The organism is Pseudoalteromonas lipolytica (assembly GCF_003515105.1).
GTDB lineage: Bacteria > Pseudomonadota > Gammaproteobacteria > Enterobacterales > Alteromonadaceae > Pseudoalteromonas > Pseudoalteromonas lipolytica.
The window spans coordinates 205,514-320,856 of sequence record NZ_CP032090.1; the positions used below are offsets into that span (position 1 = coordinate 205,514).

106 protein-coding genes, 3 tRNA genes, 1 pseudogene and 1 riboswitch (2 of these 111 running past the window's edge) are annotated in these 115,343 nt (G+C 42.1%); of the genes and pseudogenes, 77 read left to right on the forward strand and 33 right to left on the reverse strand.

Annotated features, from left to right (window positions below; translation table 11 throughout):
- On the forward strand, positions 1-400 hold the 3' portion of the coding sequence (locus tag D0907_RS00950) for a dUTP diphosphatase (protein WP_036974274.1). 221 nt of this gene lie to the left of the window's left edge; the window shows 400 of its 621 coding nt (coding positions 222-621); the start codon falls outside the window, past its left edge; its stop codon occupies positions 398-400.
- A 12-nt stretch (positions 401-412) separates the two neighbouring features.
- Here the strand turns inward: D0907_RS00950 and yrfG are convergent, their stop codons facing one another.
- Positions 413-1,069: a GMP/IMP nucleotidase gene (gene yrfG, locus D0907_RS00955; RefSeq protein ID WP_036974272.1), complete on the reverse strand. Its 657-nt coding sequence runs from the start codon at positions 1,067-1,069 to the stop codon at positions 413-415.
- Between the two features lie 61 nt (positions 1,070-1,130).
- On the opposite strand from yrfG, the gene nudE reads away from it, so the two are divergent.
- From nudE to D0907_RS01005, 10 genes are all read left to right on the forward strand, one after another.
- Positions 1,131-1,703 (forward strand): ADP compounds hydrolase NudE, encoded by a 573-nt coding sequence (gene nudE / locus D0907_RS00960; RefSeq protein ID WP_036974304.1) that lies wholly within the window; start codon positions 1,131-1,133, stop codon positions 1,701-1,703.
- The gene (gene cysQ / locus D0907_RS00965; protein WP_036974269.1) at positions 1,696-2,493 is read left to right on the forward strand and encodes a 3'(2'),5'-bisphosphate nucleotidase CysQ; all 798 of its coding nucleotides are present in this window, start codon (positions 1,696-1,698) and stop codon (positions 2,491-2,493) included. Before nudE ends, cysQ begins: the two co-directional genes overlap by 8 nt.
- A gap of 138 nt (positions 2,494-2,631) precedes the next feature.
- Positions 2,632-2,708: transfer RNA gene (locus D0907_RS00970), tRNA-Met, on the forward strand.
- 157 nt (positions 2,709-2,865) lie between these two features.
- Positions 2,866-2,942, forward strand: a tRNA-Met gene (locus D0907_RS00975).
- A 63-nt stretch (positions 2,943-3,005) separates the two neighbouring features.
- Positions 3,006-3,082 (forward strand) — tRNA-Met (locus D0907_RS00980).
- Between the two features lie 456 nt (positions 3,083-3,538).
- Complete coding sequence (locus D0907_RS00985) at positions 3,539-7,540, forward strand: hybrid sensor histidine kinase/response regulator transcription factor (protein WP_118843896.1); 4,002 nt, start codon at positions 3,539-3,541, stop codon at positions 7,538-7,540.
- 297 nt (positions 7,541-7,837) lie between these two features.
- Positions 7,838-11,335: a PKD domain-containing protein gene (locus tag D0907_RS00990; RefSeq protein ID WP_162898015.1), complete on the forward strand. Its 3,498-nt coding sequence runs from the start codon at positions 7,838-7,840 to the stop codon at positions 11,333-11,335.
- Between the two features lie 55 nt (positions 11,336-11,390).
- Positions 11,391-11,762: a hypothetical protein gene (locus D0907_RS00995; protein WP_075594189.1), complete on the forward strand. Its 372-nt coding sequence runs from the start codon at positions 11,391-11,393 to the stop codon at positions 11,760-11,762.
- Positions 11,763-11,832: 70 nt separating this feature from the next.
- Entirely contained in the window at positions 11,833-12,447 is a 615-nt protein-coding gene (locus D0907_RS01000) for a trimeric intracellular cation channel family protein (protein ID WP_036974258.1), read from the forward strand.
- A 38-nt stretch (positions 12,448-12,485) separates the two neighbouring features.
- Positions 12,486-13,997, forward strand: coding sequence for a YifB family Mg chelatase-like AAA ATPase (locus D0907_RS01005; RefSeq protein ID WP_074989643.1), 1,512 nt, complete (start codon positions 12,486-12,488; stop codon positions 13,995-13,997).
- A 96-nt stretch (positions 13,998-14,093) separates the two neighbouring features.
- Here D0907_RS01005 and D0907_RS01010 read toward each other — a convergent pair whose 3' ends face one another.
- Both D0907_RS01010 and D0907_RS01015 read right to left on the reverse strand, forming a co-directional pair.
- Positions 14,094-14,798, reverse strand: coding sequence for a response regulator transcription factor (locus D0907_RS01010; protein WP_036974296.1), 705 nt, complete (start codon positions 14,796-14,798; stop codon positions 14,094-14,096).
- Between the two features lie 165 nt (positions 14,799-14,963).
- The gene (locus tag D0907_RS01015; RefSeq protein WP_118843898.1) at positions 14,964-17,459 is read right to left on the reverse strand and encodes an alpha/beta hydrolase family protein; all 2,496 of its coding nucleotides are present in this window, start codon (positions 17,457-17,459) and stop codon (positions 14,964-14,966) included.
- A 145-nt stretch (positions 17,460-17,604) separates the two neighbouring features.
- Here D0907_RS01015 and D0907_RS01020 point away from each other — a divergent pair, with 145 nt between their 5' ends.
- Complete coding sequence (locus tag D0907_RS01020) at positions 17,605-18,669, forward strand: hemolysin family protein (protein ID WP_036974240.1); 1,065 nt, start codon at positions 17,605-17,607, stop codon at positions 18,667-18,669.
- On the opposite strand, the gene D0907_RS01025 is transcribed toward D0907_RS01020, so the two are convergent.
- Entirely contained in the window at positions 18,666-19,886 is a 1,221-nt protein-coding gene (locus tag D0907_RS01025; protein WP_036974238.1) for an EAL domain-containing response regulator, read from the reverse strand. The genes D0907_RS01020 and D0907_RS01025 overlap by 4 nt on opposite strands.
- A 176-nt stretch (positions 19,887-20,062) precedes the next feature.
- Here D0907_RS01025 and D0907_RS01030 point away from each other — a divergent pair, with 176 nt between their 5' ends.
- The 13 genes and pseudogenes from D0907_RS01030 to D0907_RS01075 all read left to right on the forward strand — a co-directional run bounded on the left by D0907_RS01030 (position 20,063) and on the right by D0907_RS01075 (position 28,700).
- Entirely contained in the window at positions 20,063-21,079 is a 1,017-nt protein-coding gene (locus D0907_RS01030) for a metalloprotease (protein WP_036974236.1), read from the forward strand.
- 216 nt (positions 21,080-21,295) lie between these two features.
- Positions 21,296-22,540: a beta-barrel domain-containing protein gene (locus D0907_RS01035; protein WP_118843899.1), complete on the forward strand. Its 1,245-nt coding sequence runs from the start codon at positions 21,296-21,298 to the stop codon at positions 22,538-22,540.
- A gap of 209 nt (positions 22,541-22,749) precedes the next feature.
- A complete protein-coding gene (locus D0907_RS20985) occupies positions 22,750-22,899 on the forward strand; it encodes a hypothetical protein (RefSeq protein ID WP_162898016.1) in 150 nt (49 codons plus the stop codon).
- A gap of 11 nt (positions 22,900-22,910) precedes the next feature.
- Complete coding sequence (locus D0907_RS21255; RefSeq protein ID WP_162898017.1) at positions 22,911-23,027, forward strand: class IIb bacteriocin, lactobin A/cerein 7B family; 117 nt, start codon at positions 22,911-22,913, stop codon at positions 23,025-23,027.
- 60 nt (positions 23,028-23,087) lie between these two features.
- Positions 23,088-23,360 (forward strand): hypothetical protein, encoded by a 273-nt coding sequence (locus D0907_RS01045; RefSeq protein ID WP_118843901.1) that lies wholly within the window; start codon positions 23,088-23,090, stop codon positions 23,358-23,360.
- Positions 23,361-23,418: 58 nt separating this feature from the next.
- Positions 23,419-25,563 (forward strand): peptidase domain-containing ABC transporter, encoded by a 2,145-nt coding sequence (locus tag D0907_RS01050; RefSeq protein ID WP_118843902.1) that lies wholly within the window; start codon positions 23,419-23,421, stop codon positions 25,561-25,563.
- Positions 25,564-25,755: 192 nt separating this feature from the next.
- Positions 25,756-25,905, forward strand: coding sequence for a hypothetical protein (locus D0907_RS20990; protein ID WP_162898018.1), 150 nt, complete (start codon positions 25,756-25,758; stop codon positions 25,903-25,905).
- A 203-nt stretch (positions 25,906-26,108) separates the two neighbouring features.
- Positions 26,109-26,306 carry a hypothetical protein gene (locus D0907_RS01055; protein WP_162898019.1) on the forward strand — a complete coding sequence of 66 codons (198 nt, stop codon included), beginning with the start codon at positions 26,109-26,111 and terminating at the stop codon, positions 26,304-26,306.
- A 58-nt stretch (positions 26,307-26,364) separates the two neighbouring features.
- Entirely contained in the window at positions 26,365-26,559 is a 195-nt protein-coding gene (locus D0907_RS01060) for a hypothetical protein (protein WP_118843904.1), read from the forward strand.
- Positions 26,560-26,837: 278 nt separating this feature from the next.
- Positions 26,838-26,996, forward strand: coding sequence for a hypothetical protein (locus D0907_RS21260; RefSeq protein WP_425274509.1), 159 nt, complete (start codon positions 26,838-26,840; stop codon positions 26,994-26,996).
- A 75-nt stretch (positions 26,997-27,071) separates the two neighbouring features.
- Positions 27,072-27,578, forward strand: a pseudogene (locus D0907_RS21225) (ABC transporter transmembrane domain-containing protein).
- Between the two features lie 63 nt (positions 27,579-27,641).
- Entirely contained in the window at positions 27,642-28,352 is a 711-nt protein-coding gene (locus D0907_RS21230; RefSeq protein ID WP_341868777.1) for an ATP-binding cassette domain-containing protein, read from the forward strand.
- A 162-nt stretch (positions 28,353-28,514) separates the two neighbouring features.
- Positions 28,515-28,700 (forward strand): hypothetical protein, encoded by a 186-nt coding sequence (locus D0907_RS01075; RefSeq protein ID WP_118843906.1) that lies wholly within the window; start codon positions 28,515-28,517, stop codon positions 28,698-28,700.
- A gap of 507 nt (positions 28,701-29,207) precedes the next feature.
- On the opposite strand, the gene D0907_RS01080 is transcribed toward D0907_RS01075, so the two are convergent.
- Positions 29,208-30,521, reverse strand: coding sequence for a short-chain fatty acid transporter (locus D0907_RS01080; protein ID WP_118843907.1), 1,314 nt, complete (start codon positions 30,519-30,521; stop codon positions 29,208-29,210).
- Positions 30,522-30,628: 107 nt separating this feature from the next.
- The gene (locus tag D0907_RS01085; RefSeq protein ID WP_036974232.1) at positions 30,629-31,579 is read right to left on the reverse strand and encodes a chemotaxis protein CheV; all 951 of its coding nucleotides are present in this window, start codon (positions 31,577-31,579) and stop codon (positions 30,629-30,631) included.
- Positions 31,580-31,725: 146 nt separating this feature from the next.
- On the opposite strand from D0907_RS01085, the gene D0907_RS01090 reads away from it, so the two are divergent.
- Together D0907_RS01090 and D0907_RS01095 are read left to right on the forward strand one after the other, a co-directional pair.
- Entirely contained in the window at positions 31,726-32,793 is a 1,068-nt protein-coding gene (locus D0907_RS01090; protein ID WP_036974230.1) for a potassium channel family protein, read from the forward strand.
- Positions 32,793-32,999, forward strand: coding sequence for a PLDc N-terminal domain-containing protein (locus D0907_RS01095; protein WP_036974228.1), 207 nt, complete (start codon positions 32,793-32,795; stop codon positions 32,997-32,999). Before D0907_RS01090 ends, D0907_RS01095 begins: the two co-directional genes overlap by 1 nt.
- Position 33,000: 1 nt before the next feature.
- Here the strand turns inward: D0907_RS01095 and D0907_RS01100 are convergent, their stop codons facing one another.
- The gene (locus tag D0907_RS01100) at positions 33,001-34,032 is read right to left on the reverse strand and encodes a cytosolic protein (protein ID WP_118843908.1); all 1,032 of its coding nucleotides are present in this window, start codon (positions 34,030-34,032) and stop codon (positions 33,001-33,003) included.
- Positions 34,033-34,117: 85 nt separating this feature from the next.
- Positions 34,118-34,579: an EVE domain-containing protein gene (locus tag D0907_RS01105; RefSeq protein WP_036974223.1), complete on the reverse strand. Its 462-nt coding sequence runs from the start codon at positions 34,577-34,579 to the stop codon at positions 34,118-34,120.
- A gap of 79 nt (positions 34,580-34,658) precedes the next feature.
- On the opposite strand from D0907_RS01105, the gene tesB reads away from it, so the two are divergent.
- Positions 34,659-35,516 carry an acyl-CoA thioesterase II gene (gene tesB, locus D0907_RS01110; RefSeq protein WP_036974222.1) on the forward strand — a complete coding sequence of 286 codons (858 nt, stop codon included), beginning with the start codon at positions 34,659-34,661 and terminating at the stop codon, positions 35,514-35,516.
- Here the strand turns inward: tesB and plsB are convergent.
- Positions 35,513-37,963 (reverse strand): glycerol-3-phosphate 1-O-acyltransferase PlsB, encoded by a 2,451-nt coding sequence (plsB, locus tag D0907_RS01115; protein ID WP_075594185.1) that lies wholly within the window; start codon positions 37,961-37,963, stop codon positions 35,513-35,515. The two genes, tesB and plsB, sit on opposite strands and share 4 nt — an antisense overlap.
- Positions 37,964-38,382: 419 nt before the next feature.
- On the opposite strand from plsB, the gene rpsJ reads away from it, so the two are divergent.
- The 14 genes from rpsJ (at position 38,383) to D0907_RS01185 (ending at position 45,651) form a co-directional block, all read left to right on the forward strand.
- Positions 38,383-38,694, forward strand: a complete 312-nt coding sequence (gene rpsJ / locus D0907_RS01120) for a 30S ribosomal protein S10 (RefSeq protein WP_002957900.1) — start codon at positions 38,383-38,385, stop codon at positions 38,692-38,694.
- A gap of 27 nt (positions 38,695-38,721) precedes the next feature.
- Complete coding sequence (gene rplC / locus D0907_RS01125; RefSeq protein WP_036974218.1) at positions 38,722-39,357, forward strand: 50S ribosomal protein L3; 636 nt, start codon at positions 38,722-38,724, stop codon at positions 39,355-39,357.
- Between the two features lie 17 nt (positions 39,358-39,374).
- Positions 39,375-39,980, forward strand: a complete 606-nt coding sequence (rplD, locus tag D0907_RS01130) for a 50S ribosomal protein L4 (RefSeq protein WP_036974217.1) — start codon at positions 39,375-39,377, stop codon at positions 39,978-39,980.
- Positions 39,977-40,279, forward strand: coding sequence for a 50S ribosomal protein L23 (gene rplW / locus D0907_RS01135; RefSeq protein WP_036974214.1), 303 nt, complete (start codon positions 39,977-39,979; stop codon positions 40,277-40,279). Before rplD ends, rplW begins: the two co-directional genes overlap by 4 nt.
- Before the next feature lie 17 nt (positions 40,280-40,296).
- Positions 40,297-41,121: a 50S ribosomal protein L2 gene (rplB, locus tag D0907_RS01140; RefSeq protein ID WP_036974212.1), complete on the forward strand. Its 825-nt coding sequence runs from the start codon at positions 40,297-40,299 to the stop codon at positions 41,119-41,121.
- Between the two features lie 16 nt (positions 41,122-41,137).
- Complete coding sequence (gene rpsS / locus D0907_RS01145; protein WP_010376377.1) at positions 41,138-41,416, forward strand: 30S ribosomal protein S19; 279 nt, start codon at positions 41,138-41,140, stop codon at positions 41,414-41,416.
- Between the two features lie 14 nt (positions 41,417-41,430).
- Positions 41,431-41,763 carry a 50S ribosomal protein L22 gene (rplV, locus tag D0907_RS01150; RefSeq protein ID WP_004588690.1) on the forward strand — a complete coding sequence of 111 codons (333 nt, stop codon included), beginning with the start codon at positions 41,431-41,433 and terminating at the stop codon, positions 41,761-41,763.
- An 11-nt stretch (positions 41,764-41,774) separates the two neighbouring features.
- Complete coding sequence (gene rpsC, locus D0907_RS01155; protein WP_036974210.1) at positions 41,775-42,476, forward strand: 30S ribosomal protein S3; 702 nt, start codon at positions 41,775-41,777, stop codon at positions 42,474-42,476.
- Between the two features lie 12 nt (positions 42,477-42,488).
- Entirely contained in the window at positions 42,489-42,902 is a 414-nt protein-coding gene (gene rplP / locus D0907_RS01160; RefSeq protein WP_036974208.1) for a 50S ribosomal protein L16, read from the forward strand.
- A complete protein-coding gene (gene rpmC / locus D0907_RS01165; protein WP_004588692.1) occupies positions 42,902-43,093 on the forward strand; it encodes a 50S ribosomal protein L29 in 192 nt (63 codons plus the stop codon). The genes rplP and rpmC overlap by 1 nt, the downstream gene beginning before the upstream one ends.
- Complete coding sequence (gene rpsQ / locus D0907_RS01170; RefSeq protein WP_036974206.1) at positions 43,093-43,350, forward strand: 30S ribosomal protein S17; 258 nt, start codon at positions 43,093-43,095, stop codon at positions 43,348-43,350. The genes rpmC and rpsQ overlap by 1 nt, the downstream gene beginning before the upstream one ends.
- Before the next feature lie 523 nt (positions 43,351-43,873).
- Positions 43,874-44,629 carry a hypothetical protein gene (locus tag D0907_RS01175; protein ID WP_036974204.1) on the forward strand — a complete coding sequence of 252 codons (756 nt, stop codon included), beginning with the start codon at positions 43,874-43,876 and terminating at the stop codon, positions 44,627-44,629.
- 64 nt (positions 44,630-44,693) lie between these two features.
- Positions 44,694-44,990, forward strand: a complete 297-nt coding sequence (locus D0907_RS01180) for a hypothetical protein (RefSeq protein WP_036974202.1) — start codon at positions 44,694-44,696, stop codon at positions 44,988-44,990.
- A 73-nt stretch (positions 44,991-45,063) separates the two neighbouring features.
- A complete protein-coding gene (locus D0907_RS01185) occupies positions 45,064-45,651 on the forward strand; it encodes a hypothetical protein (RefSeq protein ID WP_036974200.1) in 588 nt (195 codons plus the stop codon).
- Positions 45,652-45,693: 42 nt separating this feature from the next.
- On the opposite strand, the gene D0907_RS01190 is transcribed toward D0907_RS01185, so the two are convergent.
- Positions 45,694-47,334, reverse strand: coding sequence for an endonuclease (locus D0907_RS01190; protein WP_036974196.1), 1,641 nt, complete (start codon positions 47,332-47,334; stop codon positions 45,694-45,696).
- A 340-nt stretch (positions 47,335-47,674) separates the two neighbouring features.
- Here D0907_RS01190 and D0907_RS01195 point away from each other — a divergent pair, with 340 nt between their 5' ends.
- From D0907_RS01195 to D0907_RS01215, 5 genes are all read left to right on the forward strand, one after another.
- Positions 47,675-49,489, forward strand: a complete 1,815-nt coding sequence (locus D0907_RS01195; protein WP_118843909.1) for an assimilatory sulfite reductase (NADPH) flavoprotein subunit — start codon at positions 47,675-47,677, stop codon at positions 49,487-49,489.
- A gap of 48 nt (positions 49,490-49,537) precedes the next feature.
- A complete protein-coding gene (gene cysI, locus D0907_RS01200) occupies positions 49,538-51,235 on the forward strand; it encodes an assimilatory sulfite reductase (NADPH) hemoprotein subunit (protein ID WP_118843910.1) in 1,698 nt (565 codons plus the stop codon).
- A gap of 38 nt (positions 51,236-51,273) precedes the next feature.
- A complete protein-coding gene (locus D0907_RS01205) occupies positions 51,274-52,014 on the forward strand; it encodes a phosphoadenylyl-sulfate reductase (RefSeq protein WP_118843911.1) in 741 nt (246 codons plus the stop codon).
- A 100-nt stretch (positions 52,015-52,114) separates the two neighbouring features.
- The gene (locus D0907_RS01210) at positions 52,115-52,837 is read left to right on the forward strand and encodes a substrate-binding periplasmic protein (protein WP_118843912.1); all 723 of its coding nucleotides are present in this window, start codon (positions 52,115-52,117) and stop codon (positions 52,835-52,837) included.
- 15 nt (positions 52,838-52,852) lie between these two features.
- A complete protein-coding gene (locus D0907_RS01215) occupies positions 52,853-53,368 on the forward strand; it encodes a DUF4124 domain-containing protein (RefSeq protein WP_118843913.1) in 516 nt (171 codons plus the stop codon).
- Here D0907_RS01215 and D0907_RS01220 read toward each other — a convergent pair.
- From D0907_RS01220 to D0907_RS01240, 5 genes are all read right to left on the reverse strand, one after another.
- Positions 53,365-53,610, reverse strand: a complete 246-nt coding sequence (locus D0907_RS01220; RefSeq protein ID WP_036974184.1) for a hypothetical protein — start codon at positions 53,608-53,610, stop codon at positions 53,365-53,367. The two genes, D0907_RS01215 and D0907_RS01220, sit on opposite strands and share 4 nt — an antisense overlap.
- Positions 53,611-53,694: 84 nt before the next feature.
- Positions 53,695-54,582 (reverse strand): DUF4097 family beta strand repeat-containing protein, encoded by an 888-nt coding sequence (locus D0907_RS01225; protein ID WP_118843914.1) that lies wholly within the window; start codon positions 54,580-54,582, stop codon positions 53,695-53,697.
- Positions 54,583-54,769: 187 nt separating this feature from the next.
- Complete coding sequence (acnA, locus tag D0907_RS01230) at positions 54,770-57,520, reverse strand: aconitate hydratase AcnA (protein WP_118843915.1); 2,751 nt, start codon at positions 57,518-57,520, stop codon at positions 54,770-54,772.
- Between the two features lie 208 nt (positions 57,521-57,728).
- Complete coding sequence (locus D0907_RS01235; RefSeq protein WP_118843916.1) at positions 57,729-58,148, reverse strand: hypothetical protein; 420 nt, start codon at positions 58,146-58,148, stop codon at positions 57,729-57,731.
- A 63-nt stretch (positions 58,149-58,211) separates the two neighbouring features.
- Entirely contained in the window at positions 58,212-58,592 is a 381-nt protein-coding gene (locus D0907_RS01240; protein WP_118843917.1) for an RNA-binding S4 domain-containing protein, read from the reverse strand.
- Between the two features lie 236 nt (positions 58,593-58,828).
- Between D0907_RS01240 and D0907_RS01245 the strand changes: the two genes are divergently transcribed.
- The 3 genes from D0907_RS01245 (at position 58,829) to D0907_RS01255 (ending at position 60,876) form a co-directional block, all read left to right on the forward strand.
- Positions 58,829-59,116, forward strand: a complete 288-nt coding sequence (locus D0907_RS01245) for a hypothetical protein (protein ID WP_036974174.1) — start codon at positions 58,829-58,831, stop codon at positions 59,114-59,116.
- Between the two features lie 57 nt (positions 59,117-59,173).
- Positions 59,174-59,836 (forward strand): hypothetical protein, encoded by a 663-nt coding sequence (locus tag D0907_RS01250; protein ID WP_118843918.1) that lies wholly within the window; start codon positions 59,174-59,176, stop codon positions 59,834-59,836.
- 263 nt (positions 59,837-60,099) lie between these two features.
- Complete coding sequence (locus D0907_RS01255; protein WP_162898020.1) at positions 60,100-60,876, forward strand: arylamine N-acetyltransferase family protein; 777 nt, start codon at positions 60,100-60,102, stop codon at positions 60,874-60,876.
- On the opposite strand, the gene D0907_RS01260 is transcribed toward D0907_RS01255, so the two are convergent.
- The 5 genes from D0907_RS01260 to glnA form a co-directional block, all read right to left on the reverse strand.
- A complete protein-coding gene (locus D0907_RS01260) occupies positions 60,865-61,323 on the reverse strand; it encodes a cyclic nucleotide-binding domain-containing protein (protein WP_036974168.1) in 459 nt (152 codons plus the stop codon). The two genes, D0907_RS01255 and D0907_RS01260, sit on opposite strands and share 12 nt — an antisense overlap.
- A 25-nt stretch (positions 61,324-61,348) precedes the next feature.
- Complete coding sequence (gene ntrC / locus D0907_RS01265) at positions 61,349-62,734, reverse strand: nitrogen regulation protein NR(I) (RefSeq protein WP_036974166.1); 1,386 nt, start codon at positions 62,732-62,734, stop codon at positions 61,349-61,351.
- Positions 62,735-62,754: 20 nt separating this feature from the next.
- On the reverse strand, positions 62,755-63,825 hold the full coding sequence (gene glnL / locus D0907_RS01270) for a nitrogen regulation protein NR(II) (protein ID WP_036974163.1): 1,071 nt from the start codon (positions 63,823-63,825) through the stop codon (positions 62,755-62,757).
- Between the two features lie 78 nt (positions 63,826-63,903).
- Positions 63,904-64,425, reverse strand: a complete 522-nt coding sequence (locus tag D0907_RS01275) for a DUF4124 domain-containing protein (protein ID WP_425274491.1) — start codon at positions 64,423-64,425, stop codon at positions 63,904-63,906.
- A gap of 123 nt (positions 64,426-64,548) precedes the next feature.
- Positions 64,549-65,955 carry a glutamate--ammonia ligase gene (glnA, locus tag D0907_RS01280; protein WP_036974159.1) on the reverse strand — a complete coding sequence of 469 codons (1,407 nt, stop codon included), beginning with the start codon at positions 65,953-65,955 and terminating at the stop codon, positions 64,549-64,551.
- A 506-nt stretch (positions 65,956-66,461) separates the two neighbouring features.
- Between glnA and typA the strand changes: the two genes are divergently transcribed.
- Positions 66,462-68,285: a translational GTPase TypA gene (typA, locus tag D0907_RS01285; protein WP_036974157.1), complete on the forward strand. Its 1,824-nt coding sequence runs from the start codon at positions 66,462-66,464 to the stop codon at positions 68,283-68,285.
- A gap of 502 nt (positions 68,286-68,787) precedes the next feature.
- Positions 68,788-69,207: a BLUF domain-containing protein gene (locus D0907_RS01290; protein ID WP_065978929.1), complete on the forward strand. Its 420-nt coding sequence runs from the start codon at positions 68,788-68,790 to the stop codon at positions 69,205-69,207.
- A gap of 69 nt (positions 69,208-69,276) precedes the next feature.
- On the opposite strand, the gene D0907_RS01295 is transcribed toward D0907_RS01290, so the two are convergent.
- Positions 69,277-69,717 carry an Rrf2 family transcriptional regulator gene (locus D0907_RS01295; RefSeq protein WP_118843921.1) on the reverse strand — a complete coding sequence of 147 codons (441 nt, stop codon included), beginning with the start codon at positions 69,715-69,717 and terminating at the stop codon, positions 69,277-69,279.
- Positions 69,718-69,823: 106 nt separating this feature from the next.
- Between D0907_RS01295 and D0907_RS01300 the strand changes: the two genes are divergently transcribed.
- Positions 69,824-70,486: a DUF542 domain-containing protein gene (locus tag D0907_RS01300; RefSeq protein WP_036974150.1), complete on the forward strand. Its 663-nt coding sequence runs from the start codon at positions 69,824-69,826 to the stop codon at positions 70,484-70,486.
- A gap of 2 nt (positions 70,487-70,488) precedes the next feature.
- Positions 70,489-72,771, forward strand: coding sequence for a nitric-oxide reductase large subunit (locus D0907_RS01305; RefSeq protein WP_118843922.1), 2,283 nt, complete (start codon positions 70,489-70,491; stop codon positions 72,769-72,771).
- Positions 72,772-72,817: 46 nt separating this feature from the next.
- Here the strand turns inward: D0907_RS01305 and D0907_RS01310 are convergent, their stop codons facing one another.
- Both D0907_RS01310 and D0907_RS01315 read right to left on the reverse strand, forming a co-directional pair.
- The gene (locus tag D0907_RS01310; RefSeq protein ID WP_118843923.1) at positions 72,818-73,906 is read right to left on the reverse strand and encodes an MBL fold metallo-hydrolase; all 1,089 of its coding nucleotides are present in this window, start codon (positions 73,904-73,906) and stop codon (positions 72,818-72,820) included.
- A 181-nt stretch (positions 73,907-74,087) separates the two neighbouring features.
- Positions 74,088-74,744 (reverse strand): DUF2959 domain-containing protein, encoded by a 657-nt coding sequence (locus D0907_RS01315; protein WP_036974143.1) that lies wholly within the window; start codon positions 74,742-74,744, stop codon positions 74,088-74,090.
- 86 nt (positions 74,745-74,830) lie between these two features.
- On the opposite strand from D0907_RS01315, the gene D0907_RS01320 reads away from it, so the two are divergent.
- The 3 genes from D0907_RS01320 to dtd are packed head-to-tail and all read left to right on the forward strand — an operon-like array spanning position 74,831 to position 77,107.
- The gene (locus tag D0907_RS01320) at positions 74,831-75,703 is read left to right on the forward strand and encodes a virulence factor BrkB family protein (RefSeq protein WP_036974141.1); all 873 of its coding nucleotides are present in this window, start codon (positions 74,831-74,833) and stop codon (positions 75,701-75,703) included.
- A 25-nt stretch (positions 75,704-75,728) separates the two neighbouring features.
- Positions 75,729-76,682, forward strand: a complete 954-nt coding sequence (locus D0907_RS01325; protein ID WP_074989654.1) for an alpha/beta fold hydrolase — start codon at positions 75,729-75,731, stop codon at positions 76,680-76,682.
- Positions 76,670-77,107, forward strand: coding sequence for a D-aminoacyl-tRNA deacylase (gene dtd / locus D0907_RS01330; RefSeq protein WP_075594176.1), 438 nt, complete (start codon positions 76,670-76,672; stop codon positions 77,105-77,107). Before D0907_RS01325 ends, dtd begins: the two co-directional genes overlap by 13 nt.
- Here the strand turns inward: dtd and D0907_RS01335 are convergent, their stop codons facing one another.
- Complete coding sequence (locus D0907_RS01335) at positions 77,108-77,797, reverse strand: spermidine synthase (RefSeq protein WP_036974135.1); 690 nt, start codon at positions 77,795-77,797, stop codon at positions 77,108-77,110.
- 229 nt (positions 77,798-78,026) lie between these two features.
- Between D0907_RS01335 and D0907_RS01340 the strand changes: the two genes are divergently transcribed.
- A complete protein-coding gene (locus tag D0907_RS01340; protein WP_036974132.1) occupies positions 78,027-78,920 on the forward strand; it encodes a bifunctional GNAT family N-acetyltransferase/hotdog fold thioesterase in 894 nt (297 codons plus the stop codon).
- Positions 78,921-78,984: 64 nt separating this feature from the next.
- Here the strand turns inward: D0907_RS01340 and D0907_RS01345 are convergent, their stop codons facing one another.
- The 5 genes from D0907_RS01345 to dapA all read right to left on the reverse strand — a co-directional run bounded on the left by D0907_RS01345 (position 78,985) and on the right by dapA (position 84,276).
- Positions 78,985-80,022 (reverse strand): phospholipase A, encoded by a 1,038-nt coding sequence (locus D0907_RS01345; RefSeq protein WP_074989655.1) that lies wholly within the window; start codon positions 80,020-80,022, stop codon positions 78,985-78,987.
- 285 nt (positions 80,023-80,307) lie between these two features.
- Complete coding sequence (locus tag D0907_RS01350) at positions 80,308-81,426, reverse strand: succinylglutamate desuccinylase/aspartoacylase family protein (RefSeq protein ID WP_074989656.1); 1,119 nt, start codon at positions 81,424-81,426, stop codon at positions 80,308-80,310.
- A 5-nt stretch (positions 81,427-81,431) separates the two neighbouring features.
- Positions 81,432-82,637: a PLP-dependent decarboxylase gene (locus tag D0907_RS01355; RefSeq protein ID WP_118843924.1), complete on the reverse strand. Its 1,206-nt coding sequence runs from the start codon at positions 82,635-82,637 to the stop codon at positions 81,432-81,434.
- The gene (locus D0907_RS01360; RefSeq protein WP_036974123.1) at positions 82,637-83,377 is read right to left on the reverse strand and encodes a 2,3,4,5-tetrahydropyridine-2,6-dicarboxylate N-succinyltransferase; all 741 of its coding nucleotides are present in this window, start codon (positions 83,375-83,377) and stop codon (positions 82,637-82,639) included. Before D0907_RS01360 ends, D0907_RS01355 begins: the two co-directional genes overlap by 1 nt.
- A 14-nt stretch (positions 83,378-83,391) precedes the next feature.
- Positions 83,392-84,276, reverse strand: a complete 885-nt coding sequence (gene dapA / locus D0907_RS01365) for a 4-hydroxy-tetrahydrodipicolinate synthase (protein ID WP_074989658.1) — start codon at positions 84,274-84,276, stop codon at positions 83,392-83,394.
- A gap of 137 nt (positions 84,277-84,413) precedes the next feature.
- Positions 84,414-84,609: riboswitch (Lysine riboswitch) on the reverse strand.
- Between the two features lie 182 nt (positions 84,610-84,791).
- On the opposite strand from dapA, the gene D0907_RS01370 reads away from it, so the two are divergent.
- The 7 genes from D0907_RS01370 (at position 84,792) to D0907_RS01400 (ending at position 95,022) form a co-directional block, all read left to right on the forward strand.
- On the forward strand, positions 84,792-85,487 hold the full coding sequence (locus D0907_RS01370; RefSeq protein WP_074989659.1) for a DNA-3-methyladenine glycosylase I: 696 nt from the start codon (positions 84,792-84,794) through the stop codon (positions 85,485-85,487).
- An 8-nt stretch (positions 85,488-85,495) separates the two neighbouring features.
- Positions 85,496-86,908 carry a protein adenylyltransferase SelO gene (locus D0907_RS01375; protein WP_118843925.1) on the forward strand — a complete coding sequence of 471 codons (1,413 nt, stop codon included), beginning with the start codon at positions 85,496-85,498 and terminating at the stop codon, positions 86,906-86,908.
- Between the two features lie 470 nt (positions 86,909-87,378).
- Positions 87,379-88,449, forward strand: a complete 1,071-nt coding sequence (locus tag D0907_RS01380; protein WP_075594171.1) for an OmpA family protein — start codon at positions 87,379-87,381, stop codon at positions 88,447-88,449.
- A 568-nt stretch (positions 88,450-89,017) separates the two neighbouring features.
- Complete coding sequence (gene acnB / locus D0907_RS01385) at positions 89,018-91,615, forward strand: bifunctional aconitate hydratase 2/2-methylisocitrate dehydratase (RefSeq protein ID WP_065978931.1); 2,598 nt, start codon at positions 89,018-89,020, stop codon at positions 91,613-91,615.
- A 217-nt stretch (positions 91,616-91,832) separates the two neighbouring features.
- The gene (locus D0907_RS01390; RefSeq protein WP_075594170.1) at positions 91,833-92,774 is read left to right on the forward strand and encodes a hypothetical protein; all 942 of its coding nucleotides are present in this window, start codon (positions 91,833-91,835) and stop codon (positions 92,772-92,774) included.
- 363 nt (positions 92,775-93,137) lie between these two features.
- Positions 93,138-93,770 carry a 2OG-Fe dioxygenase family protein gene (locus tag D0907_RS01395; protein ID WP_118843926.1) on the forward strand — a complete coding sequence of 211 codons (633 nt, stop codon included), beginning with the start codon at positions 93,138-93,140 and terminating at the stop codon, positions 93,768-93,770.
- Between the two features lie 10 nt (positions 93,771-93,780).
- Positions 93,781-95,022: a cysteine desulfurase-like protein gene (locus D0907_RS01400; RefSeq protein WP_074989839.1), complete on the forward strand. Its 1,242-nt coding sequence runs from the start codon at positions 93,781-93,783 to the stop codon at positions 95,020-95,022.
- Between the two features lie 57 nt (positions 95,023-95,079).
- Here D0907_RS01400 and D0907_RS01405 read toward each other — a convergent pair whose 3' ends face one another.
- Positions 95,080-97,122 (reverse strand): glycoside hydrolase family 97 protein, encoded by a 2,043-nt coding sequence (locus D0907_RS01405; protein ID WP_118843927.1) that lies wholly within the window; start codon positions 97,120-97,122, stop codon positions 95,080-95,082.
- Between the two features lie 237 nt (positions 97,123-97,359).
- Here D0907_RS01405 and D0907_RS01410 point away from each other — a divergent pair, with 237 nt between their 5' ends.
- Positions 97,360-98,961 (forward strand): methyl-accepting chemotaxis protein, encoded by a 1,602-nt coding sequence (locus tag D0907_RS01410; protein WP_118843928.1) that lies wholly within the window; start codon positions 97,360-97,362, stop codon positions 98,959-98,961.
- Between the two features lie 78 nt (positions 98,962-99,039).
- On the opposite strand, the gene speE is transcribed toward D0907_RS01410, so the two are convergent.
- The gene (gene speE / locus D0907_RS01415) at positions 99,040-99,903 is read right to left on the reverse strand and encodes a polyamine aminopropyltransferase (RefSeq protein WP_074989836.1); all 864 of its coding nucleotides are present in this window, start codon (positions 99,901-99,903) and stop codon (positions 99,040-99,042) included.
- A gap of 197 nt (positions 99,904-100,100) precedes the next feature.
- On the opposite strand from speE, the gene speA reads away from it, so the two are divergent.
- Genes speA through D0907_RS01435 form a run of 4 tightly spaced genes read left to right on the forward strand, consistent with a single transcriptional unit; the run spans position 100,101 to position 105,084 of the window.
- Positions 100,101-101,981, forward strand: a complete 1,881-nt coding sequence (speA, locus tag D0907_RS01420; protein ID WP_075594197.1) for a biosynthetic arginine decarboxylase — start codon at positions 100,101-100,103, stop codon at positions 101,979-101,981.
- Positions 101,982-102,002: 21 nt separating this feature from the next.
- Complete coding sequence (locus D0907_RS01425; protein ID WP_036974093.1) at positions 102,003-102,881, forward strand: acyltransferase; 879 nt, start codon at positions 102,003-102,005, stop codon at positions 102,879-102,881.
- Between the two features lie 29 nt (positions 102,882-102,910).
- On the forward strand, positions 102,911-103,834 hold the full coding sequence (locus tag D0907_RS01430; protein ID WP_075594167.1) for an acyltransferase: 924 nt from the start codon (positions 102,911-102,913) through the stop codon (positions 103,832-103,834).
- Positions 103,831-105,084 (forward strand): mechanosensitive ion channel family protein, encoded by a 1,254-nt coding sequence (locus tag D0907_RS01435; RefSeq protein WP_065978380.1) that lies wholly within the window; start codon positions 103,831-103,833, stop codon positions 105,082-105,084. Before D0907_RS01430 ends, D0907_RS01435 begins: the two co-directional genes overlap by 4 nt.
- On the opposite strand, the gene chrA is transcribed toward D0907_RS01435, so the two are convergent.
- Positions 105,081-106,220, reverse strand: a complete 1,140-nt coding sequence (gene chrA / locus D0907_RS01440) for a chromate efflux transporter (protein WP_036974289.1) — start codon at positions 106,218-106,220, stop codon at positions 105,081-105,083. The genes D0907_RS01435 and chrA overlap by 4 nt on opposite strands.
- Before the next feature lie 122 nt (positions 106,221-106,342).
- On the opposite strand from chrA, the gene D0907_RS01445 reads away from it, so the two are divergent.
- Both D0907_RS01445 and D0907_RS01450 read left to right on the forward strand, forming a co-directional pair.
- Complete coding sequence (locus D0907_RS01445; protein ID WP_036974287.1) at positions 106,343-107,122, forward strand: substrate-binding periplasmic protein; 780 nt, start codon at positions 106,343-106,345, stop codon at positions 107,120-107,122.
- A gap of 69 nt (positions 107,123-107,191) precedes the next feature.
- On the forward strand, positions 107,192-107,824 hold the full coding sequence (locus tag D0907_RS01450; protein WP_036974089.1) for a YiaD family glycine zipper/OmpA-like lipoprotein: 633 nt from the start codon (positions 107,192-107,194) through the stop codon (positions 107,822-107,824).
- 69 nt (positions 107,825-107,893) lie between these two features.
- Here D0907_RS01450 and D0907_RS01455 read toward each other — a convergent pair whose 3' ends face one another.
- A complete protein-coding gene (locus D0907_RS01455) occupies positions 107,894-109,666 on the reverse strand; it encodes an ABC transporter transmembrane domain-containing protein (protein ID WP_075594165.1) in 1,773 nt (590 codons plus the stop codon).
- A gap of 78 nt (positions 109,667-109,744) precedes the next feature.
- Here D0907_RS01455 and D0907_RS01460 point away from each other — a divergent pair, with 78 nt between their 5' ends.
- The 5 genes from D0907_RS01460 to D0907_RS01480 form a co-directional block, all read left to right on the forward strand.
- The gene (locus D0907_RS01460) at positions 109,745-110,149 is read left to right on the forward strand and encodes a DUF3224 domain-containing protein (protein WP_036974086.1); all 405 of its coding nucleotides are present in this window, start codon (positions 109,745-109,747) and stop codon (positions 110,147-110,149) included.
- Between the two features lies 1 nt (position 110,150).
- Positions 110,151-110,333 carry a hypothetical protein gene (locus tag D0907_RS01465; RefSeq protein WP_036974085.1) on the forward strand — a complete coding sequence of 61 codons (183 nt, stop codon included), beginning with the start codon at positions 110,151-110,153 and terminating at the stop codon, positions 110,331-110,333.
- A complete protein-coding gene (locus D0907_RS01470) occupies positions 110,330-110,947 on the forward strand; it encodes a LysE family translocator (protein ID WP_036974083.1) in 618 nt (205 codons plus the stop codon). Before D0907_RS01465 ends, D0907_RS01470 begins: the two co-directional genes overlap by 4 nt.
- A 180-nt stretch (positions 110,948-111,127) precedes the next feature.
- Positions 111,128-114,022, forward strand: coding sequence for a TonB-dependent receptor (locus tag D0907_RS01475; RefSeq protein WP_118843929.1), 2,895 nt, complete (start codon positions 111,128-111,130; stop codon positions 114,020-114,022).
- Positions 114,023-114,044: 22 nt separating this feature from the next.
- Positions 114,045-115,343: the beginning of an alpha-1,6-glucosidase domain-containing protein gene (locus tag D0907_RS01480; protein WP_118843930.1), read on the forward strand. It continues 3,018 nt past the right edge of the window; 1,299 of the gene's 4,317 nt are visible here — the first part of the coding sequence; its start codon is at positions 114,045-114,047; its stop codon lies beyond the right edge, outside the window.

A 115,343-nucleotide genomic window follows, 5' to 3' on the forward strand; every position in this document is an offset into this window, starting at 1 on the left:
TTTATCACTGCGTATCGACGGGGAAACAAGTTACGAGCAACTTGCCGCTCAACTTGAAGCTGAACTAAGTGCGCCTGAGCAAGCTGACGATTTTAAACAAACGCTTGAGTTATTGGCTGCAACCGCCGTTGCTGAAAAGCGTTTTAATGCTGCCGCATTCGCTGGATGTATGGCGCAAATTGGCATGGATATCGACGATTTATATCGTGGCTATGTTGGCAAAAATACACTTAATTTCTTCCGCCAAGATCATGGTTACAAAGATGGCAGTTATATAAAGGTGTGGAACGGTCAAGAAGATAACGAGCATTTAGTTGAAGTCGTTAAAAGCCTCGATACGGAGCATGCTGATTTTGCAAAGCTTGTCTATCAAGGCTTAGAGCAGCGTTACCCTAAATAAACCTATTTATGCTCATTTTAGGGGCATGAAGTCACGAAAGTCGGTGGTAGATAAATAGCCATCGAACTGTTTATGCGGTTGTCGGCTATCAGGGTTGGCAACCGCAAGTATATGGCCTATGCCAAACTCTTTGGCCGCATCGAGCACTGCGGGACTGTCATCAACAAATAAAGTGCGCGCTTTATCAAACTGCCATTCTTGTTGCACTTGCTGCCATAAAGGTTGATGTTCTTTACTCACACCATATTGATGGGTTGAAATAACGCCATCTAAATAATTGTCTATTGCCGTTAACTCAAACTTTAACATGACACAATCTGGGTGGGCATTCGTAAGTAAGATTAATTCTTTGCCTGTTTTTCTAAGTTCGGTTAGAAAAGGGGGGACGTCTTCGCGAATTTTTATTAAATGCTGAATATCACGCTTTAACGCCATAATGGGTAAATCGAGTTGCTGTTGCCAGTAATCTAAACAATACCAACTTATTTGGCCGCTTACTTTTTGATAGCGTTGAAAAATGTCTGTTTTCGCCTGCTCTAAACTGAGTCCATGCTTTAATGCATATTGTTCGGGAATAACGGTAAGCCAAAAGTAATTATCAAAATGCAAATCGAGCAGAGTGCCATCCATATCAAGCAGTACTGTATCGATTTTTGACCAATTTAACATAGGCAATTCACTTTAAAAGATTTATCATGAGTGTAACTGACATGATAGCAAATTAATGCCAATGACACAGAAAAAGCACCCAACACCTCCGCAAATATTGTCTAACGAAGTCGTCGCCAAAAGCCGACTATTTACTGTTGAATCTCTGGCTTTGAAGTTTTCAAATGATGAACAAAGGCAGTATGAAAGAATTCGTGGTGGAGGCCGGGGAGCTGTGATGATTGTGCCCGTTACAGCTGATAATGAATTGCTATTAGTAAGGGAATATTGTGCAGGCACGAACGACTATCAACTCGGTTTTCCTAAGGGCTTAATTGATCCTGGAGAAACACCAGAGCAAGCCGCAAACCGAGAGCTTAAAGAAGAGGTCGGTTTTGGTGCGAAGCATTTTTCTGCACTAAAAAAAGTAACGATGGCACCCAGTTACTTTAATGCCACTATGCATATTCTCTATGCAGAGCAACTTTATCCAGAAACGTTACCTGGTGATGAGCCTGAACCGCTCGTTGTTGTTAAATGGCCAATACAAGATTGGCAATCTTTATTACAACAAGATGACTTTACTGAAGCACGAAGTGTTGCAGCTTTGCTATTATTAACAAAGTACCTAGAGTCAGGAGCGGGCAATGAATAATTTTTTAGAACCGTGCATTCGTTTAGCTGAGCAGGCAGGTGAGGCTATTATGGCTATTTATCAGCAAGATGATATTGGTGCTGAAGAAAAGTCAGATAATACACCCGTAACGAAAGCTGACTTGGCATCGAACGAAGTATTGATGGCAGGCCTAAGAAAGTTGGCTCCCGATATTCCGATTATGTCTGAAGAGACGCCTATTCCAGCACTTGAAGATAGGAAACATTGGCAGCGATATTGGTTGCTAGATCCTATGGATGGTACGGGAGAGTTTATTTTAGAAAGTGGCGACTTTGCGGTAAATATTGCGTTGATTGAAAACAATCATCCCGTCTTAGGCGTTATACACTGGCCAGCTAAACAAGTGACGTATTTCGCAAGTTATCAAAATGGTGCGTTTAAACGTGAAAATGGCCAAGATAAGCAAATTTCGGTAGCAACGCCAGATAACTTAACATTAGCGGTGAGTCGCAGGCAAAAAATTGAGGCGGTCAGTCAATATTTAAATACTCAATTTGCCACCGTAGCATTAGGATCATGTTCATTAAAGGCTTGCATTATTGCTGAGGGGAAAGCAGATTGCTTTTTACGTATTGGCCCAACAGGTGAATGGGATACTGGTGCATCTCAAGTAATTGTCGAAGAAGCTGGCGGATGCATTACTGACGCTGAATTTAACCCACTGACTTACAATCAACGAGAAAGTACTGAGAATCCTGATTTTATTGTAATGGGACACCCAGATTGGGAGTGGCAAAAAATGATCAGTCCTCATCAACGTGCTATTTAGAGTAGTTTTGTGTGCTTTTTGTTCGCTTGAACCGCTTTTATTATTATAACCCTTGATTTCTAATTTTTTTGCTATATTATAGCGCTCTCTCTGGTACAGGGCATCGTTAACATGCTTATGTTACTAAGAGATTACAGGCGCGGGATGGAGCAGCCTGGTAGCTCGTCGGGCTCATAACCCGAAGGTCGTCGGTTCAAATCCGGCTCCCGCAACCAATTTTTTGAAAAGTTTTGGTGCATTGTTGGAAGTTTAAAGGTCGTCGTCACGGCGTGAGGCATTCCCTCTTCACCTTCACAGCTCCCGCAACCAATTTTTTAAATTGGCTGACTTCTTAAATTAAGTGAGAAGAAAAATAAACTTAATAATTTCAGGCGCGGGATGGAGCAGCCTGGTAGCTCGTCGGGCTCATAACCCGAAGGTCGTCGGTTCAAATCCGGCTCCCGCAACCAATTCTTTGAATTGGCTGACTTCTTAAATTAAGTGAGAAGAAAAATAAACTTAATAATTTCAGGCGCGGGATGGAGCAGCCTGGTAGCTCGTCGGGCTCATAACCCGAAGGTCGTCGGTTCAAATCCGGCTCCCGCAACCAACTGAAATTAAATTAGCAACAATGATTAGACACGCCACCGCGTGTTTTTTTATGCCTGAAATTCAGGTTTATAACCCGAAGGTCGTCGGTTCGCTTTCATAATTCCCCACTTCCGCAACCAACTGAAATTAAATTAGCAAACATGATCAGACACGCCACCGCGTGTTTTTTTATGCCTGAAATTCAGGTTTATAACCCGAAGGTCGTCGGTTCGCCTTCATAACTCCCCACTCCCGCAATCCACTGAAATTAAATTAACTAAAATTATTAGATACACATCAACGTATTTTTGCCTGAAACAATAGCGGTATTATTGGGCTTAAACGTGATGAGCTTTAGAACCGACTATAATAAAAGCTTTTCTTTCATGTAGTTAAAATGGGGAACTATTATGAATGTTAACTGAACTGAACTATTCTTTATTAATAACTAATAATAAATGTGTAGCTTTTAGGGATGACTCGGTTTCTTATTTATCTTTTTAGTCTATTTTTTTTACCTTTTGCGTGGCCTGCGTTTCAAAATTTCAGTATTGATAATGGCTTATCACAAAGCGTTGTATTTGATATTCAACAAGATCAGCAGGGGTTTGTATGGTTCTCTACGCAAGCAGGGTTAAACCGCTTTGATGGGAATGAATTTATTGTTTTTTCGTCAACAGGAGAAAACAATAGTTTAACGAATAACTACATTTATCCGCTTGCACTCGATAACGAATCGCACCTTTTTATAGGCACCCGCAATGGGGGCGTAAATCAACTCCCGTTATACGATTACCAATTTTCTTCGCCCATTTTAACAGACTACCGTATTACCAGTTTGTTTGTTGATTCTCACGTGCTGTATATCGGCACGTATGATGGCAGTTTATTCGCTTACAATAAACGCAATGAAAAAGTGACCCCACTAGTGCGGGATATAAAAAAGCCTATTTATGCGATAACAAAAATACACGATGTATTGTGGCTAGGTACTCATGGTGCAGGATTAATTCATTATGATCTTGCTAAGCAACAACGTGTCAGTACGTTGTTGAATGGATTTACAAAGCCACCTAGCATTCATTCGAGTATCTTTGCGATAAAGCAGGCAAATGACGAAACAATATGGTTGGCCAGTCAAGGCGGTGGGTTATTTAAGATTGATTTATCAGCAAAATCGATGCAGCAATGGCTTAAATCGAGCGACTCAGAGCACGGGTTAACCAGTAACGAAATTCGTGATATCGAGTTTGATCAGCAAGGTCGAGTATGGCTTGCAACGCGAGGGGGCGGCATCAATATTTTTGATCGCAAAACCAACACGTTTACTGCTTTATCCCATGACCCATTTGACAGATATAGCTTAGCGCACGACCGAGTTTACAGTATTTACCGTGATAGTAGCGATATTATGTGGTTTGGTACTGCCAATGGTATCAGCAAGCTAGATCCTGCTTCACTTCAATTCAGTAAATTAAAAAAACCGACACCGCTTTCAAGTAAAGATGCTTGGGCGCTATTTGAAGATTCGCAGCAACGTATTTGGTATGGCAGTTGGGGGGGCGGGATAGATATCCTTGATCAACAATTAAACCGTATTAAACACCTCGTGGCGAGCAACTTACCCAATTCAATTACCAGTAACGCTATTAAGGCGATAACTGAAGATTTAAATGGAGACATTTGGGTTGGTAGTTGGCAGCAGGGCATTGATGTGCTCCACCAAGATGGCAGTGTGACACATTTTCGAGCTGATGAAGGGAGCTATGGATTAACTGAAAACAGTATTTACGCCTTGCTGGTGGATGAGAAAAATAATGTCTGGGTAGGGACGAATGGTGGTGGATTATTTTGTTTTGATAGGCAATTAGGTCGGTTTATCAGTTTTTCAGAAAAACAGGCACATTCTCAATTAGTCATACCTACAGCAAGGGTGACAAGCTTATATCAAAGCTCCGCAACAGACATGTGGATAGCAACCGATGGGGATGGGGCGTATTACTATAACTTTGCGACTGATTCTTTAATTAATTATCGCAAAGGTAACCCCGCATCGGCTTTATCTGATAATACGGTGAGAGCCTTTTTACAGGAAGGTTCACGTATGTGGTTAGCGACGTCTAATGGAATAAATATCATTGACACCAATAGCCAGCAAGTAAAGGTTATTAATGTGGCAGATGGTATGCCTAATCAAGTGATTTATGCTTTATTAAAAGGCAATGATGGCATGGTTTGGGTAAGTACAAACAATGGATTAGCTAAAATAAATCCAGAGAATTTTGCAATCACCAGTTATAAAGCGCGTCACGGTTTGCAAGGCAATGAATTTAATGCCGGCGCCTATCTAAAAATGCGAGATGGCCGGTTAATGTTTGGCGGCACCCAAGGTGTAAGTGTTATTAACCCTGAAACACTCGTTAAGAATAAACAAGGTGGGCAGTTAGCATTAACGCGTTTACAGTTTGACGATCAAGACCTTATTACTTCTGCTGGGAGTAAGCTCGGTAGCCTTTACCAAATCGAGAAGAGTCGCATCGTCACAGTGCCAGCCGATATTACACGCATGCACTTACAGGTCAGTTATTTGCATTATTCAGAACCTAAAACTAATAAGTATTCTTACCGTTTAGAAGGTTTTGAACAGCAATGGAGAAATGTAACTGGTCCTTACTTATCAATAGATTACACCAACTTACCGCCTGGCAGTTATCAGCTTATCGTTAAAGCAAGTAGCGAAAGTGGAGCGAACGCACTCGCCCCATTGTTATTGAATATCAAAGTACTGGCTCCATGGTGGCAAAGCCCTGCTTTTTATGTTGTTTGTGCAGTACTTGTCTTATGTTTGGTGTGGTTATTAACGGTGCTTTGGACCTATCGGATCCGTAAACAAAAGTATCAACTAGAGCAACTTGTCAATGAGCGCACTGATGAAATTGCAGAGCAAAAAGCGCTGATAGAACAGCAAGCTGATGCGCTTAGTGATTCGCTTGAAAATAAAGTGCGCTTTTTTACGCATGCATCTCATGAGTTACGTACGCCACTTAGTTTGTTAATCGCACCATTGCAGCGTCTTATTTTTAATGAAAAAAACACAGATAAACGTGAGCAGTTAACCTTGGTATTACGAAACAGTCGACGTTTAGAAAATCTGGTCGATAAACTCTTAACATTGACCCGTTATGATGAGCGCAATGAAGAGATTATTAAGGTTGTATCCTTGTCTGCGATTGCGCGTGAGGTTGCAGGACAGTTTTCTGTACTCGGTGAGCAATCAGTAGAGTTTTATGTTGAAATAGAAGAAGCAATTTTTATATCAAGCACCCGAGAGGGGCTAATTACTATATTAAGCAATTTACTCAGCAATGCCTTCAAGTATACAAAACAAGGGAGTGTAAGCTTAAAAATAACAACGCATGATAACAATGCCTTTATTGAGGTGACCGATACAGGTAAAGGGATTGCTGATGCGGAGAAAGAGAAAGTATTTGATATCTTTTACCGTGTAAGCAGCCAAGCCAATGTAGAAGGCAGTGGTGTTGGGTTAGCCATTGTGAAACGTCTCGTTGATAAGTATCAAGGCGACATTCAGCTTGTTAGTCGCTTAGCGGTAGGCACAACATTTACGCTTCGTTTCCCATTAGCTGAGGCTCTCGAGCAGGCAACCTCGGTGAGTATCGACAGTGAGAACCTTAAAGCCAAGAAAAATTGTGAGCAACCTACCGTACTAGTTATCGAGGATAATGATGAGTTGCGTCATTATTTAAAAACTGAATTACACCCGCGTTATCAGGTATTACTGGCAGAAGATGGCCACGTTGGTTTGCAAATAGCGCAAAGCCAAGTGCCAGATTTGATAGTGACAGACCTAATGATGCCAAAAGTGGATGGCTTTGCCGTATTAGATGCGTTACATAGCTCCCCTGTTACGTGCCATATTCCCGTGATAATACTCACTGCTAAAGGAGACTATGAAACGCGGGTAAGCGGTTTAAAACAACATGCTCTGGATGTAATCACCAAGCCTTTTGACAGGGAAGAATTATTATTAAAAGTCGAAAATTGGATTGATTGGGTCAATCAATATGCTCAACAGCATGTGATTCAGGTGCCAGATCAAAGCCCACCAAAGGCAGATACTCCCGTTGATCCGCGTGATAAACAGTTACTTGAAAAGCTTGAGCACTATGTATCTGAAAATTATCAGCAACAAGGATTCTCAATGACGCATTGTGCTAAGCATCTCGCACTGAGTGAACGTCAGTTGCAGCGTAAGTTAAAAGTGTTTCTCAACATGACACCGAGTGAATATTTACGGGATTATCGACTCATAAAAGCTGCCGAGTTGTTACGCCAAGGTCGTCAAATTAGTTTGGTGATTGACGATATTGGTTTTTCATCTCGCTCACATTTCTCGAAATTTTTTAAAGTAAAATATGGTATGACGGCAAAAGAATATCAGTGTCACTACGTTTAACTTATTGATTTTTATTGTTATGTCGTATTTGAGTACATTTTTGTCGGCATTAAGCATACATAATTTTTGCATCTCATCTAACCTATAAAACTTAACGAAAGATGAACCGTTTTGATGGGATCTCACGTGTTCATATTTGACGGGCAAACATAGCTGAACTCAGTATATGGTTAAGGAAGTCACGGAGATCCCGCCTTTGTTCATAATTGTTAGATTTCGCTTCCCTTGAGATATGGCAACTGTTTGTGCAGTTGCCTCTTTTTGGGTGGCTACGTAGCAATCAATGTAAGGAATGACATGATGAGCCCTCCTAATTCACGATTAATAAATCACTTTAAACAGCTACTGCTCGCGACAAGTCTTGTCGGTTTAACCGCTTGTGGTGGCAGTGGAAGCGATAGCGACGAGGATAAAAAGCCGCCAGTTGCAGAAAATAAAAGCCCTACAGTATCAATAAGCAGCGATGAAACACTCACCGAAGGTAGCGAGTTAACGCTTCTAGCAACCGCCACTGATAGTGACGGCACTATTAGTACTTATGCATGGTCGCAGATTTCTGGTCCTGATTTAGCTTTGTCGGGTAGTGACAGTAGCAGCCTAACGATAACGGCACCTGCAATTGAAGATGATGCGGATGTGGTGTTATCTGTGACCGTCACCGATGACGATGGTGCAACAGCTAATGCACAAGTCACTATTCAATTAAAGCGTAAAGTGCTCAGTGTCACAATTACAGGTATTGTAACGGATGAGCCCATTATAAATTCAAATGTGGCGGTACAAATTGGTGATGAGTTATTTGAGATTACTGCTGATGAGCAAGGCCGCTACCGTGTTGATGTTGAAGTAGACGACTCTTTTGCTAATAAACTGGTGAAACTTGTTGCGCTAGGCGATAACGCCATCAACCCAGGTGTAGAGTTTGTTTCTCAACTTAAGTCGATTGCTACTTTAATCTCGCAAGCAGGCGAAGATGGAACACTGAGCAAAGAAGAAAACTTTGGTGTCAATATTACCAATGTAAGTACTGCTGAATTTGCTCTTATTAGTCGTGATAACGACACGGTTGATTCTGAGGATGCATTAGACAAAGCCTTGCTTGCGATTGATGCTGACGAAAAACTGCTGCTATCAGCACTAATTAAAATTATTGTTGATAATCCTGATTACAGCTTACCTGAAGGGGTAGAGTCTACGCTTGATTTAGTCAGTGACAGCGAGGGTATTGATGACTTTATCAACACCGTGAACAGTCAAGATCCAGCCTTAATAGAAACAGTAAAAGAAACCATTAAAGACGATGAAGAGTTGGTTGATAACTCATTTGGCAGTGTTGTGGGTGACTATGTTGTTATGGCGCCCAAGTATTACACGCGTTTTGGCGCGGGTCAGATTAATTTTAACGCTGATGGAACGGGCAGTTATGTTTTTATTAATTTTAATGCTTCATTCTCTTGGACACAGGACAATGATGTCGTCAGTATTACTGTTCCTGAACCAGTCAAAGTATCGTGTTATTTTGATGCAGGTACAGTGACTCAAGAAGAAATGTGCGAGTACTTAACTGATTTGGATATGCGCATTTTACTTGAAAATGACGCTAATAGAACTGTTGAGCTTTATTCAGCGTTTGAAACGAAAAACGAATCAACGACTGAGATAACATCGACAGAAGAGTTGACCGCGAATCGTACGTTAATCGATAAAACACAAACCTTAAATGTTGCCGCAGCCGATTTAGTCGGTTCATGGTATGTCGATAATACATCTGATTTTTACGGCTACAGCAGTGCCGTTAATTTTAATTTAGTTGAAGGTGGTACGGGAACACTTATCAATAATAGCAATGCACCGGTTGCGATTACTTGGTCAGTGTCTGATAACCAGTTGATGATTTCTAGCACCGATGAGTCACTTACGTTTGACTACTCGTTTTGGTTTATAAAATCACTGAATGTCGGTTACCAATTCACAGCATCTTTAATGTCTAAAACGGATGATTCAAGTATTACAAGTACAGGGTTATTTGTAAAAGATAACACGCTGCAGCTTACAAACAGTGATGTGTTGGGTAAATGGACTATTTATCAAGGTGTAAATTCAGCGCAACCTGATCTCCATTACGATGTATATGATGATGGCTTAATGAATTTTAGCCTTAATCAACATTATCGCTCTTGGCAGATTAACAGCGAAGGTGTGTTTGTTCGAAATAACTACTACACCGACACTGGAGGTATATCGGCAACCTGTGATAAACCCGACAATAGCTGCCCTGTCTATACTGAGTTTACACAACAGCTGCTAGCAAAAGATGGCGAGCACTTCTTTACCTATCGTAAATACCGTGCATTTGAAATGGATGGCACCGAAATGCCTGGATATTATGCTTCTCACATTCGAGAGTTTTCTGTTTCAAGCGATTATGGTGTAAGTCGATTTGCGCCGTATTGGTGGGAGCATATGTATGCTGAAGATGATACAAGCTATCGTTACTTCTCAAACTTCTATACTCCAAAAGAGCTTGGGGTAGAAACCATTGAGTTGGCAACTATCACTGACAAAAGTTCAGATGCTTTTGAGTACTCAATAGCAACAACCTATCAAGGCGCGTATATGCAAAACAGCTATGCACTGCAAAGTGGTAAGTTGATGTCTAATGAATGGGTGTTTGAGGTCGTTGAATTTGACCGCGATTTCTTAACTGTGTGTGTTTACAGTCAAGGAAGTAGCTGTACCGAAGATGCTAAGCAGGCATGGTACTTCGATGAGGCTATGGCTCAAGAACAAGTTGTTATAGAACGTCCCGCGACTATTCATCCTCTTGATGGTGCATGGCAACTCGCTGATGAACCTGAAGTGGCGGTGATTTTACGTGATGGTAAGTGGTTACAAATCCAAGCTATGTCAGACCCTGATGATGAGACTGCCTTTGCGGGTTATGAAATAGGTGACTTTACCTGGAACGAGTCAACAGGTGAATTCTCTGTTCAAATTAGCGAAGATACAAATGGTAGTTTTGGTATTGATGATGCTGGAGCAATTACAGCTACCGTATCTGGTGATACGTTAACCCTAGATATTGAAGGTGAAGGTACTGTAACGCTCACACGCATTTACAGTGCAACTAATCCGCTGATAGGGGGATACTATGATGGCTCATTTGACAGTGACTTCTTTATTGCCGTATTTAAAGAAGATGGCACATTCTTAGAGTTAGCACATGATACTGAGTTTAATGAGTTAGGTATTTCAGGTGGTTATTACAGCTACGATACAGAAACTCAAAAGGTGTCAGTAGACTTCTATGAAAAAACCTATGGTAGTCCTATTGAGCAAGCCGACCCTAACTTTATTGTGAAAGCACAAGGTAACTTTATACACTTTAAAGATGGCGACGATTTCGGCATCATGGAGCGTGTCACGCGAGTAATAGAACAAGCGACCTTTACTGAAACAGAGTTAGTTGGCTCACATGTATTTACCTACATGGCAGACGATGGCAGTGGTATGCAAACATCGAATGTTGTTATTTCAAATGATGGTACCGCAACATTTGAATTAGAGGGTGAAGTGAGAGAAGCGACATGGGAGCTACATCTAGGTTCATTAATGATGTACAGCGACCCGACCGTTACTCAAAACTACGGTTATGGTGTACTCATGACCCCCATAATGATGATAGATGGCGGTTTTAGTGTTGAGACTTTAGGCTTCGAAGTGCCAGAAACCTATGATGATAACGATGACCCTGCTCTGCATTCTTTTGTATCAGGCAGTTTAATTAAGCAGTAACCGTGCACAGCCCAGTAACAGCAATGTTACTGGGCTTTTTTTGAGGATTTAATCAATGAAACTATTTTATTTCTCAGTTCTTCTACTCAGCCTAACAGCCTGTAAAACAATGGATGCAGTACAAGAAGATATCAGCGATATTGGTACTAGTTTGTTTTCAAGCGAAGAAATGGATGAAAGTGCACAAGATGCATTTTTAAAAGCACAAGAAGCCTTTTATGAAGCTGATCGTGTTCGCAAGCAACATTCGCAGTTGACTGCCAAAGAGCGGAGTTTATGGCTTGAGCTAGAAGAGGACTATAACGTGTTATTAGCGACACCCAGTAAAGCGACCGAAAAGGAATCGTACTTTTCTGATACCACACTTGCTGATGGGGTTATGATGCAAAGTCTCCAATTTATTGAGCTGGTAGAAAGCGGCGAGTAATTGATTCTTCGCTTAAAAGATTGAAAAGTTTATGTTACAACGTAAGTAACATTACTTTTTAGTTACAAACATGACGGAACTTTACCATTGGTTTGATTTAATCGGCGTTGCCGTGTTTGCTGTTTCTGGGACGTTGTTAGCGTACGATAAAAAAATGGATGGCTTTGGAGTTGTTGTGTTAGCGACCGTTACAGCCATTGGGGGTGGGACCTTACGAGACCTCATTTTAGATATTCCAGTTTTTTGGTTACATGATCAAAGTTACTTTTGGGCTATTCTAGTCTCAGTTTTTATTTCGACACGGCTAATCAATAAACAGCGCTCTATTCCGTTATATGCTTTACAAATAGCGGATGCGTTTGGTTTGGCTTTTTTTGCTGTAATGGGGGCGCAAAAAGCCCTGCTTGCAGGCATGCCAGATACCACGGCTATTATTATGGGGGTGATTACAGGTTGCTTCGGAGGCATGATCCGCGATGTACTTGCTGGCAACATACCTATGTTATTAAAAGGTGAGCTTTATGCGATCACTTGTATCGCAGGTGGCATCGTTTATACAGTGGGAATTTCACTTGGGTTAGTGACAGAAATGGCCATGGTACTGGCCATGTTAATGACCCTCACATTACGACTTGCAGCAATGAAGTGGAATCTCACATTACATGTTTTTAAATATCCCGACTAAACTGTAATAACAAGGATACATTACAGGGACAACGGAACGTGTCATTAGCTCGGATTTTCTCTCGTGCTCAAGTAGGAGTGCAAGCTCCAGAAGTCATTGTCGAAGTGCATTTAGGGAATGGCTTACCTGCTTTTCATATTGTTGGTTTACCTGAAGCCTCTGTAAAAGAGGCTAAAGATAGAGTGCGCAGTGCGCTTGAAAACTCACAATTTGGTTTTCCCGATCAGCGCATCACTGTTAATCTTGCGCCCGCTGACCTACCCAAAGACGGAGGGCGCTTTGACTTAGCCATTGCCGTTGGGATTTTAGTGGCATCAGGGCAAATAGTGTGCCCTGATATTCATCGCTATGAGTTTTATGGTGAGCTGGCCTTAAATGGTGAAGTAAGGGGAGTGAATGCCATTTTACCCTCCGTATTAGGAGCGAAAGAAAAGGGCCGGTGCTGTTTTTTACCAGCGGAAAACGACACCTTAGCCAGTCTTGTTTCTGGTGTGTCACGTAAAGCGATTTATTCTATTCAAGATGTATGGAACGACTTACTGAATCAGCAGCCCTTACCGCTTAATATTGAGTACCCAGAGCAACAAATAGAACGCGATTCAATCTATGATTTAAGTGATGTTAAAGGCCAACCTGGTGCCAAACGTGTGTTAGAAATCGCGGCTGCTGGTGGCCATAACTTGCTTTTTTTAGGCCCGCCAGGCACGGGAAAATCGATGCTAGCACAGCGAATGCCAAGCATTATGCCGACCATGTCGGATGATGAAGCAATTAGCACCGCGGCGCTTTATTCTATTATTGGTCAGTCTGTTGATTTATCTAAGTGGCGAGAGCGTCCCTTTCGAAATCCACATCATACTTGCTCGGCAGTCGCGCTGGTTGGAGGGTCATCGAACCCGAAGCCCGGTGAAATTTCACTGGCACACAACGGCGTGTTATTTTTGGATGAGCTCCCTGAGTTTGAGCGTAAAGTGCTAGACTCGCTTCGTGAGCCAATGGAAACTGGGGTCGTAACAATATCAAGGGCTGCGAGGCAAATGGAGTTTCCTTCTCAATTTCAGCTTATAGCTGCACTTAATCCCAGCCCAACGGGAAGCCATACCGACAAGCGTGCGACACCAGATCAAGTATTGCGTTATTTATCTCGTGTATCGGGTCCGTTTATTGACCGAATAGATTTACAAATTGAATTACCACGACTTACCAGCGCTCAATTGCAAAGTACCGAACCAGAAGAGAGCAGTCAGCAAGTACGTAAACGTGTGGAGCGAGCGCATGCGCTTCAGCATGCACGGCAAGGTAAAGTGAATGCACGATTGAACAATAAAGAAATGAGTCGATATTGTGAGCTTGCAGCTGCAGAGTTGCAGTTTCTAGCGAGAGCCAGTGAAAAACTGGCGCTGTCACCACGTTCTTATCATCGTGTTATTAAAGTTGCCCGGACAATTAGTGACTTAAAAGAGCAACCAACGATCACCTTAAGCGAATTAAAAGAGGCATTAAATTATCGTGCCTTTGAGCGCCTAATAAGCCAATTAACACAATTTTGAATCGATGCTTTATTCAATATTTTACGTGTTTTAGCAAGCGTCACCGTGTTAGGTGGTATGTTTATAAACAATGAGTCATTTAGGCGCTGTGTATACCTAAATAGAAAGCATATAACCTTTACCACGAACTGTTACGATGCGCTTTTGATCTTTTTCGTCACTGAGCTTTTTACGTAAACGGCCAATTAACACATCGACGGTACGGTCACTTGGGCTCCAGTCGGGTTGCCCAATCTCTTCAGATATTTTCTCTCGAGAGGTTGCTTTTCCTGCGTTGGCAATCAAGCAAATAAGCACTTTATGTTCAGCTTCAGTGAGGCGAGACTCTTCGCCACTTGGGGTGATCAAAGTGCGATTGTCAGGGTGCAGCTTAAAGTCGGCATATTCTATAAACTCTTCACTTTCATCGTCGTGTTGTGAGCCTTTTAAACGTTTGTAAAGGGCGCGCATTCTTAGCTCAAGTTCAAGTAGGTCAACCGGTTTACAAATATAATCATCAGCGCCTTGAGCAAGGCCTGCAATACGATCGGCTTGTGAGTCACGACTAGATAAAACAATTACACCAATATTGGTCAGTGCATTGAGCTCTTTGGCAAGTAACAAACCATCGCGCTTGGGTAAGACTATGTCGATCACTGCCAGAGAAATTGCATCTTGTAGAGAGGCACGTGATTGCACGATGCTTAAAGCATCGGCTCCCGTTGAATCTACCTCAATATTAAATTCAGTCTCTTTAAAATGATTGAGAATGCGTTTAACGAGAAGCTCGTCGTCTTCAACCAATAAAACTTGAATAGTCATTCGCTTTAATTTCATACTTGATTTGCTGTTATGTTAGCACTGTATGGTAAAGGCTGAGAAGTGCAATGGAGCGGTTTGTAACTGTTTCTTACAATTTAATGGCTTAGCTTTTATATATTTGTAAAAAGCTGAGTACCTTTGCAGGTACTCAGTGATGTTTTTTTGTTATTTTTCAGGGTAAAGATACTGCCACCATTGAGGCTGATCTTTTAAGTTTTTATCGAAATAAGCCAGCATCGTATTCCACCAATCAAAGCGTTTGTCACGGGCAAATATTTGGTGATCTGCACCTTTATATTCAATCAGATCAACATCTTTACCTAATAACTTTAATGCCGTGTACATATTGTGGCTTTCACCAACCGGTACATTGGTATCTGAGTCACCATGAAGTAGTAATAGCGGCGTTGTTACTTTGTCAGCATGAAACACGGGACTGTGTTGGCTATAAAGTTGCGGGTTATTCCACGGGTAGCTATTTTTAGATGCTTCAGCTGAGTATAAATATCCCCACCAACCTTGGCCCCAATAAGACGTGATATTTGAAATTCCCGCATGTGCAATAGAGGCACTAAACATATCTGTTTTTGTCGCCAGCAGCATGGTCATAAAGCCGCCGTATGAGGCGCCTAAGTTACCAACGCGTTTACTATCGACAAACGGATACTGGTTAAGAAATGCTCGTGTGCCATTAATAATATCGTTTGCGGTGTATTCACCCCATGCATTAACGTGTTTAGCCGAAAACTCTTGGCCAAATCCCGTTGCACCTGTTGGTTGAATAACGTAAACCACATAACCATGTTCCGCCCACAGGTTAAAAGGGTAACGCCCAGTAAAGCCACGCGTCACCGGTGATGTACCGCCATAGTAGTAAACCAGAGCAGGGTATTGTTTACTCTTATCTATATTATGCGGCAAGTACACGCGACCTTTAATTTCTACACCTTCAGGGTTAATGAAATTAAACTCTTCAAGCGCTGCAATATCAGTGTGTTGGTAGCTAATTGGTGTGGAGTCCCACAGCACCTTAGTACGACTTTTACCTACAGTGAGTTGCTTAAGTTGTTGTGGTGTTGATGCTGTGGTGCCTGTAACAAGCAGAGTAGGGTTACGCTCGTCTGAGAAACTAAATTGCTCAACAACATCAAAGCCCGTATTCACGTTGTTAAAACGTTTTTTGCTTAAATCGTATTGATATAATTGCACAGTATCTTGCTCAGTCACTTTTAACAGTGCATCGCCATTTGCAAGCACCGTAAGTTGGCCTATCGCCGGGTCAAACTCTTTGCTTAGTGCTGTCGCCTTTTTGCCATCGCGGCTAAGTAAGTAAAGTTGCCCATCGTAATTATTGGCAAGCATGCCTTCGGGTAAATTACGGCCAAGGCCATCTCTGAAGTCAGGGCCAGCTGTAACATAAATACCGTCGTCGGTGTATTTTGCTTGATTAAAGGTTTTAAATTGGCCAAGTACACTACTCGTTGCAGTGGCAATATTTAGCTCAACAAGTTCAGTCGCGGGTTCTGGCGAACGGTTCATAGCTTGGGCTGAGCGACTCATTAACACAACACCTTGTTGAGCATCGAAGTCTTCAAGTGAATGGCTCAGCGGGCCTTGACTTAAAATTTTACTTAATCCTGTGCTTATATCGAGTAAGTACACTTGTGACGTGGTACGCGCATAAGACCAACGGTCTTGAAGCCCTTGATAGTGCTTGGTGAGTTTTCCATCGTCGCTGGGTGATTTTGACCAACTAAAAATTAAGCTGTCATTATTGTAAAATTGAAACCCATTTGCGCCTGCAAGATGCTTAGCTATGACAGTGAGTTGCAGTGTTTCTAAATTTAAGCGCTTAAGCTCGCCCTCGATTAAATACACCAAGCTTGAACCGTCTGGGCTCCAAGTTATATTGCTAGGCTGCGCTGATTCAAAACGATAAATAGTCTTATTTTTAGCATTTTTTAACTCAGTGACATACAGAGCTTGGTTTGCTGATTTATCGTCGTAATGGCGTGTACTCGCCAAAAAATGTGCGCCATTTGGTGACATAGAAATGTAGCTTATCGTTGGTGCATCAAATAATTGCTTTGCCGATAAACCATGCTGCTCTTTTGCTGAAAAGGTCAGAGCGCTTTCCTCTGATTTAGCTTCAAAATCAATGGCAACATCATGCCAATTAGGCACTTGCTCTGTGATGATCACTATTTGATGGTCGCCTTGACTCAATGCCAATTCATAAGTTTTATCTTTTTCAGTCTGTTTTTCGCCGTTAATAAATAACTGGGCGTTTTCGATCCCCTTTAACGTTAACTTACCTTGACTAAAACGTTCGGCTGACGCTGTGAATTTTAGGGCTTGCAGGCCCCCTAAAGTAAGGGCACTTACTTTATCAAATGCTTGCCAATCTTGTTCATCACCAAAGACACGTACACGGGAGGTATTTTTTTGTAAGTGTGGCAGTAGATTGGCGATGATGGCATCGCGGTGCTCGGTTTGATAGGGCTTAAGTTGCATGTCATCGCTAAGTGGGCCAATAAATTGTATTGCAGACTTATCAATGGCAGCAGCCATTGCTGTGCTTGTTAAAGTGCACAGTGCCACAGCGCTGAGTGCTGTTTTTAAGCGAGCGCGCTTGCTCAGCCAAGTTGTTGTAAACATCATGATTTAGCCTATTAAAGGGTGGTTTAGACCAATATAACACGCAGCAAAAATGTCAAAAAGTGTGCTGCGTTAGAATGCAGAATGGATTGAGCTTCGTGTAAACACTTGTTAAGGTGAGGCACTTCATTAAAGCTGAGGGCGCACAGTGACACTATTACTTGTATACATGCTGGTGGCAATTACCGTTTCTTTTTTATGCTCAGTAATGGAGGCTGTGTTGCTAAGCATTACGCCAAGCTATGTTGCTTTAATACGAAAACAGCAACCTCTTTTAGCTGAGCGTGTTGCTAAGTTGAAAGACAATATAGATCAACCATTGGCGGCTATTTTAACTTTAAATACGATTGCTCATACTGCAGGTGCTGCGGGTGTTGGTGCGCAAGCCGCGGTGGTTTTTTCGGATGCGGCTGTCGGCATTGCTTCAGCAATAATGACACTACTGGTACTCGTGTTATCCGAAATTATTCCAAAAACATTAGGTGCTAATTACTGGCGTGCTTTAACCCCCATCGTAAGCGTAAGCCTGGTGGGTTTAGTCTTTATCTTAAAACCCTTTGTTTGGTTTGCGGATATCTTAACGCGCTTTTTAGGGCGCAATTACGATGAAGCATATTATATACGTCAAGAAATTGAAGCAATGGCAGATATAGGCACTGAATCTGGGGCACTTAGACAAGATGAGTCTGAGATTATTCGCAGTTTATTGCATTTTCGCCATGCCAAACTTGATACATTAATGACGCCGCGCACTGTGCTTTTTAAAGTACACAAAGATATTACAGTGAATCAGTATTTATCGGAATATGGTTCATCGTCATTTTCTAGGGTGTTGGTATACGATAAAAATGGCGATGACATTATTGGTTTTGTACATAAAAACGATATTATGCTTGCTTACCATCGCTTGGGTGAAGACTACAAAATTAGCAAGCTGGTCAAGCCTATTTATACGGTGCCAGAAACCTTGCATGTGCCTACTTTGCTTGAAACCTTATTATCGCAACGTGTTCATATTTGCTTAGTGGTTGATGAATATGGTGATATTCAAGGCATTGTGACATTGGAAGATTTAATTGAGGCCTTAATGGGGCTTGAAATCGTTGACGAACATGACCAATCTGCCAATATGCAAAAAGAGGCAAAGCAGCGCTGGCGGCAGCGTTTAGAGAGCAGTAATACGATTGTTAGCGACGATAAACGTGAGCCTTAGCGGCGATACCCCGCTGCGGTTTTAACCATTTGCCGCCATGAAAATGACCAATTTAAAAAGTCTTCTTTGGCTTTCGGGCGGCAAAGTAAAAAACCCTGCATTAAGATAAATTCTTTATAGCGGTCTAGGTAGTCAAGCTCTTCTACGCGCTCTATCCCCTCAGCCACAATGGCTAAGTCTTCTTGAATCGCAATATTTACTAAGCTACTGACGATAACTTGTGAAAACTGATCAGTTTCAATATTACTGATTAGTGTCCTGTCTATTTTTATCTCTGTAAAAGGCAGGGTTTTGAGTTGTTGCACGTTGGTGAAGCCGGTCCCAAAGTCATCGAGCGAAATACCAAAACCACGCATTCTAAGGCGGTTTAGGGTTTCGAGTTGTGCGGCACTACGAAGTGCATACTGCTCTGTAATTTCTAAAATCACTTCGCTTGGCGATAAATTGTTTAAGTGCAAAATGAGGGCTAGTTTATCTGGGCAGCTTAAGTCTTCAAGCTGTGAAGGCGATAAATTAAAAGCCAGTTTTAAATTTGGTTCAAAGTGCTCTTTAATTTCAGAAAAGTCGCTCGTCGCCTTTTCAAATAATTGAAAAGTAATAAGGTTAATAAGATCTAAATCTTCGGCAATACAGATAAAGCGTTCGGGTAAAACGATATCATCTTCTTTACTGGTGTTAATTCGTGCCAGCACTTCAATACTTTCAACCCGATTGTCATGGCGATTAATTTTTGGTTGATAAAATGGCACGACTTCATTGTGGCTAATAGCATGCAGTAAAAGTGACTCCGAAATCGGGGATTTTGTTCGTTCGACATGAATCGAAAAATGCTCAAGTTTTTGGAGTAGTAAGTAAACTTGATTCAGTTGCACGGGTTTTGAAATATTGCCAATAAGATGCGCGTTGTGTTTACGTGCAAGGTCAGCCGCTAAATCGATGACTTTAGGGTCCATTTCAGAAATGATTGCGATCGCACCATGGTATTTCATTGCGCCTAAATGACGCATAAGCTCCATGCCATCCATATCAGGCATATTTAAATCAGTGAAGACGGCATCAAAATAATGCGGGGCTTTTTTTATTTTCTCTAAGGCTTCGCAAGCACTTAAGCAGGTTGTGACATGAGGAACTTCAAGCTCATTTAAAATGGCCTGCATAACGATAAGAATCGCTTTAGAATCATCGACTACGAGTATATGCCGTGCTGACTTCACCATATTCACTCCATGAACAAGAAATGCTTTAGTTAAAAGTAGTAGAAAAATGCTATTTCGTCATGTTTTTTACTTGTGTATTGATGTAAATAATCACAACAAGGGCCGCAAGAGTTAATTCGTAATTTAGCGCCGCCTCAGTATAATAGCCACACTCCTTATTAGCCGTTAAATAGATTATGATCAGACTTCAGCTGAGCTTAGCAAATGAAACCTTTACATTGCATTTAAAGGGCGCGCAGTTAGTGCAATTATTTCATCAACAACAAGCGATTGCGTTCGAGAACCCAGAACAACAAATGTATGAGTTTGATTTTCAAGGGCAGCGTATCGGGTTAGATACCAGCACCGTGCTCGATAAAAGCTTGGGTGTTTATGTAAATCAACAGTGGGTGAGTCAACTTGCATTACCCGCTATGCAAGAGGCTGAGCCAAAACGTGGCATCATCGGTTTGCTCGCGTTAGGATTTAAACTCTTTAAAAGTGCAAAGGTCGTCAAAGCGGCACTCGCTGGTGCGTCAGTTGCCGGCTATGCATGGCTATTCTCAATCGAGTTTGCGCTAATGCTGATTGCTTGTTTAGTGGTGCATGAATATGGTCATGTTAGAGCCATGAAATACTTTGGTATTAAAACCAAGGGTATTTATCTTATCCCTTTTGTTGGAGGACTGGCTGTATCCGACGATAAAATAACAACGCGCTGGCAAGATGTGGTGATCTCACTCATGGGGCCTGCATTTGGTTTAATTACCTCAGTGCTCGGCGTGGTGCTTTATTACGCCACTGAAATGGAAATATTTGCCGGTGTTGCTGTACTGAGTGCTTTGCTTAATTTATTTAACCTATTACCAATTTTACCGCTAGATGGCGGCCATGTTTTAAAAAGTATTAGCTTTTCAATGCGATCTTGGATTGGTTTAAGCGTGTGTTTATTAGGGGTGTTATTTGGCTTATGGTTAAGTTACACCTTTGGCTTAATGCTGTTGGTGTTTTTCTTATTTGTTGGGGCGCTGGAAATTGTCTTCGAATGGCGCGGCCGTCATTACTCGCATTTAATCCCTCTGGACACCTATGGCCAAGGCTTTTCAGCGGTAATGTATGCACTTGTTGTTGCCGGACATGTGGCTGTTATGATGCACTTTGCCGACTCTGAAAGCGCAATTTTAAGCCTACCAATGAAAATTTTATCGAGTTAATTAATATTTAGCATTAGCTTCTCTTTATTAAGGGCTTTTAAAGTATATTAATTATTTATTTGTTAATTATTTATTTGTTAATTATTTATTTGTTAATTATTTATACAATGTTAAATGCGAATAAATAAGCAGTTTCAATTTTGGGAATATTCTGATTTACAAAAAACAACTTAAAAAGCTAATTTAAATAAGAGATAAAAGCAAAAGGATTTGTTTATGACCTTATTCAGAAAGGAAGCGATTGAGCTGCAAAGTGAGCGTTTGACGGGGGCTATCACTCTCGCACAACCTTTATCAATAAAATTGACTGTGACTATTTTGGCCTGTATTGCTGTCGCAGTCATTACATTCTTATTCACCGCAGAATACTCACGTAAAGAAACCGTGCGCGGTTTTTTAATGCCCAACAAAGGGGTAATCCAGAGCTTTGCTAATCAAGGCGGTATGATTGAGCAGTTATTTGTACAAGAGGGGGATGCTGTTATAAAAAATCAGCCACTGGCGACTATTATTGTGCAGCAAAATAATAGCCAAGGTATTGCATTAAGTACCCAACTTGTTGAGCAGCTAAGTATGCAAATACAACTGCTTAGTGACGAGATAACACAAAATAAAACTTTACAAAAGCAAGAATCACTTAATTTGCAGGCACAAAAGCGTGCACTTACTAATGAGCAAGCGGCATTACAAAGCCAACTTAAACTTACTGATGAAAAACTAGCGTTACTTAACCGTCAGCAAAACAATATCAACCAGCTTAATAAAAATGGTTTTTTATCAAACATTGAGCGTGAGCAACAACAGCAAGCCCTGCTAGATGCTAAACAAGAAAAGCAAAACCTTGCACGTTTGCTGATGCAGCAAGAAAACCAGTTAAGTCAACTAAGCTTTAATATTGCCAATGTACCACAACAATACACGCTGCGTATAAATAGCCTTAAACGCCAGCAGGCTGACATTCAAAACCAACTCACACAAATTAAAAGTAACTATCAATACACTATTACGGCTAGTAACAGCGGTGTTGTGACGGGGATTCAAGTAGTAGAAGGTGAAACACTCACTCAAGCCAAACCACTACTACATATTATTCCCGAAGGTTCAGAATTAGTGGCTGAATTACTTTTGCCTACTCGCTCAGCAGGCTTTATTGAGCTTGGCAATGATACACGGCTACGCTTTGATGCCTTTCCTTATCAACGCTTTGGTTTTATTAATAGCAAAATTAGCCGTATTGATAAGGCGCTCATTACCCCAAATGAAGTGCGTTTACCTATAGCGTTGCAAGAGCCTGTGTACCGCTTGCGCGCCACGCTAAATCAACAGCAAGTACAGGCGTATGGCAAAGCATTTGAGCTAAAAAGCGGCATGCTGTTTGAGGCAGATATTATGTTAGAGCAGCGCACATTAATTGACTGGTTGCTCGAGCCACTGTACAGCCTAAAAGGGCGGGTTAGCTAGTTGCAATGGGATTAGAAAAATACAGAAAAAGCAATTTGAAGATTTTTGGTGGTGTGTTTTATACAGGCAATCAAAAAAGGCGGCCAGCTTTAGTTAACTTTAGCGAGCAGCTAAAGCCAGCCTATTAACCGCTCACCTTTATTGTAAAGGTTGAGCATATTAACAACCCGGCAAATAAATCAAATGTCGGATACATGGAGTATAGCATTATGCGTGAATTAAACGTAAATGAAATTCAACAAGTAAATGGTGGCCTACCAATAGTAGTAGCAATTCCTGCTGCTTATATTGCACGTAAATACGGTGCGAAAGCTATTGCATTTGGGGCGGCTGCAATAATTGCATGGTTTGCAGAATAGGAATTGTTTTTATGAAAGAGCTTACCAAAAAAGAAATAAAAACAGTGACAGGAGGCCTTTGGCCTGCTTTTGTTGCTGGCTACTTCGTTGGGTCTATAGCGAAAAAGTTGTATAACAAGTACGCGTAGCGTAATCATAAAAGTATAGGTGGGTAGCACCTATACTTTTTAAATTTTGGAGTGCAGGCTATGTTCTTTTTAGAGTTGCTTTATTATTTCTTAGTAGCATTCATTGCTATTTTTTCATGGGAAAGAATTAGGTTAGGGGTGAGCATCCCTATTATTGTGCATTTAAAAAGTATTTTTTTACAGTTGTTTTGTACGTTATTAGTTGCTGTGGTTATAGTCTTTATGGCTATTTTGCTTAATATTTCTTATGTGGTTACAGGAATTCTAACCACTTTAGTTACTTTGTTTTTCTGGTTGCACGTTGAGCATTTTTTCCCGAGAGAGAGTAAATAACACTAAATATTCCCATTTGAGATTGTTTAGCTAGCTACTGTTAGATTGTTGAGGTGTTATGAGTCAGTTGGGGTTACATTTTAGTATTGCGAAATCGGTTCCTTTAATTCTTCAATCCGAAATAGCGGAATGCGGTCTCGCGTCTATAGCTATGGTGGCATGTTACCACGGCTATCAGTTGGATATGCCTGCTATGCGTAAGCGCTTTTCAGCTAATTTAAAGGGCATGAATTTACAGCAGTTGATTGAGCTGGGTGATGGCTTGGGGCTCGCCAGCCGTGCGCTGCAATGCCCGCTTGAGGAAGTCCATAAACTACAAACGCCTTGCATTTTACATTGGGATATGAATCACTTTGTAGTACTCACAAAAGTCTCAGGTAAAGGGGCTGCGGCTAAGTTTGCTATTAATGACCCAGCGCTTGGTAAGCGCAACTTAAATACTGAAGAATTTAGCAAACACTTTACTGGGATTTGTTTAGAGCTAACGCCAACTAGCAAATTTGAGACAAAGCAAGAACAAGCGCAGATGAAGTTAAGCCAGCTTTGGAGTTCTATGAAGGGCTTAAAAGCGGGATTGATAAAGCTGGTTGCGTTATCATTAGTATTACAGCTATTTGCTTTGATGACTCCTTATTATATGCAGTGGGTGGTGGATGAGGTGTTAATCAGTTTTGACGAATCGTTATTAACGGTACTTGCAATGGGGTTTGCGCTGATTGCGATTATTTCGGTGGTGACTAATGCGGTGCGAAGTTGGTTGATTTTACGGCTTTCAAGCCTTTTAAATATGCAAATGGGGGTGAACTTACTCCGGCACTTATTACGCTTACCGATGAATTATTTTGAGTCACGTCATATCGGCGATATTGTCTCGCGCTTTGGCTCATTGGCACAAATACGTGAACGTATTACCACGGGGTTTGTAGAAACACTGGTTGATGGGGTAATGGCCATTACGGTATTAATTATGATGCTTATTTATTCGTTAAAACTCACTGCGGTAGTGATGGGGGCGATTGTGCTTTACACCCTAGTGCGCTTAACGCTGTATCGGCCGCTGCACCAAGCTACTGAAGAAATGATTCAAAACTCTGCCAAAGAGCAATCGAATTTTTTAGAAAACATCCGTGGTATGCAAACCATAAAGCTGTTTGGTAATGAATCGCAGCGTCAAGGACTTTGGCAAAACCGTTATGCCGAGGTAATAAACAGTGAAATCCGTTTAGGGCGGTTAAATATCAGTTTTGATTCATTCAATAAACTGTTATTTGGCCTTGAGAATGTATTGGTAATTTACTTTGCTGCTTTATTGGTGATGAGTAATAGTTTATCGGTTGGTATGGTATTGGCGTTTATTGCCTATAAAAACCAACTTACTAGTCGCTTTGCTAATTTAATTGAGCAAATAATCCAATTTAAAATGATGCGTTTACACCTTGACCGTATTGCTGATATTGCCCTTACTAAGCAAGAGGCTAATCGTGATGGTGAAATGGCCTATACAGGTGATGACGAAGGTAAAGTGAAAGGTCAGCTTACCCTTGAGAATATTTGCTTTAGTTACAGTGAAGCGCAAACGCCTATTTTAACTAACGTGAATTTAACGCTGAATGCCGGTGATTCTATTGCGATTACTGGCCCGTCTGGCGCGGGTAAAACCACGCTAATGAAAATTATGCTGGGGTTATTACAACCCACCTCAGGTAAAGTGCTGCTAGGTGGTAAAGATATTACCCAGCTTGGTCTTAAAAACTATCGCAAGCAAATTGCCGCGGTGATGCAAGACGACACGCTATTAGCAGGCTCTATTGCTGATAACATCAGCTTTTTTGACCCGCAACCCAATTACCTAAAAGTAGAGCAGTGCGCCCGACATGCGGCGATCCATGATGATATTACTCGCATGACCATGGGTTATAACTCATTGGTGGGAGATATGGGCTCAAACTTATCGGGCGGGCAAGTACAGCGTTTGTTGCTCGCACGCGCATTGTATCAATCTCCTTGCGTGTTATTTATGGACGAAGCAACCAGTCATTTAGATAAAGATAACGAGTCTAAAATAAGCGAGCAAATTCAGCACTTACCCATCACACGCATTATGATTGCCCACCGCCAAGAAACTATTAATATGGCGGATAAAGTGTTTGAACTGCAAGGTGGGGAGTTGGTGAATAGGCAACAGCAAACTGAAAGTGCGTAATATCGATCAGTAAAGTAATGAAAGGTTTTGGTAATTTGATAAATTCAAATAACCGAAAACACGGCCAGCTTTAGTTGACTTTAGCGAGCTGCTAAAGCCAGCCTATTAACCGCTCACCCTTGTTTAAAGGGAAGCGCATTATAACCCGATTACTTAATTATTAAAGAGCATCGGATAAATGGAGTATATACTATGCGTGAATTAAACGTAAATGAAATTCAAGAAGTGAATGGTGCAGAGGCATCCAAGTTAGTTATTATTGAAAGCAGATTAAAAAAAGAAGATTTACCTGGATTTGGCATGCCGCCGCATCTACCAACTCTTCCGAAAGCGGCTTATTAATATCACTTTAAGGAGCTAACAGAGTAATTAAAATTTTTGACAGTTCCGGTGACTTGCTAAATGCAAAAAACCGAAAAAGACGGCCAGCTTTAGTTAACTTTAGCGAGCAGCTAAAGCCAGCCTATTAACCGCTCACCTTAATTGTATAGATGAGCATCTTAACAACCCGAGACGAAAGTGTCGGATACATGGAGTATAACATTATGCGTGAATTAAACGTAAATGAAATTAAAGAAGTGAATGGTGGCATTAGAGGCTTTTTAATAGGTTACGTTGCGTCAAAACTTATTGATTATGCAATAAGTTCATACGTGAACCATATGAATCAAGCTGTGTCTAACGGCTGGGGTAGCAATCCTGGTATGCCGTCTGGTAACAGTGCGGGTTTTGGCACTTTGTAAGTCTGTAATGTTATTTTAGGAGAGTACGCTCTCCTATTAACGGTTTAAAGTTGTGTTTATGAGCCATTTTATAATAAGTTTCTTAATTACTTACATCATCACTAGAGTTGCTTTTTTTATTTTTGATTTTTCTATTTCAAAAAGTAGCAGCTTTATTGATTTTTTAATAGACGTATCTGTTTTTGTTTTAGTGTATTTTGTCGTTTCTAATATAGTTGGTCTTGTGCTTAAGGGAGATAAAATAGGAAAATGACAGCAGCTCAGGCTTTAAATGAGTGAGGTATGGGGTATTACTCTTACGGAGTTTTTGTTGCAGTTTGTAAGAGAAGGTTTACCTTGGAGCTTCAAAAAGAATAGCTCTCTCTGAATCGATTGATTTCTTCGGAATTAAATTTATGGTGAGTTAATGAGTAGTTCTGAGTTAAAATTTTCTGTAGTAGACCAGCCTCTCTCATTTTCTAAGCCGAAATAGCAGAATGCGGTCTAGCCTCTATAGCGATGATTGCATATTATCACGGTCATAAGCTGGATATGCCAGCCATGTGCAAGCGTTTTTCGGCTAATTTAAAGGAGATGAACTTACGGCTGCTTATTGAGCTGGTTGATTTTACGGCTTTCAAGCCTATTAAACATGCAAATGGGTGTAAACCTACTCCGGCATTTATTGCGCTTACCTATGAGCTATTTTGAGTCACGCCATGTTGGGATATTGTTTCGCGTTTTGGCTCTTTGGCGCAAATACGAGAGCGCATAACTACAGGGTTTGTGGAGACTATGGTCGATGGTGTGATGACCATTACAGTCCTCATTATGATGCTTATTTATTCGCTGAAACTCAATGCGGTAGTTGTGGGGGCAATTATACTTTATACCTTAGTGCGATTAGCATTATACAGGCCACTGCATCAAGCCACCGAAGAAATGATTCAATCATCTGCCAAAGAGTAATCGAACTTTTTAGAAAATATTCGCGGTATGCAAACCATCAAACTGTTTGGTAATGAATCGCAACGCCAGGGCATTTGGCAAAACCGCTATGCTGAGGTAATAAATAGTGAAATCCGTTTAGGACGATTAAACATAAGTTTTGATTCATTTAATAAACTGTTATTTGGCCTTGAAAATGTATTGGTGATTTACTTTGCTGCACTACTGGTTATTAGCAATAGCTTATTTGTGGGTATGGTACTAGCGTTTATTGCTTATAAAAACCAGTTAACCAGCCGCTTTGCTAATTTAATTGAGCAAGTCATTCAATTTAAAATGATGTGATTACATCTTGACCGTATTGCTGATATTGCCCTTACTAAGCAAGAGGCTAATCGTGATGGTGAAATGGCCTATACAGGTGATGACGAAAACAAAGTAAAGGGCCAGCTTATCCTTGAAAATATTTGCTTTAGTTACAGTGAAGCGCAAACGCCTATTTTAACTAACGTGAATTTAACGCTGAATGCCGGTGATTCTATTGCGATTACTGGCCCGTCTGGCGCGGGTAAAACCACGCTAATGAAAATTATGCTGGGGTTATTACAACCCACCTCAGGTAAAGTGCTGCTAGATGGTAAAGATATTACCCAGCTTGGTCTTAAAAACTATCGCAAGCAAATTGCCGCGGTGATGCAAGACGACACGCTATTAGCAGGCTCTATTGCTGATAACATCAGCTTTTTTGACCCGCAACCTAATTACTTAAAAATTGAACAGTGCGCTCGCCATGCAGCAATTCATGGTGATATTACTAAAATGACTATGGGTTATAACTCATTAGTGGGCGATATGGGCTCTAATTTATCCGGCGGACAACTTCAACGGTTATTACTTGCCAGAGCACTGTATCAATCTCCCTGCGTACTATTTTTGGATGAAGCCACCAGCCATTTAGATAAGCAAAATGAAGCTAAAATCAGCGAACAAATTAAGCATTTAGAGATGACGCGAATAATGATTGCCCACCGGAAAGAAACGATCAAGATGGTAGACACAGTGTATGAGTTACAAGGTGGAAGCTTGGTCAATACTGAAATTGCAAGTGGTACTGGGTGATAGTAAGAATTTGGTTGCTTGAAAAAGCAGACAACCGAAAAGCGGCTAAGCACGTCAACTTTAGACGGAAAACGTACTTAGCCTTATTAACCGCTCACTTTATTTAAAGCGAGCATATCAACAAACCGACAATAAATAATGTCGAGTTATGGAGTATATATTATGCGTGAATTAAACGTAAAAGAAATTAAAGAAGTAGATGGTGGCTGTGCAGAGCATTGCTGGGGAGATTTTTCATCAGAAGATCTTTCTTCAGCAATGTCAGCAGGTGGTCTGTTAGGCGCTAGGGGGGCACTTGTTGCAGGTGCCGTATATTTAGCTGCAGTTGCTTGGTTCGATCTGTCATAGTGAGATATAAAGTATTTTTAATACAAATTATTGTAACTTTTTTTATATGGTTTTCTCTTAACGGGCTATATGAAAATTTTATCAACTTTGCAGATGAATTATATAAATTTGTTTATTATATGCTCATAGTCTTAATTGTTATTTACTTTAATGTAAAGCTGAGAGTTCATTTTTTGAAAGGTAAACAATAATAATTTTAATATGATGACTTGTAGGGATTTAAGCTCATCATATTTTTTTAAGTAGTTTGGAATTAGCACTCAGGATAAATATGTCTATTGGTTTTAATTTTGTAATGATGTTCAAGAAGAGGAAACAGACACGCTGCCAACGCTGTTGTTTATCATATGATAACTCATTGTCTAAATGCCCGCATTGTTTCCACTTGGAGGATAATCAACTCTCGGAAAATAGGTCTAAAAATCAAAAAAAAATTCATAATATGGGTAAGCTTTTCATTGTTTTCTCACTTATATTATTTTTTTTCTTACTAATATCTTTGTGCTTTTAAGGATAAAAACTCAACATCAACGAAATAAACACACCCGTGATGATCAGTTGTACCAAACAAAAACCCATAATGTCTTTGGCTTTTAGGCCTGCAATGGCAAGAACGGGCAGTGCCCAAAAAGGTTGAATCAGGTTGGTCCATGCATCACCCCACGCAACGGCCATCGCTACACGAGGTATGTCGGCACCGAGTGCGTGTGCTGCCGGGATCACGATTGGTGCCTGAACAGCCCATTGACCTCCACCAGATGGCACAAAAATATTTACAAACCCCGCACTTAAAAAGCTCCAAAAGGGCAGTGATTCAGTGGTTGCAATGGCAATAAACCCTTCAGATATTTGTTGGGCAAGTCCTGTTTTGACCATGATGGCCATAATCCCTGCATAAAATGGAAATTGAATCACGATGCCTGCGCCACTCGGGATCGCCTGTTGTAAGCTTTGCAGTAAATTATGAGGTGTTTGATGCAGTAAAATAGCGCTGAACAGGAAAATAGCGATGACACTATTTAAGTTTAAGCCACCGCCACTGAGCACAAAGTAATAAAATAGATAGCCAAGACCAACAAGGCCAATACCGATACCTAATATACGACTATGCTCAATCACTTCGGCTGGGCGAGTGGGTTTTACTGATGCCGTGGGCTCATCGTTAAGTTTTGCTGGGTCAACATACACACTGTCTTTCTCGTTTGGCAACATGTAGCGATTAACCAATGGCATAATAATAAATAAACCCAGCACAATCGCAATATTAAAGCCTGCGAAGACGGTGTTTTCAGTGCCAATTACCCCAATATTTTGTTCCGAAAAGTGCCCATCGGTGGCGATAGTTAGCGGTACTGAACCCGCTAAACCACCATGCCAGACAATAAAGCCTGAATAAGCGCTGGCAACCAGTAGTCGGTAATCTACCCGGGTTTGTTTGGCAATCGCTTTGGCAAATAAAGCCCCTATAACCAAGCCAAATCCCCAGTTTATCCAACTTGCCAATAAAGAAACTAACGTCACTAGTATGATTGCTTTAGCGGGGGTATTCGCGAGCGTCGCAAGCGTGGTTAACAGGTGTCGCATAACAGGGGTACTTGCCAGCATATAACCTGTTAGCAAGACCAGCAGCATTTGCATGGCAAATTGCAATAAGTTCCAAAAACCACCTCCCCACGCAGCTAATACTTGCACCGGGGACGAGGGGGTAAAAATACTGGCCACAATAAAGCTCAGCAAGGTTAATAAAATGACGAAAATAAATGGATCTGGTAGATAACGTTCAACCAGCTTGGTAAATGGTTTAGCAACGCGATTTAGCATAGTTTTTATTGTTGTCGTTGAATCGATAGTGCCAATTAATCATGAATGAAGCTAATTGGCAAATTGATACCGAGGAGACTGTATTCGGTGTATTAGAATAAGCAGTGTTACGGTTGCTGTTCGAGTACCGCTTTTAGTCGTGCTTGCACTTCTTCAACCAGTAAAATGGGCTGAAACTTTGATAAAAAGGCATTACAGCCGACTTTTTCGACCATCGCCTGATTAAAGCTACCACTGAGTGAAGTGTTCAATACAATGTGTAAGTTTTTAAGACGATTATCGTTACGAATTTCGTGTGTAAGGCGGTAACCGTCCATCGCGGGCATTTCTGCATCGGTGATCACCATCAGCAGTTCTTTTTCAACATCTTTGCCTTCATCTGCCCACCTCTTCAGCATGTTAAGTGCTTCAAGTCCGTTACGTGCAGGGATAATTTCAATACCAAGTTGAGAGAGCGTGTCACTCACTTGTTTGCGGGCTGTGGGAGAGTCATCAGCATGCAGTATTTTACGACCAGCAAACTCATTAACGATGCTTTGATCTAAAATGTCGTCAGAAATATTGACTTCGTATTCGATGATTTCAGCGAGTACTTTTTCAACATCAATGATCTCCACTAAGTGTTCTTGGCCATCGCGTTTGATTTTAGTGAGTGCGGTTAAGTAGTGATTTTTACCAATCGCCGTTGGCGGTGGCATGATGTCAGACCATGTCATGTTGATGATTTGGTCGACCTTTCCAATCAAAAAGCCTTGCACCGTTCGGTTATATTCAGTAATTACAAGGTTGGTATCTTCGATATGCTGTGCATCAGGCATACAAATTGCCTTGCGTAAATCAATCACGGGGATGGATTCGCCACGAATATCGACCACGCCAGCAACCTTAGGGTGGGCGTGGGGGACTTTGCTTATATGTGGTATTTTTACCACTTCTTTGACTTTAAAAACATTGAGGGCAAATAGATGGCGGCTATGCAGGTAAAAAAGCAATAGCTCTAAACGGTTTTCACCGACCAGTTGCGTGCGTTTGTCGACTGAGGCTAAAACACCAGACATATATCACCCTAAATACTAAATACAGAGAAAATATAGTCTACTATTAATTTTCATTGTTACGCATTAGTAATTTTCCATCAGTTGCCAAAGGCTAAGCATTAAAGTACCGTATCGGATAAATTCCTCTACGACTATTTGCAAGGATTATGCATCATCTATTTAATCGTTTAGTGGTGATTATTCGCAGCCATATTGACCAAGTGAGTTGGCAAGCTGTGGTAATAACAACCCTATTGCACATGCTACTTATTTGGTGGTTACTTGTGCTTGTTGGCGAGCAGGCCTTAACACCACTTAGCACCTATTTTTATTATTATGTTGTGACAACGTCAACGGTAGGGTATGGCGACTTTAGCGCCAGTACAGAATTGGGACGTTGGATTGTTGCAATATTACAAATACCATTTGGTTTAGCATTATTTGGCGTTCTGTTAGGAAAAACAGGGCAAACAGTAACTTACTTAATTAGGCGCGCTATGACGGGTGATAAAAGCTTCGCACATATTAACAATCACATCATTATTTTTGGCTGGCATGACACGCGGACTAAAAAGATGATTGACTATATTTTAGCAGATCAAAAACGTTTAGATCGTCGTATTCTGCTCGCTGTGACAGAGCAAATGGAGCATCCATTTTTAGCCAACCCGCACGTCGATTTTGCCCGTTTAAGCAGCTTTACCGACATTGACGAGCTAAAACGAGTGGCGATTGAACGCGCAGATAAAATTATTATAGATGGTCAAGATGACGACCAAACGTTTACTACAGCGTTACGTATCAGCAAATTAGTGAATGAACACTGCCATATCAGCGCGCATTTTGATGATGAAACAAAAATCGAAATGTTGCTAGAGCATTGCCATAATGTCGAGTGCAGCAGTGCAAAATCGGCTGAAATACTTGTACGCTCTATGCAAGACCCTGGCTCAAGCCGTGTTCAGGAAGAGCTATTATCAACCTTACATGGTGATACACAGTTCAGTTTGCCAATTCCTAAGGGAGTGCAAGCAATGACATTTGGTAATTTATTTCATCATTTTAAGCAAAGTCATGACGCTATTTTATTGGGCGTTGCCCATAATCTTAGTGCGCAAGATATGGATTTAAATCCGCCGCTTGACTATGTCGTTAGTGAAGGCGATATTTTACATTATATTGCTGTTGAGCGTGTGTTAAGCAACGAAGTTGATTGGCCGGCCTTGGTGAAATAATGAATGAAGTCGCGTTTTTAATTATTGTTCTCAGTGCCTACATTTTACCTGTGGTCATTGTACTCAATAGTAAGCGCACGCAAGGTCACGAAAAGAACGCCTGGTTGATCGGTATCATCTTTTTCTCGTGGCTTGGTTTGATTATGTATCTGACCATTGTGCCCAAGCATGGGCACGTCAAAAAGCACCGTAAAGGTAAAAGCTAGATTACTTGAGTTGCTTTAATTTATGTTCAATCAATGGATCATCTGGCGACAGTTGCTGAGCGACTTCGAGTAACTTTATCGCGTCTTTAGGGTGCGCCTCTTGGTGCTTAATGGCTATATCAATCAGAGGCTGTACATCAACAGCCTCCTTTTGCTCTTGGAGATGCTCAGCCTTTTCATCAATCAAAATATTATGTGCGGTACTGAGCAAGGCTAAACGGTGTGCAGAGCCTTTATTCGCTTTATTTAAGCGTCGGTAGTAATCTTCTTTAAAGCGCAAGGTTTTTGTTTGTTGGCGAAACTGGGCAATATCAACCTGTTGATGGCGAATAAAATCCACCGCCACATCCTTATAAAAACCAAACTTATTTAAATAGGTTGCATGAACACTGTGACCCATGCCAAACACCCGTAAATGGGTTAATTGTGGGTAGCGTTTAGCGTGAGCGCGGTCAATTCGATTGGTCGGGTCATAAATAATGTAACCTTTAGCCTGCCCTAAATCTACGTCGTGGTAATCACCTGCCCAATCAAATTTTTGTGCGATATCAGTACTTGAACGGTCATCCCATGGCGCTTTTTCTTTATTTTTTGTACTGACAGGGTGAAATAGCAGCACCTTATCGAGCTTCAACAAATTAGCAAATGCACCTACTGCAAAGCCACCTCGGCTTAAACCATAGCCTAAGCGTTCTTTAAAGCCGCCAATAAGGGGGGCTAACTGCTCAATAAAAAATAATAAATTACGGTGTCTAAACCAGTTACTGATACCTAAATGTTGAAAGGCAATAATATTAACATCTTGCTTTTTTGCAAGCTTGTAGGCCCATGGTGAGAAATCATCAGTAAGGTCGTGTTCTTGATAATTTGTCCCCGCAGGAGAAAAGGTAAATAGCAGAGGTTTGCTGGCGTCGATGATATGATACTTCACATACACATCACCGAGTAAGTCGCCGCCCGTGAACGGCACTTGTTTTTGCTGTTCTGCATGGGGGAGCTGGGTCCATTCATCTAGCCAATACAATAATTTCATACATCCCCCACGGTACCTCTAAAATAAAGGGGACACATTATAGCAAAAATAGCCATTTAATAAAAATGGCTACGACTTTAATATGTTAGCTTTCACTCATGGCGATTATTTGTTGCCAATCATGCTCCGTGACGGGCATGACTGATAAACGCCCGCCTTTTTTTAGGGCTATGTCAGTGATGGCGTCATTTGCTTTTATCGCTTGTAAGCTCACTAGTTTGTTAAGGTGCGCTTTATAAGTAACATCAACGACAAACCAACGTGGATTTTCTGCTGTGGCCTTCGCATCATAGTAGTCACTGCTTAAATCAAATTGCGTTGGATCGGCATAGGCTTCACGTGTTATTTCGCCAATGCCCGCAACGCCTACATGTTTACAGCTTGAGTGATAAATCATCACTAAATCCCCTGCTTTTATGCCATCACGCATAAAGTTACGGGCTTGATAATTACGTACACCATCCCACATTGAGGTTTGCTTTGGCGCGTTTTTTAAATCATTGATTGAAAACGCATCAGGTTCGGTTTTAAAAAGCCAATAAGCCATAATTAGGTGCCCTTACAAAGATTTACTTCCAATTAGTCTATAGTATCATTAAACGCTTGTCGGGATTGAGGATAAATAAATGAGCCAAGTATTAGATGATTTACTGTCGTTGCTATCGTTAGAAGAAATTGAGCAAGGCTTGTATCGAGGGCAAAGCCAAGATTTAGGGTTTCGTGCTGTATTCGGTGGTCAAGTTATGGGGCAAGCTTTGTCGGCTGCCAAAGAAACGTTACCAGAAGGGCGCATTGTCCATTCTTTGCATTCCTATTTTTTACGCCCTGGTGATGCCGAAAAACCAATCATTTATGACGTCGAAAATATTCGTGATGGTAAAAGTTTTAGTACGCGTCGCGTGAAAGCGATTCAATATGGCAAACCTATTTTTTATATGACAGCGTCATTTCAAGGGGAAGAAGAGGGGCTGTCGCATCAAGCCCATATGCCAGATGTGCCGCAGCCTGAAGAACTTAAGTCATCGCTTGAATTTTACCAAGCGAATGCTGAGCATATACCCGAGGTGATCCGCAATAAATTTATTCGTGAGGTGCCGATTGAAATGCGCCCAGTCACGTTTCATAACCCATTTAAACCTCAGGTAATGGAACCTGTTAAGCACATTTGGTTTAAAGCCAATGGCGAGATGCCAGATGACCAACGCATTCATAATTATTTATTGGCGTATGCATCGGACTTTGAATTTTTACCCACGGCCTTACAACCGCACGGCGTGTCGTTTATGCAACCTAATATGCAAGTGGCAACAATTGACCATGCGATGTGGTTTCATCGTCCGTTTAGGCTTGATGATTGGATTTTATATTCGATTGATAGCCCAAGTGCGAGCTCGGGACGGGGTTTGGTGAGAGGGCAGTTCTTTGACCGTCAAGGCAACTTAGTTGCCTCAACGATCCAAGAAGGGGTGATGCGCCAGCGCTAATCCTTTGAGTGCGTAGCTTGGCTTTGCACTATGTCATCAATTGACTGCCAGACACGTGCTGGCAGCAATGCTTTTAGATACATATATACTTCACAAAGTGCATTACTACCGGTAAAACCGTGCTCTGTTTCGGTAATTAACTTTTGCTCACGTAAGCTTGAAATAAACCCGATAAGTACTTTTTTATCAAAAAACTCAGGGGTTTTAATGCCATGCAGCGTGCCTAAACGCTCTGCTAATACTTGGCTTTCGTGCTCAAGCTCTTCTCGCTCAATCCCCTTGCTGGTTTGAATAAAGCCAACCACGATTGCATAACGCTGCAAGGTTAAGCTCAAGGCACGCCCTAGCATTTCGAGTTTTGCTAAGCAGTCGTTGCTGTTTGTCACTTTGATATTATTGCCATCGATTTCAATTAAGTCTTGATCAACAAAGCTGGCAAGAACACGAGTAATGTAGTTTTCATCTAACTCATGTAAGAACCACTCTTTGGCAAATAGCGGGTAAAAGCGTGTAATCACGGCTTGGCAATCAGCCAGAGTCGTTTTGTGTGTTTTAAATAAATGCAGTGCCAGTAAGCTGGGAACAGCGAACAAGTGCAACACATTATTACGATAATAGTTAAACAGCGTTTTTTCTTTATCGTTAATTGCAATGATTTCGCCAAATTCGTCGCTGATCACATCAAATTTATTCAGTTTTAATGCATGCTCTAACAGCTGCTCTGCGCTTTCATTGGGGGTGGTCACTTTGTCGCTATAGCTTGCACTACGTTGCAGGTGCAAGTAGAACTCAAGTTGGGCAATCAGTTTGGGTTTACTCAGCGCATGTTTATCGTTAACCAGTAAGATCATCGCTAACAAATTCACCGCATTAAGCGCCGCAGCGCTATTGATATTAACCATCACTTTGTCTGCAAGATTAGCGACTTGTGGGCCCAACCATTGTGGTTTTTGTACATCTGTTGGGTGAATCGATTCACGCCAATCAGGTTGCTGCTCATTAAGGTATTGGTTTATCGAAATGGGGTCGCCAAAGTTTAAGTAGCCACGGCCATAGTTTTTAAGGTTTTTAATAGCCTTAAAAATCCCTAATACGGATTCGCCTTTTTTGTCGTTACCTGCCAGCTCTTTTAAATACGTATTAATCTCCATTACGTGCTCATAACCAATGTAAACGGGCACAATCGAAATAGGGCGATCGATACCGCGCAGCATCGCTTGCAATGTCATTGCTAACATGCCCGTTTTAGGTGGTAATAAACGACCTGTACGACTGCGGCCACCTTCGGTATAAAACTTTACTGAGTAGCCTTTAATGAATAACTGGCTTAGGTACTCTTTAAATACAGAGGAGTACAATTTATTGCCCGCGAATGAGCGACGAATGAAAAATGCACCACTGCGGCGGAATACGCCACCTGCAGGGAAGAAGTTTAAGTTGATGCCCGCTGCAATGTGCGGCGGTACTAAGCCTAAATGGTAAATCGAATAGGTCAGTAATAAGTAATCCATATGCGAGCGGTGACAAGGCATATAGATAATCTCGTGGCCTTTGTCGGTTAGCTCATGGACTTGCTCAGAAAATTTAATATCGATGCCGTTATACAACTTATTCCACAGCCACGTCAAAATACGATCGGCAACACGAATAGTCGCGTCACTGTAGTTAGCAGCGATCTCGTCTAATAATTTAAGCGCATTTTGACGCGCTTCATTTTGGCTAATGTTTTTTTCTTTCGCCTCAACTTGAATGGCTTTTTTGATGGTTGGCGAGGCAAGCAGCGAATTAAACAACTGCTCACGTGAGGGCATTTTTGGCCCGGTAGCTGCCAGTTTCTGACGACGGAAGTGCACACGAGCAACACGTAGCAATTTATGTGGCAGCTCATCAACATCGGCTTTTTCGTTTACCAAGAGCGATAAGTCGAGCGGTTGGCTAAAGCGAATAAAGTTGTCACGACCTGAAAACAAAATGACAAAGAACTTACGAAACCAGCTTGGCGTAAGTGAGTGTGATACCAATGTACCTAAACCTGGCTTTTCTTTTCCTGGGTTACGACCCCATAAAATAGTAACCGGGATAACCTGTACGTTTTTCTCACCTGAGTGCATTAGGTGGTCAATAATGTGTTTGCCTTGGTGAAGTGCATTACTGGGTTTACTTTTATTACCAAACAGAGGCGGCGGGTTTTGAATACCAATAAAACGATCAAGCTCTTTATTACCCAAAAGCTGCTCTTCTGTTGGACTTGGTAAGCCGTATTTTTTACACACGCGTGCGAGTGCCGCTAAATCAGAGCGCGCATTGAGTCTAACAATATAAAAGGTCGGGTTGGCGGGGTTTAGGTTATATTGCTCAATCGGGTTTTCTGGCAAGACCTTACTTTTAACAAATAAGCGGTTCATACCGGCAGAAATGATATTTAAACAACGATTAATGATACGCATTAACTCACCAAAGTAATTAAGAGTAATAATAGAAACAAAAAAAGCGCCATAGAATAGCAATTATTAACTGGACTGACCATTGCCATAGTGTGGCTTTTGGGTTTATTCAAATTAACTATAGTAAAGCAAAGACATAGCTTAACTGAATTTAACTGAAATATTATACAAAGCAGACTTTATTCGTTTTAATCCTAAAAAGTTGTTGCATTTATCACCAATCTCACTATAATACGCAGGCTTTCAAAATTCCCTCGGGAACTTGGAAGGAACATTAAGCTTGGATTTCAAGCTAATAAAACAGGAACTCCGATTTGGAGTTCAACGTAGATATAAGAGAACAGCCGACATCTTAGTTAGTAAGATTGTTTCGGTCGTTTTTTTATGCTCTTTTTAAATGCTCTTTATATTGAGGTTTAAGAATGTCAAATCAACGCATTCGTATTCGCCTAAAAGCTTTTGACCACCGTTTGATTGACCAATCAACGGCGGAAATCGTGGAAACTGCGAAACGCACTGGCGCACAAGTACGTGGTCCAATCCCACTACCTACACGCTTTGAACGTTTTACTGTACTAACTTCACCGCACGTTAACAAAGACGCGCGTGATCAGTACGAAATCCGCACCCATAAACGTCTGATCGACATCGTAGAACCAACTGACAAGACTGTTGACGCGCTTATGCGTTTAGATCTTGCTGCTGGTGTTGATGTTCAAATCAGCCTGGGTTAATCGGAAGATTAGAGAGGTTTTAGGAAAATGGCATTAGGTCTAGTCGGTCGTAAAGTGGGTATGACACGTATCTTCACTGAAGATGGTGTATCTATCCCTGTGACAGTTATCGAAGCGACTCCTAACCGTATTGCTCAGATCAAATCTGAAGCAACAGACGGTTATAACGCGCTTCAAGTAACCGCAGGCACTAAAAAAGCAAGCCGTGTAAACAAAGCTGCAGCGGGTCACTTCGCTAAAGCAGGTGTTGAAGCGGGTCGCGGTCTGTGGGAATTCCGCCTAAATGGTGGTGAAGGCGATTTTGAAGTAGGCGCTGAGCTTACTGTTGAATTATTCAACGAAATCAACAAAGTTGACGTAACCGGTACTTCTAAAGGTAAAGGTTTCCAAGGTGGTGTTAAGCGCTGGAATTTCAGCATGCAAGACGCGACTCACGGTAACTCTCTATCTCACCGTGCTCCTGGTTCAATCGGTCAAAACCAATCACCTGGTAAGGTGTTTAAAGGTAAGAAAATGGCCGGTCACATGGGTGCTGAGCGTGTAACGACTCAAAACTTAGAACTAGTTCGCGTTGACGCTGAGCGTAACTTGCTTTTAGTTAAAGGTGCAGTACCTGGCGCTATCGGCGGTGACGTTATCGTTAAACCAGCTGTTAAAGCATAAGTCCTGGAGATTTAGTGATGGAATTAGCAATTAAAGACGCTTCTGGCGCTCTTGAAGTTTCTGAAGCTACTTTTGGACGTGAGTTTAACGAAGCATTAGTACACCAAGTAGTTGTTGCTTACGCAGCAGGTGCTCGTCAAGGTACTCGTGCTCAGAAGACACGTTCTGAAGTAAGCGGTGGTGGTAAAAAACCATGGGCTCAAAAAGGTACTGGCCGTGCACGTGCTGGTACAATCCGTAGCCCAATTTGGCGTTCAGGTGGCGTTAGCTTCGCAGCTAAACCACAAGATCATAGCCAAAAAGTAAACCGTAAAATGTACCGCGGTGCGATCAAAAGCATCTTATCTGAATTAGTTCGTCAAGAGCGTTTAATCGTTGTTGAGCAGTTTGGTCTTGAAGCACCAAAAACTAAAGAACTAGTTGCTAAGCTTAAAGAACTTGAGCTTAAAGATGTTCTTATCGTGACTGAAGAAGTAGATGAGAATCTATTCTTATCGGCACGTAACCTGTACAAGGTTGACACGCGTGATGTAGCTGGTATCGATCCTGTAAGCCTAATCGCTTTCGATAAGGTACTTATTACAGCTGCTGCTGTTAAGCAACTTGAGGAGGCGCTAGCATGATCCGTGAAGAACGTCTTTTAAAAGTGATCCTTGCTCCACATATCTCTGAAAAAAGCACTATCGCTGCTGAAGAAAACAACACGATTGTTTTCAAAGTAGCTAAAGATGCAACTAAAGCTGAAGTTCAAGCTGCAGTTGAGAAGCTTTTTGAAGTAGAAGTAACTGGTGTTCGCACACTAAACGTTAAGGGTAAAACAAAACGTACTGGCATGCGTTTCGGTCGTCGTTCAGACTGGAAGAAAGCTTACGTTACTCTTAAAGAAGGTAGCGAGCTAGACTTTGTCGGCGGCGCCGAGTAATAAGGGGAGTTAGAATTATGGCACTTCAAAAGTGTAAACCAACTTCTGCGGGTCGTCGTCACCTGGTTAAAGTGGTTAACCCTGATCTTCATAAGGGTAAACCTTACGCACCACTACTAGAGAAAAACTCTAAGTCTGGTGGTCGTAATAACAAAGGTCGTATCACGGTTCGTCACATCGGTGGTGGTCATAAGCATCATTACCGTGTAATCGACTTTAAACGCACTAAAGATGGCATTCCAGCTGTTGTTGAGCGTCTAGAGTATGATCCAAACCGTAGCGCAAACATCGCTCTTGTATTATATGCAGACGGTGAGCGTCGTTACATTATTGCACCTAAAGGCTTAAAAGCTGGTGATTCAATCCAGTCTGGTGTTGATGCACCAATCAAAGCTGGTAACACATTACCAATGCGTAACATGCCTGTAGGTTCGACTGTTCACAACGTAGAATTAAAACCAGGTAAAGGTGCTCAAATCGCACGTTCTGCTGGTGCATACGTTCAAATCCTTGCACGTGAAGGTCAATACGTTACTCTACGTCTTCGTTCTGGCGAAGTTCGTAAAGTTCCAGCTGACTGTCGCGCAACACTTGGTGAAGTAGGCAATGCTGAGCATATGCTTCGTTCACTAGGTAAAGCTGGTGCAAATCGCTGGCGTGGTATCCGTCCGACAGTTCGTGGTGTTGCCATGAACCCGGTAGATCACCCGCACGGTGGTGGTGAAGGTCGTACATCTGGTGGTCGTCATCCTGTGTCTCCATGGGGTAAACCGACTAAAGGTGCTAAGACACGTAAGAACAAGCGTACTGATAAATTTATCGTACGTCGTCGTACTAAATAATAGTTGAGGAATAGCCATGCCACGTTCTCTCAAGAAAGGTCCTTTTATTGACCTACACTTGCTGAAGAAGGTAGAGAAAGCGTTGGAAAGCGGTGACAAGAAGCCAATTAAAACTTGGAGCCGTCGTTCAATGATCATACCTAACATGATCGGATTGACCATCGCTGTCCATAATGGTCGTCAGCACGTTCCTGTGTTTATCACAGACGAAATGATCGGTCACAAACTAGGTGAATTTGCACCAACTCGCACTTACCGCGGTCACGCTGCGGATAAGAAAGCGAAGAAACGTTAAGAGGAGAATGATAAATGCAAGCATTAGCTAAACATAAATTCGCCTCTGGTTCGGCGCAAAAAGCACGTCTAGTTGCAGATCAGATCCGCGGACTTCCGGTTGATCGCGCTCTAGAAATCCTGGCGTACAGCCCTAAAAAAGCGGCTGTATTAGTTAAGAAAGTACTTGAGTCTGCTATTGCTAACGCAGAGCATAACGAAGGTGCTGACATTGATGAGCTTCGTGTAACTACGATCTTTGTGGACGATGGTCCAACAATGAAGCGTATTATGCCACGTGCTAAAGGACGCGCAGACCGCATCCTTAAGCGTACAAGCCACATCACTGTTGTGGTTTCAGATAGCTAGGAGTATAAGTAATGGGACAAAAAGTTCATCCTACTGGTATTCGCCTAGGTATCTCTAAACCTTGGGTTTCTACCTGGTACGCGAATTCAAAAGATTTCTCTGATCAGCTTTTTGGCGATCACAAAGTACGTACATTCCTTACTAAGGAATTAAAAGCGGCTTCTGTGTCTAAAATCGTTATTGAGCGTCCAGCAAAATCTATCCGTGTAACAATTCACACAGCTCGTCCTGGTGTTGTTATCGGTAAAAAAGGCGAAGACGTTGAAAAACTACGTCAAGCAGTAACTAAGATTGCAGGTGTTCCGGCTCAGATCAATATTTCTGAAGTTCGTAAGCCTGAACTTGATGCACAACTAGTAGCTGACGGTATTGCGTCACAACTAGAGCGTCGTGTTATGTTCCGTCGCGCTATGAAGCGTTCGGTACAAAACGCAATGCGTATTGGTGCAAAAGGTATCAAAGTTGAAGTTAGCGGTCGTCTTGGCGGTGCTGAGATCGCACGTTCAGAATGGTATCGTGAAGGTCGTGTACCTCTACATACTCTTCGTGCTGATATCGACTACGCAACTTCTGAAGCCTTAACCACTTATGGTATCATTGGTGTTAAAGTTTGGATCTTCAAAGGCGAAGTTATTGGTGGTTTACCACTAGTACAAGAGCAAGAGAAGCCAGCTAAACGCGCGCCAAAGAAAGCCAAAAAAAGTGCTAAGTAGAGGTAGCGAGTAATGTTACAGCCAAAACGTACAAAATTCCGTAAAATGCACAAAGGCCGCAACCGTGGTTTAGCGCAAAACGGTAACAAAGTAAGCTTCGGTACTTTCGGTTTGAAAGCTACTGGTCGTGGCCGTATGACTGCTCGTCAAATCGAAGCAGCTCGTCGTGCTATGACACGTCACGTAAAGCGTCAAGGTAAAATCTGGATTCGTGTATTCCCAGATAAGCCAATTACGAACAAGCCATTAGAAGTTCGTATGGGTAAAGGTAAAGGTTCTGTTGAGTATTGGGTTGCTGAAATTCAACCTGGTAAAGTACTTTACGAAATGGAAGGTGTTTCTGAAGAGCTTGCTCGTGAAGCGTTCAACCTTGCAGCACGTAAATTACCATTCACAACAACTTTCGTAACTCGGACGGTGATGTAATGAAAGCTAGCGAACTAAAAGACAAAAGCGTAGAAGAGCTAAATGCTGAACTTCTAGGACTTCTTCGTGAGCAGTTCAACCTGCGCATGCAAGCAAGCACTGGTCAGTTAGCTCAAACACACACGCTAAGAACAGTACGTCGCGATATCGCGCGTGTAAAAACAATTATTAACCAGAAGGCAGGTCAATAATGAGCGATAAAATCCGTACTCTTCAAGGCCGTGTAATCAGCGACAAGATGGATAAATCTTTCACTGTTGCTATCGCACGTTACGTGAAGCACCCAATCTATGGGAAATTCATCAAACGTACGACTAAGTTACACGTACATGACGAAAACAATACAGCTCAAGCTGGTGACGTAGTTACTATCCGTGAGTGTGCTCCTATTTCTAAGACTAAGTCTTGGACTTTAGTAGACGTTGTTGAGCGTCCAAAGCAAGCTTAATTTTTAATTAAGTTTACTTACTAAAAAACCCCGGCTTTGCTGGGGTTTTTTGTATTTAAAACAACCTTCACTGCTTTGTGACGTGAGTCGTTAGCTCAGCGAGTAGGGGTTATACCCACCTGAAATAACACTGATACCAACCCGCAATAATACTTAATCATTTTGAGTGATTAAACCTGTTGCTACTTACGTTATAAATGTCTGATTTACGACTGCATGGAGATAGGGGGAAATGCAGGATCAATTGTCGAGAACAACTAAATAACTAAATTTTTGCCTTGTTATCAAGGAATGGTATTACTCATTTAAAACACTAAACCTGACGTTCATAGCGTTATACTTTGTTCATTTAGCACAATTCAATAGCCAAATTAGTGCCTTGCCACCGACACGTTTTGCACCTCAACATAGACCACTTAATTAAGCGAATTGCGACCAGTTAAACGGGAGCTAACCCCTTACGAGTTAACAATGAACTTATTGGGTTATTAAATACTCTTAGAATAAAAAACAAGGAGTGTTGGTGTTAAAGGGACGTTATAAAGCATGGGTGTTTTCGATTACACTTCATGTTCTCATACTGCTTATATTTGCTAAACATGCTCAGCGTGTCATTGTTGCGCCTTGGCTTGAACCTAAAGGTGTGATGCAAGCCTATGTTACCGTTGATCTCACGACCTTACCTCGTTTAAATATAGATGTAGAAAAAACGCCCGAAGAAAAAGCTAAGAGTAGCCAATTAGGTTCTGCGACAGAACCAAAATCAGAGGACACTGCTTCAGAAGTTGCTGAACAGCCGAGTTACGCAGCTATGAATGAAAGTACTTTAAGTCTGGCTGCTCAAACAAATTCCAGAGGAAGGACAATGACCAATGCGTCAACAGTCGCTACGCCAACAAAAGAGCCTGAAATCGTTGCATCAGAGGTATCACCAAGGCCATTTAAAAAGCTTAATCCTTATGCGCCATTACCTAACATGGATGTTGAGTACAACCAGTCGACCGCGCACGCGACAGGAAATTTACACTCAGCAACAAACAATGCGAGTGGAGTACGAATAACGAGCCCTAAAGAGTACTCAATTTCAAGCGAAGCCACGGTATTATGGGAAAATGGTGATGGTAGTCGACGCATCGAGATGCTGAATGGACAGTGTTATGGCATTGACTTTAATTCAGTGTTCGGTAAATCAGGCGTACCGAGTGGTTCACCCAGACCCTGTGAAGATAAAGAAGCGGCGTTGTTCAAGGAGATTATGAATAAGTGGAGCAAAAAATAAATAAAGTTCTTTACCTTAACTAAAGTTGAGCTTTTAAAGTGGCGTTTTTTAGAAGGACGTTGCTATGAATGCACTCGAAAACTACCTGTTAAGTCTACAAATTAATTGCTACAACACCTCAGTCACACAAATCATCGACGTACAGAACCGTATTTTTCGGTCTCTTTTATCAGGATCTCATTACGCTGAGGCATTGTTAGTTGCACTCGATATTTCTCATTATTCAACACCGCAGCAGCATCAAGCTTTATTAAAACAGGTGTTACATCATCTTGGTTACCGTATCCGTGTTGAGCGGCAACGACATGATGTACTGTTTATTGAACACACACGTTTAGCATATACATTACATTTAGCGTGAGCTGTCATTAACTGGTCATGTTGCTGGCGTGAAATAACACTGTTTTAAGGAATAACATGGAGTGCCTTGGGTCATGCAACAACCAAACATTATTATTTTAGGTAATGGCCCTGTGGGTGCGCATATCGCAGCGAGCGTTAATCGCTGCCCACGCGTGGTTAGGTTTAATCGTTGTGCAGACATGCCAGCCCATTTAGGTAAGCGTTGTACCGATCTATGGCTAGTTGGGCGAGGCTATCAGGCGCATGGCTTACTAGAGAGACCGCTTACAATACCACTCGAAGGGCTTTCACAGGTTATGATCACCGATCCTAACCCTCATCCGTTGTTGCACTGCTTTTTTAAATTAATTCATCGAAAAGGCAAGATAGACTACGCTAATCAGTTATTTAAGATGTATGGTCTGCACTGTAAATGTGAACGTTTAAGCGCTCAGTTTCGACAATCATTACTCGCTCACTTGCTTACTTTAGGACCTGTAATACATCGACCTTATTGCCCAAGCTCTGGCACTCTAGCTATCGCTTTCTATTTATCGCAGTTTGATAAAATACATATTGCTGGATTCGCTTTTCGAGGATGGAAGCGTCATCCGTGGCATTTAGAAAAGCGCTATGTAGACGGGTTAATTGCGGCAAATAAAGTGGTTTTACTTGATTAAAAAAGACACTTAACTGACGTTAAGTGTCTTGCCTTAACGAAGTTACCAAATCATTTCTGCAAATTCAGGGTGATCAACAAATGGGTTACGATTTCCTTGGAATTCAAATGCGGCTTGGTTTCTATCAAGTTCAAGCTGACTAACAGGGTCGTCGTTATGCCATTTTAATAGCATCGCAATGACCCAGTTCTCGAACACCTGACTTGATGAGCCATTAAGCACAGCATTGCTATACGTTGTGTTGTTTTGCCAGTTAGCAATCACATTTTCATAGCGTGTTGCCATGTAAAAATAAGCCCGTGCAAAATCACCTTTAAACTCATCAATCGGTTCGAATACCGTACCTGAATAATTTAATGAGCTAGCGGCACTGCCTAATTTGCTTCCATTACTAGAGGTGTAGCTTGCACTGGCGACTTCGCCGAAAGGGTAGTTACTGCGTTTTGAATTTACATAGCCATCAGTGGCAAAGATATGATGTACATCTGAATTCATGGGCTCAACAGTGCCACCAAACCAGCTTTTTGGGAACGAATGCTCGCGGTTATAGCAATCAGCTTCACTGTTGTAGGTACCGCACTGGTCGCTCACAGCAACATAGTTATAGCTGTCTTGGCCTGCTGGATTCTCTGAATAACGGTCTAAAATTGAGTTATCATTCTCAAAGTATTTATCACGCGATGCGAGGTCGTAAAATCCCCAAATAGCCGAATAACCTTGTGAGTTATGATCCTTAATTATGTTGTACAGTTCCGTTTTTAAAGCATAGCCCGTAAGACCTTGAGTCGTTACATAATAACCTGTCGGTTCTGTTGGTGTGGTACCGCCGCCATTCCCGCCGCCAGTGTTATCACCTAAACTAAACGGTGTAGCCTCTGAGCTTTGGAAGCTTGCGCCACTGGCAAGCACAGTTTGACCTAAAGAAAGACTGTAGCTGCCATTACCGAATGAACAGCACATGCCATCACCGTAACTATCAAAAATAGTGAATGTGTAGTCACCATCAACTAAACAGGCTTGCTCGTTATAGTTCGTATTAGCAGCGTAGCTGCCGCCTGATGCTACTGTGCTGCCTTGAGCATTGGTAATTTGCCAACTGGTCTCTTCACCATAGTTGTCGGTGGTGAGGGTAAGAGCGACTTGGTTATCTGTACAGCCCCCCGCAGGTGGAGGCGGTGTGCCAGTGTTTGGCGCAAAGTTATCGACATAAACAACTTCGCTGCCATCAAAGCCCGTTACGTCGTAAAAACGTAATCCTACATCGATAGAGGTTGTTACTGATGCGGTATATTGATAGCTGATCTGTTGCCATTGATTTGTTAATGCTGAGTTTGAATAACCTTGGTAGCCATCAACGACAAGGCGTGCCTTCACCCCCCCTTCGGTATGATAAACCCACGCCGAAAACTCATAGCTTTCACCCGCAACGACATCAACCATTTGTAATAAATCAGTATTACTTTGCGTACCTGTATTCACTGTAACGCGAGCTGAGTAGTTACCCGAGTAAACCACATTACTGTTGCTGCTGAGATTTATACCACTGTCAATTGTGCTCCAACCTGAGGGGGCACCTGCTGACCAAGTTTCGAAATCAGCATTGTTGATATTCGCCATTGCTGAACTTGCTAAACACAGCAAACTGCTGGCTAGCATTATTTTATTACATGTCCCGTGTGACATTATTGTTTCCTTTTCATTGTTATATTGTCTGTTCTTAAAATGAACACAGCGAGTATAGGCTAAACACGGTATGTTGCAATAATGTTAATTGGTAAAATATTTATTCGACTAAGTAAGCATTTAATCTGTTTTTTATAGTAAATATGAAAATTAATAACTAAATGGAATATCAAAGCAGATTCTATTCTTTTTTAATCGCGCGAGACCTCGTTATTCTTCACGCTCAGATAAACTTTTAAAAAGCATCGTTTGAGCTCTTTTAAAGTCGAAAAAATTGTTAGTGAAATGCCAGTAGCAAGGGGTTTCGCAGTTAACTTTCAGGGTTACGAGGAATAAATTCATGTTGTTGAGTCAACTAAATGCAGCGGCGAGCCCGCTATCGCAAGAGCAAGTACAAAAGCTGCAAGGCTTAGTGGCTGAACTTAATCCAATTCAGCAAGCGTGGGTAAGTGGTTACTTAGCTGCGAGTGCTAATGCGGGTGCACTAACAGGGGGCGTTGCTGCGGCTCCTGCTGCAGGCGATGCTGCACCACTCACTATTTTATACGGCTCACAAACAGGCAACGCCAAAGGTGTTGCAAGCAAATTAAAAGAGCAAGCTGAGTCACGTGGATTAGTAGTAAAACTAGTCAATATGGCTGACTACAAGCCTACAGCCCTGAAAAAAGAAAAATTTATCACTGTTGTGGTATCAACATACGGTGAAGGTGAGCCACCTGAAGATGCAGAAAGCTTACATGAATTCTTAACCACCAAAAAAGCACCTAAATTAGATGGTGTAAAGGTAGCAGTAATTGGTTTAGGTGATTCAAGCTACGAATTCTTCTGCCAAACAGCAAAAGATTTTGAAGAGCGCTTCAATAAACTAGGTGCAGAAACTATTTTCCAACGCGCAGACTTAGACGTTGATTACGATGACGAAGCTGCAAAATGGATAGACGGTGCGCTTGATGCATTTGAACCCGACCTAAAAGCACAGCAACAAACAAGCGGTGGTCAAGTGGTGGCAATGCCATTTGGTGCAGCGGCACCAGCAGCAAGTCAATACACCAAACAAAACCCGTTTGCCGCTGAGCTTAGTGTGGTACAAAAGATCACAGGCCGTGATTCAACGAAAGATGTACGTCATGTTGAGATTTCTTTAGAAGGTTCTGATATTACCTATACACCGGGTGATTCGTTGGGTGTGTACTTCTTAAATGACGAAGCGCTTGTTGATGAAGTACTTGCGCTTACACAAATCGATGCATCGAGCACGGTTAAACTAGGCGACGAAACGCTAAGCGTACGTGATGCACTGATTGAAAAGTTAGAATTAACGCAGTCTTACCCTGGCTTTGTTGAAAAATACGCAACAGCAACGGGTAACCCTGAATTATTAAAGCTTGTTGAAGATAAAGCGGCTATGCGTGAGTACATTGAGCCTCGCCAAATCTTCGATATTATTCGTCAAAACCCAGCAAAGCTTGACGCACAAACGTTAGTAGATTGCTTACGCAAACTACAAGCGCGTTTATATTCGATTGCATCGAGCCAAGCCGAAGTTGAAGAAGAAGTGCACTTAACGGTTGGTCTGGTTGAGTTTGACGCATTTGGCAGCGAGCACTTAGGGGGCTGTTCTGGTTATTTAGCGCGTCGAGCTGAAGAAGGCTGTAAGGTAAAAGTATTCAGTGAGCATAACGACAACTTCCGCTTACCAGTAAGCGACGAAACGCCCATTATTATGGTGGGACCGGGTACCGGTATTGCGCCATTCCGTGCGTTTTTACAAGAACGAGACGCCCGTGAAGCAAGTGGTAAAAACTGGCTATTCTTTGGTAACCCACACTTTACGCAAGACTTCTTGTATCAAGTAGAAATTCAAGGCTACTTAAAGTCAGGCTTACTCACTAAAGTGGATGTGGCATTTAGCCGTGATCAAGCAGAAAAAGTTTATGTTCAAGACAAACTACGTAAAAACAGCAAAGAGGTGTTTGCGTGGTTAGAAGCCGGAGCACACATCTATATTTGTGGTGATGCTAATCGTATGGCGAAAGATGTGCACCACGCACTGGTTGACATCATCAAAGAAAACAGCGGCAAAGATGATGAGCAAGCTGAGCAATACTTAAAAGATTTACGTAGCGCCAATCGCTATCAGAAAGACGTGTATTAATCACGTTTAAAGCTAACAGCCGTCACCGTAACAAATTTAGGAAATACCATGAGCGAACAAGACAAAAACGTAAAGCTTTCTGATAACGAGCGTTTGAAAAGAGAAAGTAACTTTTTACGTGGCACCATTGCACAAGATTTAAAAGACGAGATCACCGGTGGTTTTACCGCTGATAACTTCCAGTTGATCCGTTTCCACGGTATGTATCAGCAGGATGACCGCGATATTCGCGCTGAACGTGCTAAACAAAAGCTAGAGCCGTTACATAATGTTATGTTACGTGCGCGTATGCCAGGCGGTATCATCAAGCCTGAACAATGGTTAGCGATTGATAAATTCGCCGACGAGAAAACCAGCTACGGCAGTATTCGTCTAACAACACGCCAAACGTTTCAGTTTCATGGTGTGCTTAAGCCCAATATTAAAGGCATGCACCAAATGCTTGATAGCGTGGGCATTGACTCAATTGCGACCGCGGGCGATGTGAACCGAAACGTACTGTGTACGACGAACCCAGTTGAGTCAGAGCTTCATCAAGAAGCGTACGAGTGGGCCGCGAAGATTTCTGAGCATTTATTACCAAAAACCAAGGCTTATGCTGAGATTTGGTTAGATGGCGAAAAGAGCGAAACCACCGAAGAGCCCATTTTAGGCTCAACGTACTTACCACGTAAGTTTAAAACGACGGTAACGATTCCACCGAATAACGAAGTGGATGTACACGCCAATGATTTAAACTTTGTGGCAATTGCAGAAAACGGCAAATTAGTTGGCTTTAACGTGTTAGTGGGGGGTGGTCTTGCGATGACTCACGGTGATACAGCTACGTATCCACGTAAAGCAGATGACTTTGGTTTTATTCCACTTGAACACACATTGAAAATTGCTGAGCACGTGGTGTCTGTTCAACGTGATTGGGGTAACCGTTCAAACCGTAAAAATGCAAAAACCAAATACACATTAGACCGTGTAGGTACTGATGTATTTAAAGCGGAAGTTGAAAAGCGTGCTGGTGTTAAATTCGAAGACAGCCGCCCGTATGAGTTCACTCACCGTGGTGACCGTATTGGCTGGGTAGAAGGCATTGATGGTAAGCACCATTTAACGCTGTTTATTCAAAGTGGCCGTATTTTAGATTACCCAGATAAACCACTCAAAACGGGATGTCGTAAAATTGCTGAAATTCACCAAGGTGATTTCCGTATGACGGCAAACCAAAACCTGATCATTGCTGGCGTACCCGCTGATCAAAAAGCCGTTATCGAAGAGATTGCTCGTAATCATGGTTTAATTGATGACAGCCATACTGAGCAACGTAAAAACTCAATGGCGTGTGTGGCATTACCAACGTGTCCGTTAGCGATGGCAGAAGCTGAGCGTTACTTACCAAGCTTAATTGAGAAAACAGAAGCGCTCTTAGCGAAACACGGTATGGGTGATGACAACATTATTATGCGTGTTGTGGGTTGCCCGAATGGCTGTGGCCGCGCGATGTTGGCAGAAGCAGGGCTTGTTGGTAAAGGCCCGGGTAAATACAACGTGTACTTAGGTGGTAACCGTGAAGGCACGCGTATTCCTAAATTGTATTTAGAAAATGTTGGCGAAGATGTCTACCTAGATGCATTCGATAAGCTCATAGGCCAATGGGCGAGTGAGCGTAATGACGGTGAATGTTTCGGTGATTTTGTTATTCGCAAAGGCATTGTTGCTGAAGTCAAAGTTTCAGTAACCGATTTTCACGCATAATTTTAAAAGCGATACCGCTTTAAGGTTTGGAATTAACCATGAGTGAATTTAAAAACATCTTAACGATGAGCAAAGAAGACCAAACAGCCATGCTGGCTGATATTAACGGTCTTCTTGCTGAAAAAAGCGCTGAGGAGCGTGTTGCGTGGGCACTTGAAAACTTACCAAGTACACACTTTTTATCGTCTAGCTTTGGTATACAAGCCGCTGTGATGTTGCACCTTGTGACATCGCAGCAGCCAGATATTCCTGTGGTACTGACTGATACTGGTTATTTGTTCCCAGAAACCTATCAGTTCATCGAGCAAATGACCGAACGACTTTCGCTTAATCTTAAAGTTTATAAAGCTGAGCTTAGCCCTGCGTGGCAGGAAGCGAAGTTTGGTAAGCTTTGGGAGCAAGGAGAGGCGGGTATTAAGCAGTACAATCAGCTTAATAAAGTTGAGCCAATGACCCGCGCATTGAATGAGCTTAATGCGGGTACATGGTTCAGTGGCCTTCGTCGAGACCAATCATCGTCGCGTGCTGATAAACAAATAGTTGAAATTAGCCGTGGTACAGTGAAAGTGTATCCACTGATAGAGTGGAATAATCGCGATATCTATCAGTACCTAACGAAACATGATTTGCCGTACCATCCGCTTTGGGAGCAAGGCTATGTGTCAATGGGTGATGTGCATACAACACGTAAACTCGAACCCGGTATGACTGAAGAAGAGACTCGTTTCTTTGGGTTAAACCGTGAGTGTGGTTTACACATTGATGGTGACGGTATTTAGTCCTAATTTCCTATCAGAAAATTCATAAAGCGCGACATCGGTTGCGCTTTTTTTATACCAAAAATGTATAGTCCATGGCTCAATCGAGTGAGAGAAAATCATGAGCCGTTTAGTTATATTATTCTTGTTGTTTAGTCCATTATGTTTAGCCGATACGCTTCGTATAGGATTGCCTGATAGCGATTATCCTCCTTATCATTTTATGGCCGGTAAAGAAGAGGGCATTGTGAGCGATTTACTGAACCGTTTTGCAAAACAATATGGAGTGAGTATTGATTACTTTTACGTGCCAGAGAAACGTTCACAAAAAATGCTTGATGAAGGGTTACTTGATGGTCGAATCGAGTCTGTAGAGTGGTATGTTGGACAGAATCAATACTATTGGAGTGATGCGCTCGCGATGGTAGAAGATGTATTGGTCATGCCAAGTGGCTGCCATATTCCTATGATTGAACAGCTTGCCGGGTATGTGCTTATGGCGCGTTATGGCTACACCTATCCCCAGTTTGAACACTTATTTCAATCAGGTGATATGCACAGAGAGAATTTTTACTCAGAATTTGAAATGCTACTTGCCTTAATGGATTGGGAGCATAACCAACGCGTCGCAGTGATTTCTCGGGATGCCTTAACGTGGTATTTTGCTCGCAATAATGATTTCAAAAAGTTTACTGTGAGTGATTACTCTGTAGGCAAAGCGCCATTACAGTTACAGTTTGCGTTTGATGAACGTGGTAAAGAGACCAGCAAACAATTTAATGACTTTCTGAAAAATCTCAAATCATCAGGAGAGTTTGCTAAGATAATGAATAACTACCAATAACGGATAAATTGGATCATGAAGCGATTTTGCTATCTTGCAGTAATGCTATTACTGACCAGTATTGTGCTGCTATTTTATATAAAAAAGCCCGATGGTCAGCCTTACTTATCGCTCAGCATGTTGCAACGTTATTCACAACAAGTAAGTCATGATGTCACTGAAAGCGCGTCACAAAATGTTGAGTCGTGGGGTGTTAAAGCCGAGCAGCTTTTAAAGCAATTTAGCGAGCCTGATAATGGTCATGCAGCTGTTGTGGTTTATAAATGGCAAGATGAACAGGGACAGTGGCATTTTGCAGATACTCCTCACCCACAATATGCGAGTACGTTGGTGACGTTAGACTCGCGAGAAATCACGGTGCTACCCGCAGAGAGTTTTCAAGCAGACCCCGAAAGCAAGTTAACTGATACACAGGTTAAATCAGCTGCAGATTCGAATTTATACGACCCTAAAAAAATACAACAACTCATACAAGATGCTGAGCAAGTAAAGCAGCAAATTGAGCAACGTAATAAGCAATTAGAACTCTAAACGTGCGTGTTTTTTGTGGTTAATTCGCTTTCAAGCTTCATTAAAAGAATGGTTAAATAAATCTTTGTCGGTAATGAAAATAATACGCCTACCGCGATACAAGCCGCACTGATCATAATGCCGTGAACACCTAGGCTTTCATCTAAATAGTTACTTGCTAACAGCGAGTGGCCTAAAATAATTAAGCAAATACCTAATATAATAAACACCTTAAGGGTTCTTATAATATTTTTTTCGGTCATTTTAAGCACCAACATTTAAAGTCGTAATTAAAGTGTAGGTGCTATCTGACTTAGACGGTTTGTTTTAAATCAAGTAATGATTGGTTACTTATTGAGCTTTACTGGGCCGTTAATATTGTCAATACTTAAGTCGCCAGAACCAGCCTCAATGATAGCGAGTCCAAGGGTATCATTGACATAAATACTGCCAGAGCCATCGGTGATGGTAACGAGCCCTTTTATGTGTCTTACATCTATATCACCAGAGCCGTCTTCGATAGTGAGCGCACCACCTAATGTTTTAACGCTAATACTACCTGATTCATCAATGATACGTGCTGGGCCTTGGCTATTCTCGATGCGAATATCTCCAGAGTCATCTTCAATATCAATACGGCCTTGGCCTTGGTCTATTATAATTGAGCCAGAATCGTCTTCTATGTTGATATTGCCGCTTACATTACTAATGTGAATGTCGCCAGAGTCATCATCAAGACGAATATTGCGACCTCCTTCAATCACAATGGATCCTGAGTCATCATCAATATTGATATCGTTTTGCATAGCACGTATGACGATATCACCTGAATCATCATCAATATCAAGTTTAAGCTGTGCTGGCACAGATACGATTAAATCGATATGAGGTGATGAGCCACTGTAAAACGACACGCTACCATTATTGAGCTTACTGATAAGCTCAACTGTGTCGCCGTGTTTTTCAAGTGTTAGCGTATAGGTTTCATCGCCTTTAGCCGCATAGATATTGGCATTCACTGTGATAGCTGTGGCATTGCTGTCGCCTTTGATGATCAGTGAGCCTGCTTCGGCATCGATTCTTAACTGGCTTACATTTGCAGCCGAAACGCGTAAGTCTTGTTGTTTTTGTTCAGCAAACTGATCCGCAGATACATGAATAACACAGCCTGTTAATAATAAGCTCGATGAGATGGCAGTTGCGCACATCGCGCGTTTGAATGATGCAATAGTCATATGGATTCCAAAATTATTGTGATTTTTATCTGGTTAGCATTTGCAAATTATTATCCAAGTTTAACGTGCTGATTTTTATGTGCTTTTCATTTTTTGTAACTAAGTGTGCTGGTCTAAACTGCAATTTATTGGTGTTTTAAACAAAAAAGGGGCTGAAATCTCAGCCCCTTAGTTAACTTAAAAGTGATTACTGCTCAGCCAGCATATTACGAAGTACATACTGTAAAATGCCGCCGTGTTTGAAGTAATCCCACTCTTTGGGTGTATCAATTCGCACATCAACACTAAAGCTAACTTGCTTACCTTCGCTGTTAGTTGCAATTACGCTGACTTCATTGGTTTTGTCGTATAAGCCTTCAAAATCAAAGGATTCTTGACCAGTCAAACCAAGCGATTCATAACTTTCACCTTCTTTAAATTGAAGCGGTAATACACCCATACCAATCAGGTTAGAGCGGTGAATACGCTCATAGCTTTGCGCTATGACTGCTTTTACACCCAGTAATAAAGAGCCTTTTGCTGCCCAGTCACGTGATGAGCCGGTCCCATACTCTGCACCAGCCAAAATAATCAATGGGGTACCGTCTTGTTGATACTGCATGGCCGCATCAAAAATGCTGGCAAGTTCATCTGTTGGTTGTATGCGTGTGACACCCCCTTCAGTGCCAGCAGCAAGTAAGTTTCTTAATCGTACATTGGCGAAGGTGCCGCGCATCATGACTTCATGATTACCTCGACGAGAGCCATACGAGTTAAATTGTGCTTTTTCTACACCATGTTCTTGTAAGTACAAGCCAGCAGGAGCATCGGCTTTAATCGCACCCGCAGGTGATATATGGTCGGTGGTGACTGAGTCTCCAAGTTTTGCTAAACAACGTGCTCCACTGATCGTGGGGATACCGGGCGGTTCTATTTCCATGCCATCAAAGAATGGCGCTTTTTTAATGTAGGTTGATGCGTCATCCCAGTCATAAAGCTTACCTTCAGGGATTTGGATTTTTTGCCAGCGATCATCACCTTGATAAACATTACCGTAGCTCGATGCAAACATCTCTTTGGTGACGGTATCACGCACTAACTCACTCACCTCACTCACACTTGGCCAAATGTTCTTTAGATAAATGTCGTTACCATTGGGGTCTTGTGCCAAGGGCTCATTGTATACGTCAATGTCGGTGCGTCCCGCGATAGCGTAGGCCACAACAAGCGGAGGCGATGCTAAAAAGTTCATTTTAACATCTTGGTGGATACGGCCTTCAAAGTTTCGATTGCCCGATAAAATAGAGCTTACAACAAGTTTATGCTTCTGAATTGCTTCACTTATTTCATCAGCGAGTGGGCCTGAATTACCAATGCACGTGGTACAGCCATAACCCACAAGGTTAAACCCAAGCGCGTCTAAATCATCCATTAAATTCGCTTTTTTCAAGTAATCAGTGACCACTTGAGAACCTGGCGCGAGTGATGTTTTAACCCAAGGTTTTACTTTCAACCCTAGCTGTTTGGCTTTTTTAGCAACTAAACCCGCCGCCAGAATAACGCTCGGATTTGACGTGTTTGTACAGCTTGTTATTGCTGCAATGACACACGCACCGTCTTTTAACTCAAACTCTTCGCCTTTAAAGTTAACTTTGGCTGCGCCCATATATTGCGCTTCGTTAACAGGATCATCCGGATTAGTTGTCGGACCTTCATCTTCGATACGTGCTTCTTGAGTATCACTTTTATCACGCTGTTGCATGCGCTCATTTTGGAAAGCTTTTAAGTGCTCCCCAATCACCTCGCCTGCTTTATCAAGGGCAATACGGTCTTGCGGACGTTTGGGACCAGCAAGGCTAGGCACTACATCATCTAAAGACAGCTCTAATGTGTCGGTGTAATGTGCTTCGTCGCCTGGGTTTCGCCAAAGTCCTTGGTGTTTGGCGTAGTCTTCGATTAGCTTCAGCTGTTTTTCATCGCGATTTGTTAAACGCAGGTAATTAATCGTTTCATCATCAATCGGGAAAATACCGCATGTTGCACCATACTCAGGTGCCATGTTTGCGATGGTAGCGCGGTCTGCAAGTGGTAAGTCAGCAAGGCCATCCCCATAAAACTCAACAAATTTACCCACGACGCCATGTTTACGCAGTATTTCGGTTACTGTGAGAACTAAATCTGTGGCGGTTGTGCCTTCGGGCAAGCGACCATTGAGCTTAAAACCAACCACTTGTGGAATTAGCAAGCTAATGGGCTGACCAAGCATAGCCGCTTCGGCTTCTATGCCACCGACACCCCAACCAAGTACGCCTAAGCCGTTAATCATTGTGGTATGTGAATCTGTGCCGACTAGGGTATCTGGATAAGCGAGGGATTGACCATTTTTTTGATCGTTAAACACCACACGTGCCAAATACTCTAAATTAACTTGGTGTACGATACCGGTTGCGGGTGGCACCACTTTAAGGTTGTCAAAGGCTGTTTGTCCCCAACGTAAAAATTCGTAACGTTCTTTATTTCGTTCATATTCGAGCTTGGCGTTTAAGTCGAACGAGCCATCTTCGCCATAACCATCAACTTGTACAGAGTGGTCTATTACGAGTTCCGCAGGTGACAGTGGATTAATTTTAGCGGGGTCTCCGCCAAGTTTTTCCATGGCGTCGCGCATTGCGGCTAAATCAACAATCGCAGGGACACCTGTAAAGTCTTGCATTACTACGCGGGCAGGCGTAAAGGCAACTTCGGCGGAGGGTTTTGCTTGTGGATCCCAGTTGAGAAGTGCGTCTATATCTTGCTTTTTAATGTTTACGCCATCTTCGTTGCGTAATAGATTTTCTAACAATATTTTTAATGAGAAAGGCAGGCGTTTGGCTTTGTCACCAAGACCTTGTAAAGAGTGGATATGATATTGCTCACCATTAATCGTAAGCTGTTTTTGGGTATCAAAACTGTTATTCATTATTTGCCCCTGTGGTTTACGCAAGCAATGCTCGCTTTTTATGTTTCCTTTACGAGATATCTGCAAACTTAATACCAGCTATTAAAATTCACCGTGCTGATGAAAAAATATGCTATCTAATTATAGTTGATGCCGATGCAACTTATTTCAAGGGGAGAGAGCAATAAAAGAGCAGTAATTAGACAGCAGCTCATAACATAGACTGACGTTAAGTTAGCCAATGCTGCTGTTTTGCGTGATGGCTAACAAGCAACAATAATAAGCCAATTACAATCACGCAAAATGGCATTGCCAAAGCACTAAAACCAAAGAGGGCGAGGCTATCGATTACGATAAAGTTGTAGTACTGCTGGACTAATACAGCGACAAACGAAATAAGAAACAACTCGCGCGCGAGGGCTTTTTTAGCAAGTAATAAAATGCTTGCTAAGCTGGCTGAAAACACCGCTATCGCAAAGGCAAGCGTTGACCACAGCGGGACATCACGGTATGCGGCTTGTTGATCGAGTGGTAATTGGTCAATCATCTCTGGAGTAATGAGTAGCTGCATAATAAGTGCAATTACCCCGAGTAGATTCCAAACTAATGCGGCCCAAGCAAGTGGTTTGAGCCAAGCAGGAGAAGTCATAAATCACCTTCATATTGTTATTATTAAGCACAATTAAAGGTGATAAATATTAACTAAGCAAGGCTAACCAAAAGAAATAGGGCGACGACCTGTTTTTTCGTCTACTTTAGGCTTTTTAGTGCGCTTACGTTTTTTGGCTGTTGATGCGCTGCTCTCTAGCGGGGCGTTCTGTCGTTGTTGCTCAGGTTGTTTTTCTGGGCGAGGGTTCGGTATTGCATCCTCACTTAAGGTTAATTGAAATTGCTCACCATCAAACGAAAGTACGTCGCCACTGTATAATTTTTTCCGTTTTATTGTACAAATTTCATAGTTAACTCCAACATAACCTTCACCGATTAAGGTCTTTGCTTGGCCACCTGTCTCAACTAAATCGAGCACTTTAAGTAAGTTACATAACTCTATTGGCTCTTCTTCAAGCTCAATTTCGATGAAATCTTCGTTCATGTTGGTCTCTCATTATTTAATCGCAGCCATTATAAAGCCTAGCACTGGATTGAACCAAGGTTAAATTTTTAAGCGCTTCACATACTTAAAAAATGAGCATAAAAAATAATGACGTATTTTGCAGAGTCGTAAGAAAACTGCAGTATTTCATAAGTACACTGCGCGCGTCTTGATATGGTGCGCTACTTGCTAAATGCAACGTCGTTTTATTTATTATTCGTTCAGGAGAAGTAGTCATGGGCGTTAGGTCAGTACTGAAAAAAGAACTAATGGGGTTAGACGATACATCGTTACTTGCAGCAGATGATGTGCGTGCATTATTAACCCAAACAATGAAAGCGCAGCCTGATAAATCAGAACAAGGCTTTGCATTAATTTCGCGTTTTAATGATAACCATAGCCAGCTTGCCTATGGAGAGAAGAGTAAAGAAGAGTTACTTGAGTATCAGGTTCACCGCTTATTTAAAGATATTCTTTACACTCGACGCAGTGTTGATAAATGGCTAAGTCACCATTTAAATTAGTTGATTAATCAGCTTTCCTTTAATAGACTACACTTGTAATCCATTAGAGGGAATAGTATGAACAGGATGTATATTTGGTGTCTGCTGCTATTGTTAGTTGGTTGCCAACAGCCAACTGTTTATGTTTATACAGAAAACTTAGACGCACAGCAGCAAGCTCAGCTCGATTTAGCCTTAAGTGCTCAGCGTTTACCTTATAAATACACGCAACTGAGTGTGCCGCGAGAGTTTGGCGGCGCGACTTTGATGTTATCCGAAGATAAAATTTTGACTGAACAGACTGAGATCTTAGCTGGCATCATGCAGCGACTGGGTTATCAGCCTGAGATAAAATACACCACCGCCGCAAATCACTTTTACAATCATGGCAATATTGGCTTTTACTTAAAAGCACCGAGTGAGGAGGATGAAATTTCTCTGCCTAATCGTGTTTTCACAACACACTGCGATGAGGATAAGTTTAATGGACTGAAGGTGACATTTACCGAGAAGCACGCCGAGTTTGTGCTTCCTGGCGGGACCCCAGTATCACTTAAGTGGGATTATCTGTACGGTTATCTGGTTATTTATTATAAAAACTATTCACAGACCTACAGCCATTCAACACCCTATGTAAGTACACCTTTTGGTGAAAAGCCAACAGATACCTATCGATATACTATTAGGGTTAATCAGCCTAGTTGGTTAAATTGTTCGTTGCAAATAGTCTATATGGACTAAAAAATCTTTACCTCAATCAAACTTGAGGTTTTAGCATGGCTGTCATCATTACTTATAAGGACATGCCATGCAAAGCTACATTATACCAATCCGCAAAAATACTTAATCATTTTGAGTGATCAAACCAGTCGCTACCTGCGTTAAAAATTTCTGATTTAGAACAACTAAATAACTAAATTTTTGCCTTGTTATCAACGCGGTTTTATTGCCTCAAAATAGACCACTTAATTAAGCGGAATGGTATTAAACATTATCTAAATTCTTTGGCTATTGATTACATTAATGAAGACAGAAATCTTGCATTGATTGAGCGTTTACAAGCGGCGCATTTAGCTCGCTATAGTTTCAGCAGTGTCAATGCATTACAGGCTAAATCACTGAGCCTTGATGACGATAAAGTGTTTTCACGTTTAATTAATTTACAAGAAGGAGGTTATTGCTTTGAACATAACAAGATCTTCTTTCTTGCGTTGGTCGCACTCGGTTTTGACGTTGAAATACTCATAGCGCGGGTGATGCTTAACGGCCGTGAAGAAAACCCTCGCTCGCACCGATTAACAAAATTGACACTCGAGGGTAAACACTATTTGCTCGATGTTGGCTTTGGGGTAAGTACACCGGTAATCGCATTGCCAATTGATCAGTCGTCACGGGTCAGTGAAGGTGTGAACTTATATGAAATTAGCCGACGTGACAGGTTAATTGATGTGAGGCAAGTTTTACCAAATGCTCAGCATTTATACCGCGTTGAACTGGCTCAATTCTATGAGAGTGATTGCGAAATCGCTCATTTCTATAGTCATCACCATCCAGACGCTGCATTTGTTAACAACCTTGTTGTATCACGTATTGAAAAGGGTGAACGCTGGCTTATTCGAAATAATCTACTGCATTATTGGCACGAAACATCAGCAGTTCATACGCAACAGGTTATTCAATCACGTGAGCAATTACATACATTACTTACAGACACATTTCTTTTAAATGTAAGCAAAGCAACGTCTGCATGGTTAATGGAGCGCTATGTATTAGCCGCGTGATTCGAGGAAGTTACTCAGTTTAATAATACGCTCACTCATGCCTTCGATGATGCGGTCTTTAATTTTTTCGCGGATCACGTTTGGCAATCGGGTGAGGGCTTCCGGTGTGATTGCCAGTAAAATAGTATCCACTTTAGCGCGGGCGCTAGTACTGCGCTCGCGATTATTGATAAATGCGCCTTCACCAATAAACTCACCCGGTTCAATGGTGCCGAGCTCAAGCAAATGGCTTTGCTTAAAGATGATTAATGAACCACTCAAAACAATATAGAGTCGCTTGTCATTATCAAACTGTTTAAATACAGCTCGACCTTGTTGTACTAAATACAAATGGCTGAAAGATTCTAATAACACCTGTCGTTCACTCAGGGTAAACTCCCGAAAGAACGCCAATCGGTTAATAATTTCCATCTGCTTAATAAGCGGAATATGTTCGATTAACTTCATTACTTACATCGTTTATAACGCAAAATTAGCTAATATTGCGCTCTTTTAACTTGCGGGTCAATGTATTGCGCCCCCAACCAATTTTAACCGCAGCCTCTTGTTTGTGGCCTGCACAATTTGCCAGTGCGGTTTTAATTAAACGAGTTTCCAGTTGAGCTTGAATCGCGGGCCAAATATTTTCTTTCCCTTGTTTAAGCTCGAGGTTTAACCATTGTTGGAAAGCTTCAAGCCAATCACCTTCTTGCTCTACAGGTTCTGCCGCGATAATTTCCGGTGGTAAATCTTGCTCACTGATAAGCTCTCCAGGTGCCATTACGGTTAACCAACGACAGGTGTTTTCGAGCTGACGTACGTTACCCGGCCAGTTAAATAACCGCAATTGCTCGGTCGCTTTTGGGCTTAAAATTTTGCTTTCGACTTGCAGCTCTTTGGCGCTTTTATGGAGAAAGTGTTGTGCTAAACGTTCAATATCCTCTGTACGTTCACGAAGAGCCGGTAAGCGAAGACGCACCACATTTAAGCGGTGGAATAGGTCGTCACGGAACTTACCTTGTTTTACCAAGTCTTCTAAGTTCTGGTGGGTGGCGGCAATAATACGAACATCTACTTTAATACTTTGATGGCCGCCAACGCGGTAAAACTCACCATCGGCTAAAACACGTAATAAACGGGTTTGTACATCCAGTGGCATGTCACCAATTTCATCTAAAAATAGCGTGCCGCCATTCGCTTGTTCAAAGCGGCCTTTACGAATACTGTCGGCCCCTGTAAACGCGCCTTTTTCATGGCCGAATAATTCTGACTCAACCAGTTCTTTAGGGATGGCAGCCATATTAAGAGCAATAAACTGGTTTTCTTTTCGTGGGCTATGGTTATGCAACGCACTGGCGACAAGCTCTTTACCAGTGCCTGATTCGCCATTGATTAAAACACTCATGCTTGATGCAGATAATTTACCTATTGCACGAAACACTTCCTGCATAGCAGGGGCTTCACCAATGATATGGGCATTGGTTTGCGGCGCTTGTTTACGTCTGGTTTTCTTTGTGGAGTTTGCACGGCAAGCACTTTCAACTAAAGAAACGGCTTCTTCTAAATCAAACGGTTTTGCGAGGTATTCAAACGCCCCTTTTTGAAACGCATTAACCGCCGAATCTAAATCCGAGTGGGCAGTCATGATAATGACAGGTAACCCAGGGTTTTGCTCAGCGATTGTTTCTAGTAACGCCATACCATCCATACCTGGCATACGCACATCAGACACCAGCACGGTAGGCTGGCTAAACTTTAAAGCATTCAGCACTTCTTGCGCATTGGCATAGCTTTGAGTTTCAAATCCTGCTCGTGCCAGCGCTTTTTCTAATACAAAGCGTATTGAGGCATCATCATCAACTAACCACACTGTTTTCATGACTACTCCAAAAAAAACCATTAATCCGTAAAAGGCAAATAGATATTAAATTCTGTATGGCCTGGCCAACTGTCACACTCTATGTGTCCATCATGTTGGTCAACCAACGTTTGCGCGATGGATAAGCCAAGACCCGACCCATTTTCTTTATTGGTAATCATCGGGTAAAACAAGGTTTCTTTTAAACTCTTGTCTATGCCTGGACCGTTATCCGAAATTTGGATCAGCAAGGTTTTTTTCGGTGCTTTACCAGGGCGTCTATGTTGATGGTTGATACGGGTTTTTATTCTAATTTCTCCCCCATCAACGAGCGCCTGTTGTGCATTACGAATAATGTTTAATACCACTTGTTGAATTTTACTCTGATCGATATATACGCTGGGTATGCTCGGGTCATAGTCTTTCACTAACGTGATATTTGCATTGTTATCAAGCATGCTTAATTTAACGACAGACTCAAGCGCTTGGTGAATATTGCCATACGACTTATGTGGCAGTTGATTCGGGCCAAGTAAACGGTCGACTAATTCACGTAAGCGGTCTGCTTGTTCAATAATGAGTTCTGCACATTGATCTCGTTCTTGCTGATCAACCTCATACTGCAATAATTGCGCCGCTCCGCGTATACCCCCCAAAGGATTTTTTATTTCGTGGGCTAAACCACGAATTAAATTACGTGCAGCTTGATACTGATGCATTTGATTTGAGGCCTGATCGTGGCGAATTTCATCGTCCATCTGGCGGCATTCAAACAAGATATAATTGTCATCTTTATTGGTAATTCGGCGTGTACTAATTGTGAGCTTGGCATGGCGAGAATCGATGAACACCACGTCAGCTCTATGCTGGTGGCAATCAACACCATCAAAGAGTGAATACTGAGCAATGCGTTTAAGATCGATAGAGTGGTAGTTAAACAGGTTATCAAACGGTTGGTTGAGAATGCGCTTTGGCCCTAAACCAAGTAGCTCACTGGCACTATCATTGGCATAAACAAGTTTAAAATCACGGTTAAGTAAAATAACCGCTGTACTTAAATTTTTCCAAATGCTGTCGAGCAATTCTGAGTTAAATTGTGTATCACTGAGCATGGTTGCACCATTTTAGTGCGTTACGATTAAGTGCAGCTTAGCATAATCCTTTTGCATTGCGAGGCGCGTTTGAAAAAATTAATTCCCACCAACAACAGACGCTCTGTGCATGTAGAATGTGCTAACTGGACTGACCGAAACGAGTTTATTGTTCGCATTAAATAGTTTGGCTTGTAATGTGTGCTCGCCTCGATTTACGCCTCGTAGTGCAAAAGTAGAACTGTTACTTGGTTCGCCATGGGGGGCACCATTTACAAAAAGTTGTACTTTAAAACCCGTTGCAAAGCGAGGAATGACACGGGTTGTAACATAAACAGAACCGGAGTTTTCTCTGACTGTTGCTTGGTCTTCAGGTGAGGAAATAGCGATTTTAAAGTTTACGGGTGTTGCACTGGCTGTGTTATCAAGAATACTGGTGTCGGTAGCAGGCATGGTCAAGTTAGGGGTATTAAGCTTTACTTCGGTAGCACCGGGGCGTGGCGTATCAGAAAATACCAGAACACCATTTTTATCTTTCCACGAATACACTTTTTTTGTTGTTCCATAACTAAAAAAGCTTACTGATAGTAACAAAAATACCAATAAAGTTGTTCTTTTCACCCTGCGACCCTGCATTTTTTTATGTAATTAAAACTGTAGAGGAGAACACGCCTAATTACCATTAAAAAAGCCCGCCAAAGCGGGCTTGAGAACACACATTAATTATTTACTGTCTACGACGTATTAAACGCTGTAGTACATTTCGAACTCAACTGGGTGAGTTGTCATGTTAAGTTTTTCAACTTCTTTGTTCTTAAGTGAGATGTATGCATCAATTAGGTCGTCAGTGAATACACCACCTGCTTTTAAGAACTCACGGTCAGCATCTAAAGCAGCAAGTGCTTCGCTTAGTGAAGAGGCAACTTGTGGGATCTCAGCTGCTTCTTCAGCAGGTAGATCGTATAAGTCTTTATCCATTGCATCGCCAGGGTGGATCTTGTTTTGAATACCATCAAGGCCAGCCATAAGCATTGCAGAGAATGCTAAGTATGGGTTTGCTGTTGGATCAGGGAAGCGTACTTCGATACGACGTCCTTTTGCAGATGGTACTACAGGGATACGGATTGAAGCAGAGCGGTTACGTGCAGAGTATGCAAGCATTACTGGCGCTTCGAAGCCTGGTACAAGACGTTTGTACGAGTTAGTTGACGCGTTAGCGAATGCGTTGATTGCTTTAGCGTGCTTGATGATACCACCGATGTAGTAAAGCGCTTCTTCAGAAAGACCTGCGTATTTGTCACCAGCGAAGATGTTCACGCCATCTTTACCTAAAGATTGGTGACAGTGCATACCAGAACCGTTATCACCTACAAGCGGCTTAGGCATGAATGTCGCTGTTTTACCATAAAGGTGAGCCATGTTATGGATAACATATTTCATCTCTTGGATTTCGTCAGCTTTTAATACCATTGTATTGAAGCGTGTTGCGATTTCGTTTTGACCCGCAGTTGCTACTTCGTGGTGGTGTGCTTCAACAACTTGGCCTAGCTCTTCAAGAACTAAACACGTTGCTGAACGCCAGTCATGCGATGAGTCGATTGGTGAACATGGGAAGTAACCACCTTTAACACCTGGACGATGACCTTTATTGCCACCTTCGTAATCTTTATCTGAGTTCCAAGCTGCTTCGATGTCGTCGATTTTATACATAGAACCAGACATGTCTGATTTGTATTTAACGTCATCAAATAGGAAGAACTCTGGCTCTGGGCCAAATAATACTGTGTCTGCGATACCTGTTGAACGCATGTACTCTTCTGCACGTTTAGCAACAGAGCGAGGGTCACGCTCGTAACCTTGAAGTGTTGAAGGCTCAACAACGTCACAACGTACGATTAAAGTTGCTTCTTCAGAAAATGGGTCCATTTTTGCAGACTCAGGAACAGGCATTAATACCATGTCTGATTCGTTGATACCTTTCCAACCAGCAATTGAAGAACCGTCAAACATTTTGCCGTCTTCAAAGAAGTCTTCATCAACTTGATGATGAGGAATAGAAACATGCTGTTCTTTACCTTTGGTATCAGTAAAGCGTAAATCAATGAACTTAACGTCATTTTCTTTGATAAAATCTAAAACCGATTGTGACATGTGTCCTCCAATTGTTGGGTTTTATTTTTGCTGCATTATTGCTTTTGTTCTATGTAAGCTGGTTTCATGCCAAATTTTTAACGCCTTGTTTAGGCTTATAAAAATAAAATAAAGCGCATTTTGTTAATTATTTTTGCACTATTTTGGTGCGTAAAATGTTCATTGTGGTGCGTTATGCTTGCCGGTTGTATTTGCACAACGATTAACCACCCTAGTTAGCATAAACGAAATGTGCTTTAGTGCCAAAATATTGCTAAAAAGGTGATTTTTTACCAGTTTGGATGTTCGATTAAAGATAAAATTAATAAAATTGTCATTTATAAAACAGATACTTATAAAAAGCCTGAAGAAAGTTTATAAAATTGTATTGGATAAACTTTCATCCATGCCATTATTAAGGGATAATATGCGCCCTTTTAAATCCTATGCTTAGACATCTGTTGAAAATGCAGGTGAGTGCGTAGATCTTGCAGGATCAATGAGATTCAATTTCTCTGAGAAAAAATATGAGCATCGAAAAGTTAAGAAATATAGCGATTATCGCCCACGTTGACCACGGTAAAACAACTTTGGTTGATAAACTGCTTGAGCAATCAGGCACATTAGAAACACGCGGCGGTAATGAAGAGCGCGTGATGGACTCAAACGACATTGAGAAAGAACGTGGTATTACCATTTTGGCTAAAAACACAGCCATCTCTTGGAATGATTACCACATCAATATCGTAGACACCCCAGGACACGCCGACTTCGGTGGTGAAGTTGAACGCGTACTTTCGATGGCTGACTCAGTATTGTTACTTGTTGATGCTCAAGAAGGTCCAATGCCACAAACGCGCTTCGTAACGCAAAAAGCGTTCGCGCAAGGTTTGAAGCCAATCGTTGTTATCAATAAAATTGATAAGCCGGGTGCACGCCCTGATTGGGTTATGGATCAAATCTTTGATTTATTCGATAACCTTGGTGCAACTGACGAACAGTTAGACTTTAAAGTTATCTACGCATCAGCTATCAACGGCTGGGCAACATTAGATTTAGACGAACCATCTGACAACATGGAACCTATGTTCAAGATGATCGTTGACGAAGTATCACCACCGGATGCAGATCCTGAAGGTGACTTCCAAATGCAGATTTCTCAACTTGATTACAACTCATACGTAGGTGTAATCGGTATCGGCCGAATCAAGCGTGGTTCTGTAGCGCCTAACCAACAAGTAACTATTATCAGTGCTGATGGCACAAAACGTAATGGTAAAATTGGTGCGGTTCAAAGCTACTTAGGTCTTGAGCGAATTGATACAGACCGTGGTTATGCGGGTAATATCGTAACTGTGACAGGTATAGGCGAATTAAAAATCTCTGATACAGTGTGTGCGCCTTCTAACGTTGAAGCGTTACCTCCGCTATCAGTTGATGAGCCGACAGTAACAATGACGTTCTCTGTAAACACGTCGCCATTTGCGGGTAAAGAAGGTAAGTTCGTAACATCACGTAATATCCTTGAGCGTTTACAAGCTGAGCTTGTTCACAACGTTGCATTACGCGTTGAAGAAACTGACAACCCAGATAGCTTCCGTGTATCAGGCCGTGGTGAACTTCACTTAGGTATCTTAATCGAAAACATGCGTCGTGAAGGCTACGAGCTTGCTGTTTCTCGTCCAGAAGTAATCTTACGCACTGTAGATGGTGTATTAGAAGAACCGTACGAAACAGTAACGATTGACTGTCAAGAAGAGCACCAAGGTTCTATCATGGAACAAATTGGTCTGCGTAAAGGTGAACTAACTGACATGGCGCCAGATGGTAAAGGCCGTATGCGTATGGACTTTATGATGCCGAGCCGTGGTTTAATCGGTTTCCAAACTGATTTCATGACGCTTACATCAGGTTCAGGTCTTATGTACCACACGTTTGATCATTACGGTCCTCATAAAGGCGGTAACATCGGTCTACGTAAAAATGGTGTAATGATCGCTAACGCAACAGGTAAAGCGTTAACTAACGCATTATTCAACCTTCAAGAGCGCGGTAAGCTATTCATCGGTCACGGTGTAGAAGTTTACGAAGGTATGGTTATCGGTATTCATAGCCGTGATAACGACCTAACTGTAAACGCACTTAAAGGTAAGCAGCTAACGAACGTTCGTGCATCAGGTACTGATGAAGCGCAAACATTAACACCACCATTGAACTACACACTTGAGCAAGCGCTTGAGTTTATCGATGATGACGAGTTAGTAGAAGTAACACCTGAAAATATTCGTATTCGTAAGCGTCACTTAACTGAAAGTGATCGTAAACGTGCGAGCCGTGCTTCTAAAGGCTAATTTACGCTTTTAGCTCACGCAAAATAACACGCCGTCGTATTGCAAAATACGGCGGCTTTTTTGTTTAAGGAGACTTGTTTTTTGCTGTCAGCCGTAAGATCACACTCACAAATGTTCGTTTTGTTGTTACTGGTTTTTGTTGTTACTAAGGGGTGGCGTATTTTATTTCTATTGATAAATTAATTACTTGTCTACTAACCACTAACCACTAACCACTAACCACTAACCACTAACCACTAACCACTAACCACTAACCACTAACCACTAACCACTAACCACTAACCACTAACCACTAACCACTAACCACTAACCACTAACCACTAACCACTAACCACTAACCACTAACCACTAACCACTAACCACTAACCACTAACCACTAACCACTAACCTCTAACCTCTAACCTCTAACCTCTAACCTCTAACCTCTAACCGCAAGTTGCCACTTTTTTGCTAAAGCCTCTATCTGTACTATCTTTTTAAATCTACCTTGAAGGAGATCAGGATGTATTTAGTCAGGCTTATTTATACGAGTGAAGTTTGTGAAGGATTTGGGCCGAGTGATATTGAGGATATCATTGAAAAAGCACAGAAAAATAATCATGCGTCGAATGTAACAGGGTTGCTGTGTTTTAATAGTTCGCACTTTTTACAGTGCCTAGAAGGATCTCGACAGGCGGTAAATGCAACCTATCATAAGATCTTAAATGATAATCGGCATCGAAATATTATTATGCTGAATTACTGCGAAATTTACGAAAGGGAGTTCGAAAACTGGTCAATGGGTTATATTCCGTATTCAAAAATAACCACACCGCTTAATTTAAAATACTCAGGCACCAGCGAATTCGATCCGTTAGCAATGTCAGGAGGCAGTGCACATAAACTCATGATGGCACTGAGAGATACATTAGTAAACCAATAACCCAAATGGAGTGTCACTGCCATGACACTCCAGGAATACCTACACCTTTGAGTGCGCCAAAATGTGAGTTTAGTTTTCTATTTTTAGCAGTTGGGAGAGCTGATTTGCGTGTTTTGGGGTGATCAGATCTGCGAGTGTATAGTTATCTAAATGAAGGAAAAAAGCCTCCATTGCTTGTGCAAATATTTGTTTAAGTTGACAGGCGGGGGTGATAACACATTGATTGTCATTACCAAAGCATTCCACCAACGTAGACCCTTGCTCTTGTAAGCGCACTAACTCACCAATGTTAATCTCGGCGGGATCTTTGCTTAAACGGATACCGCCATTCTTTCCTCTCGTCGCAATTAAATAGCCTCTATTACTTAGCTCTTGCACTACTTTCATGAGGTGATTTTTTGAGATTTCGTATTTTTCAGCGATCTCTTTAATGGTCACAAGCTCACCATTATGTAAGGCAGCAAAAATCAAAACACGCAGTGAATAATCTGTAAAACGAGTGACATTCATAGTGAGACTCTAAAATTTTAAATATGCATCTATTTTACATCTTTAATAAACGTGTGTAAACTTCTTAAAGATTCATTTCAAATGCATGTTTAAATAGGGGTGTTATATGAATTACTTAAATTGGCCTATCAGTAAAATTGCGACAGAAATTCCCGGTGCAACAGCACTCTTTTTTGCGCACCGAATAAACTTTTGTTGTCAGGGGCATCTGGTGTTGTCAGACGTTATCGAAAAACGAAATATTGATCGCGAAGAAATCATTTCAGACATAGAGGTTTTGCTAAGCAGGCAAACCGCTATTGATTACCACAACCTGAGTAATAAGGAATTGGTTGAGCATATTCTGACTCGCTATCACCGTGTTCACCGAGTACAGCTTGAAGAGTTGATACGTTTAAGTGAGCGTGTTGAAGAGGTGCATTTTGATAAGCCTAATTGTCCTAATGGTTTAGCGAATCATTTGAAGAATATGTATGTAGAGTTAGAAGATCATATGCAAAAAGAAGAGCTTATCCTCTTTCCAATGCTGCAAGCCGATACAATCCCTGCCATGGTCAGTGGACCAATTAGCGTAATGATGGCGGATCATGAAGCCCATATCGCAGAAATAGAGAAAATCTACCAATTAACAAATGATGTCACTTTGCATGCGGGAGCATGTAATACATGGACGGCTTTGTATTTAGGGTTGCAGGCATTTATTAGCGATTTGAATATGCATATTCATATTGAGAACGCTATTTTGTTCGCACGGGTTGAGGGACGATAGAAATGAGAGAATACAAAAAGTTATGGTGGACCTTGTTTGCTGTTCTTGCTGTTACATTTGCTATTTTGGGTTACTTTGGTAAAGAGGTATACCGAGTTGCCCCTCCTATAGCTGCAAAATATGTCACCACATCGGGGGAGCTGTACACAGGTAAAGAGGCGATTTTAGATGGTCAAACTGCATGGCAATCAGTAGGGGGAATGCAACTAGGCTCAATTTGGGGGCATGGTGCTTATCAAGCGCCTGACTGGACTGCTGATTGGCTTCACCGTGAGATTATTAATTGGTTAGATATTGCTGCACAAGCGCAATATGGTGTGCTTTTTGATGAGTTAACTGAGCAGCAAAAGCAACCATTGCTGTGGGAAGTAAAGAGAGAGTACCGCACTAATACGTATGATAAACAATCTGATACGGTTACTTTATCGACGCGTCGGATAGCGGCAATTAAGCAAACAGCGCAGTACTACAACGATTTGTTTGGAGGGGCTGAGGCATTACAGCAAACACGTAAAAACTATGCAATGAAAGAGGTGACACTTCCTGATCCTGAGCGTCGTCAGCGTCTAACTGAGTTCTTTTTTTGGACGGCATGGTCCGCATCGACAGAGCGCCCTGATGGGGATGCAACCTACACTAATAACTGGCCGCATGAGCCACTGATTGATAATAAACCGACCGCTGAAAACATTGTCTGGTCAATTGTTAGTGTTGTGATACTGATTGCAGGTGTCGGTGGATTGATTTGGGCATGGTCATTTTTACATAAAGACGAGGCTCCCCCTGAGGCTCCAAAAGACGATCCAATAGCGAGCTTTAATTTAACGCCTTCTCAAAAAGCATTAGGTAAGTATTTATTTTTAATTGTTGCTCTCTTTACGTTCCAGGTTTTATTGGGTGGATTTACTGCGCACTATACTGTTGAAGGGCAGGGATTTTATGGCATCAATACCTCAGAATGGTTTCCTTATAGCCTAGTAAGAACATGGCATATTCAATCGGCATTGTTTTGGATTGCGACAGGGTTTTTAGCTGCAGGTTTATTTTTAGCGCCGATTATTAACGGCGGTAAAGATCCTAAGTTTCAAAAAATAGGTGTTGATATTCTTTTCTGGGCGCTAATTATCGTCGTGGTTGGGTCATTTATCGGCAACTTTTTAGCCATCGCGCAAATTATGCCTCCCGAGTTAAGCTTTTGGTTGGGACATCAAGGGTACGAGTTTGTTGATTTAGGCCGACTTTGGCAGATTGGTAAATTTACAGGCGTCGCATTTTGGCTGCTGCTAATGTTACGTGCAATTGTTCCGGTATTTAAACAAGAAGGAGATAAAAACCTGCTGGCATTATTTACGGCTTCAGTGGTGGCAATCGGGCTGTTTTACGCTGCTGGGTTTTTCTATGGCGAACGAACGCATATTTCGGTAATGGAATACTGGCGTTGGTGGATTGTGCACCTATGGGTAGAAGGTTTCTTTGAGGTTTTTGCAACCGCTGCGCTGGCTTTTATTTTCTATAATATGGGTTTAGTCTCTAAACGTTCGGCAACAATTGCGTCATTGGCGTCTGCATCGCTGTTTTTATTAGGCGGTGTGCCAGGCACATTCCATCACTTATATTTCTCTGGTACAACGACCCCTGTAATGGCAGTGGGAGCAACCTTTAGTGCGCTGGAAGTCGTGCCGTTAATTGTGCTTGGTCATGAAGCGTGGGAGCATTATAAATTAAAAAACCGTACTCCATGGATGCTAAAAATAAAGTGGCCATTAATGTTTTTTGTCGCTGTCGCGTTTTGGAATATGTTAGGGGCCGGCGTATTAGGGTTCTCAATTAATCCGCCTATTTCACTTTATTATGTACAAGGTCTTAATACGACGGCTACCCATGCTCATGCCGCATTATTTGGTGTGTATGGCTTTTTAGCTCTTGGCTTTACCTTGTTAGTACTGCGTTATATTCGTCCTAATCTTCAATTTGATGACACTTTAATGAAAACTGCTTTTTGGTGGATGAATATCGGTTTAGCGTTAATGCTATTTACCAGTTTATTACCTATTGGAATCATTCAGTTCTTTGCAAGTGCTTCTAAAGGGTTGTGGTATGCACGCTCTGAAGCGCTACTACAAAGTGACACCTTGGTGATACTAAGATGGGTAAGAACGGTTGGTGATGTGGTGTTTATTGTTGGCGCATTTGCCGTTAGTTGGCAAGTCGTTAAAGGGGTCTTTGCAAAGCAAAGCAAACCTGCAACCAAAATGCTTGAAGCGCAAGAGACACACTCACTGTAATAAATAGAATGAGGGTGAAGAAATAACTCACCCCCATTTTGGAATGTTATAAATGAACCTGCTCACCTTCATTTAAAATATACAGGGGGACAGGTTCATTCATGTTATGAGACATGTGTAGTAAACGCAGTAATGCTGAGTGACTTGAATGGTCGCCCATTTGCCAACTTGCATTACCATAACCCCATGGGATCATTACTTTACAACTTAATTCACGTGCTGCATTCAAGGCATCTTCGGGTGTGGTATGCACGTAGCGATACCATTTACCATTTTCTTCATGATAGTAAGATGCGATTGGCATTAAGCACACATCTATTTCACCATACTTTTGCTTAATATCGCTAAAATGCTGTGAGTAGCCGGTATCCCCTGCAAAAAATAGTGTGTTCCCATTTTGCTCAAGTAGCCAACCATTCCATAAATCTTTGTTGTTATCTTCGTAGATAAATGGCACTAACACACGACTGCTAAAATGGTGCGCTGGCACAGCATGTATTGTTAAATCATTAATTGGGGTGCTGGCATACCACGCCATCTCACTAATATTAAAACCACCTGTTGGAAAGTTATCAGCGACGCCTAGGGGCACTAAATAGCGGGGCTGATTGCCAATTTCTTCGATGTCGGCTTTATTGAAGTGGTCGTAGTGGATGTGTGAATACATGACAGCATCAATCTGGTTTAGCTCATTTTTTGTGGGCCAAAATCCGGGGTTGCGATACATGCCGCCAGCAAGCTTAAAGGCTAAATCGACCGGTGAATCAAACTGCTCTTTGACGGGGTCAAATAGCAGGTGCTCGCCGTTAGGTGTCTCAATCATAAAGCTGGCATGTCCAAGCCAACGTACAGTAAAACCGGTGTTAATCGACACTGGATTCTGCTGACCTTGATATAAACAGTGTAAAGGAGTGTCATTACATTGAAGTAACTCGGTCTCGGGATAGCAATCATCAGTACAGGTTGTTGGGTAGTGTTTATCACCGGGATACAGGTTGTGATAGCGACCAGCTCGCTCACCTTCATTGTGCAAAGGTATAACAGACTCTTGCCCTGCTATAACATTAACTGTGTTTGGACTACTGCAGGCACTGAGTAGCGCCGCAGCAATTATAACTTTAAGGTGGTTCTGCATAAGGTGACTAACTTTTAAACTTTGCGCACAGTGTAGCAAATTAACATACCGGGTAAATCATCGAAAGGTAACAAGACGTAACAATAAAAAAGCCTACGATATTGTAGGCTTAGTGATTTAATTTATTTAAAAAATGTCGGTGCCGAGAGCATCTAACTGCTCACTGTGTTTACTCAAATTTTTAGCCCGCTTTATTCATTTGTTCAATGAATTTATTTGAATCTTCAATCGACTTGTTCATATCGTCCATTAAGATTTTGATATCGCGTTTTAAATTAGTGAATTCACCTTTTATTGCTGTCACAGCTTGAGCATTCAAGTTATGTTTTAGATATAAAACATTGTCATGCAATGACGACAGGACGGGTTCCATTTTACTTTCGGCGCTGCGCATTGAACGAAGCAATTGGTCAAACTGGCGCTTCGTTGAATTAAGCTTTTTGCTGCTTTCACGCTTGAGAGAAGCGCTTTTGTACTGTTCTAGTTCGTCAGCCCACTCTTCAAAAAGTGCTTCGGCTACATCTTCAACTTTGTTGATATTACTGGTGACATCGTTCGCTGCCGCAAGGCTCGATTCATAATCATTATTAAGTTGAGTATAAGCTTCTTCGAGTTCACCGCCATCAAAGTTAATTAAGGTCGTTAACCTGTCTAGTGCAGATTGAAACTCTTCTTGCGACTCTTGCTGTGATTCTTTCGTTTCTTCAACACGGTCTACTAAAATATCGCGTTTATGCACTCCGACTGATTCCATGGCTGAGTAATAAGCTGACTGACAGCCTGATAATGCCATAGTAACTGCAAAGAGTGGTGCGCTTAAAAGTGTCAGTTTTTTCATTGAGTTCCCTTTTTAGATGCCTGTCGTTTCAAATTATGTGGTGGATTGCTATGATTATCAAAACATTTTAGCAGAAAGTTGGTTCTATGGATGAGAAACTCAGTCGTTATAAGTTGCAAATAAGTATTTTCTTAAAGCAGCAACCGGGTTGGTGGATGCAGTATTTGACCCGCTGTATTGATGATCAGATCACGGTTAATGCGGGTTACCTTGCTTATGTCACCTTATTATCCATTGTACCGTTAGTGGCTGTGGGGGTCGCGATATTCTCTGCATTTCCTGGCTTTGAAAGTACTCTCATTACCATTGAAAACTTTTTGTTCACTAATCTTGTGCCCACTTCCTCTGATGTCATTAAAGAGCATATCAGTGCGTTTGCGGGGAATGCGAATAAAATGACCGCCGTGGGGGTTGGCTTTTTGGCTGCGGTGTCGCTTTTATTGATCCGCAATGTTGATGCCACCCTGAATCGCATTTGGCGAATTAAGAAAAAACGCCCGATGATGATCTCATTTGCAGTGTATTGGATGGTATTAAGTTTGGGGCCGGTCTTGTTAGGAGCAAGTATTGGTGTGACGTCTTATATTGTTTCTTTGGTGTCGTTTGCCGATCAGGGGATACCTGGCTTCAGTGGATTTTTGTTAAAGCTTTTACCTTACATTATTTCCATGGTGGGCTTTATTATGCTCTATACTTTAGTTCCTAACACACGAGTTCCATTTAGAGCGGCAATTCCAGGGGCGCTGTTTGCAGCTATGTTATTTGAGCTGACAAAAAAAGGCTTTGCGCTGTATATCAGCCATTTCCCATCTTATGAAGTGATTTATGGGGCCCTTGCGACAATTCCTATTTTATTTGTATGGGTTTATTTGTCGTGGATTGTCGTATTACTCGGTGCAGAATTTACGGTCTGTATCAGCCCTGAGAAAATAGAAGACACTCCTGATATAGACATTTAAATACACTGCACCTAAGGAGAGCGAGGTGCAGTTATATCCACAGTACAATGCAAGTCGTGACTATCACTTAAGCGTGGGTGATGGGCATCAAATACATGTTCAAGAATACGGTGATCCTCAAGGCATGGTGGTTGTGTTATGTCATGGGGGGCCGGGGGCGGGTCTTCGGCCTGAAAATTGCCGATTTTTCGATCCCGCACGTTATCGGGTGATCATGTTTAGCCAACGCGGCTGTGGTCACTCAACGCCGCACGCAACTAAGGCAAATACCACCTTGGACTTAGTCGCCGATCTGGAGTTTTTGCGTTCCCAATTAGGTATTAACAAATGGCTTGTGTGTGGCGAATCGTGGGGGGCGACGCTTGCCTTAGTGTACGCGATTCATCACCGTGAACACGTGGCAGGACTCATCTTGCGTGCCAGCTTTTTAGCCTGTGACAGTGACTTTGAGTGGCTTTACACGACGCGTGGAGCTGGTGCTCACTTTTATCCCGAATGTTTTAAAGCGTTTGCTCATCAGTATTCTAACTGGCATGAATTACTTGATTTTTACCATGCGCAGTTAACCTGTGATGATCAAATCAAGGCCAGTAAGTATGCTAAGCGTTGGTGTCAATGGGAGCAGGTACTTTGTCATGGTGAACCATTAATAAACTGGAGTTTACATGAACCTCATGTTGGCCTAAACCAAGCTACGCTCATGGTGCATTATTTTCGACATCATTGCTTTATCGAAGAAAAATTTATAGCAGAAAACTGCAAAGAACTTGCTCATTTACCTATTTGGTTTATTCATGGCCGTGCTGATTTAGTGTGCAGGTACAGTGCGGTACAACAGTTAGCAGAGCAGCTTAATGCGCAATTACTTATTTTAGATGGGGTTGGGCACAGCAGTGATAATCAGGTATATTTGGCGGCCATGCGACGTGCCGCAGATTTAATGTATATCAAGTTATCGAGGGATCAATGCAAGGCTTAATTCAAAGAGTAACCCAGGCTAAAGTTGAGGTAGATGGGGAAGTTGTTGGTGAAATATCAAAAGGTATTCTGTTGTTATTAGGGGTTGAAAAACATGACACGGAGCAATCGGCAGAAAAGCTTTTGCACAAGGTGAGTAATTACCGTATTTTTACTGATCAGCAAGGAAAAATGAATTTAAGCTTGCAAGACATCCAAGGTGAGCTATTAGTTGTGTCGCAGTTTACGTTGGCTGCTGATACCAAAAAGGGGATGCGGCCAAGCTTTTCAAGTGCAGCTACCCCAGCGCAAGCCAATGCGTTGTACGAATATTTTGTAGAAAAAGCCAAAGCGGCCGATTTACGAGTTGCCACAGGGCAGTTTGCTGCTGATATGCAGGTAAGCTTGTGTAATGATGGGCCCGTTACTTTTAACTTATCTGTGTGATTACTTTCTGATCATAACGATATGATTAACGTAGTTGGGTATTTTTTCAATACTTGGGCGTTTACCAAATTCGGTGATCAGTAAATGCTCAAGTTGTTTTAATTGTGATGGATGATTCGATAAAAAATTAATAAACAAGTGGCCATTTTTAGCCATTGCAGCCCGAAGTTTTGCGTAAAATGCGTGTTTGTATAAAAACAGTGGCGCTTCTACCTCACTAAATAAATCTAAGATAATCCAATTGTATTCATTGCCTTGTTCTAACACCTGTTGGGCATCAAAACAGCGCAGGTTATTGGCATGGTTTCCGCCAAAATAGCGTTTATAGCAATGAATAATATCAGGGTTTTTGTCTACCGAAGTGAGTTGGCTTTGAGGGTAAGTGTGTTGTAGATAATTACGAATTGCACCACCCCCTAAGCCAAGTTCCAGCACTTTTTTAGGTGCTTCGAGTTCTTGCCAACGTTTTGCAAGGTATTGTAAATGTGGGAAAAATAATCGAGCTGGCCGGCGTTTTTCAATAACAGATTGCAAGGTTTCATTAATTAATAACCAACGTAGCTGATTTAGTTGCCTTACTTGAATACAGTCATTACCTTGTTTATGCCAGTAGATAAGCTGCCCGAGTCGGTGGCATTCCTCAATAAAACTGTGTTTCACTGCGCCACTGGGTTCTAAAAAATGTTCCATATTTCGGGCCTTTAGCGGTTGAATTACAAAAATAATACAATTATTTCAGCATAGACCAGCACACTTAAAGTGCCAATTGTGCAGTAGTTTTTACAGCCTTAAATAATAATTTAGGTTGGGTCACCAAAGTATTATTCCAACTTGAGTGAAGATCGCGTATCGTAATTTGCATTCGTCAGGCCACGTTAAAATAACAACAGACAGTGGCTTAACTATCACAGGAGTATTTATGTTTAAAGTGACCACCCCACAAAGTAGCGAAGATTGGCAAGCGTATTATTCATTGCGTTGGCAAGTTTTAAGAGCACCTTGGGGCGAGCCGCGTGGATCTGAGCAAGATGACTTAGAGCAAGACGCAGAGCACCGCTTTATCAAAAATAATGATGGCGAGGTATTGGGGGTAGCGCGTCTGCACTTCAATAATCATCAACAAGCACAAGTGCGTTATATGGCTGTGGCTGAGGGTAATCGTAATCAGCATATTGGTAGTCGTTTGTTGCATGAACTCGAAAAAATAGCATGGACACAAGATGCCGATGAATTAGTCTTATTTGCGCGTGAACGGGCGCTCGACTTCTATAAACGCCACGGTTATGAAGTAAAAGAAAAAGCACATTTGGCTTACAATGATGTACAGCATTGGAAAATGGTGAAACAAAAGCCGTCTGAGCCAGGTTGGTTCCGTCACCCTAATTGGACACAAGTGCTACAAAATACGTGGCGTGAATCAATTCCAATCAGTGATGCAATGGGGATTAAAGTTGAAAGTTATACTGACTGGCAGTTTACGACCCGTGCTGATTTAGATGCCAATTTAAACTTACATAACACGATGTTTGCCGGTTCCATATACAGTTTAGCGACATTAACAGGGTGGGGAGCAACCTATCTTGCATTAAAAGAAGCCGGTCTTGAGGGAAATATTGTGTTAGCTGATGCGAACATTAAATACCTAAAACCTCTCAATAACGATCCCCGAGGCCGTGTTGAGTTGCAAGGCTGCAAAGGGAAGTTAGCTGATTTAGAATCAAATGGTAAAGCAAGTTACCATGTCCCAGTGAATGTGTACGATGGCGATGTGTTAGTTGCTGAGTTTGAAGGGCACTTTATCGTAAAAAAATAGCATAGTTTTAGCCTTTAACAGCGGGCGCTAAGTTGCTCGCTGTTAAAGGCTCATAATGCGTTGCTTACAGTAAGTCTGTTAAAAGAATACCCACACCAAAACGCTCTATATCGGCATTGTAGTCAATTAGGCTCTCACCATAACCGTTGAAATATTGTGCGTAACCACGTAACCGTCCCCACAGCGGGAAAGACCAATCAAGTTGGATTGCACCGCGATTATCAGAATTTAAGTTATTACGCGACATAAAGCTAAATTCATGTTCGTTGTAGCGATACGCCCCAGAGAATTCAAAGTAGCCCATGTATTTGTAGATATCGGGGTTATCATCGCCGCGAGCTTTTAACTCGTTATCTTTTTTGTCTTCAGGAATGCGGTACCAAGGTTTAAAGCTAAATACAAAGCCGTTTTTTTCCCATAAAAAGTCAGCGTATATGCGATTCCATGAACGTGAGTTTGGCTGGCTGCGGCCATTAGACTGATGCGATGCACCAATGGCTATCGCCATTTCATCACCCCAAAGTACATGCTCAGGATCAAGGTAGTTTATCCAGAATATTTCAGGCTCGTAGTTGGTCTCGCGAAAGGGTGATGAAATATCTTTGTTATAAAACTGCCAAAATGATTGCATGGTAAAAGCAAAAAATACGCCTTGGTCTTTATCAGAAAAGCCCTCAAAAATAGGCACTTTTATTGATAATTGATATTTAACTTCTAGGTTATCAAGTGGCTCGCCATCGGCGTCATCAGCCAACTCTTTTAAACCATCAAACGGGCGAACATTCGGATCAGACACATAAGAAAGTGGTAAAATGTAATTACGTTTATGGGGGGTGATTACATTGCGGTTCTTTTTACTCACTTCTTCACGCGCTTTACGCTTATCCAGAGCTGTCAGCTTTTTGCTTTCGTCTAGATCGGAGCATTTCTTGCGCAGCTGTTCGAGAGTTTGCTGACCATCTCCGCCAATCGCTTCATTTAATATACATTGCTTAACTAATTCGAGCGCATCATCTTGCTCATTCGTATTTTGCTCTTCGGTTTGGGCTAAAACAGGTACGGAAAATAAACTCGCGGCAACTAGCCAAATACGCCATCCCATTGCGATTCCTTTAAATAGATGTAGAAGTGTGATCAGTATAGTGATTTTTACATAACTCGCCGTGAACTTGTACTGAATTGTGGACAAATGTTATCTCTACCGCTTAATCGGCGAGTTTAAACACGGTTTAGGTAAGGTGGAATTGACAGAGGCGAGGACTTGTTAAACGCTATTGTAAATAGAGAGCCCCAAGCTAGGCTTGGGGCTCTAATATAACGGCCTTTGGATAGAATCCTGTTGGCCGTTGACTCTCACGCAATGAGAAGGAATGAGCTCTGGGTTTAATCACAGCTCAAAGACATTGGTAAAGAACTTATAAAGCTCAGTACCTTGGTTTACGCTCGCTGATGCGAAATGCAATATTGCAATCGCGTCTTTATCAAAACTGAGTGTTTGCAGTGGTTGTTCACATAAGTAGCGCTCCATACGTAAAATATGGGCTATCGGCTCACCTGCTTTGATATGACCGCCTAACGGTGCTAAGTACTCGACCATACCGCCCATCGGGGCGTAGTAAGCAATGTAGTCATCGAGCATACAACCGTAACGAGTCATCGCTTTAGGCTGATACGCTGCATCAACAAATACACCTTTATGAGTCAAGTAGCTTAAAATACTGTGTGCATCTTCAAGGGCGGCACTCAAATCAATTTTTTCTTGGCTGCCAAGCTCAACAGTAAAAGCCTCGACCTGTACTGAAAGTTCGCGTCCGTATTTAGTAAGCTCTTCAGATAAAGACCACCACGGGCAAAAGCTTGCTTCATCCATCGCACCCCCAAAGTCATTAGGTATGAGCAATACATGTTCAATATTGAAGTATTGTGCGCTGTTTTTGGCATACTCTGGACAATATAGGTGCTGGCTTGAGATTGGGCCTGTGTGAAGGTCTAATACGATGTCGGCTTGATGTGCCAACTTTTGTAAGTTGAGCGCGATACGTTTACCCGTTGTTAAGCTGTAATCTGGGCCGTTTAGTTGTGCATTGATATCTGCGACTAACGCGTCTTTAAGAGCACTTCTGATCGTGTCTTCATTGCTTGATGCATGCTGCTCTGCAATCTGGGCAGGTAACGCGTTGTTAAAGCGATACATACGGTTCCAGTTGGTCCCTGTGATGGGATCAAAACGACCTAATGTAAATTCCCCCGACTTTTGGTTGCAGCCAATCGGATTTGCATAAGGGACAAGTGTGATATCACCGCGCAGTTTAAGCGTTTTTAATTGTTCAAGTAGCTGGTAAATAACGGCATTACCTTGTACTTCTGCACCATGCATGTTGGCCTGAATGTAAACGCTTGGGCCACTTCCATCGCCTTTTAAGCGATAGACTGGGATGGTCAATGGTAAGCCATTCGCAATTTCGCCGACGACAATGTTTTCTTGGCTAATTAAATCTTTACTCATGGTGATTACCTTAAATAATAGCTGGCATCTTCAGCGCTGCGGATACATTCAATGTTGCCTTGCTCAATGACGTATTCGGCAGCAAGTTCATGGCATAAAAAGTACGGCATACTCTCTGTGAAACCATAAGCACCACATTGACTGAATATGAGCCAGTCATGTTCATCTACGTCATTCGCTAATGTATGTTCACCTAAACAATCAAGCGCGGTACAAAGTGGACCATAGAGTGTCATTGTTGTCAGTGAAGCCTGTGATTCACGCAATACTGTAACTGGGAAGTCTTGGTTTGTGACCGCAGGACGAAGCAGGTGATTAATCCCGCCCGATAAAATCACTTGCTGTTGGCCATAGTTTTCTTTTCGCTCAACCACAGGTGTTGCGTAATGACCACATTCACCTACGGCATAACGGCCTAATTCCATCCAAAGTTCCGCTACACCGGCTTGAGCTTTAATGCTGGCAAGGGTCTCGATAAGTGCTGACCAGTCTAATCGGTTGGCATCTTGAGTATAAGGGATGCCTAAGCCGCCCCCTAAATCGAGTATGTTAAGTTCAATCCGTAATGCACGTGCTAGTTGCTGTAATGGCTGGATCATAGCGCGCCAAAGCGCTGCCAGTTTGTCAGTGCTGAGCATGTTGCCCCACTGAAAAATATGCAAACCATCAACCTTAAGTGCTGGGTAGTCATTGACATTAAGCGCGTGCCACTCTTCACAACCAAGGCCAAAAGGAGTGAGGCTATCGCCACCAAGCGGGTTCTTTTCGCTGTCTGGCCAGCGAAGTTGTACACGCAATAATACTTGCAGTTGGCAGTTAGCTTTTGTGGCTTGCTCGTTTAGCCAACGGACTTGGTTAATGCTCTCGGCGACGAAAATACGCACACCTCGCGCAATATAATGACTAATTTGTGCAGGGCTCTTTGCTGGCCCTGTGTTGAGCACGCGCTCGCTATTGATGCCTTGAGCAAGTACTTGCTCAAGTTCACCTTTACTCGCCACATCAAAATTAAACCCCGCACTGTCTAAACACTGAATAATGCGAGACAGGGGATTAGCCTTAACGGCATACCACAGTTTCACATCGGTTTGGGCAGTGAGTTGTTTTAAATGTGTCGTTAATTTATCAAGGTCATAGATAAAAAATGGCGTATCAAGGTGCGCTGAAACTTGTTCAACTGCTTGCTTGATGGGCGTGCTCAAAAAGCTCATTAACGTAAAACCTCTTCTAATAACAATGACGCGTCACTTTGTTCGTCACGGTATTTTACGATGAGCGCACATGACATGCTGAGGCCTTGCTCGCGAGCCCATGCATTGGAAGCAGGGCGAGAGCCTGGGATCACAATAGCGTACTCAGGGATTGGTTCGCCTTTTTCTAATTGGCGTTCGTTCACGCAATCATAGACTGGAATGGTCGCAGACAAGCGGACTCCCGGTGCAAGCACTGCGCCTTTTTTAACGACAACGCCCTCTACAATCACACAACCTGCGCCGATAAATGCATCATCTTCAATAACCACAGGACTGGCACCAATTGGTTCAAGTACGCCACCTAACTGAACCGCTGCGCTCAGATGAACATTTTTACCCACTTGTGCACATGACCCTACTAAAGCGTGGCTATCGACCATAGTCCCTTCATCAATAAATGCTCCGATGTTTACATATGCGGGTGGCATAATGATCGTGCCCTTAGCAACGTGCGCACCTCGGCGAACACTGCTACCGCCAGGGACCATACGCACACCTGCATCTGCGGCAAAGCCTTGAGGGGCTAAATTGTGTTTATCAACAAATCCACCAGGAAACTCCGTGTTTGTGCCATTTTTAAAGGCCTCTAAAATGCCTTGTTTTACTTCAATATTGGCATGCCAGTTGCCATTCTCGTCTTGTGTTGCGGCACGTACTGTGCCCGATTCTAAGTTATTTAATAATGCTAACCAGCTCATGATAAAACCTGTTTTTAGTTCCAAGATAAAATTGTGTTGTTTGCGTGGGTGATGCTGTCTGTATGCTCAAGCTCTAAATGAGTCAGCGGTGGACGTAATTGCGGGGTGTTTATTCTACCTTGCAGGTGCATCAGTACTTTTACGGGAATTGGGTTTGCGACAGCAAATAAGCTTTGAATTGCGCTAGACCAATCGGTGAATAAATTGGGATGTTGACCACTTAAACTTCGTTTAACAAACTCATGAGTTTGACTTGGCCATGCATTCGCCGCCACTGACACTAAGCCTTTAGCACCCGCTTGCGCAAAATATGGCATCAGTGCATCGTCACCACTAAAAATGGCGAGCTTAGGTGAGGCCGTTCTAAAGCCTTCAAATTTGCCGATGTCACCACTGGCTTCTTTAAGTGCCCACAGGTTTTTATGATCGGCGAGGTTTTTAATGACGGTAGGTGAAATCTCAACAGCACTGCGTCCAGGTACGTTGTATAGCATACATGGGTGTTTACTCGCATTTAGTAAGCTTTCAAACCAATGAGTTTGGCCAATAACGCCAGGCTTTGCATACAGTGGTGAACCTAACAAGTAGCCATGAATAGGCAGTTGATTGCAGTACTCGACCCACGCAACTTGTTGCTTAAGGTTCATACCACCAACGGCAACCATAAGCGGTACGCTAGGGGTTAGCTGGCATACGTGCTCAACAATGGCTTGTTGTTCTTTGAGTGAAAGAGCAAGCCCTTCACCGGTACTGCCCAGCAATAAAATACCATTGTTGGCAGCTTGTTGTTCAGCCACAAGCTGTTCAAGGGCGATGTAGTCTACCTCGCCAGATTCAGAAAATGGCGTGATTAGCGCTGTCCATAATGGATAGTCGTTTAAATCAAAATTGTTGATCATCTCTCACGAACTTATAAGGTATTCGAAGAGTCAGTACGGAAACAATTGAATGGAGCCGCATGTCGTCATTCGAACAAGGTATAATTCGAAGAGCGAATGGGCTTAAAATAATAAAGACGCGACGGCCTTATTATACTAAGACCAGAAGCTCTCCACCAAACTTATCAATAGCATTGCTATTGTTGGTGACAGTCGCTGGGATTCAGCCCAGTCGCCCGAAATAAGCACCTCACAAACGGTGTTACTTCTCGGCGTTAATTTCCCCTCACGTATGATCAACAGAGTCTGTGCTCTTCCCATACGCTACCTGAATAACGCACCTCTTCCAGCCCTTTATGCTCGCTTTAACGTTAAAGCCAACATAATGAAATAGGGTATTGGCGCTGATTAAAGCATTTTAGCCTTCTAGGTGTCAAGGCGGTGGATTTGTTTTTTATTGACCAATTAAGCAATCGGGTTACGTATAACTTCGTTTTTACGTACACTTAGAACGAAGCAGACGAATTGGAAGAATGATGGAAAAGTTTACCGACATTTATCAACGAGCCGTTAAAAGAAAAGGCAGTGAAGAAATGCTGCATGCACTGTTATCAAACCCGCTCGATGATGCTGATATTGCTAACATAGCGGATGATTTATGGTTGGAGGAGTTCACTCGTAAGGTATTTCAAAGTGGATTCTATTGGTCTGTAATCAATAATAAATGGGCGGGGTTTCGTGAAGTATTTTGGGACTTTAGCGTCGAAAAACTATTGATGATGCCACCTGATATGCTCGAACAAAAAGCGATGGATGAGCGAATTATTCGCAATTTCAAAAAAGTGCAAACAATTCCTGAAAATGCTTACATGATCCATGAAGTCGCTGAAAAAAATGCAAGCTTTAGCCAATTTATTGCACAGTGGCCCAGCGACAACATTATTGGTTTATGGGCTTACTTGAAGAAGCATGGCGCACGCTTAGGCGGGAACACCGGCCCTTATGCGTTGCGCGCGATGGGAAAAGATACCTTTTTGCTCTCGCGAGATGTGGAAAGTTATCTTCGTGCTCATCAGCTCATTGATGGGGGATTGCAGACCAAAAAATCACAGCAAGCGGCGCAGAACTTTTTCAATGAACTACAGCAGCAAAGTGGTTATAGCCTGCAAGCACTGAGTCAATTAGTTGCTTATGGAGTGGGTGATAACCGAGTAGGCATTGCAACACCCTAAGGAATAATATGAAACTGCACACCCGATATACAGACATTAGTGATCTGTTAGCAATTGAAGACACCCCAACAGCGGTTTCTGACCCGAACTTATTGCTATTTAATGCTAATTTAGCCCGCGAGTTTGACATTAGCACTGACCCTGAGTTTTTAGCAAAACGTTTAAGTGGCTCAGAGGTAGATAACGCTGTAAAGCCTGTGGCGCTTGGCTATTCGGGTCATCAATTCGGTCATTTTTCGCCGCGTTTGGGGGATGGTCGTGCGCACTTGCTTGGTGCCATTGAAGATAAACATGGCGCATTATGGGATTTGCAATTAAAAGGTGCAGGTGCAACGGTTTTTTCGCGTGGGGGAGATGGTCGTTGTGCACTAGGCCCTGCCATACGTGAATATATCATGAGTGAAGCCTTGGCGGCCTTAGATATTGCAACTACCCGTTGCCTTGCTGTTGTAACGACTGGAGAAACTGTTTACCGACAACCCCCACGACCCGGTGCCGTTGTAACGCGTGTCGCGAATAGCCATATCCGTGTTGGTTCATTTCAATATTTAGCAACTCAGGGTGATATTGAAGGACTTGAAAAGTTAGTTGAATACGCAATTAGTTGTCATTTTCCTGATATTAAAAGTGAAGGTGAGCAGCGTATTACAGACTTTTTAGCGGCGGTAATCGATAAGCAGATTGAGCTTGTTGTGGGCTGGATGCGAATTGGGTTTATTCATGGTGTGATGAACACAGATAACACATTAATTAGTGGTGAAACCATTGATTATGGCCCGTGTGCAATGATGAATCAGTTTGATTTAGAAACAGTTTTTAGCTCTATTGACCACCAAGGACGTTATGCTTTTGGTAATCAACCAACTATTGCAAATTGGAATTGCGCGCGTCTTGCAGAAAGCTTATTACCGCTTTTTAAAGATGAGGAACGTGCGCTCAGTGAATTATCAGCGATTATAAATGGCTTTGCTGCTAAGTTTAACACGGCATTTGATACCATGTGGCGACTAAAGTTAGGTTTAGATGGCGAGCAGGCAGGCGATCAAGCATTAGTTTCAGAGTTACTCACTTTGATGAAACAACATAAACTTGATTACACGAACACATTTAATGCGCTGACAGAGTCATTACGAACAGATTTCCCGCTCCCGGGTAGTTTAAAAGAATGGCTTTGTAAATGGCGGTTAAGAACTTCGGGTGAAAGTTACGGAGTGATGCGCGCTGTTAATCCTGCAGTCATTCCACGTAATCATAATATTGAAATGATCTTGACTGAATATGAGCAAACGGGCACGAGTTCATCGATAGGTGAGTTGTTGAAAGTCTTAGAAAACCCGTATAGCTATGAAGAGCGATTAGCAGCGTGGTACCAGCCCCCTCATGATGGGGATAGTCATTACCAGACTTTTTGTGGTACTTAAGGGCGATGTTGAACAATATATTGCAGCTGTAAATGCTCATTTTTTAAAATCTAAGTGTTCGCCGATTGAGCAAGGTAGCTGCCAGTGATATGATTTATATCAATAAAATAGCACTAAAGTTTTGCTTTTTAACGAATATTTACAAATAAAGTTGCTTTCAACTTGTTGATTTAAAAATAACCAATATAATAGTGTAATTGGGAATGGACTTTAATCGGTTTTGAGGTCAGTAAATTAGGCGGAAAAAGCAGCTTTTGTCTGATTTTAACAAAGCGATCTAAAGGCATTGTTATGCAAAGTTATTTAGATAACCTATTATTATGGGTAATTGACTGAAATTACTCGGCAAGATATTTGTTCTGTACCGAGTGTGTTAAGTTTTGATTAACTATTAGTCGACTACTCTGTTTAAACTGATTGAGCTGGGATGACTTAGCTACAATTTTAATTGTGAAAATGGGAAGGAAACAATGAAATTAAAATCACTTACTATTGCTTTAGCATTAGCTGCAACTAGTGCATCAAGCTTCGCAGCCGAAAAACAAGGTTTTTATATCGGTGCATTTGGCGACTACTATGATGCGTCTTGGGAAAATGTTCGCGATTTCGCGCCAGGTGGCCTAGATGTTGATGACTCTACAGGTTGGGGTTTAGAGCTAGGTTATCGCTTCAGCGATTACTGGAGCGCTCGTCTTGAGTATGCTGATATGGATTTTGATTACAGCGTAGCTCTGAACGACGGCACGACTATGAGCGGTTCAGAAAGCGGTAAGCGTTACGGTATCGATGGTTTATATCACTTCGGTGGTGGCCCATTCTACGGTATCTTCGGTTTGAAAAACCTTGATGCAGTTGACGAAGACCTAATGTTCGCTAACCTAGGTGCTGGTTACCAACATTACTTCACTGACAATTTCGCATTTAACGCTGAAACGTCTCTATACCAAGGTCTTGACCGTGGTTATACAGATGTAGGCGCTAAATTAGGCTTAAGCTACATTTTTGGTGCTCAAGAATCTTCAGCTGAGCCAGTTGAGCCAGCTCCAACAGTTGTTCCTGTTGCTGTTGAGCCTGTAGACAGCGATGGTGATAACATCCCTGATGCTGACGACCAATGTGCTAACACACCGATGACTGATGCAGTTGACGGCACGGGTTGTACATTATACGAAGACCGTGAAGTAACGAAGAGCTTACTAATCACGTTCCCTAACAACACATCTAAAGTGTCTCAACAGTACTTAGATGACATCGCTAAAGCTGCTGCTTTCTTAAAAGAGCACCCAGGCACTAAAGTACTACTTGAAGGTCACACTTCATCTGTAGGTAAAGCTGACTACAACAAGTGGTTATCTAAGAAACGTGCTGATGCCGTTGCTAAGAAACTTATTGAAGATGGTATCGATGCAGAGCGTCTAACGACTGTTGGTTTAGGTGAAGAGCGCCTTAAAAACCCAGCTAATACAGCTGAAGCACATGCTGAAAACCGTCGTGTAGAAGCACACGTAAGCGTTATTGAGCGTGTAAAAGTAGAGCGTTAATAATTAACCTTTGCGACTAATTTTAAAAACCCAGCCAAGTGCTGGGTTTTTTATGGTTAAAATAGTGTGCTCATAAGGATAAGTCGTTAAGCCAATCTGCAAAAATACCTACCCCAGTTCACAATAACGCTTAACTATTGTGAGGTGCTAAATTTGTCGCTAGCTGCGTTAAAAATGTCTGATTTACGACTGCATTGATTGAGCTGGTAGAGCGATGCAAAAGCAATTGCTAAAAGCAGCTAAAAGACAAAATTTTGTCTTGTTATTATCGAGATTTTCTTGCCTTTAAATAATGCGCTTAATAAAGCGAATAGGGTTAAACGCACTGTTAATGACCGCTAAAGCAGATAGGAATGATTCTTAGTTAATAAATATTCATTTGAATAGCTTTTTTTTCTACCACTATTCATGTTATTTATAGTGAATATAAAGTGCCTAACCGCAGCATGGATTTTCATCTATACTTAAAAGCTTTATAATTAACCGTCAGAATACTATAAGTACTGGGTAATGATTGTATTTAGTTTAATACTACCGAGTACTCTCACGTCACCAAGAGGGCAATATTGTGCTACAAGAATATCGTAAACACGTAGAAGAACGTGCCGCGTTAGGTATCGTACCAGCGCCACTAGATGCTCAGCAAACGGCTGATCTTATTGAACTAATTAAAAACCCACCTGCAGGTGAAGAAGAGTTTATCGTTGATCTTCTTGTTAATCGTGTACCACCAGGCGTAGACGATGCTGCATACATCAAAGCTGGCTTTTTAGCGGCAGTAGCAAAAGGTGAAACAAGCTCACCATTAGTATCAAAAGAAAAAGCGGCAGAGCTATTAGGTACTATGTTAGGTGGTTACAACATCGCACCTATGATTGAACTTTTAGACGACGAAGCGTTAGCGCCAATTATCGTTAAAGGTTTATCAAACACATTATTAATGTTCGATGCTTTCTACGACGTAGAAGAAAAAGCGAAGGCTGGTAACGAATTCGCGAAACAAGTTATCGAGTCTTGGGCAAATGCAGAATGGTTTGTAAATAAACCAGCCGTTGCTGAAAAAATCTCTGTTACTGTTTTCAAAGTAACGGGTGAGACAAACACTGATGATCTTTCACCTGCACCTGATGCATGGTCTCGTCCAGATATCCCACTGCACGCTTTAGCTATGCTTAAAAACGAGCGTGACGGTATCAACCCAGACAAGCCTGGTGAAGTTGGTCCAATTTCACAACTAGAAGAGCTTAAAACGAAAGGGTTACCGCTCGCGTATGTTGGTGATGTAGTTGGTACGGGTTCATCGCGTAAATCTGCAACTAACTCAGTGCTTTGGTTCATGGGTGATGATATCCCTCACGTACCTAACAAGCGTGTTGGTGGTGTATGTCTAGGCGGTAAAATCGCGCCTATTTTCTTCAACACGATGGAAGATTCTGGTGCATTACCAATCGAATTACCTGTTGATGAACTAAACATGGGTGACCAAATCGATATCTTCCCTTACGAAGGTGTGGTTAAGCGTCACGGCACTGATGAAGTTATCTCAACGTTCTCTTTAAAATCAGACGTAATTCTTGACGAAGTGCGTGCTGGTGGCCGTATTCCACTTATTATCGGTCGTGGTCTAACAGACAAAGCGCGTGCATCTCTAGGTCTAGAAGCAGAAGATATCTTCCGCAAACCTGCTCTTGTTACTGACTCTGGCAAAGGCTTTACGCTTGCACAGAAAATGGTTGGTAAAGCATGTAACATGCCTGGCGTACGTCCTGGTCAATACTGTGAGCCGAAAATGACTACCGTTGGTTCGCAAGATACAACAGGTCCTATGACACGTGACGAACTTAAAGATCTAGCATGTTTAGGTTTCTCGGCAGACTTAACAATGCAGTCTTTCTGTCATACATCAGCATATCCTAAGCCAATCGATGTAAACACTCATCATACGCTTCCTGATTTCATCATGAACCGTGGCGGTGTATCACTTCGTCCAGGCGACGGTGTAATCCACTCATGGTTAAACCGTATGTTATTACCAGACACCGTAGGTACGGGTGGTGACTCGCATACGCGTTTCCCTCTAGGTATTTCATTCCCAGCAGGTTCGGGTGCGGTAGCATTCGCAGCTGCAACAGGTGTAATGCCACTTGATATGCCTGAGTCAATCTTAGTACGTTTCAAAGGTGAAATGCAGCCAGGTATCACGTTACGTGACCTAGTACATGCTATCCCTTACTACGGTATTAAAGAAGGTCTTCTAACTGTTGAGAAGAAAGGCAAAATCAACGAATTCTCTGGTCGTGTACTAGAAATCGAAGGTGTTGAGCACTTAACAGTTGAGCAAGCATTTGAGCTTTCTGATGCGTCAGCTGAGCGTTCAGCGGCAGGTTGTACCGTTAAACTTTCTAAAGAATCTATCGCTGAATACCTTGAGTCAAACATTGTCATGCTTAAGTGGATGATCTCTGAAGGTTACGGTGATGTTCGTACTATCGAACGTCGTATTAATGCAATGCAAGAGTGGTTAGCGAACCCAGAGCTTATGGAAGCGGATGCCGATGCAGAGTACAAACACGTACTTGAAATCGACCTAGCTGAAATCAAAGAACCTATTCTTTGTGCGCCAAATGACCCAGATGACGCACGTTTACTATCTGACGTTACAGGCGAGAAAATCGACGAAGTATTCATCGGTTCTTGTATGACTAACATTGGTCACTTCCGTGCTGCGGGTAAACTTCTTGATGGCTTCAGCGGTCGTATTCCAACTCAGTTATGGGTTGCTCCTCCAACGAAGATGGATAAAGATCAGCTTACTGACGAAGGTTACTACGGTATCTTTGGTCGTGTAGGTGCGCGTATTGAAACTCCAGGGTGTTCATTATGTATGGGTAACCAAGCACGCGTTGCTGATAAGGCGACAGTTGTGTCTACGTCTACTCGTAACTTCCCTAACCGTCTTGGTACTGGCGCAAACGTATTCTTAGCATCAGCAGAGCTTGCAGCGGTTGCTGCAATTCTAGGTAAGCTGCCTACACCGGCTGAATATCAAGAGTACGCAGATAAGATCAACGCAACAGCAGCTGATACTTATCGCTACCTGAACTTCCACCGTATGCCTCAATACACTAAAAAGGCAGATCAAGTAATTGTTCAGCAAGCTGTGTAATAAGTAACTAATTGAGTTTTACTGTAAAAGGCCCGCATTATATATGCGGGCTTTTTTATTAACTTTTTGTTCAGTTTTATTTGAAATACTAATACGTTTGTCTACACTGATTAATGTAAAAAGTTAATTAGTGTAACTTAATGTTTAAAAGTGTAACCAAGGAAGGGCTGCATCTATTTCTTGGCGACGCAGACTCTGTATTTCAAGGAACTGAATAATGAAAGCACTCCTTTTTCTACTCCCATTTAGTAGTTCTGTATTGGCAGTTAACCCCTCTTTTAGTGAAGTTAGAGTAGGTTTCGAAACAATTAGCTACAGCGAAACTTTAAATGATGTTGCAGGCTTTGGGAAACTTAATCAATCTATTGATGTAACAAACCCTGCCGTACGGCAAATTTCATACACAGGTATCGATGATAACTGGGGCTTTTATATTGAAAGTGCTGCAACAATATCCACAGAAATTGAAACTGAGACGTGGTACATGGATGACTTTGGTGCTATTCAAGAAAATGCATTTAAAACGAAAGCGAATGAAATAGGTTTTAAGGGGGCGTATAATTTTTCTCAAACAGTGCAATTTACACTAGGGACAAAGTTTTTTACTTCTAGTTTCACGCGTTCGAATTTTGCATTTGTACAACCCGGTGCAACAGCATTCGACGAAGCATTAATCGCATTATCAGATGACCCAAATAATCCCGCGCGATTTACATTACCCGGTATGAATTCAGGTAATAATACAGGAGAGCAGCAGGATTATGCTTCGCAGTTACGTCCGGTTATTTCGGTTTCTGAAGATCAAATGGGGATCTTGCTGACCATAGGAGCGCGTTACGATAGTCGCTTGCAAAAGAGTTTTAATAAATATAGTTGGTATATTGAAACTGAATTAAGTACACCTATGTATTCTGAGATTCAGAATACGCAATTTGAAACCTCGACACTCACCGATAGCTTTAATGGTTGGGGTGTTATGGGGCGGGTAGGAATGCGATATCAAGTACTGTCTCATATCGCATTGATTGGTGGAATCGATGCTCAGTATAAGTCACGTGATATTGTGACCAAGAATCTAGAAAACGGTCAACGCCTTCGTGTACCTGAAGTTGAATACAGTAATGTATCGTTTGCATTAGGCTTACAATGGAGCTATTAATACTCGGTGATTCACTTTTTTAATGAGACTGTACATTCCGATAAGCAGATTACGCGAGTGAATTTGTAAGCGTCTCAGATACGACGACCATAACTTATTGAGTAAACTAAAAGCCACGGTTCGCTGTGGCTTTTTATCAACTTCACATTGTCTTGTTATTTAGCGGTTTGAAATAGGTACCCTAAGCTTAAACGGTGTATTTCAGCACTTTTTATTTTTTTAGATTAAACTTCTAAAATAAGAATAAAAACGATCTTAAAATTAAACAATAGACCGGTTGTGTTTACATAAAAACGCAAAATTTCCTCATCAATTGCATTAAAATCCTCGTCAATATTCTCAACGTATTAAGGCGAGATCTTTATGACTACATTAAACAACCAGAATCTTTTACAACTTCGTTTTGTAAGCCAATCACATATTGACGCAGTAAAGCCTTCTTTTGCTAATTTACCCGCTAACCCATACGCAGATGGCGCATTTCGTAAACGTCGCTATTCGGTAATTAAAGTGGTTGATGGCGAATTAAAATTACAACCAACAAAAGCATTTGTTCAAGATGATTCAATCAATACGTTTCAAGGTAATGTAGAGCGTACCTATGAGAATCTTGAAGACAGCTTATTAGCCAGTGATGGCATGAAGCAAATTGTTCATCAATTCCGTGAAATGACCGGCATCAGTGCTGACCGTGATATTGAAATTCATCAATTTAGAATGCTTGCGATCGACAGTGACACACCTGCTGCACCTGAAGGGGTTCATCAAGATGGTTTCGACCATGTATGTGTCTGTGGTGTATCACATGAAAATCTCGAAGGCGGTGAGCTACTTGTTTACGAGAATCAACAAGCTGATCCTTGCTTTAAAATGGAAATTAAAGACGGCATGTTCGCACTCATTAATGACCGTGAAGTGTGGCACAACGCAACACCAATGAATAAATTAGATGCAAGCAAAGAGGGTTACCTTGATTGCTTCGTGCTAACTGCGTAAGGAAAATACGATGAACTTAACGCAATTACGTCGTCAATTTCCGGCATTAATGCAAAATGTGGCTGGTACATCGCCAGTTTTCTTAGATGGTCCCGGTGGCTCACAAGTACCGCAGTCTGTTTTAAGTGCCATGAGTGCGTATTTAGGTTATTTCAACTCAAACCTAGGCGGTGCTTTTTTCTCAAGTGATAAAACTGTTGAGCTAATGGCCGATGCTCGCCAAGCAGCGGCAGACTTACTGAATGCGCCTTCTAAAGAGCAAATCGTGTTTGGTGCTAACATGACAAGCCTCACGTTTAGCTTTAGCCGTGCGATTTCTCGAGATTGGACTGCTGATGATGAAATTATTGTCACTAACGCAGATCACTACTCAAATGTATCCTCTTGGCAGCAAGCAGCTGAAGATAAAGGCACATTAGTTAAAACGGCTTTAATTAACGAAGCCGATTGTAGCTTAGATATGGCTCATTTTGAGAGTTTATTATCAAGTAAGACAAAACTCGTTGCCGTGACATATGCATCAAACACCACTGGTTCAATTAACGATATTAAACGAGTTGTCGAGCTTGCCCATACTGTTGGTGCTCTTGTATACGTGGATGCAGTTCACTTTGCACCGCATGAGCTGATTGATGTTCAAGCACTTGATTGTGACTTTTTAGCATGCTCTGCCTATAAGTTTTTTGGTCCTCATTTGGGTCTTGTATACGGTAAGCGTGAGCATTTAGAAGGTTTCACCCCGTATAAAGTAGAACCCGCGAAAGACGTCATCCCAGGCCGTTGGGAGACGGGGACACAAAGCTTTGAAGCTTTAGCTGGCTTAATTGCTGCCGTTGATTACATTGCTGCTATTAGCGAGTTGGATGATAGTCATTCGCGCCGAGAAAAATTAGCGGCTGCTTTTGCTATTACTAAACAACATGAAATGACGCTCAGTAAGCATTTCTTAACTCGCTTAGCCGATTACTCACGTATTAAATTGTTTGGTATTAATGACGTTGCGCGCTTATCAATGCGTACTCCAACCTTTGCATTAATCTTTGAAGGCATTGAACCGCGTGTTGTATCTGAATTTTTAGGTAAACATCACATTTGTGTATGGGATGGCAACTTTTATGCACAAGGTTTATGCAAGCAATTAGGTGTATTAGACACAGGGGGTGTAGTGCGTATTGGTTGTATGCATTACAACACAATTGAAGAGCTTGATCAGGTGTTCGATTTGTTTGATCAGTTATTAAAAATAAATTAATACCTTTAAACATGATGCTACAACGTGGTTGTAGCATCATTTTCTTGTGACTTTCTTTTACAGCGCTTTAAAACGAATCGCGACACCACCACTTGTGGCAAGTTTTAAAGTGAGTTTATCGCTTGCAGACACAAGGCGTTTCTCTACTTTTAAGTCGTAGGGATTGTTAACCCATTCAGCTTTATCGCCATCACGGTAAATTTGCGCCTCAAAGCGTTTACCTTTCTCTAAAAAGTCGAGTTTAACTTGCAGTGTACGTGCATTTTCATCAGTGACTGCACCTAGGTACCAGTCATTGCCTGAATAGTGATCGCGTTTACGCTCTTTGCGTGCAAAGACAACGTAATCACCTACTTCACCTTGCAGCGCAATACTGTGTTGCCAATCTGTAGGCACATCTTGAATAAATTGGAACGCATCCGGTTTTGCTAAGTAATTGCGTGGTAAGTCAGCAGCCATTTGAATAGGGCTGTACAGTACTACGTATAACGCCAGTTGCTTTGCAAGTGTTGTTTGTGGACGATTACTATCAGCACCCAACCCATTGAACCCCATATCAAAAATACCAGGGGTGAAATCCATTGGTCCCGCTAACATACGTGTGAAGGCAAGCATTGGAATATGCTCCGGTGGATTAGGCGGTGTGCCCCAAGCATTAAACTCTTGACCTCGCGCGCCTTCACGCGCAATCCAGTTTGGATAAGTGCGGCGTAAGCCAGTATCTTTAATGGGTTCGTGAGTGTTGATGCTGATTTTGTGCTTTGCTGCAAGTTTCACGTTATAAAGGTATTCATTCACCATGAATTGACCATCGTGCCACTCTTTACGCACTATGCCATTTTCATCAACACGTTTAATATTGCCACCGTCTGCAACATAGCCCGTTTTTACTTGGCTTACGTTTGATTTTTCATACAGTGCAAAGGCATCTTCCATTTGGTTACGATAATTAGTGACATTCCCCGAGGTTTCGTGATGACCAATTAGCTGTACACCTTTCTCTTTGGAGTAGCGAGTAAGCTCTGCAATATCAAAGTCGTCATAGGGTTTGGTAAAACTGAATACATCACCGTTATAGAACCAGTCGCCATCCCAACCAATGTTCCATCCCTCGACAAGTACACCATCAAAACCATATTGTGCGGCAAAGTCCATATAGTATTTGGTATTTGCGGTCGTTGCGCCGTGAATTTTTCCACTTCCCCACGTATTTTCATTAATATGCATACCCCACCAAATACCCACATATTTACCGGGCTTAACCCAAGATACATCACCGAGTTTATTTGGTTCATTAAGGTTGAGAATGATGTCAGAGTTAATTAAATCAACCGCTTCATCGCCAATTTGAATAGTACGCCACGGCGTGTTGAATGCGCCATGTTTCTTAACGGCAACCCCATCGGACCACGGTGTTAAGTCAGCTTGGAAAGTACCATCACGGCGTTGGTTTAATACCATACCCGCGTAATCGACCAGCGCAGCTTCGTGGATGCTGATATGAACACCATCTTTGTTTTTAATAGTAAACGGAGTGTGTACTAAAGGGGCTTTGTGAACAGGCGTGGTGTTATAAACATATTCGTATCGATTCCAACCGCGAGCAGGTATCCACCATGCAGTTGCATTGGCTGAATCGGTGATTGCAAATTCAGTGAGCTCTTTGGTGATCTCTACATCTTCAAAACCTGATTGATTCGGTAGTTCGTAGCGAAAACCTACCCCATCATTAAAGGCACGAAAACGCACGGTAAAGGTGCCACCTTGGGGTTGTGGCTTTTTAAAGGTGACAGCAACTTCGTTGTGGTTATCAACTACCGTTTGGCGTTCACCCCAAGGTTGTTCCCAGCTGCTTTTTACAGAATTAGTAGTTTGGCTGCTAATTTTATAGCCTTCACTCATTGCAGGTTGTTGTTTAAAAACAAGTCCTAAAGCAGAGTGTGCAATAACTTGCTTTCCCGCAAAGCTGATTTCATAGCTAGGGGTGTGTTGTTCATCAGAAATCGTGACTTTAATTTGCCCATCAGGCGAACTGACCGTGGTAGTGTGTGCTAAACACGTCCCTGAGAAGGCAGCGAGTAGTAAGGCTGTATATTTCATTATTATTCCTTGGCGATGCAGAATATGGATTGTTGTCGTATATGTTCCTATAAGCTTTAAGCATAAATTGACTTGCCTGCTAATACGAGTGATCTGCATACGTATTCAATTTTCAGGTTGTAATAGCCGCCTTAATTAAATCGCCTCATTTTGTATTTTTAATTTCGCACACTTTTACTATTTTTCTACTAAGATCTTAAGGAATGAGCTGGTTTCGAATTTGAATTAGGAAAACGTATGAAGTTACAGAGTATTCGTGTCAAAAGTTCACTGCCCATTGTGTTGCTTGGGGTCGCTATTATTATATTAATAGCTGGCTACAGTTATTTAATTAACTTACAAAAAGAAGCCATAGATACGCAATCGGAGCGATTTTTAAATGCGGTGTCAGTTATCGTGAATGCAGATCGAGATTTGTATCAAGCGAAAGTGGCAGAGTTGCACTTAGTGACAATGGATAAAGGTGATCAGTCTTTTCTAGCGGAACATCGAGAAAATGCTGACCAAGTGCAAGAGCGCTTTGAACAATATTTATCTTACATGTCACCTTATCCAGAAGTGTTAGCGCAGTTTCGTAATTTTAATAGTGCTTTTGATGCATGGTATTCGGCATCGACAGCCTATATTAATAGCGCAACCAGTGCGTCTCAAAATCAAATGGCAGAACAGTCCTTTTCGGCGCTTCGTGACATTTTAGATAAAGCGGGTGAGGTGGCAGAACAAACCTCGCAGTCCGAAACTGAAAAGCTAATGGATAAAATCACAGGTTTTAAAGCATTACTAATGATAATGATTGCCGTGGTATTAGTGGTTGCGGGTTGGTTTAGTTATGTCATTCCACGACAGTTAACGACCCAAATGAATTATGTTACTGAACGAATAAACGAAATTGCGTCTGGTGATGGTGATTTAACTGGGCGTATTAATGTTAAAACCCAAGATGAGTTTGCAGATTTAGCAACCGCGTTTAATCGCTTCTTGGATAATTTACAGCAATTGATAAAAGACATACTCGAACAAGCCAAAGAATTACAAAGTCTCGGGCATGATCTAGATTCGTTTTCAAATCAGAACCATCAAGTTAATCAAAAGCTTAGTCAGGCGTCCGAGTCAATTGTGAGTGCAGTACACGAAATGAGTGTTGCAAGTCGTGAAGTCGCAAATGTGGCGCAACAGTCTTCTCATGAAGCAGATAATTCTCAGCAATTGGCTAAGAAGGGGTTATCAGCGGTTGATAATTCCAGTAAGAAAATCGTTGCTTTGTCTGAGAATATGGATCACGCAACGCAGCGCTCTACCGAGTTACAACAAAGCTCAGATAATATAGCGAAGGTACTGGAAGTGATCCGTGCAATCGCAGAGCAAACTAACTTACTGGCACTGAATGCGGCAATCGAAGCTGCGCGTGCCGGTGAGCAAGGTCGGGGCTTTGCAGTGGTTGCCGATGAAGTAAGAACATTGGCAACGCGTACTCAAGAAAGCACGAACGATATTCAAACCATGGTTGAACAATTTGCTTCAAGCGTTGAGCAATCTTTGCAGGCTATAAACAGTGGTAAGCGTTTTGCCGATGAAGCTGTTGAATCATTCACACAAACGAATGACGTGCTTAATGCGATGCAAGCCTCATCGGTAAAAGTGAATGATATGGCAATGCAAACAGCACAGGCCACTGAAGAGCAAACGGCTGTTGCAGATGAAATTAGCCAGAATTTATCTGATTTAAATGATCAAACCCAACAAGGAGGCGGCTTGGCAAGTTCAACACAAGAAGTGGCAAACCGAATGAATCAGCTCACCAATGAGCTAAATCATTTAGTGAACCGTTTTAAGGTGTAATGCCCCTCTGCGTAAACTATTCTAAAGGAATTAAAAAAGGGCTCAGCGAGCCCTTTTTAATCAATAAACAACCTTACATTACTTTTTCTCAAAAGCGCGCTTCATGTAGTTAGGTGTTGCTAGTGCGCCGTAGTGAATACCAGCGTTGTAGTATTCAGTTCCTTCAGCTAGTGTATTCGCGTCGTCTTCACGAAAGCCATCAAATGCCTGTGATTTACGTGCAAGAGTAACTGACCATAAACCGCTTGGGTAAATTGGTTGTGGAAATGGCAGCGTTTGTAGGTCATTAAAGCCCACGTCTTTCATCGCGTCACGCATCTCAACTAATAAAGGCATGTGCATAAGCGGTGATTCACTTTGTTGAATGAGTATGCCGCCAGGACGAAGTGCTGTTAGACAACTTGTATAAAAAGCATGGTTGAATAACCCTTCACCTGGGCCCACCGGATCGGTGCCATCAACAATAACCACGTCAATTGATTCTGGCGCAGCTTCACGCATGTATTTAATGCCATCATCAAACATCACTGTGGCACGCGGGTCTTGGTTTGACTCACATAATTCAGGGAAGTATTTAAGCGACATTTGCGTTACAACTTCATCAATATCAATTTGCGTGACGCTTTCAACACCAGGGTGCTTTAATACTTCACGCAATGTGCCGCAGTCACCGCCACCGATAATCACTACATTTTTAGGATTAGGGTGCGCAAGAAGAGCAGGATGGCTGATCATTTCGTGATAAAAGAAGTTCTCACGGCTACTTACCATTGTACAACCGTCAATAATCATAAGATTACCGAAGTCAGTTGTTTCATACATCTCTACTTTTTGAAACGGCGATTGCTGTTCATCAAGCTTTTTGTTTATACGCAGTGAAAAGGCGCTACCATCACGGTCACTAATTTCAGTGAACCAGTTGTTTTGATCTAAATTAGCCATCTTGCTTATACACTTTTAGTTAATGGTAAAAAAGGGGGCAATTCTGCCAGTGCTTGGCCAATTGCTCAATCAAATTTTAATCAGTATAGCGAATATTTTTTATCACTTTGGCATATAGGGCAATTTTTGTTAGCGTGGTAGGCGCGAGCGTATTAAAATGCGCGTTTATATTTAACGAATTTACAGAAGACATGGCCATGACTTGGGGTTTAGACAAAGCACGCGAAACGTATAATGTTGCTCATTGGAGTGACGGTTATTTTGATATTAACGCACAAGGTGAGCTGGTCGCTTACCCTGACGGTGATCAAACTAAATCTGCAATTTCTTTATCTGAACTCACCGAGCAATTTAAGAAGCAAGGTCTTACCTTACCTGTTTTAGTTCGATTTACTGATATCTTGCAAAATCGTGTTGATACGCTGACAAGCGCTTTTACTAAAGCTCGTCAAGCTCGCGACTACCAAGGCACTTATACGTGTGTTTACCCAATTAAAGTGAACCAGCAACGTTCGGTCGTAACAAAGCTACTTGCTCACCCAAGTGGTTTAGTGGGTCTTGAGGCGGGTTCTAAACCTGAATTAATGGCAATTTTAGGTGTTGCCAAAGAACCGATTACCATTGTTTGTAATGGCTACAAAGACAGTGAATTTTTACGTTTAGCGTGTATCGGTCAAGGTTTAGGTCACAAAGTGCATATTGTGGTAGAAAAACTGTCAGAACTTAGCACCTTATTAGCTGAAATTGATGACTTGGGCATTGAACCATCGATTGGTATTCGTATTCGTTTAAACTCTGTGGGCAAAGGCAAGTGGCAGAACACGGGGGGTGAAAAAGGTAAGTTTGGTTTAACTGCTGGGCAGGTGCTGTCTGCGGTTGAATTACTTCAGTCGCGAAACAAATTACATTTAATGCAATTGGTGCATTTTCATATCGGTTCTCAAATTGCCAATATTCGTGACATTCATCGCGCACTTCGTGAATGTGCACGTCATTTTGCCGAACTAACCCAGTTAGGTGTACCACTTAATACCGTTGATGTAGGTGGGGGTCTAGGCGTTGACTACGAAGGGTCTGGTTCACGTAGTGCGTGTTCTATGAACTACAGTGTTGATGAGTATGCGCGTAATGTTGTGAATGCATTTGCAGAAGTGTGCCAACAACATGGCTTAAAGCAGCCTGCAATAATCACCGAATCAGGGCGTGCGCTAACGGCGCATCACGCGGTATTGATTACCGATGTGATTGATGTCGAGCGTGCGCCAAATCATGTAAATCCAACTCCGCCAGAGTCAAACAATGTTTTAGTGCTAGATGAAATGTGGCAATGCTTACAGCGCTTAACACCTCGCATGGCGCTGGAGATTTATCATGATGCAATGCATTTATTTAGCGAAGCACATGATCAATATGTCCATGGTCTTCTGACGATGCTGGAATGGGCGAAGCTTGAGCAACTTTATTTTACTATTTTACATCGCGTTCGCGCTTCACTGAGCGACAATGCGCGTGCACACCGTGAAGTGCTCGACGATTTAAATGAGAAGCTTGCCGATAAGTTGTTTGTTAACTTTTCACTGTTTCAGTCGTTGCCAGATGTGTGGGGGATCCAGCAATTATTCCCTGTAATGCCTGTTGAAAATTTACATAAACCACTCACTCAACGCGCGATCATTCAAGATATTACCTGCGATTCAGACGGTCAAATTCGCAATTATGTTGAGGGAACAGGCATTGAAAGCAGCTTACCTATCCCTGAGTATAAATCAGGTCAGCAGTACCACATTGCCATGTTTTTAGTTGGTGCTTATCAAGAAATCTTAGGCGACTTACATAATTTATTTGGTGATACCGATTCAGTGCATGTAGAGCTGACAGAGGCTGGCTACCAATTAACCAATGCGATTAAAGGCGACAGTGTTAAGGACGTATTAAAGTTCGTTGATTATGATAGCGATATTCTGGCTGCCAACTTCGCAAAACGTGTGGATGAGCTGGAAATTGATGCGCAATCTAAGGCACAATATTTGTCTGAATTAAATGCGGGCCTTGCTGGCTATACGTATTTTGAAGATTAAAGGTTAAAGGAATAAGTAGTAATGTCCGTTATTCGTTGTGTATTGAGTATTTTATTTTACACCCTAAATACGCTGTTTTGGTTCGTGCCTATTTTTTTGTGTGGTTTGGTTAAACTCATTCCAATTAAACCATTACAAAAGTTGATGAGTTGGATTGCTAAGCAATGTGCCACAGTGTGGGTTACGTGCAATGGTATAAACCAAAATGTATTTGCTTCTTATCAACTGAATGTAACGGGCCTTGAGCAACTTCGTTCAAAAGACTGGTACTTAGTGATTGCTAATCATCAAAGCTGGGTTGATATTTTAGTTATGCAGCGTATTTTTAATCGCCGTATCCCGTTTTTAAACTTTTTCTTGAAAAAGGAATTGATATACGTTCCTTTTCTAGGGCTTGCATGGTGGGCGTTAGACTTTCCATTTATGACGCGTACTAGCAAGTCACAGCTTAAGAAAAATCCAAAGTTGCGCGGAAAAGATTTAGAAACAACGCGTAAAGCCTGTGAAAAATTTAAAGAAATGCCTGTAAGCATCGTAAATTTTGTGGAAGGCACGCGCTTCACCGCTGAAAAACATGCGCGTCAAAAGAGCCCTTTTCAGTACTTATTAAAACCGAAAGCGGGTGGTGTGGCGTTTGTTATGCAAGCTATGGGTGAGCAGATCTCAAAAGTTGTAAATGTCACCATTCACTACCCGGGTGGTATTCCAAGTTTTGTGGATTTTGCCAGTGGCCGAGTGAAGCAAATCGATGTTCGCGTTGAAGTGATGGATGTCAGTCCTAATTTAATAGGTGATTACACTGGTGATGCAGACTTTAGAGTGAATTTTCAAGCGGAGTTAAATCGTATTTGGGAAGAGAAAAACCAGCAGCTTGCCCAGTTTGAATCGCAAGCTGAGTAGATGCTGCTGGCACAGCTGAGAGCACACATATGTTAAAGAAATTTTTACCAAATTGGTTAACCGGATTGTTGGTCAGTATTGTGCTGTTTGCCAATGTCATTCTTTGGGGAACCCTTGTGTTGCTGTTTGGTGTGTTGAAACTTATTTTACCATTCAACATCATTAGTCACATTTTGCATGGTGCTTATCGGGGATGGTGCAAAGGGAATCGTTTTGCTCTGTGGCTAGGTTGCCCGAATATTGAAATTAATATTAAAGGCAATGTTAATCGCGATAGCTGGTACTTACTTATTTCTAACCATATGAGTTGGTTAGATATTGTGGTGCTTAGTGCGATTGATGTATTACCGGCGCCAAAGTTTTTTCTAAAAGATGAGCTAAAATATGTGCCTTTCATAGGCACGGGTGCGTGGGCGATGGGAATGCCTTTTATGAAGCGTGTCAGTAAGTCGCAGCTGGCTAAAAACCCAAAGCTTAAAGGCCTTGATGTTGAACGTACCAAGCGAAGCTGTCGTGATTTTCGTAATCACCCAACCACCATTATTAATTTTGTTGAGGGGACACGTTTTACCCCGCAAAAGCATACAAAACAGAACAGTCCATTTGGTTATTTACTCAAGCCCAAAGCGGGAGGGATTGCGTTTGCGCTGGAAGTGCTGGGTGAACAGTTTGATGCGTTACTTAATACTTCTATTATTTACCAAGGTGAGGGCAGTCATATTTGTCGCAACTTAATGCGTGGCCGATTAGCGCTCATTAAAGTAGATATACATGTGCAGGCTATCAGTGCTGAGATGATTGGTGATTATCAACATGACCGTGAATTTAGAACCGCATTTCAGCAACGAATCAATGAAATTTGGCTTCAAAAAGACGCGCAATTATTTAATTATTATCAGGCCAAACAAGGTAGTCTGGTAGCAAATATCAGTAAGGAAGTTGAAGCACCATGAAGCAAACTCACTTGCAACAATTGGTTATGCCTTGGTTTGAAGCAATGCCAGATGCGGAGCTTTTCAGTGCGCTGACAGCCACCGCAATTGGTGTGAGTGCTTTATTGCTGGTGTATGTCTTTACTCGGCGCTTAATGCTTCCTGGAATACAAAGTGTTGTAACGCGCCTTTCGCCAGAACGCATTGGTGCATTAGCACCCATGCTAACTAAACTTAATAGACGTTTTGCAGGCACCTTATGTTGCGTGTTGTATTTAGCAACATTCGACAATGTTTACCCTGTCACAGAGGTGGCAGCGTTAGTTTTAAAAACCATTGGTCAAATTGTTCTGATTATTTATGGCGGTTTTATCATCAGCAGCATTGTCAGTATTGCTGGGGGCATTTATAACCAGCTGGAGTTTGCCCGAGAAGTGCCCATACAAGGTTTGATTCAAGTTGTGAAACTGATCACCTTCATGATCTGCGCTATTTTGATCGTCAGTATATTACTTGAAAAGTCGCCCACCTATATTTTATCTGGTTTTGGTGCCATTGCAGCGGTGACCTTGTTAGTGTTTAAGGACACTATTTTGGGGTTTGTTGCCAGTATTCAAATTGCTGCTAATCGCTTAGTTACTTATGGTGATTGGATTCAAGTTGATAGCTATGGCGCTGATGGTGAGGTTATCGACCTTGGTTTGAACACGGTAAAAGTGCGTAACTGGGATAACACGATTACCACCATTCCTACCTACATGTTGGTGGCCGGTTCATTTAAAAATTGGCGGGGTATGCAGGAGTCGGGTGGTCGTCGAATTAAACGCTCTTTAAATATAGATATGAACAGCATTCGTTTAGTTGATGAGGCTTTCCATACGCAAATAAATAGCGCGATACCTCTGCACGACTACATTCGTGTGACAACGTTACCTGATCCTGTTACGAATTTAGGTTTATTTCGTCGTTATGCTGAAGGATACTTGAAACAGCATGAAAGAATTAACCGTGATTTGACCCTCATGGTGCGAGAACTTCAGCCATTTAATCATGGCTTACCAATTGAGTTTTATTGCTTTAGCGAAGACAAACGTTGGATATCGTACGAACATCTACAAGCAGAGATCATGGATCACCTGCTTGCAGTATTGCCTATTTTTGGATTGCGCCCATATCAGAGTGTGACGGGGCAATTTTCGGCTAATGAGCAGCATGTCGTAGATAAACCAAGTATTAAAGTGGTTAACGCGGCGCCTAAAAGTAAAGACTAGAGCGACTGCACTGCCAAAGCGATACCAATAAAGCCAAGTAATAACCACCAAATAGGGGGCTTAGCGACCCTTAACCATGTGAAGGCTGTAACCACTAATACAATCTGCCATATGTTGTTGATTGTGCTGAGCCAAATCGGCGAGTAGAGTGCTGCTGCTAAAAACCCGACTACCGCAGCATTGAGAGCGGCAATACTGCCAGCAAAGCGTGGTTTATCAGCCAATTGTAGCCAGCTTTTTAAAAATGCAAGCATCAATAAAAAGCCCGGTAAAAAAATCAATAGCGTCGCAATAAGTGCTCCCAATAGGGGAGAATGAGGTGTCAGTTCAGCCCCTAAGTAGGTCGCTATTGTAAACATAGGGCCAGGAATTGCTTGAGCACTGGCATAGGCTGACAAAAACTGCTCGGTTTCAAGGCTTGGTATGCTTGCTTGCAAAATAGGTAGCACAACGTGCCCCCCACCAAACACCATTGCCCCTGTTTGATAAAATGGAGCAAATAGTGAGGACCACTCGCCAAAGGGTAAAAAGCTCGCGATAAGCAGTACTGCAAAAATGATAAAAGGTAACCACGATACTTTAACGGGTTTACTTACATTCTCATGCTGAGGGAGTTTATGTTGTGGATAAAGCCAGCCAATAATCGCAGCAATAATTAACACAAAAATTTGGCTGGAAAACTGTGAAAAAATAATCAACGATAACGTGCTTAATACCGCGATAAGTTTAAGTAAATGTGTTTTACAAAAGCTCACCGCCATACTGTAAGTTGCATCAGCGACTATAACGATAGCAAATAATTTAAGTCCCGCAATAACAGCAAAATAAATGTTACCAAATTGGTGGGCACTCAGTGCTAAAAAAAACATAATTAAAAAAGACGGTAGAGTAAACCCAATAAAGGCACACAAACCGCCCAATAGACCGCCTTTCTCAACCCCAATCGCAAAGCTTACTTGGCTTGAACCCGGACCTGGTAATGCTTGGCTTAAGCTTATTAGTTGTGCGTAGCGCTCGCTATTTAACCATTTTAAGTTATCGACAAAGTGACGTTTAAAATAGCCTAAGTGCGCTGCGGGGCCACCGAAACTCATGCAGCCTAATAAAAAAAATTGCTTAAATATAACTAGTAACATTGTTTTCGCCATCGAATCTAATCACCTAATTATGACAAATTTCTATGACATTTTTGTGGTTTTTATGACATACACATCGCTAGGATATATAGTAAGGTATGAACGTAGTAACGAGTAACCCTATGAGACTGAGTATCGTAAGCCTATTATTAGTACTTATATCAAGCTCCTTGTATGCAGAACCTGTGCAGAGGGTTATTGTTGCGGTTGATCATTCTCCTCCCTACGGCGTTGTGTCTGAAAAAGGGCATGTGAGTGGCGCGGTGGTCGATATTATGCGTGAGCTGCAACGTACCATACCGATGAAATTAGAATTTGTCGCTTGCCCATTTTCTCGCTGTTTAAAAATGCTCGAACAAAATGAAGTGGATGTGATGGGCGGGTTAATTCGTACCAGCGAGCGTGAGCAAAAAATGCAGTTTATGTCTCCTCCGTACATGATGTTGTCTTCTTCTTTTGGGTTCTATGCAAGAGCAGACCGTGACATCGTTATAAATCGTTACCAAGACTTGCTAGGAAAGCGCATCGCGGTCATGCGAGGAGCCGCTTATTTTTCGCGTTTTGATAATGACAGCTCACTCACTAAAGTGGAGGCTTTGAGTGAAGGTAATGCGTTTGAAATGCTGCTTAAAGATCGCGTCGAACTCGTTATTTCAGTTGAAGATACCGCGGATCATGCCTCGGGTTATTTACAACTCCCTTCACAGCAGATCGTCAAAATGCCTTATCGCTATAAAGACATTATTTACGGCCATATGGCTGTTAGTAAACAGTTTGCTGACACCTCGTTAGCAAAAGAAATTCAATCTCAGTTACACGCTCTTGTACGTAATGGACGTTTAACAGAATTAGTTAAAGCGTATAACCTACCAGCTGTTACACTTATTAAAGAGAACTATTAACCTAATGTTCATGATTTAGTGTTCATAATTGTTAATAGATCAAAATTACTAAATGCCATGGAGAGACACATGAGTTTCAGCAAGTCGATTTTAACAGTGGGTGTTTTAGCCGTTTTATTAACGGGGTGTGAAACAACTAACACAGGTAAAGGTGCCGCAATCGGTGCCGCAACAGGTGCGGTATTAGGTAAAGCAACAGGCGATCATGATGATAAGCGTATCTTTATTGGTGCGGCCATTGGTGCGTTAGCGGGTGCTGCTGTCGGTGACTACATGGATAAGCAAGAAGAAGCATTCCGTGACGAGCTAGCTGGCTCGGGTGTTGAAGTGGTACGTGAAGGCGATAATATTCGCTTAGTTATGCCATCAAACATCACTTTTGCGACAGATCAATCTTATATCTCATCAGGCTTTCACAGCACCCTTGATGCCATTGCACAAGTGATGAACAAATACGAAAAAACCTACTTAAGTGTTGAAGGTCACACTGATAGCACAGGTAAAGACAGCTATAACATGACACTGTCGCAGCAACGTGCGCAAAGTGTTAAAGATTATTTAGTTAATCATCAAATTATGTCGGCACGTATTAGCACACGTGGCTATGGCGAAACACGCCCTGTAGCGAGTAATGATACAGCCAATGGTCGTGCTTTAAACCGCCGTGTAGAGATTCAAATCGTACCAAACACACAAGGTTAGGCTTAATGTAGTCTAGATTTGTGGTCAGGTTTGATATGCCCTTTCAAACCTGACATCCCTCCTTGGATATTAATCCCGATTAAATTGCAATTCGCAAAGCTGCTTATACAGTGGGTTACTAGTCAATAGCTGCTGGTGTGTACCTGTCGCTATAATTTCACCCTTGTCCATTACCACGATGACGTCTGCATGTTTTACGGTGGCTAAGCGGTGGGCAATAATAAGTGTTGTTCTGTCTTTCATTAAGTGCTCGAGTGCCGCTTGCACATGAGACTCGCTTTGTGCATCAAGTGCGCTGGTTGCTTCATCGAGTAATAAAATAGCTGGATCCTTTAAAATAGCGCGAGCAAGCACAATCCGCTGCTTTTGCCCACCAGAAAGACGTACCCCTTGTTCACCTAAAAAGCTGTGATAGCCCTGCGGTAGCTGCGTGATAAATTCATCGGCGTGTGCATATTTGGCTGCCGTGTATACCTGCTCGTCACTCGCATGGGGATTGCCATAGCGAATGTTATGCATTACATCGCAGCTAAACAAAATGGGGTTTTGTGCCACCATACCCATTTGTTGGCGTAAACAGTGAAGGGATAATTCTTTAATATTAATGCCAGCTAATGAAATACTCCCTGCGCTCGGATCGTAAAATCGTTGCAATAATTCAAATAATGTTGTTTTGCCTGCACCAGAGGGACCAACAATGGCGACTGTTTGACCCTGTTTTACTTCTAAATTAAGTGTACTAAGTGCTGCATTATCGGGTCTAGATGGATAATTAAATGATACATTGTCAAAACGAATAGCAGGGTGGTCAGCTTTATTTAATTCGAGCTGATCATCTTTATTGTGTGCGGGGTTTTGAATCATACTTTCAACAGCGAGCAGCTCTAACAGTCTTGCTGCCGCACCTGCTGCGCGTTGTAACTCACCGTACACTTCGGCAACTGTTGCAACCGACATAGCCACCATAATGGCATAGAATACAAAGGCACCTAGCTCGCCGCCCGTCATGGTACCCGCGAGCACATCACTGCCGCCTACCCAAAGCATCACGCTGATGGCACTAAAGGTTAGAAAGATCACTGCAGCAATTAAAAGTGAGCGTTGTTTAATACGACTTTTTGCGACTAAAAATGCTTTATTTGTTTCTTCAGCAAAAGCCGCTTTTTCGCGCGCTTCATGACTAAAACTTTGTACGACCTTAATATTTTGAATAATTTCGCCTGCATAAGTACTGATATCGGCAATGGCATCTTGGCTCGAACTTGCTAGTTTACGCACTTTACGACCAAAAATTAGCATAGGAACTAACACCATAGGTACACAGGCAACGACCACTAAGGTTAGTTTTAAATTAGTAATTAGCAGCATAGCAAGGCCACCCACTAACATTAAGCTGCTACGAAGCGCCATAGAAAATGATGAGCCAATAATCGATTGCAGCAATGTGGTGTCGGTGGTGAGTCGTGACATCAGCTCGCCGCTACGGTTTTCTTCAAAGTAGCTTGGGTGTAACGTTACAATTCGCTCGAAAATCGCGTTACGAATATCATTACTGACTCGTTCACCTATCCACGACATTAAATAAAAACGACAAAATGTGCCGATTGCTAATAGGCTGATAAGGCCAATAAGAACCATCACTGCTTGTTGAAGTTGTTCTTGAGAGCCTGCAATAAAGCCATGATCAATAACAAACTTCACTCCTTGGCCGAGTGACAAGTTAACGCCTGCGGTGAGTAATAATGCCCCAAGGGCTGCAAATACCACCCATTTGTAGGGCTTAATAAACGCTAAAACGGGTAACAGGCTACTGAACGCGGCCTTTTCTTTGTTAATTGCCATGCTAGATTCTTATTTGTGAATAGGGTATAGATATGGTTATCATCGCTTTAAAAATCAACAGTAAAATAAGGGATTAGTATGGAATCAACAGTGATAAGCGGTCAATTTAACGTGAAATTAAACCCAATTGGGGGGTATGCGACAGGTCAAGATGGCGTGAATCTTGGCCGTATGTCGATAGATAAAACGTTTACAGGCGCTCTGGAAGCAACTAGCCAAGGAGAGATGCTGAGCGCAATGACGGCAACCCAAGGCAGTGCAGGATATGTTGCTATTGAACAAGTGGTTGGTAGTCTGAATGGCAAACAAGGTAGCTTTGTATTACAACATTTTGGCACCATGGATAAAGGCACAGACAGGTTAATTTTAGAAGTCGTGCCAGATTCAGGCGCTGGTGAATTGGTGGGGCTTACGGGTAAAATGGCAATCCGCATTGAGGCGGGAATTCATTACTATGATTTTGAGTATGAGTTAACAAGCTAATATGCAAAAAATTATTGAATTTAAAAAGAAACGTTTTCTGGGTGGACTTGATATCACTGCGTTAAATCAGAAAGTGTACGAGTTAGGCCAATCTGGCTGGCAGGTTAAAACAATCACCACAGCCACCGGTTTTTATGGTCAAATAACGGCCGTTTTATTGTTAGTAGAGAATAATGAATTATGACACTTACAGAGTGGTTGAGTTTAGTGTTGATTTGTATCATGGGTGCTATGTCGCCAGGGCCAAGTTTAGCGGTTGTGTTAAAGCATAGCCTTCACGGTGGTATGAAAAACGGCATGCTGGCGGCCGTGAGTCATGGTGTGGGAGTGGGGTTTTATGCGAGCGCCTCTTTGCTTGGATTAGGCGCACTGATGACCAAGTTACCTACACTTTATAATGTACTCGTGTATGGTGGTGCCGCCTACCTTGCTTATTTAGGTATACGTATATTACTGGCAAAACCAAGTTCGCAAGCCGTGAAAGTTGAACAAGCCATACCTAGTCAACGCGCTGCGTTACAAGATGGTTTTGCTATTGCGTTTTTGAACCCCAAACTTGCGGTGTTCTTTTTAGCGCTCTTCTCACAGTTTATTGACCCAGAAAATCTCACGTTACAGGTTGGCTTGATCATGTGCTTAACCGTATTTGTACTGGATACTGGCTGGTATTTGTTGGTTGCCTTACTCACAGAAATATCAAAAAAGCGCTTTGGTTTTACTAAAGCGAATCCACTTTTTGAAAAACTACTCGGCATGATCTTTATCGCACTTGCAGTGCGTGTCGTGATAACACTTTAAAGCTCTCTAGTGCTCCTCTCTCAATAGTAAAACATGAGAGGAGCTCCTGCTTATCCCCAGGAAACGTATAGTGCATACGTATTCATCACACAATATTTACCTTTTGGTTACACTTTGTTGGTTGTTTTTTGACAACAAGAATAAACATAACGCCTCCAATGACAACAGAGTGGGAATCCAATGGGGAAATTTAAGCTAAGTGCATTAATGCTGGCAATGGTTGCAGCAAACAGTGCTATGGCAGCGAATGAAGCAGAACGCACATCTGCAAAGGAACTTGATCCTGAGCTTGAAGTAATCGAAGTGCGCGGCTTTAGTCGCAGCTTAATTCAATCATTAAACCAAAAACGTTTTAGTGACACCGTATCAGAGCAGTTATCTGCTGATGACTTAGGTGCACTTCCCGATGTATCTATGGCAGATGCATTAACACGACTACCGGGTATTTCGGCGGTACGAACAGGTGGCCAAGCTGCTGAAATTAATATTCGAGGTTTATCTGGTGGATTCGTGTTTTCGACTCTCAATGGTCGAGAACAAGTATCGACCAGTGGTAGCCGTAGTATTGAGTTCGATCAGTATCCGTCTGAGTTAATTAGTTCGGCAGCTGTGTATAAGTCACCCAAAGCATCATTAATCGAAGGGGGCGTTGCCGGTACTGTTGAGTTACAAACAGCCAGCCCACTGGATAATGACCAGCAACACAAATTTACCGCTAATGTGCGCGGTATGTATAACGATCGTGCTTCAGAGGTTTTTGATGCCACTGAATATGGCGACCGTATTAGCTTTTCTTATCAGGGTAAGTTCTTTGATGATACCCTCGGTGTCGCGCTAGGTTATGCTCGCTTATTCCAACCTAGTGTTGCCACCCAGTTTATCGGTCTAGCATATAACGGTAATAAAGATGTTGACGGACTTGCAAATGACATCGATGGCCCTGCAGATAACCCCGCTAATGAATATATCAGTGAAGGTTTCGAGCTTCAGCATTTAGGTGGTGAAGAAACGCGTAATGGTTATTTAACATCGATTGAATGGGCACCAACCGATAACTTTAAACTGAAAGGTGATGCGTTTTTATCTCGTTTTGATAGCGAATCATTTGCCCGTGGTTTTCGGGTTAAATTTGGTGGCCCGTCAGCTGTCTATGCGAACCCCTTACTTGACGGCAATGCGGTAATCGGTGGGGCAATCAACCGCACATCAAATAGCTTTACCCGTGTTGAAATAGTCAATGATGATAATCAAGATTTTGATGAAGTTGATAGCTATGGAATTAACGCCGATTGGCAAGTAACCGAGCGCTTGAATGTCAATGCTGATGTGTCGTTATCACGCGCGAAGAGTAATTTCCGCAATGGCTTACTTTGGGCACTGGTAGCGGAAGACGCTACAGTTGATAATCCGGTATTTGATACCAATGTGTCACTAAATTATCAATTAAACGGTCTTGATTTACCTGATATTGGTTTTAATCAAGCTGATGCATTCAGCGATATTGATCGCGTTATGCTTAGTAAATACGGCATTTACCCGTATGAAAATGAAGATGAAGTCAAAGCGTTCCGACTCGATTTTAAATATGAGTTAGAGAATAACTGGTTTAGCTCAATTGAATTTGGTGCGCGTTACTCAGACCGTGAGTACAGCAATAATCGGTCAGTATTTGAGTACGGTAACGATGGCGCATTCTCAGCCACTCAACCTCCACTTCGTTTGACTGATGACATGACCACCGTGGTTGATTGGCAGGGTGAGTTTAGTTATTTCCCATCATACTTAGCGATAGATTTGGATAAAGCACTAAACGCGTGGTTCCCTAATGGCATCCCACAACCTGTTCAAACTTGGGGTAACGCTGAGGGGGTTGTTGATTTAGATGGTGATGGTGAGCCTGATACACAAGGTTATACCACTAACTACTCATGGACCATGCTACAAAGTGGTTCAGTGTATGAAGAAGTGGTATCAGCGTATCTCATGCTCAATATTGATACCGAAATTGGCAAACTGCCTGTCACAGGTAACATTGGTATTCGTCGTGTTGATACGGACCAATCAGCGACAGTGCTTGAAAACGTTGGGAGTGATCCACAACTCGGTGCGCAATACATTGTCGATGATAACGGCATTGTTAACGACCTTTATGCACCAAACATATTAGGCATTAAATACACAGACTACCTACCTTCATTAAACCTTAACTTTAAAATCAGTGATGCAACGCAAATTCGTTTTGCTGCAGCAAAAGTGATGGCACGTGCTCCGATTAACCGTTTAGCGGGTGACGCCAGTGCATCGGTTAATAATGATGGCGAAATTAATGGTTCAAGTACGAATAACCCATTCTTAAAACCTTTTTATGCGAATCAATACGATATTTCTTATGAGCAATACTTTGAAGATACGGATGGTGCCTTAGTCGTGGCGGCGTTCTATAAGAATATTGATTCATTCATAGATACGATAGCTATTGAAAACTTTGATTTTAAAGGGAATGGCTTCAACGTCCCTGAGTACATTGTTGACCCTGTAAGCGGTGAGCAAATAGAAACCACTAATGGAGTGTACACAACTGCGGTTAACAATGCTAAAGGGGGGTATATTCGCGGGATTGAGCTTGCTTATACACAAGTTTTCTCTTTCTTGCCATCACCGTTTGAAGGGCTAGGGATTAATGCCAGTTATTCGTATACCGAGAGTGAAGTGCAATCAATCACCGATTTAGGTGGTGATTCTGTTTCGCAAGACTTACCGGGTCTCTCAAACAACGTCTTTAACGGGACACTTTTTTACAGCTATGAAAACTTTGAAACACGCTTAAATGTGCGCTATCGCGATGATTTTGTCTCTGAGCAAGTTGCTGTCAATGAGCAAGTGGTGAACTTTGATGCGGAAACCGTTATCGATTTCCAAACATCGTATCAGTTCACAGATTCATTTGGCATGTTATTACAAGTGAATAACCTGACTGATGAGCCTACACAAAGCTACTTCGGTACAACCAGTAAAACAGGGACCACGCAATTCTTTGGTCGCCAATTTTACTTAGGTTTTACCTATAACCATTGATCAGTAAGCTGGAGATAATAATATGAAAATAATAGCTGATTTTAACCGCTTACTCATTACCTGTAGCATAGCGTTGCTAGCTGCATGTGGTGGTGGAGCTAGTAATGATATTGATTCAGGGCAAGTTTTATTGACCTGTAGCGTACCGCAGATCCCCAATGCAGCGGGTACTGAATGTGTTGAACCACCCCCGATTAATTGTCCGGCCCCAACTGTGCCTGATGAAAATAATGAGAGCTGTGTAGTAGGGGCTGATCCAACACTGCCTGATCCTGTGGTTTTTCCAGCGGATGACGAAGCCATTTTGTTCTATAACCGTACCAGTGATGATGCTTATGAAGGGTATCGTTTGCACACGTGGAATAATGATGTGTGTGATGCATATGCAGCACCGTTTGATGCGACGGATTGGGCAAATGGTCATGAGTACGATGGTATCGATCCGAACTATGGCGCGTACTGGATTGTAAAACTCAAAGACGGCTACAACGAGTGTGCCAACTTCATTGTACATATTGGTACTGAAGGTTCAGGCAAAGCGTTTGGTGATGTCGATTTAAAAATGCCATTGATGCAAGACGATGAAAAGTTCCAACGTATGAACTTTACCATTCATGGTGAACCATCAGTATTTGAATACCCAATTGTTAGCTTAGGTGAGCGTCCGGTGAGTATTTCTGGTGCGTCTGCGCATTGGATTGATCTTTCAACGGTGATTTATAAACCAAGCAATGAGCTTACGAGTATTATTAAATTGCACGCTTCAAGCAGTGCAGATTTAGCTGTCGATGAAGATACTGGTGAGTTAAATGGTCAAGTGGTTGAACTAACATCGACGTCTTTGAACGATGAGCAAGTAGCTAAAGTGCCACACCTTGCTGCATGGAATGCTTACCAAGGTAGCTGGGATGCAGCCGCTGCAAAAGAGCTGATTAAACACCAGTTGGTTGTGGCAGGCTATGATGCTGATGGCAAGCTAATTGAAGCAACTTATGTGCAAACCGCTAAAGCTCTCGATGACTTGTACACCAGCGGTGAAAGTGATGCCAATGAAGCACAACTAGGTGTGCATTACGCCAATAATGGCATTGATATCTCGGTATGGGCGCCTACTGCAAGCAATATGAAATTAGCGCTTTACGATGCTAATAAAACTGAGCTTGAACAACTTGCTATGACCTTTGATAGCACAACGGGTATTTGGTCTAGTAATGTCGATATCAGTCACGATCGCCATTACTACCGTTTTATGTTTGATGTTTATCATCCTACTACCAAGCAAATTGAACGCTTATGGAGCACAGATCCTTACTCTTTAAAT

What these genes read in the sequence shown, in the direction of transcription:
- yrfG (WP_036974272.1), bottom strand. Translation starts at nt 1,069, where the DNA reads ATGTTAAATTGGTCAAAAATCGATACAGTACTGCTTGATATGGATGGC.
- nudE (WP_036974304.1), top strand. Translation starts at nt 1,131, where the DNA reads ATGACACAGAAAAAGCACCCAACACCTCCGCAAATATTGTCTAACGAA.
- cysQ (WP_036974269.1), top strand. Translation starts at nt 1,696, where the DNA reads ATGAATAATTTTTTAGAACCGTGCATTCGTTTAGCTGAGCAGGCAGGT.
- D0907_RS00985 (WP_118843896.1), top strand. Translation starts at nt 3,539, where the DNA reads ATGACTCGGTTTCTTATTTATCTTTTTAGTCTATTTTTTTTACCTTTT.
- D0907_RS00990 (WP_162898015.1), top strand. Translation starts at nt 7,838, where the DNA reads ATGATGAGCCCTCCTAATTCACGATTAATAAATCACTTTAAACAGCTA.
- D0907_RS00995 (WP_075594189.1), top strand. Translation starts at nt 11,391, where the DNA reads ATGAAACTATTTTATTTCTCAGTTCTTCTACTCAGCCTAACAGCCTGT.
- D0907_RS01000 (WP_036974258.1), top strand. Translation starts at nt 11,833, where the DNA reads ATGACGGAACTTTACCATTGGTTTGATTTAATCGGCGTTGCCGTGTTT.
- D0907_RS01010 (WP_036974296.1), bottom strand. Translation starts at nt 14,798, where the DNA reads ATGACTATTCAAGTTTTATTGGTTGAAGACGACGAGCTTCTCGTTAAA.
- D0907_RS01015 (WP_118843898.1), bottom strand. Translation starts at nt 17,459, where the DNA reads ATGATGTTTACAACAACTTGGCTGAGCAAGCGCGCTCGCTTAAAAACA.
- D0907_RS01025 (WP_036974238.1), bottom strand. Translation starts at nt 19,886, where the DNA reads ATGGTGAAGTCAGCACGGCATATACTCGTAGTCGATGATTCTAAAGCG.
- D0907_RS01030 (WP_036974236.1), top strand. Translation starts at nt 20,063, where the DNA reads ATGATCAGACTTCAGCTGAGCTTAGCAAATGAAACCTTTACATTGCAT.
- D0907_RS01035 (WP_118843899.1), top strand. Translation starts at nt 21,296, where the DNA reads ATGACCTTATTCAGAAAGGAAGCGATTGAGCTGCAAAGTGAGCGTTTG.
- D0907_RS20985 (WP_162898016.1), top strand. Translation starts at nt 22,750, where the DNA reads ATGCGTGAATTAAACGTAAATGAAATTCAACAAGTAAATGGTGGCCTA.
- D0907_RS21255 (WP_162898017.1), top strand. Translation starts at nt 22,911, where the DNA reads ATGAAAGAGCTTACCAAAAAAGAAATAAAAACAGTGACAGGAGGCCTT.
- D0907_RS01045 (WP_118843901.1), top strand. Translation starts at nt 23,088, where the DNA reads ATGTTCTTTTTAGAGTTGCTTTATTATTTCTTAGTAGCATTCATTGCT.
- D0907_RS01050 (WP_118843902.1), top strand. Translation starts at nt 23,419, where the DNA reads ATGAGTCAGTTGGGGTTACATTTTAGTATTGCGAAATCGGTTCCTTTA.
- D0907_RS20990 (WP_162898018.1), top strand. Translation starts at nt 25,756, where the DNA reads ATGCGTGAATTAAACGTAAATGAAATTCAAGAAGTGAATGGTGCAGAG.
- D0907_RS01055 (WP_162898019.1), top strand. Translation starts at nt 26,109, where the DNA reads ATGCGTGAATTAAACGTAAATGAAATTAAAGAAGTGAATGGTGGCATT.
- D0907_RS01060 (WP_118843904.1), top strand. Translation starts at nt 26,365, where the DNA reads ATGAGCCATTTTATAATAAGTTTCTTAATTACTTACATCATCACTAGA.
- D0907_RS21260 (WP_425274509.1), top strand. Translation starts at nt 26,838, where the DNA reads ATGCCAGCCATGTGCAAGCGTTTTTCGGCTAATTTAAAGGAGATGAAC.
- D0907_RS21230 (WP_341868777.1), top strand. Translation starts at nt 27,642, where the DNA reads ATGGCCTATACAGGTGATGACGAAAACAAAGTAAAGGGCCAGCTTATC.
- D0907_RS01075 (WP_118843906.1), top strand. Translation starts at nt 28,515, where the DNA reads ATGCGTGAATTAAACGTAAAAGAAATTAAAGAAGTAGATGGTGGCTGT.
- D0907_RS01080 (WP_118843907.1), bottom strand. Translation starts at nt 30,521, where the DNA reads ATGCTAAATCGCGTTGCTAAACCATTTACCAAGCTGGTTGAACGTTAT.
- D0907_RS01085 (WP_036974232.1), bottom strand. Translation starts at nt 31,579, where the DNA reads ATGTCTGGTGTTTTAGCCTCAGTCGACAAACGCACGCAACTGGTCGGT.
- D0907_RS01090 (WP_036974230.1), top strand. Translation starts at nt 31,726, where the DNA reads ATGCATCATCTATTTAATCGTTTAGTGGTGATTATTCGCAGCCATATT.
- D0907_RS01095 (WP_036974228.1), top strand. Translation starts at nt 32,793, where the DNA reads ATGAATGAAGTCGCGTTTTTAATTATTGTTCTCAGTGCCTACATTTTA.
- D0907_RS01100 (WP_118843908.1), bottom strand. Translation starts at nt 34,032, where the DNA reads ATGAAATTATTGTATTGGCTAGATGAATGGACCCAGCTCCCCCATGCA.
- D0907_RS01105 (WP_036974223.1), bottom strand. Translation starts at nt 34,579, where the DNA reads ATGGCTTATTGGCTTTTTAAAACCGAACCTGATGCGTTTTCAATCAAT.
- tesB (WP_036974222.1), top strand. Translation starts at nt 34,659, where the DNA reads ATGAGCCAAGTATTAGATGATTTACTGTCGTTGCTATCGTTAGAAGAA.
- plsB (WP_075594185.1), bottom strand. Translation starts at nt 37,963, where the DNA reads ATGCGTATCATTAATCGTTGTTTAAATATCATTTCTGCCGGTATGAAC.
- rpsJ (WP_002957900.1), top strand. Translation starts at nt 38,383, where the DNA reads ATGTCAAATCAACGCATTCGTATTCGCCTAAAAGCTTTTGACCACCGT.
- rplC (WP_036974218.1), top strand. Translation starts at nt 38,722, where the DNA reads ATGGCATTAGGTCTAGTCGGTCGTAAAGTGGGTATGACACGTATCTTC.
- rplD (WP_036974217.1), top strand. Translation starts at nt 39,375, where the DNA reads ATGGAATTAGCAATTAAAGACGCTTCTGGCGCTCTTGAAGTTTCTGAA.
- rplW (WP_036974214.1), top strand. Translation starts at nt 39,977, where the DNA reads ATGATCCGTGAAGAACGTCTTTTAAAAGTGATCCTTGCTCCACATATC.
- rplB (WP_036974212.1), top strand. Translation starts at nt 40,297, where the DNA reads ATGGCACTTCAAAAGTGTAAACCAACTTCTGCGGGTCGTCGTCACCTG.
- rpsS (WP_010376377.1), top strand. Translation starts at nt 41,138, where the DNA reads ATGCCACGTTCTCTCAAGAAAGGTCCTTTTATTGACCTACACTTGCTG.
- rplV (WP_004588690.1), top strand. Translation starts at nt 41,431, where the DNA reads ATGCAAGCATTAGCTAAACATAAATTCGCCTCTGGTTCGGCGCAAAAA.
- rpsC (WP_036974210.1), top strand. Translation starts at nt 41,775, where the DNA reads ATGGGACAAAAAGTTCATCCTACTGGTATTCGCCTAGGTATCTCTAAA.
- rplP (WP_036974208.1), top strand. Translation starts at nt 42,489, where the DNA reads ATGTTACAGCCAAAACGTACAAAATTCCGTAAAATGCACAAAGGCCGC.
- rpmC (WP_004588692.1), top strand. Translation starts at nt 42,902, where the DNA reads ATGAAAGCTAGCGAACTAAAAGACAAAAGCGTAGAAGAGCTAAATGCT.
- rpsQ (WP_036974206.1), top strand. Translation starts at nt 43,093, where the DNA reads ATGAGCGATAAAATCCGTACTCTTCAAGGCCGTGTAATCAGCGACAAG.
- D0907_RS01180 (WP_036974202.1), top strand. Translation starts at nt 44,694, where the DNA reads ATGAATGCACTCGAAAACTACCTGTTAAGTCTACAAATTAATTGCTAC.
- D0907_RS01185 (WP_036974200.1), top strand. Translation starts at nt 45,064, where the DNA reads ATGCAACAACCAAACATTATTATTTTAGGTAATGGCCCTGTGGGTGCG.
- D0907_RS01190 (WP_036974196.1), bottom strand. Translation starts at nt 47,334, where the DNA reads ATGTCACACGGGACATGTAATAAAATAATGCTAGCCAGCAGTTTGCTG.
- D0907_RS01195 (WP_118843909.1), top strand. Translation starts at nt 47,675, where the DNA reads ATGTTGTTGAGTCAACTAAATGCAGCGGCGAGCCCGCTATCGCAAGAG.
- cysI (WP_118843910.1), top strand. Translation starts at nt 49,538, where the DNA reads ATGAGCGAACAAGACAAAAACGTAAAGCTTTCTGATAACGAGCGTTTG.
- D0907_RS01205 (WP_118843911.1), top strand. Translation starts at nt 51,274, where the DNA reads ATGAGTGAATTTAAAAACATCTTAACGATGAGCAAAGAAGACCAAACA.
- D0907_RS01210 (WP_118843912.1), top strand. Translation starts at nt 52,115, where the DNA reads ATGAGCCGTTTAGTTATATTATTCTTGTTGTTTAGTCCATTATGTTTA.
- D0907_RS01215 (WP_118843913.1), top strand. Translation starts at nt 52,853, where the DNA reads ATGAAGCGATTTTGCTATCTTGCAGTAATGCTATTACTGACCAGTATT.
- D0907_RS01220 (WP_036974184.1), bottom strand. Translation starts at nt 53,610, where the DNA reads ATGACCGAAAAAAATATTATAAGAACCCTTAAGGTGTTTATTATATTA.
- D0907_RS01225 (WP_118843914.1), bottom strand. Translation starts at nt 54,582, where the DNA reads ATGACTATTGCATCATTCAAACGCGCGATGTGCGCAACTGCCATCTCA.
- acnA (WP_118843915.1), bottom strand. Translation starts at nt 57,520, where the DNA reads ATGAATAACAGTTTTGATACCCAAAAACAGCTTACGATTAATGGTGAG.
- D0907_RS01235 (WP_118843916.1), bottom strand. Translation starts at nt 58,148, where the DNA reads ATGACTTCTCCTGCTTGGCTCAAACCACTTGCTTGGGCCGCATTAGTT.
- D0907_RS01240 (WP_118843917.1), bottom strand. Translation starts at nt 58,592, where the DNA reads ATGAACGAAGATTTCATCGAAATTGAGCTTGAAGAAGAGCCAATAGAG.
- D0907_RS01245 (WP_036974174.1), top strand. Translation starts at nt 58,829, where the DNA reads ATGGGCGTTAGGTCAGTACTGAAAAAAGAACTAATGGGGTTAGACGAT.
- D0907_RS01250 (WP_118843918.1), top strand. Translation starts at nt 59,174, where the DNA reads ATGAACAGGATGTATATTTGGTGTCTGCTGCTATTGTTAGTTGGTTGC.
- D0907_RS01260 (WP_036974168.1), bottom strand. Translation starts at nt 61,323, where the DNA reads ATGAAGTTAATCGAACATATTCCGCTTATTAAGCAGATGGAAATTATT.
- ntrC (WP_036974166.1), bottom strand. Translation starts at nt 62,734, where the DNA reads ATGAAAACAGTGTGGTTAGTTGATGATGATGCCTCAATACGCTTTGTA.
- glnL (WP_036974163.1), bottom strand. Translation starts at nt 63,825, where the DNA reads ATGCTCAGTGATACACAATTTAACTCAGAATTGCTCGACAGCATTTGG.
- glnA (WP_036974159.1), bottom strand. Translation starts at nt 65,955, where the DNA reads ATGTCACAATCGGTTTTAGATTTTATCAAAGAAAATGACGTTAAGTTC.
- typA (WP_036974157.1), top strand. Translation starts at nt 66,462, where the DNA reads ATGAGCATCGAAAAGTTAAGAAATATAGCGATTATCGCCCACGTTGAC.
- D0907_RS01290 (WP_065978929.1), top strand. Translation starts at nt 68,788, where the DNA reads ATGTATTTAGTCAGGCTTATTTATACGAGTGAAGTTTGTGAAGGATTT.
- D0907_RS01295 (WP_118843921.1), bottom strand. Translation starts at nt 69,717, where the DNA reads ATGAATGTCACTCGTTTTACAGATTATTCACTGCGTGTTTTGATTTTT.
- D0907_RS01300 (WP_036974150.1), top strand. Translation starts at nt 69,824, where the DNA reads ATGAATTACTTAAATTGGCCTATCAGTAAAATTGCGACAGAAATTCCC.
- D0907_RS01305 (WP_118843922.1), top strand. Translation starts at nt 70,489, where the DNA reads ATGAGAGAATACAAAAAGTTATGGTGGACCTTGTTTGCTGTTCTTGCT.
- D0907_RS01310 (WP_118843923.1), bottom strand. Translation starts at nt 73,906, where the DNA reads ATGCAGAACCACCTTAAAGTTATAATTGCTGCGGCGCTACTCAGTGCC.
- D0907_RS01315 (WP_036974143.1), bottom strand. Translation starts at nt 74,744, where the DNA reads ATGAAAAAACTGACACTTTTAAGCGCACCACTCTTTGCAGTTACTATG.
- D0907_RS01320 (WP_036974141.1), top strand. Translation starts at nt 74,831, where the DNA reads ATGGATGAGAAACTCAGTCGTTATAAGTTGCAAATAAGTATTTTCTTA.
- dtd (WP_075594176.1), top strand. Translation starts at nt 76,670, where the DNA reads ATGCAAGGCTTAATTCAAAGAGTAACCCAGGCTAAAGTTGAGGTAGAT.
- D0907_RS01335 (WP_036974135.1), bottom strand. Translation starts at nt 77,797, where the DNA reads ATGGAACATTTTTTAGAACCCAGTGGCGCAGTGAAACACAGTTTTATT.
- D0907_RS01340 (WP_036974132.1), top strand. Translation starts at nt 78,027, where the DNA reads ATGTTTAAAGTGACCACCCCACAAAGTAGCGAAGATTGGCAAGCGTAT.
- D0907_RS01345 (WP_074989655.1), bottom strand. Translation starts at nt 80,022, where the DNA reads ATGGGATGGCGTATTTGGCTAGTTGCCGCGAGTTTATTTTCCGTACCT.
- D0907_RS01350 (WP_074989656.1), bottom strand. Translation starts at nt 81,426, where the DNA reads ATGAGTAAAGATTTAATTAGCCAAGAAAACATTGTCGTCGGCGAAATT.
- D0907_RS01355 (WP_118843924.1), bottom strand. Translation starts at nt 82,637, where the DNA reads ATGAGCTTTTTGAGCACGCCCATCAAGCAAGCAGTTGAACAAGTTTCA.
- D0907_RS01360 (WP_036974123.1), bottom strand. Translation starts at nt 83,377, where the DNA reads ATGAGCTGGTTAGCATTATTAAATAACTTAGAATCGGGCACAGTACGT.
- dapA (WP_074989658.1), bottom strand. Translation starts at nt 84,276, where the DNA reads ATGATCAACAATTTTGATTTAAACGACTATCCATTATGGACAGCGCTA.
- D0907_RS01370 (WP_074989659.1), top strand. Translation starts at nt 84,792, where the DNA reads ATGGAAAAGTTTACCGACATTTATCAACGAGCCGTTAAAAGAAAAGGC.
- D0907_RS01375 (WP_118843925.1), top strand. Translation starts at nt 85,496, where the DNA reads ATGAAACTGCACACCCGATATACAGACATTAGTGATCTGTTAGCAATT.
- D0907_RS01380 (WP_075594171.1), top strand. Translation starts at nt 87,379, where the DNA reads ATGAAATTAAAATCACTTACTATTGCTTTAGCATTAGCTGCAACTAGT.
- D0907_RS01390 (WP_075594170.1), top strand. Translation starts at nt 91,833, where the DNA reads ATGAAAGCACTCCTTTTTCTACTCCCATTTAGTAGTTCTGTATTGGCA.
- D0907_RS01395 (WP_118843926.1), top strand. Translation starts at nt 93,138, where the DNA reads ATGACTACATTAAACAACCAGAATCTTTTACAACTTCGTTTTGTAAGC.
- D0907_RS01400 (WP_074989839.1), top strand. Translation starts at nt 93,781, where the DNA reads ATGAACTTAACGCAATTACGTCGTCAATTTCCGGCATTAATGCAAAAT.
- D0907_RS01405 (WP_118843927.1), bottom strand. Translation starts at nt 97,122, where the DNA reads ATGAAATATACAGCCTTACTACTCGCTGCCTTCTCAGGGACGTGTTTA.
- D0907_RS01410 (WP_118843928.1), top strand. Translation starts at nt 97,360, where the DNA reads ATGAAGTTACAGAGTATTCGTGTCAAAAGTTCACTGCCCATTGTGTTG.
- speE (WP_074989836.1), bottom strand. Translation starts at nt 99,903, where the DNA reads ATGGCTAATTTAGATCAAAACAACTGGTTCACTGAAATTAGTGACCGT.
- speA (WP_075594197.1), top strand. Translation starts at nt 100,101, where the DNA reads ATGACTTGGGGTTTAGACAAAGCACGCGAAACGTATAATGTTGCTCAT.
- D0907_RS01425 (WP_036974093.1), top strand. Translation starts at nt 102,003, where the DNA reads ATGTCCGTTATTCGTTGTGTATTGAGTATTTTATTTTACACCCTAAAT.
- D0907_RS01430 (WP_075594167.1), top strand. Translation starts at nt 102,911, where the DNA reads ATGTTAAAGAAATTTTTACCAAATTGGTTAACCGGATTGTTGGTCAGT.
- D0907_RS01435 (WP_065978380.1), top strand. Translation starts at nt 103,831, where the DNA reads ATGAAGCAAACTCACTTGCAACAATTGGTTATGCCTTGGTTTGAAGCA.
- chrA (WP_036974289.1), bottom strand. Translation starts at nt 106,220, where the DNA reads ATGTTACTAGTTATATTTAAGCAATTTTTTTTATTAGGCTGCATGAGT.
- D0907_RS01445 (WP_036974287.1), top strand. Translation starts at nt 106,343, where the DNA reads ATGAGACTGAGTATCGTAAGCCTATTATTAGTACTTATATCAAGCTCC.
- D0907_RS01450 (WP_036974089.1), top strand. Translation starts at nt 107,192, where the DNA reads ATGAGTTTCAGCAAGTCGATTTTAACAGTGGGTGTTTTAGCCGTTTTA.
- D0907_RS01455 (WP_075594165.1), bottom strand. Translation starts at nt 109,666, where the DNA reads ATGGCAATTAACAAAGAAAAGGCCGCGTTCAGTAGCCTGTTACCCGTT.
- D0907_RS01460 (WP_036974086.1), top strand. Translation starts at nt 109,745, where the DNA reads ATGGAATCAACAGTGATAAGCGGTCAATTTAACGTGAAATTAAACCCA.
- D0907_RS01465 (WP_036974085.1), top strand. Translation starts at nt 110,151, where the DNA reads ATGCAAAAAATTATTGAATTTAAAAAGAAACGTTTTCTGGGTGGACTT.
- D0907_RS01470 (WP_036974083.1), top strand. Translation starts at nt 110,330, where the DNA reads ATGACACTTACAGAGTGGTTGAGTTTAGTGTTGATTTGTATCATGGGT.
- D0907_RS01475 (WP_118843929.1), top strand. Translation starts at nt 111,128, where the DNA reads ATGGGGAAATTTAAGCTAAGTGCATTAATGCTGGCAATGGTTGCAGCA.